General features: G+C 49.5%; 99 protein-coding genes and 1 riboswitch (1 of these 100 running past the window's edge). Of the genes, 54 read left to right on the top strand and 45 right to left on the bottom strand.

Going from position 1 to position 113,098, the window contains the following annotated elements; genetic code table 11:
- Positions 1 to 77 precede the first annotated feature (77 nt).
- From tnpA to tnpC, 3 genes are read left to right on the top strand one after another with little or no spacing between them, the layout of a single operon-like run.
- Entirely contained in the window at positions 78 to 377 is a 300-nt protein-coding gene (tnpA, locus tag C0068_RS04955; protein WP_103682445.1) for an IS66 family insertion sequence element accessory protein TnpA, read from the top strand.
- Positions 377 to 733: an IS66 family insertion sequence element accessory protein TnpB gene (gene tnpB, locus C0068_RS04950; RefSeq protein ID WP_103682444.1), complete on the top strand. Its 357-nt coding sequence runs from the start codon at positions 377 to 379 to the stop codon at positions 731 to 733. The genes tnpA and tnpB overlap by 1 nt, the downstream gene beginning before the upstream one ends.
- Before the next feature lie 24 nt (positions 734 to 757).
- On the top strand, positions 758 to 2,305 hold the full coding sequence (tnpC, locus tag C0068_RS04945) for an IS66 family transposase (RefSeq protein WP_103682443.1): 1,548 nt from the start codon (positions 758 to 760) through the stop codon (positions 2,303 to 2,305).
- 147 nt (positions 2,306 to 2,452) lie between these two features.
- On the opposite strand, the gene C0068_RS04940 is transcribed toward tnpC, so the two are convergent.
- The 3 genes from C0068_RS04940 to C0068_RS04925 all read right to left on the bottom strand — a co-directional run bounded on the left by C0068_RS04940 (position 2,453) and on the right by C0068_RS04925 (position 6,148).
- Positions 2,453 to 3,337 (bottom strand): hypothetical protein, encoded by an 885-nt coding sequence (locus C0068_RS04940; protein WP_103683378.1) that lies wholly within the window; start codon positions 3,335 to 3,337, stop codon positions 2,453 to 2,455.
- Entirely contained in the window at positions 3,337 to 4,524 is a 1,188-nt protein-coding gene (locus C0068_RS04935) for a hypothetical protein (protein WP_103683377.1), read from the bottom strand. Before C0068_RS04935 ends, C0068_RS04940 begins: the two co-directional genes overlap by 1 nt.
- A 490-nt stretch (positions 4,525 to 5,014) precedes the next feature.
- A complete protein-coding gene (locus tag C0068_RS04925; RefSeq protein ID WP_103683375.1) occupies positions 5,015 to 6,148 on the bottom strand; it encodes a tyrosine-type recombinase/integrase in 1,134 nt (377 codons plus the stop codon).
- Between the two features lie 201 nt (positions 6,149 to 6,349).
- Between C0068_RS04925 and C0068_RS04920 the strand changes: the two genes are divergently transcribed.
- The 6 genes from C0068_RS04920 to C0068_RS04895 all read left to right on the top strand — a co-directional run bounded on the left by C0068_RS04920 (position 6,350) and on the right by C0068_RS04895 (position 15,504).
- A complete protein-coding gene (locus C0068_RS04920) occupies positions 6,350 to 7,363 on the top strand; it encodes a DUF2804 domain-containing protein (RefSeq protein ID WP_103683374.1) in 1,014 nt (337 codons plus the stop codon).
- Between the two features lie 172 nt (positions 7,364 to 7,535).
- Positions 7,536 to 9,392: a S8 family serine peptidase gene (locus C0068_RS04915; protein WP_103683373.1), complete on the top strand. Its 1,857-nt coding sequence runs from the start codon at positions 7,536 to 7,538 to the stop codon at positions 9,390 to 9,392.
- A gap of 492 nt (positions 9,393 to 9,884) precedes the next feature.
- Positions 9,885 to 10,562, top strand: a complete 678-nt coding sequence (locus C0068_RS04910) for a c-type cytochrome (protein WP_103683372.1) — start codon at positions 9,885 to 9,887, stop codon at positions 10,560 to 10,562.
- A 50-nt stretch (positions 10,563 to 10,612) separates the two neighbouring features.
- Positions 10,613 to 11,734 carry a cytochrome-c peroxidase gene (locus tag C0068_RS04905; RefSeq protein ID WP_233208738.1) on the top strand — a complete coding sequence of 374 codons (1,122 nt, stop codon included), beginning with the start codon at positions 10,613 to 10,615 and terminating at the stop codon, positions 11,732 to 11,734.
- A 33-nt stretch (positions 11,735 to 11,767) separates the two neighbouring features.
- Positions 11,768 to 13,162, top strand: a complete 1,395-nt coding sequence (locus C0068_RS04900) for a parallel beta-helix domain-containing protein (protein ID WP_103683370.1) — start codon at positions 11,768 to 11,770, stop codon at positions 13,160 to 13,162.
- 71 nt (positions 13,163 to 13,233) lie between these two features.
- Positions 13,234 to 15,504 carry a TonB-dependent receptor gene (locus C0068_RS04895; protein WP_103683369.1) on the top strand — a complete coding sequence of 757 codons (2,271 nt, stop codon included), beginning with the start codon at positions 13,234 to 13,236 and terminating at the stop codon, positions 15,502 to 15,504.
- Positions 15,505 to 15,568: 64 nt separating this feature from the next.
- On the opposite strand, the gene C0068_RS19850 is transcribed toward C0068_RS04895, so the two are convergent.
- The 5 genes from C0068_RS19850 to C0068_RS04870 form a co-directional block, all read right to left on the bottom strand.
- Entirely contained in the window at positions 15,569 to 15,829 is a 261-nt protein-coding gene (locus tag C0068_RS19850) for a cytochrome C oxidase subunit IV family protein (protein ID WP_103683368.1), read from the bottom strand.
- 6 nt (positions 15,830 to 15,835) lie between these two features.
- On the bottom strand, positions 15,836 to 16,435 hold the full coding sequence (locus C0068_RS04885; protein WP_103683367.1) for a cytochrome c oxidase subunit 3: 600 nt from the start codon (positions 16,433 to 16,435) through the stop codon (positions 15,836 to 15,838).
- 140 nt (positions 16,436 to 16,575) lie between these two features.
- A complete protein-coding gene (locus C0068_RS04880; RefSeq protein ID WP_103683366.1) occupies positions 16,576 to 17,292 on the bottom strand; it encodes a hypothetical protein in 717 nt (238 codons plus the stop codon).
- Between the two features lie 347 nt (positions 17,293 to 17,639).
- Complete coding sequence (locus tag C0068_RS04875; protein WP_103683365.1) at positions 17,640 to 18,152, bottom strand: MarR family winged helix-turn-helix transcriptional regulator; 513 nt, start codon at positions 18,150 to 18,152, stop codon at positions 17,640 to 17,642.
- Between the two features lie 279 nt (positions 18,153 to 18,431).
- Positions 18,432 to 20,837 carry a TonB-dependent receptor gene (locus C0068_RS04870; RefSeq protein WP_103683364.1) on the bottom strand — a complete coding sequence of 802 codons (2,406 nt, stop codon included), beginning with the start codon at positions 20,835 to 20,837 and terminating at the stop codon, positions 18,432 to 18,434.
- Between the two features lie 468 nt (positions 20,838 to 21,305).
- Between C0068_RS04870 and C0068_RS04865 the strand changes: the two genes are divergently transcribed.
- From C0068_RS04865 to C0068_RS04850, 4 genes are all read left to right on the top strand, one after another.
- Positions 21,306 to 21,773 (top strand): hypothetical protein, encoded by a 468-nt coding sequence (locus C0068_RS04865; RefSeq protein WP_103683363.1) that lies wholly within the window; start codon positions 21,306 to 21,308, stop codon positions 21,771 to 21,773.
- Positions 21,774 to 21,921: 148 nt separating this feature from the next.
- Complete coding sequence (locus C0068_RS19775; RefSeq protein ID WP_103683362.1) at positions 21,922 to 22,464, top strand: molybdopterin-dependent oxidoreductase; 543 nt, start codon at positions 21,922 to 21,924, stop codon at positions 22,462 to 22,464.
- Entirely contained in the window at positions 22,407 to 24,107 is a 1,701-nt protein-coding gene (locus C0068_RS19770) for a molybdopterin-containing oxidoreductase family protein (RefSeq protein WP_158249917.1), read from the top strand. Before C0068_RS19775 ends, C0068_RS19770 begins: the two co-directional genes overlap by 58 nt.
- Before the next feature lie 269 nt (positions 24,108 to 24,376).
- Entirely contained in the window at positions 24,377 to 25,924 is a 1,548-nt protein-coding gene (locus tag C0068_RS04850) for a purple acid phosphatase family protein (protein ID WP_103683360.1), read from the top strand.
- Between the two features lie 12 nt (positions 25,925 to 25,936).
- Here the strand turns inward: C0068_RS04850 and C0068_RS04845 are convergent, their stop codons facing one another.
- From C0068_RS04845 to C0068_RS04825, 5 genes are all read right to left on the bottom strand, one after another.
- Complete coding sequence (locus tag C0068_RS04845; RefSeq protein ID WP_103683359.1) at positions 25,937 to 28,282, bottom strand: 1-acyl-sn-glycerol-3-phosphate acyltransferase; 2,346 nt, start codon at positions 28,280 to 28,282, stop codon at positions 25,937 to 25,939.
- Between the two features lie 111 nt (positions 28,283 to 28,393).
- Complete coding sequence (locus C0068_RS04840) at positions 28,394 to 29,230, bottom strand: alpha/beta hydrolase (protein WP_103683358.1); 837 nt, start codon at positions 29,228 to 29,230, stop codon at positions 28,394 to 28,396.
- Positions 29,227 to 30,708: a DUF3336 domain-containing protein gene (locus C0068_RS04835; RefSeq protein ID WP_103683357.1), complete on the bottom strand. Its 1,482-nt coding sequence runs from the start codon at positions 30,706 to 30,708 to the stop codon at positions 29,227 to 29,229. Before C0068_RS04835 ends, C0068_RS04840 begins: the two co-directional genes overlap by 4 nt.
- A 3-nt stretch (positions 30,709 to 30,711) precedes the next feature.
- Positions 30,712 to 32,172: a wax ester/triacylglycerol synthase family O-acyltransferase gene (locus tag C0068_RS04830; RefSeq protein ID WP_103683356.1), complete on the bottom strand. Its 1,461-nt coding sequence runs from the start codon at positions 32,170 to 32,172 to the stop codon at positions 30,712 to 30,714.
- A 23-nt stretch (positions 32,173 to 32,195) separates the two neighbouring features.
- A complete protein-coding gene (locus C0068_RS04825) occupies positions 32,196 to 33,770 on the bottom strand; it encodes an HAD-IB family hydrolase (protein WP_158249916.1) in 1,575 nt (524 codons plus the stop codon).
- Between the two features lie 288 nt (positions 33,771 to 34,058).
- Here C0068_RS04825 and C0068_RS04820 point away from each other — a divergent pair, with 288 nt between their 5' ends.
- From C0068_RS04820 to C0068_RS04810, 3 genes are read left to right on the top strand one after another with little or no spacing between them, the layout of a single operon-like run.
- Positions 34,059 to 35,222, top strand: coding sequence for a 1-acyl-sn-glycerol-3-phosphate acyltransferase (locus tag C0068_RS04820; RefSeq protein ID WP_103683354.1), 1,164 nt, complete (start codon positions 34,059 to 34,061; stop codon positions 35,220 to 35,222).
- The gene (dinG, locus tag C0068_RS04815; protein WP_103683353.1) at positions 35,223 to 37,346 is read left to right on the top strand and encodes an ATP-dependent DNA helicase DinG; all 2,124 of its coding nucleotides are present in this window, start codon (positions 35,223 to 35,225) and stop codon (positions 37,344 to 37,346) included.
- Positions 37,347 to 37,367: 21 nt separating this feature from the next.
- Positions 37,368 to 37,700 carry a YqcC family protein gene (locus tag C0068_RS04810; protein ID WP_233208737.1) on the top strand — a complete coding sequence of 111 codons (333 nt, stop codon included), beginning with the start codon at positions 37,368 to 37,370 and terminating at the stop codon, positions 37,698 to 37,700.
- Here C0068_RS04810 and C0068_RS04805 read toward each other — a convergent pair.
- A complete protein-coding gene (locus C0068_RS04805) occupies positions 37,697 to 38,317 on the bottom strand; it encodes a response regulator transcription factor (RefSeq protein ID WP_199176115.1) in 621 nt (206 codons plus the stop codon). The two genes, C0068_RS04810 and C0068_RS04805, sit on opposite strands and share 4 nt — an antisense overlap.
- A 184-nt stretch (positions 38,318 to 38,501) precedes the next feature.
- On the opposite strand from C0068_RS04805, the gene C0068_RS04800 reads away from it, so the two are divergent.
- The 3 genes from C0068_RS04800 to C0068_RS04790 are packed head-to-tail and all read left to right on the top strand — an operon-like array spanning position 38,502 to position 43,883.
- Positions 38,502 to 41,567, top strand: a complete 3,066-nt coding sequence (locus C0068_RS04800; protein ID WP_103683351.1) for a cache domain-containing protein — start codon at positions 38,502 to 38,504, stop codon at positions 41,565 to 41,567.
- A complete protein-coding gene (locus C0068_RS04795) occupies positions 41,557 to 43,071 on the top strand; it encodes a response regulator (protein WP_103683350.1) in 1,515 nt (504 codons plus the stop codon). Before C0068_RS04800 ends, C0068_RS04795 begins: the two co-directional genes overlap by 11 nt.
- 56 nt (positions 43,072 to 43,127) lie before the next feature.
- Complete coding sequence (locus tag C0068_RS04790; RefSeq protein WP_103683349.1) at positions 43,128 to 43,883, top strand: M48 family metallopeptidase; 756 nt, start codon at positions 43,128 to 43,130, stop codon at positions 43,881 to 43,883.
- Positions 43,884 to 43,889: 6 nt separating this feature from the next.
- Here C0068_RS04790 and C0068_RS04785 read toward each other — a convergent pair whose 3' ends face one another.
- Positions 43,890 to 44,555 (bottom strand): TetR/AcrR family transcriptional regulator, encoded by a 666-nt coding sequence (locus tag C0068_RS04785; protein ID WP_103683348.1) that lies wholly within the window; start codon positions 44,553 to 44,555, stop codon positions 43,890 to 43,892.
- A gap of 90 nt (positions 44,556 to 44,645) precedes the next feature.
- Here C0068_RS04785 and C0068_RS04780 point away from each other — a divergent pair, with 90 nt between their 5' ends.
- The gene (locus C0068_RS04780; RefSeq protein ID WP_233208736.1) at positions 44,646 to 46,298 is read left to right on the top strand and encodes a cholesterol oxidase; all 1,653 of its coding nucleotides are present in this window, start codon (positions 44,646 to 44,648) and stop codon (positions 46,296 to 46,298) included.
- Here the strand turns inward: C0068_RS04780 and traF are convergent.
- Positions 46,276 to 47,409, bottom strand: coding sequence for a conjugal transfer protein TraF (gene traF, locus C0068_RS04775; RefSeq protein WP_103683346.1), 1,134 nt, complete (start codon positions 47,407 to 47,409; stop codon positions 46,276 to 46,278). The genes C0068_RS04780 and traF overlap by 23 nt on opposite strands.
- A gap of 192 nt (positions 47,410 to 47,601) precedes the next feature.
- Here traF and C0068_RS04770 point away from each other — a divergent pair, with 192 nt between their 5' ends.
- Both C0068_RS04770 and C0068_RS04765 read left to right on the top strand, forming a co-directional pair.
- A complete protein-coding gene (locus tag C0068_RS04770; protein ID WP_146047839.1) occupies positions 47,602 to 48,216 on the top strand; it encodes a 1-acyl-sn-glycerol-3-phosphate acyltransferase in 615 nt (204 codons plus the stop codon).
- Positions 48,217 to 48,382: 166 nt separating this feature from the next.
- Complete coding sequence (locus C0068_RS04765; protein WP_103683344.1) at positions 48,383 to 49,618, top strand: sensor histidine kinase; 1,236 nt, start codon at positions 48,383 to 48,385, stop codon at positions 49,616 to 49,618.
- 20 nt (positions 49,619 to 49,638) lie between these two features.
- On the opposite strand, the gene C0068_RS04760 is transcribed toward C0068_RS04765, so the two are convergent.
- The 3 genes from C0068_RS04760 to C0068_RS04750 form a co-directional block, all read right to left on the bottom strand.
- Entirely contained in the window at positions 49,639 to 49,890 is a 252-nt protein-coding gene (locus C0068_RS04760) for a zf-HC2 domain-containing protein (RefSeq protein ID WP_103683343.1), read from the bottom strand.
- On the bottom strand, positions 49,884 to 50,498 hold the full coding sequence (locus C0068_RS04755; protein WP_103683342.1) for a sigma-70 family RNA polymerase sigma factor: 615 nt from the start codon (positions 50,496 to 50,498) through the stop codon (positions 49,884 to 49,886). Before C0068_RS04755 ends, C0068_RS04760 begins: the two co-directional genes overlap by 7 nt.
- Before the next feature lie 91 nt (positions 50,499 to 50,589).
- Entirely contained in the window at positions 50,590 to 51,201 is a 612-nt protein-coding gene (locus C0068_RS04750) for an HvfX family Cu-binding RiPP maturation protein (protein WP_103683341.1), read from the bottom strand.
- Between the two features lie 230 nt (positions 51,202 to 51,431).
- Here C0068_RS04750 and C0068_RS04745 point away from each other — a divergent pair, with 230 nt between their 5' ends.
- Positions 51,432 to 51,761, top strand: coding sequence for an HvfA family oxazolone/thioamide-modified RiPP metallophore (locus C0068_RS04745; RefSeq protein WP_103683340.1), 330 nt, complete (start codon positions 51,432 to 51,434; stop codon positions 51,759 to 51,761).
- A 183-nt stretch (positions 51,762 to 51,944) separates the two neighbouring features.
- Positions 51,945 to 52,823: a DMT family transporter gene (locus C0068_RS04740; RefSeq protein WP_233208735.1), complete on the top strand. Its 879-nt coding sequence runs from the start codon at positions 51,945 to 51,947 to the stop codon at positions 52,821 to 52,823.
- 18 nt (positions 52,824 to 52,841) lie between these two features.
- On the opposite strand, the gene C0068_RS04735 is transcribed toward C0068_RS04740, so the two are convergent.
- The 13 genes from C0068_RS04735 to C0068_RS04675 form a co-directional block, all read right to left on the bottom strand.
- Entirely contained in the window at positions 52,842 to 54,581 is a 1,740-nt protein-coding gene (locus C0068_RS04735) for a BatD family protein (protein WP_158249915.1), read from the bottom strand.
- A gap of 34 nt (positions 54,582 to 54,615) precedes the next feature.
- Positions 54,616 to 56,604 carry a vWA domain-containing protein gene (locus tag C0068_RS04730; RefSeq protein WP_103683337.1) on the bottom strand — a complete coding sequence of 663 codons (1,989 nt, stop codon included), beginning with the start codon at positions 56,602 to 56,604 and terminating at the stop codon, positions 54,616 to 54,618.
- The gene (locus C0068_RS04725; RefSeq protein WP_103683336.1) at positions 56,601 to 57,629 is read right to left on the bottom strand and encodes a VWA domain-containing protein; all 1,029 of its coding nucleotides are present in this window, start codon (positions 57,627 to 57,629) and stop codon (positions 56,601 to 56,603) included. Before C0068_RS04725 ends, C0068_RS04730 begins: the two co-directional genes overlap by 4 nt.
- Positions 57,622 to 58,122: a DUF4381 domain-containing protein gene (locus C0068_RS04720; protein ID WP_103683335.1), complete on the bottom strand. Its 501-nt coding sequence runs from the start codon at positions 58,120 to 58,122 to the stop codon at positions 57,622 to 57,624. Before C0068_RS04720 ends, C0068_RS04725 begins: the two co-directional genes overlap by 8 nt.
- Before the next feature lie 2 nt (positions 58,123 to 58,124).
- The gene (locus C0068_RS04715; protein ID WP_103683334.1) at positions 58,125 to 59,075 is read right to left on the bottom strand and encodes a DUF58 domain-containing protein; all 951 of its coding nucleotides are present in this window, start codon (positions 59,073 to 59,075) and stop codon (positions 58,125 to 58,127) included.
- Entirely contained in the window at positions 59,072 to 60,028 is a 957-nt protein-coding gene (locus C0068_RS04710; protein ID WP_103683333.1) for an AAA family ATPase, read from the bottom strand. Before C0068_RS04710 ends, C0068_RS04715 begins: the two co-directional genes overlap by 4 nt.
- Positions 60,029 to 60,251: 223 nt before the next feature.
- Positions 60,252 to 60,533: a helix-turn-helix domain-containing protein gene (locus C0068_RS04705; protein WP_103683332.1), complete on the bottom strand. Its 282-nt coding sequence runs from the start codon at positions 60,531 to 60,533 to the stop codon at positions 60,252 to 60,254.
- A gap of 86 nt (positions 60,534 to 60,619) precedes the next feature.
- A complete protein-coding gene (locus C0068_RS04700) occupies positions 60,620 to 61,528 on the bottom strand; it encodes a LysR substrate-binding domain-containing protein (protein WP_103683331.1) in 909 nt (302 codons plus the stop codon).
- 281 nt (positions 61,529 to 61,809) lie between these two features.
- Positions 61,810 to 63,261, bottom strand: a complete 1,452-nt coding sequence (locus tag C0068_RS04695) for a wax ester/triacylglycerol synthase family O-acyltransferase (protein ID WP_158249914.1) — start codon at positions 63,259 to 63,261, stop codon at positions 61,810 to 61,812.
- Positions 63,262 to 63,611: 350 nt separating this feature from the next.
- Positions 63,612 to 65,828: a TonB-dependent receptor gene (locus tag C0068_RS04690; protein WP_103683329.1), complete on the bottom strand. Its 2,217-nt coding sequence runs from the start codon at positions 65,826 to 65,828 to the stop codon at positions 63,612 to 63,614.
- Positions 65,829 to 66,015: 187 nt separating this feature from the next.
- Positions 66,016 to 66,771, bottom strand: coding sequence for an SDR family NAD(P)-dependent oxidoreductase (locus C0068_RS04685; RefSeq protein WP_103683328.1), 756 nt, complete (start codon positions 66,769 to 66,771; stop codon positions 66,016 to 66,018).
- Between the two features lie 39 nt (positions 66,772 to 66,810).
- A complete protein-coding gene (locus tag C0068_RS04680; protein ID WP_103683327.1) occupies positions 66,811 to 68,280 on the bottom strand; it encodes a flavin-containing monooxygenase in 1,470 nt (489 codons plus the stop codon).
- 112 nt (positions 68,281 to 68,392) lie between these two features.
- Positions 68,393 to 69,553, bottom strand: coding sequence for a helix-turn-helix transcriptional regulator (locus C0068_RS04675; protein WP_103683326.1), 1,161 nt, complete (start codon positions 69,551 to 69,553; stop codon positions 68,393 to 68,395).
- 167 nt (positions 69,554 to 69,720) lie between these two features.
- Between C0068_RS04675 and C0068_RS04670 the strand changes: the two genes are divergently transcribed.
- Positions 69,721 to 70,548 carry an SDR family NAD(P)-dependent oxidoreductase gene (locus C0068_RS04670; RefSeq protein ID WP_158249913.1) on the top strand — a complete coding sequence of 276 codons (828 nt, stop codon included), beginning with the start codon at positions 69,721 to 69,723 and terminating at the stop codon, positions 70,546 to 70,548.
- 38 nt (positions 70,549 to 70,586) lie between these two features.
- On the top strand, positions 70,587 to 71,516 hold the full coding sequence (locus C0068_RS04665; protein ID WP_103683324.1) for an alpha/beta hydrolase: 930 nt from the start codon (positions 70,587 to 70,589) through the stop codon (positions 71,514 to 71,516).
- A 10-nt stretch (positions 71,517 to 71,526) separates the two neighbouring features.
- Here C0068_RS04665 and C0068_RS04660 read toward each other — a convergent pair whose 3' ends face one another.
- The 8 genes from C0068_RS04660 to C0068_RS04625 form a co-directional block, all read right to left on the bottom strand.
- Complete coding sequence (locus C0068_RS04660) at positions 71,527 to 72,966, bottom strand: cobyric acid synthase (RefSeq protein ID WP_103683323.1); 1,440 nt, start codon at positions 72,964 to 72,966, stop codon at positions 71,527 to 71,529.
- 323 nt (positions 72,967 to 73,289) lie between these two features.
- Complete coding sequence (gene bluB / locus C0068_RS04655; protein ID WP_199176114.1) at positions 73,290 to 73,946, bottom strand: 5,6-dimethylbenzimidazole synthase; 657 nt, start codon at positions 73,944 to 73,946, stop codon at positions 73,290 to 73,292.
- A gap of 4 nt (positions 73,947 to 73,950) precedes the next feature.
- Positions 73,951 to 74,721 carry an ABC transporter ATP-binding protein gene (locus C0068_RS04650; protein ID WP_199176113.1) on the bottom strand — a complete coding sequence of 257 codons (771 nt, stop codon included), beginning with the start codon at positions 74,719 to 74,721 and terminating at the stop codon, positions 73,951 to 73,953.
- 2 nt (positions 74,722 to 74,723) lie between these two features.
- Positions 74,724 to 75,728, bottom strand: a complete 1,005-nt coding sequence (locus tag C0068_RS04645) for a FecCD family ABC transporter permease (RefSeq protein WP_199176112.1) — start codon at positions 75,726 to 75,728, stop codon at positions 74,724 to 74,726.
- Complete coding sequence (locus C0068_RS04640; RefSeq protein WP_103683321.1) at positions 75,715 to 76,605, bottom strand: cobalamin-binding protein; 891 nt, start codon at positions 76,603 to 76,605, stop codon at positions 75,715 to 75,717. Before C0068_RS04640 ends, C0068_RS04645 begins: the two co-directional genes overlap by 14 nt.
- On the bottom strand, positions 76,605 to 77,210 hold the full coding sequence (gene cobO / locus C0068_RS04635) for a cob(I)yrinic acid a,c-diamide adenosyltransferase (protein WP_103683320.1): 606 nt from the start codon (positions 77,208 to 77,210) through the stop codon (positions 76,605 to 76,607). Before cobO ends, C0068_RS04640 begins: the two co-directional genes overlap by 1 nt.
- A 72-nt stretch (positions 77,211 to 77,282) precedes the next feature.
- Positions 77,283 to 79,154, bottom strand: a complete 1,872-nt coding sequence (locus tag C0068_RS04630; RefSeq protein ID WP_103683319.1) for a TonB-dependent receptor domain-containing protein — start codon at positions 79,152 to 79,154, stop codon at positions 77,283 to 77,285.
- A gap of 90 nt (positions 79,155 to 79,244) precedes the next feature.
- Positions 79,245 to 79,424, bottom strand: a riboswitch (cobalamin riboswitch).
- Positions 79,425 to 79,467: 43 nt separating this feature from the next.
- On the bottom strand, positions 79,468 to 80,448 hold the full coding sequence (locus C0068_RS04625) for a ketopantoate reductase family protein (protein ID WP_103683318.1): 981 nt from the start codon (positions 80,446 to 80,448) through the stop codon (positions 79,468 to 79,470).
- A 121-nt stretch (positions 80,449 to 80,569) separates the two neighbouring features.
- Between C0068_RS04625 and C0068_RS04620 the strand changes: the two genes are divergently transcribed.
- From C0068_RS04620 to rrtA, 3 genes are all read left to right on the top strand, one after another.
- The gene (locus C0068_RS04620) at positions 80,570 to 81,052 is read left to right on the top strand and encodes a YajQ family cyclic di-GMP-binding protein (RefSeq protein WP_103683317.1); all 483 of its coding nucleotides are present in this window, start codon (positions 80,570 to 80,572) and stop codon (positions 81,050 to 81,052) included.
- A 110-nt stretch (positions 81,053 to 81,162) separates the two neighbouring features.
- Positions 81,163 to 82,437, top strand: a complete 1,275-nt coding sequence (locus C0068_RS04615) for an AmpG family muropeptide MFS transporter (RefSeq protein WP_103683316.1) — start codon at positions 81,163 to 81,165, stop codon at positions 82,435 to 82,437.
- Positions 82,437 to 83,051, top strand: a complete 615-nt coding sequence (gene rrtA, locus C0068_RS04610) for a rhombosortase (protein ID WP_103683315.1) — start codon at positions 82,437 to 82,439, stop codon at positions 83,049 to 83,051. Before C0068_RS04615 ends, rrtA begins: the two co-directional genes overlap by 1 nt.
- Positions 83,052 to 83,079: 28 nt before the next feature.
- Here the strand turns inward: rrtA and C0068_RS04605 are convergent, their stop codons facing one another.
- Genes C0068_RS04605 through C0068_RS04595 form a run of 3 tightly spaced genes read right to left on the bottom strand, consistent with a single transcriptional unit; the run spans position 83,080 to position 85,109 of the window.
- Positions 83,080 to 83,388 (bottom strand): MGMT family protein, encoded by a 309-nt coding sequence (locus C0068_RS04605; protein WP_103683314.1) that lies wholly within the window; start codon positions 83,386 to 83,388, stop codon positions 83,080 to 83,082.
- Between the two features lie 22 nt (positions 83,389 to 83,410).
- Complete coding sequence (locus C0068_RS04600; RefSeq protein ID WP_103683313.1) at positions 83,411 to 84,070, bottom strand: carbonic anhydrase; 660 nt, start codon at positions 84,068 to 84,070, stop codon at positions 83,411 to 83,413.
- 28 nt (positions 84,071 to 84,098) lie between these two features.
- Positions 84,099 to 85,109: a phospholipase A gene (locus tag C0068_RS04595; RefSeq protein ID WP_103683312.1), complete on the bottom strand. Its 1,011-nt coding sequence runs from the start codon at positions 85,107 to 85,109 to the stop codon at positions 84,099 to 84,101.
- 177 nt (positions 85,110 to 85,286) lie between these two features.
- Here C0068_RS04595 and C0068_RS04590 point away from each other — a divergent pair, with 177 nt between their 5' ends.
- From C0068_RS04590 to C0068_RS04550, 9 genes are all read left to right on the top strand, one after another.
- Positions 85,287 to 85,796 (top strand): FxsA family protein, encoded by a 510-nt coding sequence (locus C0068_RS04590; RefSeq protein ID WP_103683311.1) that lies wholly within the window; start codon positions 85,287 to 85,289, stop codon positions 85,794 to 85,796.
- A gap of 233 nt (positions 85,797 to 86,029) precedes the next feature.
- Positions 86,030 to 86,320 carry a co-chaperone GroES gene (locus C0068_RS04585; protein ID WP_103683310.1) on the top strand — a complete coding sequence of 97 codons (291 nt, stop codon included), beginning with the start codon at positions 86,030 to 86,032 and terminating at the stop codon, positions 86,318 to 86,320.
- A 55-nt stretch (positions 86,321 to 86,375) separates the two neighbouring features.
- Positions 86,376 to 88,031 carry a chaperonin GroEL gene (gene groL / locus C0068_RS04580; protein WP_199176116.1) on the top strand — a complete coding sequence of 552 codons (1,656 nt, stop codon included), beginning with the start codon at positions 86,376 to 86,378 and terminating at the stop codon, positions 88,029 to 88,031.
- Positions 88,032 to 88,267: 236 nt separating this feature from the next.
- The gene (locus tag C0068_RS04575; RefSeq protein ID WP_103683308.1) at positions 88,268 to 91,072 is read left to right on the top strand and encodes a thrombospondin type 3 repeat-containing protein; all 2,805 of its coding nucleotides are present in this window, start codon (positions 88,268 to 88,270) and stop codon (positions 91,070 to 91,072) included.
- Positions 91,073 to 91,389: 317 nt separating this feature from the next.
- Entirely contained in the window at positions 91,390 to 92,013 is a 624-nt protein-coding gene (locus C0068_RS04570; protein ID WP_103683307.1) for a class I SAM-dependent methyltransferase, read from the top strand.
- A gap of 43 nt (positions 92,014 to 92,056) precedes the next feature.
- Positions 92,057 to 93,001 carry a D-hexose-6-phosphate mutarotase gene (locus C0068_RS04565; RefSeq protein WP_103683306.1) on the top strand — a complete coding sequence of 315 codons (945 nt, stop codon included), beginning with the start codon at positions 92,057 to 92,059 and terminating at the stop codon, positions 92,999 to 93,001.
- A gap of 15 nt (positions 93,002 to 93,016) precedes the next feature.
- Positions 93,017 to 93,445 carry a potassium channel family protein gene (locus C0068_RS04560; protein ID WP_103683305.1) on the top strand — a complete coding sequence of 143 codons (429 nt, stop codon included), beginning with the start codon at positions 93,017 to 93,019 and terminating at the stop codon, positions 93,443 to 93,445.
- A gap of 125 nt (positions 93,446 to 93,570) precedes the next feature.
- Positions 93,571 to 94,116: a CC0125/CC1285 family lipoprotein gene (locus C0068_RS04555; RefSeq protein ID WP_103683304.1), complete on the top strand. Its 546-nt coding sequence runs from the start codon at positions 93,571 to 93,573 to the stop codon at positions 94,114 to 94,116.
- Positions 94,117 to 94,181: 65 nt separating this feature from the next.
- Positions 94,182 to 94,547 carry a CoA-binding protein gene (locus C0068_RS04550; protein ID WP_103683303.1) on the top strand — a complete coding sequence of 122 codons (366 nt, stop codon included), beginning with the start codon at positions 94,182 to 94,184 and terminating at the stop codon, positions 94,545 to 94,547.
- Positions 94,548 to 94,600: 53 nt separating this feature from the next.
- Here the strand turns inward: C0068_RS04550 and C0068_RS04545 are convergent, their stop codons facing one another.
- Positions 94,601 to 95,254, bottom strand: a complete 654-nt coding sequence (locus C0068_RS04545; protein ID WP_103683302.1) for a urate hydroxylase PuuD — start codon at positions 95,252 to 95,254, stop codon at positions 94,601 to 94,603.
- A 240-nt stretch (positions 95,255 to 95,494) separates the two neighbouring features.
- On the opposite strand from C0068_RS04545, the gene C0068_RS04540 reads away from it, so the two are divergent.
- The 13 genes from C0068_RS04540 to ispH all read left to right on the top strand — a co-directional run bounded on the left by C0068_RS04540 (position 95,495) and on the right by ispH (position 110,795).
- Complete coding sequence (locus C0068_RS04540) at positions 95,495 to 96,289, top strand: hypothetical protein (protein WP_146047838.1); 795 nt, start codon at positions 95,495 to 95,497, stop codon at positions 96,287 to 96,289.
- Positions 96,290 to 96,403: 114 nt separating this feature from the next.
- Entirely contained in the window at positions 96,404 to 97,921 is a 1,518-nt protein-coding gene (locus C0068_RS04535; protein ID WP_103683300.1) for a fumarate hydratase, read from the top strand.
- Positions 97,922 to 98,009: 88 nt separating this feature from the next.
- Complete coding sequence (gene sbcB, locus C0068_RS04530) at positions 98,010 to 99,449, top strand: exodeoxyribonuclease I (protein ID WP_103683299.1); 1,440 nt, start codon at positions 98,010 to 98,012, stop codon at positions 99,447 to 99,449.
- On the top strand, positions 99,446 to 99,718 hold the full coding sequence (locus C0068_RS04525; protein ID WP_233208734.1) for a GIY-YIG nuclease family protein: 273 nt from the start codon (positions 99,446 to 99,448) through the stop codon (positions 99,716 to 99,718). The genes sbcB and C0068_RS04525 overlap by 4 nt, the downstream gene beginning before the upstream one ends.
- 76 nt (positions 99,719 to 99,794) lie before the next feature.
- Positions 99,795 to 101,600: an ABC transporter transmembrane domain-containing protein gene (locus C0068_RS04520; RefSeq protein WP_103683298.1), complete on the top strand. Its 1,806-nt coding sequence runs from the start codon at positions 99,795 to 99,797 to the stop codon at positions 101,598 to 101,600.
- 18 nt (positions 101,601 to 101,618) lie between these two features.
- Complete coding sequence (locus C0068_RS04515; RefSeq protein WP_103683297.1) at positions 101,619 to 102,635, top strand: aspartate carbamoyltransferase; 1,017 nt, start codon at positions 101,619 to 101,621, stop codon at positions 102,633 to 102,635.
- A gap of 30 nt (positions 102,636 to 102,665) precedes the next feature.
- Positions 102,666 to 103,277: an NUDIX domain-containing protein gene (locus tag C0068_RS04510; RefSeq protein ID WP_103683296.1), complete on the top strand. Its 612-nt coding sequence runs from the start codon at positions 102,666 to 102,668 to the stop codon at positions 103,275 to 103,277.
- The gene (murJ, locus tag C0068_RS04505; protein ID WP_269844878.1) at positions 103,274 to 104,863 is read left to right on the top strand and encodes a murein biosynthesis integral membrane protein MurJ; all 1,590 of its coding nucleotides are present in this window, start codon (positions 103,274 to 103,276) and stop codon (positions 104,861 to 104,863) included. Before C0068_RS04510 ends, murJ begins: the two co-directional genes overlap by 4 nt.
- 127 nt (positions 104,864 to 104,990) lie before the next feature.
- Positions 104,991 to 105,920, top strand: a complete 930-nt coding sequence (gene ribF / locus C0068_RS04500; RefSeq protein ID WP_103683295.1) for a bifunctional riboflavin kinase/FAD synthetase — start codon at positions 104,991 to 104,993, stop codon at positions 105,918 to 105,920.
- Between the two features lie 51 nt (positions 105,921 to 105,971).
- Positions 105,972 to 108,794 carry an isoleucine--tRNA ligase gene (gene ileS / locus C0068_RS04495; protein ID WP_103683294.1) on the top strand — a complete coding sequence of 941 codons (2,823 nt, stop codon included), beginning with the start codon at positions 105,972 to 105,974 and terminating at the stop codon, positions 108,792 to 108,794.
- Complete coding sequence (gene lspA, locus C0068_RS04490) at positions 108,787 to 109,308, top strand: signal peptidase II (protein ID WP_103683293.1); 522 nt, start codon at positions 108,787 to 108,789, stop codon at positions 109,306 to 109,308. The genes ileS and lspA overlap by 8 nt, the downstream gene beginning before the upstream one ends.
- 24 nt (positions 109,309 to 109,332) lie before the next feature.
- Positions 109,333 to 109,788, top strand: coding sequence for an FKBP-type peptidyl-prolyl cis-trans isomerase (gene fkpB / locus C0068_RS04485; protein WP_103683292.1), 456 nt, complete (start codon positions 109,333 to 109,335; stop codon positions 109,786 to 109,788).
- Positions 109,789 to 109,847: 59 nt separating this feature from the next.
- Positions 109,848 to 110,795 (top strand): 4-hydroxy-3-methylbut-2-enyl diphosphate reductase, encoded by a 948-nt coding sequence (gene ispH / locus C0068_RS04480; protein WP_103683384.1) that lies wholly within the window; start codon positions 109,848 to 109,850, stop codon positions 110,793 to 110,795.
- A 5-nt stretch (positions 110,796 to 110,800) separates the two neighbouring features.
- Here ispH and C0068_RS04475 read toward each other — a convergent pair whose 3' ends face one another.
- A complete protein-coding gene (locus tag C0068_RS04475) occupies positions 110,801 to 111,304 on the bottom strand; it encodes a GspH/FimT family pseudopilin (protein ID WP_158249912.1) in 504 nt (167 codons plus the stop codon).
- Positions 111,305 to 111,511: 207 nt separating this feature from the next.
- Between C0068_RS04475 and C0068_RS04470 the strand changes: the two genes are divergently transcribed.
- The 3 genes in view from C0068_RS04470 to C0068_RS04460 are tightly spaced (each overlapping or abutting the next) and all read left to right on the top strand, a layout consistent with a single transcriptional unit that may run on beyond the window.
- Positions 111,512 to 112,021: a GspH/FimT family pseudopilin gene (locus C0068_RS04470; RefSeq protein WP_158249911.1), complete on the top strand. Its 510-nt coding sequence runs from the start codon at positions 111,512 to 111,514 to the stop codon at positions 112,019 to 112,021.
- Positions 112,018 to 112,479: a type IV pilus modification protein PilV gene (pilV, locus tag C0068_RS04465; protein WP_103683289.1), complete on the top strand. Its 462-nt coding sequence runs from the start codon at positions 112,018 to 112,020 to the stop codon at positions 112,477 to 112,479. The genes C0068_RS04470 and pilV overlap by 4 nt, the downstream gene beginning before the upstream one ends.
- A protein-coding gene (locus C0068_RS04460; protein ID WP_103683288.1) for a PilW family protein crosses the window boundary here: on the top strand, positions 112,479 to 113,098 show its 5' portion. The gene runs 460 nt beyond the window's last position; 620 of the gene's 1,080 nt are visible here — the first part of the coding sequence; its start codon is at positions 112,479 to 112,481; the stop codon falls past the right edge of the window. The genes pilV and C0068_RS04460 overlap by 1 nt, the downstream gene beginning before the upstream one ends.

The following is a 113,098-nucleotide window of genomic DNA, read 5'->3' as shown; positions in this document are numbered from 1 at the left end:
GTAAGCGCTCAATAAACCCCATCTAATAATTTCGTCGCGGTAGATTTACTCTTCAGTTTTAAGCTGAGGAGTCGTCCATGAACACAATCAACAAAACACAATTCTGGCAAGACCACGTCTCTGCTTGGCAAGGCAGCAACCTATCTCAAGCTGCGTATTGCAAGCAGCATGAGATCAAGTTTCACAACTTTGCTTATTGGCGTAATCGGCTGAGCCCCGCAAAAGAACCGGCTGCGAAATTAATGAAGCTGGGCGGTATGCCGACCTCATCTCGTATGATCATGAATTTGCCGCTGGGCGTTCGATTGGAATTATCCGCCAACGATTTGCCTGTTGTCTTGCCCGTGGTACTACATATCCTGCGGGAGTCGAACTGATGCTGCGGCCGACCTCCCATGTTGAGGTCTATTTGTACATGGCTCCGGTGGATATGCGCAAGTCCATCAACGGATTGGCCGCGCTGGTTGAAACCGAGCTGGCGCTCTCGCCGATGATGGAGGTGCTATTTGTATTTTGTAATCGTGGCCGGGATAAAATCAAACTTCTGTATTGGGAGCGAAACGGTTTTGTGGTCTGGTATAAGCGCCTAGAAAAGCAGCGCTTTAAATGGCCTCGCCAATGCGAATCCGGCTATGAATTACGCGATGGTCGCGACTTAAACTTTTTGCTTGATGGCTTGGATATTTGGCGCAATAAACCGCATGAAACCTTGTATTTTGATTCGGTTAGCTGACTCACTTTTGATATAATACACAGCATGACACCGCCTCCCACCAACACACTTCCCGATGATATTTCTGCACTCAAAGCTTTGCTGTTTGAGAAAGAACTTCGCCTCAATGAGAAGGATAAACGCATCTCGTTACTCGAAGAGCAAGTGCGTTTACTCAGGCATAAACGCTTTGCGGCCAGTAGCGAGAAGTCGGACGAACAGGCCGAGCTGTTTAATGAAGCCGAAGCGGCTGAGCCTGCTTCTGAAGACGACCTTAGCGAAAACACGGATGACGCCGAAACCGAAACGATCCAATACGAGCGTCGCAAATCTCGTGGTCGTAAATCGTTGCCTGCTGACTTGCCTCGCGTCCGTATCGAACATGACCTGTCTGATGTAGAGAAAGTCTGTGACTGCGGTTGTGCGCTAACGCATATTGGCGAAGACACCAGCGAGCAGTTGGATATCATTCCCGCAACCGTCCAAGTCTTAGTACACGCCCGACTGAAATACGCCTGCAAAGCGTGTGAGTCGACAGTATGTACCGCCGCATTACCCGCACAGCCCATTCCAAAGAGCAATGCGAGCCCAGGCCTACTGGCGTATATCGCTACCGCGAAATACCAAGATGCGCTGCCGCTGCACCGCCAAGAAGCCATCTTCAAACGGATGGAAATTGATATCCCCCGCAACACCCTCGCGAATTGGATGATGCGCAGCGGCGAATTGATCGCGCCACTCATCACCCAGCTTGATCACGAGCTTCGCCGAGGCAAAATCATCCAGTGCGACGAAACGCCGCTTCAGGTATTAAACGAACCGGACAGGCCCGCGAGTAGCCAATCGTATATGTGGGTCAGGCGTAGTGGCGCCCCAGATCACCCCATCGTGTTGTATGACTATGCGCCGAGTCGCGCTGGCAGCGTGGCGAAGAACTTACTCACGGGTTTTAGTGGTTATCTGCAAACCGATGACTATGCAGGCTACCATGCCGTCGGCCGCCAAGAAGATATTAGCCATGTGGGGTGCTGGGCACACGCACGCCGTAAATTCATTGATGCCCAAAAGGCGGCTATCTCCAAAGACAAAAAGACTACCCGCACCGGCAAGGCCGATGTGGCCATTAACTATATTGCCAAGCTGTATGCTATCGAAAAGCAGGCGAAGGACGCGAGCAGCGAAGCCCGTCACCAGCTGCGACAAGACAAAAGCGTTCCGATCCTCAATGCCCTTAGGGAGTGGTTGGACAAAACTTTACACAGTACCTTGCCCAAAGGCCTGCTGGGTACCGCACTGGGTTATCTCAATAAAAATTGGGAAAAGTTGATTCGATACACGGAAGATGGTGACGTGAATATTGATAACAACCTTGCCGAGAATGCCATCCGGCCTTTTGTTATAGGTCGCAAGAACTGGCTGTTTAGCGCAACGCCTAGAGGTGCTCATACCAGCGCCGCTATTTATAGTTTAATCGAAACGGCAAAAGCCAATGGCCTTGAGCCTTACGTGTATTTGTGCAAAGTCTTTAATCAATTACCAAGTATGACAACAACCGAAGAATTACAGGCATTGTTGCCGTGGGCAAACGCCTAATACAGAAAAGTAGCAGGAAGGCAGTCGCCTTCTTGGCAACGCCATCCAATCCCTTGCTGCCCCTCATCCTTGAGATTACCTTCCATGCTGTAGACTCATCCAGAGCCTGTAGAAAACTATAGGTGCATTATCTGAGTTTGCAAATAATTAATTGGGCGGGGTTTGTTGAGCGCTTACCAAAATAATCCACCAGCATGCGGATTCAAGTAATAGAATATCTGTATAAAAGGACGATACGCTATCGTAACCTTGCCTTTTGAGGGTAGCCGTTCTCCTTTGCCAAATTGGTTCATTGGAAAGGTGCGAATAGTCCTTTTTTATAGCTGTATCGATATCTTGCAGCTTAAGTAATTTGGTTGAACGTTCAAGGTAGCTATTTGCAAACTTGAAAACACGAGAAAAAACTTCGTCAGGTATCAATAAAGTTTTGGGCTTGCCTATTCTGTGTTTACGTACTCCCGCCAAGATATAGGCACTAGAATCGGGCCATGGATGCGGAAAACTTTGTTCAGTCTTAGTCATACATTGATGTAAGTATTCAACAGCTCTAAGATACATAGTGATCATTTGAGCGCTTAATCGCTTTCCCTTGTATGAATTTCTAGTTTTTAAATGATTTACATACTGGATAGTTACTAAGGGGGTGATGTTGGAAGTGTTGCGAATATTTTGAGACGCAAGATAATTTAGAAGGACTTGTAAAGTTTTATATTTAACAACAATAGTGCTGCCTCGGTGGCCAGATTGTATATCAATTTTTGCACAGTGTTTAGCTACGTCCACATAGCATTCTGGTACCTTATTAAAATTAAGCTGTCTTCGGTATGGTTTGGAAGACTTTGGAAACCAGCTCTCAGGTAAAGTCCATTCCATATCATGATAATCCGACAGAACTATATAGGTCCCATTTATAGTCTTTTGCAAGGTTACAATTCCGGTGTAAGGCGTACCGTCATTGATTGCTTGAGATAGTCTCAGGTTGCTTGAGTCAGCTGCTGCCTTAGATATTACGTCACCGAATTTGTATTGCATTATTTACCCATCCTAAGCATGGTTAAATCCTTCCAATAAGGGTGCCTCTTTAATTTTGCGTTTTTCTTTATGCGAGAGATTTCCTTAGCATTAAATTGTTGCGCAATGTCATTGTCGATAATTTCCCGGATATGGCGAAAGTGTCGCTTCCAGCTCTTCGCGTTTGTGATATTTCGATCTTCTATTATTGCCCAGTAAAAGCTAAATAGTTTGTGCAGGTCGTCTTTTGTCACGACAAAGCTTTTGCATCGAAAGCATGCTAATATTTCGGTGCAGTGATTCCCGTTTTGGGGTGCTAGGTGGCCATTCGTAGTGTCTGCGCACAGTGCGATTGGTGTAGGGCTTTCTTGTCTTTTTTCGTTGCTTTCAAGTATATCTTTAACGCGGATTTCGCCCATCATTCGAAAGTTCCTCTCAGCATCTGCTGGAGGCTCCCAGTAATGTTTGTTTGCAGTTCGTACTGAATGGTGGCCGTATTTGGCTGCAACTAATGGGTCGCCGCCAGATAGTTCATAGATTCGGTTTGCGAAGGTTTTCCTTATGCGTGATATATTGACTGTTAACGGGTTACCGTCATCGTCAACTAAGAAGCTGTTTCTCTCAACTAATTTTTTATACATTCGATTGAGCATTACGCTACAAAGTGCAGAAGGGGCATTGTTATAACTAACGCTTGATTCAAATACAAATAGCAAATTTGGGTCAGAATATTTCTGGCGAACATCTCTATTTCGGCTAATAATTAATTGGATAATTTCCATCACATCAAATTGTATTGGTTTCATGAGAACAAGTTCTTCGGTTTTTTTGAGTGAAGTTAGATGTGTATTGGCGCCTCTGCGCTTAAAAGTAACCAGAATCATTCGGTCTTCTTTAAGCGGGTGTGGTACGAGGCAGTCCGCAGGCAATTCTAAAAGTGGAGTAGGGTTGGATCCTGTTCTTATGGCTATTGCTAATAGGCAAACTGATGTCTCATAAGAATTCAAAGCGCTGTTGCCTTCTAGGATGTGACAAATTTCTTTGCGAATAGCAGTGTTAAGTCGCCTGTATTCCGGTTTGGAAAAGGGGCGCTTACCTCGTTGCCGCTTGTTGGAATTCGGGTACGGGTTGTCGGGAAATAGTTCTTTTGGATTCTCGATATGAGGTAAGAACCCATTATTGTAGCACATCATTAAAACGGATTTCATTGCCGAGTATCGGTTCCTTCTCGTGACATACCCGAGATCAGTTTGCCCTAAAAAAGTTATAAAATTCTCGGTGATATCTCTGTTGATATCCGCCCATATAATCTCGCGATTGAAAATTTCAGATAGCGTCTGTAAAAAATTTATCCATAAATCAGTGGTTGTCGAGTAATATGACACTATCGATCTAATTGACAATGTCTTTTGCCCACTGTTGACAGAGTCGGATACTGCTTTTTGAAAGACTCCGTGCAAGCCGAATATTATTGTGTTTAGACCTAGCCCTAGGAAATTTTCAAAGGGTAGGTTTCTTATCGAGGTGGCACTATTTTTTGGTAAAACGATGTTTAAATTACTTTTTTTAACTGGGTTTTTATTTGTGGTATTGCTTCGGTTTTCTAAAAAAGAAGAGTCCACCTTAAAGTTTTTTCCTGTTTTTCTGTGTTTTTTTAGGCTATTTATTTTTTTTTTCTCTTTCTTTTTTATTCATTACTTACACCGCAATTAGCATTGTGTCGATTTCACGCTGGTACTCATTGAGAACAATGTCAGCTATGTCGTCGATGAAGTGCAAATAACGTTCGGTGGTTGTGATGCTCGAGTGACCCAATCTATCTCTGACATACATCAAGGGATTGAAGCTAAGGTTGGGCTGGCGTTGCAAAGCATAAAGGGTGTGCGTTGCATAGGTATGCCTTAAAATATGCGGAAAAATATCAAAGGGCAATCCTAGCTTGTTTAGTCTGGCATTGAGGGTATTGGATTTAGTGCTGTAAGGTTTACCATTCTCGTTAAGGAAGAGCTCATTGTATTGATCCTCTCTTAGCGCGGATAAAATAGGACGTTCATGTATGATGTACTGCCACAGATCTTCCATAAGTGATTTTGGAACATGAATGGAGCGCTCGTGACTTCCTTTAGTTGACATTTCTTTTGGGGAGATTGTTACAATATAAAACCCATTTACAGGATATCTTCTAGGGTCAATAACATAGCTTTTAGGAAACGTCAGAAGTTCTTCTTTGCGTAAGCCTGTGGCCAGTCCTAATCTTATCATCAGCTTGAATCTGGAGTCTTTAATCGCCATTAAAAGCATTTCAACTTGGCTGGAGCTGAGCACCTTTATTGTGGTTTTTCTCGTCTTTAAAAGAACGTCGGCTGTAGATCGGTTGCCGCCAGATCTATCAGTATGTGCTAAGAATGATTTTGGCTGCCTTACTGTAATTGTTTCCACTGAATAAGGAAGTTCAGATACCCATCCTTGGTGGGCGGCGTATTGGTAAAACTTGATAATGAGTCTGAGTCGTCTATTTACAGTAGATTCAGCTAAATTAAATTTGGTAAGTGATGCATCTCTGTACACAGCAATTATGTGACCATCACCCCTGGTGTTCACCGCGCGCCAATCTAGGTTATTTGCGTCGATGAAAGCAAAGAAATCGTAAAAATCACGCCCATATGTTATCCATGAGTTTTTACTAGCAACTCGCCCCCGCTGTATGCAGTGGTAGAGTAAAAAATCTAAGCCCTCTCTGAAAGTGGTCATATTTTCGTGAAGCAATATAGGGAAGCCATTATATGAATAATTTCCGACTTTAAATTCATCTGAGGTAAAGATTAATTTCATCCGTTTATTTCCATCATGTATAGGCCAGTTGCTCTGATATTCCCTGAATCGCGCAACTGTATTTATGGAAAGTAGTATAGTGTGGAGTTGCGGTCAATATATGGTAAGCTTTTATGTCACAGGAAACACTTGTGTACCATCGTGTTGGTGGCAGCAGAATAATAAATAGTACGCGAAGGTCGCGATGATGAGAGTAGTGGAATGGATCGCAAGGCGACCTTAATTGGCCCAGATGGCCAGCCGACGTTTGGTGTGTTTGAGCATGGCGTGACGCATATTAATCATTTGGATTACGAATTGCGCTCGCCAATGGATCGCAAATTGGGCGGTCTTGCTAAGCGTTTCAAATTTAATCAATTTCAATTCCTTGCCTTGGTAAGCCCGCAACTCATTGTGGGTGTCGCGATTGTCGACTTGAAGTTGGTGAGTAATGCCTTCGTCTATTTATATGATCCGCACACAAAGGCCTTTGATGAGTACAGTTTTCTACAGCCCTTAGCTCGTCATACCGAAATAGACCTGCGGCCAGAAGATGGCTCGGCGTATTTTTGCAGCGGCAAGAATACCATTTCAATTGAGGTAAAAAGCGGGCGGCGGCAGCTTAGGGTGTCGCTGCAATCCGGCGTGCAGATTAGCGCAGATATTGACGAGTCCAGTGCGGCGCCGCTGGCAATGTGCAGCCGTGCCGGATATCAGGGCTGGGTGTACACCCGTAAAACCGCAGCCATGTTCTGTGAGGGCAGTGTCGCATGGGCTGGTAAAAGTTATGACTTGCGCGGGATCAAGGCGCTGGCCTCCGTCGACTGGACGGCGGGCTATATGCGCGGCGAAACCTTTTGGAACTGGGGAAGTATGTCGGCCACCTTGGTAGATGGCCGACGATTGGGGATGAATCTCGCCGCCGGTGTGAATGAAACCGGTTTTACTGAGAATGCACTGTGGCTGGACGGTCGGCTGATAAAAGTCGATATGGTGAATTTTCAGTTTGAGCGCTATCAGCCCGATAGTCCGTGGCGTATGCAGTCTGCCGACGGTATTGTTGATCTGCAATTTACGCCTATGGGGCAGCGCAAAGAGAAAATTAACGCGCTGCTTATAGCCTCTAATTTTACCCAGCACTTCGGCGTGTTTGAGGGTGAGATACGCCTAGATGATGAGCGAATTGCTATCGAGAAGTGTTGGGGTTTTGCCGAGGATCACTACGCTCGCTGGTAGCTAAAACATAAAATCAGAGAAATGGTTGGTAGGTTTTGATGACTATCTACTTGCGCATTTTCCCTTATGTTGGGGCTTTGCGGCGATGGGCTTTAATAGCGGCTGACTGCCTTTTCGGCAGAAATTAAAAATCGAAAATAAAATAACGACATTATTAAAAGGTGGCGACGGTATGGTGTTAGCGATGCGTGGGCGGATGTTGCTCGGTGGTGTGATGTTGGCGACATTGTCAGCATGTGGTGGTGGAAGTGGCGGCGTTGCCGAAGCGATAGATAACGACGACCTGCAAGTGACGGCTATAGAGAGTTCGGTGTCTGACGCCCTTAGCGTCGGCGAGCCGATAGAAGGGCAATATATTGTTTTGCTCAATAAATTAGAAATTCCACTACTGTCGCTATTGCCACTGGGTGATGTAATCAACGATTTGCTCGGCAATGTTGGTGGTGTTCTGCTGGGTAGTTTTGAACACGTGCTGCGCGGTTTTGTCGCCGAGCTTACTCCAGAGGCCGCGGCGCTATTGGCGCAAAACCCCTTGGTGTCATTGGTGGAACAAGACCGCACGGTCGCCATTGCCGCTACGCAAAACGGCGCGACCTGGGGTTTAGATAGAATTGACCAGCCTAGCCTGCCTTTGGATGGCAGCTATCAATACGGTAATGATGGCAGCGGCGTGCATATTTATATCGTCGATACTGGATTGCGTACCAGTCATCAAGAGTTTAGCGGCCGAGTTGGTAGTGGCCGGAATTTTGTGTCTAGCGGGTTTTTATTTGGCAGCGTCGATCCTGCCAATGTCGATGACTGCAATGGTCACGGTACCCACGTAGCGGGCACTGCGGCGGGCAGCACATGGGGTGTAGCAAAAGCCGCAACTGTGCATCCGGTTCGGGTATTGGGCTGTGGCGGTTCCGGTAGTAACTCTGCAGTTATTGCCGGTATAGATTGGTTGGCGGGGAATCATATTAAGCCCGCCGTCGCGAATTTAAGTTTGGGTGGCAGCGCGAGTGCGGCCTTAGACCAAGCTGTTCGGGCGGCAATTTCGGCAGGTGTTACCTTTGTGGTGGCGGCGGGTAATGACAATATCGACGCCTGCTCCGGTTCGCCTAACCGCGTTGCGGAAGCGATTACCGTGGGTGCGACAACGTCCAGCGACAGCCGTGCCTCGTATTCAAACAAAGGTGTCTGTGTCGATATTTTTGCACCGGGTTCGGGAATTACCTCGGCGTGGTACCAAAGCAATAGCGACACCGCTGTGTTAAACGGCACCTCAATGGCCTCGCCACATGTTGCCGGCGCTGCGGCATTAATTTTGGGACAAAACCCTGCGGCGAGTCCCGCTAGCGTGGCGGTACAGTTGCTTGGTGACGGGGTGGCGGGCAAGTTAAGCAGTATTGGCAGCGGATCACCAAACTTATTGTTGCAGGTGTCGGAGTCCGATGACGGTACACCTCGTGACTTTCCACCTAGTGCCTCATTTACTTATAGTTGCGCAGATTTGATTTGCAGTTTCGACGGATCTAATTCGCGTGATGACAACGGTATTGCAAGCTATCAATGGGACTTTGACGATGGCAGCACTGCAAACGGCGCGACGCCGAGCCATGAGTTTGATAGCTCGGGAACTTATACTGTGGCGTTGTCGGTAACAGATACGGCGGGCCAGAAAACAGTGGGCGTAAAAACTGTGAAGGTCACCTTGCCTGGCAGTGGTCCTTGCCCTGAGTGTGAGCAGACCAGTGGCACCTTGAGCGGCGCAAATGCTCAGCAATATACGCCTAACAGCGCAGGATTTAGCAGCAACGGCGGTCAGTTCCGTGGCTTCTTGGAAGGGCCAGACGGTGTTGATTTCGATTTGTATTTGGAAAAATTCGGCGGCTTCCTCTTCCAAAGCTGGTCGGTAGTGGCGGCGGGCGAATCGCTGAGCGCCGATGAAACGATTACGTATAATGGAAGTGCGGGTACATATCGCTGGCGGGTTAAGTCGTATAGCGGCAGTGGTGAGTTTGTGCTTTATACTGAAAATCCCTGATATTAATCATGATTTAATATCGGTTTTTATCAAAACGGCACATTTTTGGTGCCGTTTTTTTTGCCTTGATTTTGGTGCGAGGAGGGATGTGTTGGAGTCATGCGCTATTATAGGTATGTCTTGGGAGTTCGTATTTTCTGTGGCGTCGCGATGATCAGCTGTCAAAAATTAACAAGGCCGTGCACAAGATTGGTGTTGTCATTGACAACATAGTAAATTCGCTATTCAATGGGCTAATGACACTTTTGGTGCAAATAGTGTGTTTGCGCTAAATGAGTCGAACAACAATAATAATGACGCCAAAATTCGTAAAATTCCGGTAATCTGCCATTTTTAATATATTGCTTAATGTGCTTTTGTTCGATAGGTTACAAAAACATAACCTGCCATTACAGGTGTCTGCCGTTTAAGATACTTGGGTGAGCAAGGCGCCGTAGCGGTGATTTTGGGTCTAGGATTTTGATTAAACAGAACAGAAAAGGGATCGTCAGAATGAAACGATTGGTGCTATTGCTAAGTGTGATGCTGGTGGCGTGTAGTAATGATAACGCGCCTGATGTGAGTAGCGAAAAAGCGGCCGCAGATGCATTACAGGCTTTGCAGCATTCGACGGCGGCAGACGGCAAAGCGCTGTATGCAGCTTGCGCGGCCTGTCATGGCGCTGAGGGCGAAGGCAATGTGGCCTTAAACGCGCCGTCACTGGTCAATCAGCAAGATTGGTATTTAGAGCGCCAGCTACTAGGTTTTAGAAGTGGCTTACGCGGTAGCGACCCTAAAGATGGCTACGGCGCGCAAATGCAAGCTATCGCAAAAACCCTGCCTGACGACAATGCGGTTAAAGCGGTTGTTGCATATATCGCGAGTTTTAAAGCCAAGCCAGCGGCCAAAACGCTGGAGGGCAATATTAAACGCGGCGCAGATTATTACTCGAATTTGTGTGGTGCTTGCCACGGCCCCGCCGCAGAGGGCAATGACACGCTACAGGCGCCAGCCTTGGCCGGTGTTGAGGACTGGTATTTGCTGAAGCAGTTTAATCAGTTCCGCGATGGCCTACGCGGCGCAGATGAGTCAGACCGATATGGCTACCAAATGGGCATGATGGGTAAGACGCTGCCAGACGAGGAAATTACGAAAGACGTTATTGCTTATATTCAATCTTTGGCAGATTAACGATGCGGCAACGGATACGCCCACTGCTGTTGTGGGCAATGGGGCTTGTAATGACAGCGCCCGCGCTTGCCAATTCAAGCTCTGAGTGGCGCTTGAGTGAGGTGTGTCCGGCGGGCTTCCACCTTCGCGATGGAGGTTGTTATTTACAAAGTTTTTATAGCGGCTACAGCTCCCTGCAGCAATCCGGTGTTGGCGGTTTAAAAACCGGCATGCCGCCACTGCGTGAGGGCTTCACTGCCCAGCAAATTGATCTTGGTCGTTTACTGTTTTTTGACCCCCTGCTGTCGGTAGACGGCGATATGGCCTGTTCATCTTGCCATCAACCGGCGCGGGGGTTTAGTGATGGCTTGGCGGGGAGTATTGGCCGCCACGGTGAGGTGATGCATCGCTCTGCGCCCACTCTGTGGAATGTGGGATTTTTGCGGGAATTGTTTTGGGATGCAAGGGCGAAATCTTTAGAAGAGCAGATGCAGGGGCCGCTATTTTCTCAAGAAGAGATGGCAAATACGCCAGCTCAGCTGCTGAAGAGTTTGCAAGACAATGCCAATTATCGGGATTTATTTAATCAGGCTTTTGGTGGTGGCACGCTGAGCTTGGAACAGGTTTACACGGCTTTGACGGCCTTTCAGTCTTCACTGGTTTCTCTGGGTAGCCGCTACGATTTATACGCCAATGGCTTTCACGAAGTGCTAACTCAGCCAGAAATTGAGGGCATGAATGTATTTCGCTCCTTTGTGGCTCGCTGTGCCGAATGCCACACCCCGCCGGCGTTTACGAATCAGCAAATTGCAGTGATTGGTAGCCCTGAGCCCAAGGGGGCAGCTTTAGATATTGGGGTGGCGGCGATAACGGGGGACGCTTCTCAGCGTGGCGGTTTTAAAGTGCCTACCTTGCGCAATATAGAGTTAACCGCGCCGTATATGCACTCAGGTCGCTTTAAAACCCTGCGGGAAACCGTGGCCTTTTATACCGGTGGTCGTGGCCACGCTGTGCCAGAGGGTGAACATTTGAGCTTGCACTGGCATATCTGGGAGCCAAACCTGAGCGATCACGAATTGGATTTATTAGTGGCGTTTTTGAAGACCTTAACCGATCAAAGTTTTATGCCGGTTTTGCCGCGCAAAGTGCCCTCGGGTTTAGCGCCGGTGGCCACCGACATATTTACGCATTAACCATTCAGACTCTAGACAGAAAGGAGCGCAACAATGAAGAAAATAATCCCCCTAGGGCTGTTGTGGCTTAGCCTATTCGTGCTCGCGCCGAGTTTGATGGCGGCTGAAATTTCAGTAAAAGACGGCGAATCAATCCAAAGCGCAGTGAATAAAGCGCAGACGGGTGACGTTATTTTGGTATACCCCGGCACCTACAAAGAAAGTGTTTATGTCGATAAAGACGGCATTACCATTCGCGGTGTGGTGCAAGATGGCGAATGGCCGGTGATGGAAGGCGAAGGAAAACGGAATGACGCTATTTTATATTCAGGAAATGATTTTACCGTTGAGTGGCTGACCATTACTCACTACAAAGGCAATGCCATTATGGGGCAGGCCGGTAATAATTTTGTGATCCGCTATAACCGCGTTATCGACACCGGCGTGTACGGAATCTTCCCCCAGTTCGGTAAAAATGGTCTCATTGAATACAATGTATTAAGCGGCATTGAAGACGCTGCGATTTATGTGGGCATGTGCGATAACGTCGATGTTCGCCACAACGAAGTATTTGATAACGTAGCGGGTATCGAAATTGAAAACACCCGCCATGCCTTAGTAGAAAATAATTATGCCCACGACAATACGGCGGGCTTACTAGTCTTTATTACCCCAGGCTTGCCCATTAAAACGACCTACGACGTTATTCTGCGCAATAATTTTGTGGTGAATAATAATACCGCGAACTTTGGTGCGCCGGGTTCGATTGTATCTAAGGTGCCCGCCGGTATTGGTATTGTTGTAATGGCGGCGGACGATGTTGTGGTAGAGGGCAATATTGTCTCCGGCAATAAAACCGCTGGTTTGGTTGTGACGGATTTGGCATTCATTACTGATATTTCTAGTGATCCAGAATCTGAGCCCAACCCAGATCGCATGGTTTTTCTCGACAACCTGATGTTCGACAATGGTGCCGACCCAGTAGCGGATGTTAAGGCATTGATGTTGACCCAGTTCAGCCGTCGTGGCCCAGATATTCTTGCTAATTTGGGCTCTGCCCAAGAGCCAGATAATTGCATTATCAACCGCGAGCGCTACACCAGCTTTGGTGTGAAAAAATGGAGTGAGTGCGAGCGTAAAGACACCGCAGACATCACCACTATGCTTATTCCCGGTGGCGCCCCCAACGAAGTTGTGACAACAGAGAACCGCACCAAATTGCTTTACCAAGGTATTTGCGCGGGCTGCCACGCCTATAATATGCGCATGATTGGCCCCCCAACTTTAACGGTGCAGGCTTTGTATCATAACGATCCACAGGGTATTGCGGACTATATTGCTGAGCCCCACAAGGTAAGAAGTGATTACCCAGCGATGCCGCCCCAAGGGCATTTGTCACCAGATTTACGCCGTGAAGTTGCTGAGTTTATGTTGAGCGTCACCAAATAAATTTTATTCAAGCATATAATGCGTCAAGTGGCGCATTCTGTGCTTAGCGTGTTTGCGAGAGAGGGCGGGACATGAAATCCATGAAAAGAAATCGCATAGCTTACGCTATTGGTCTTGCGGTGCTTGGCACACCTTCGGCCTATGCAGCAAAGAACTTGGCGCTAGAGGAGGTGGTGGTCACCGCCCAAAAGCGCGAGCAAAGTGCGATGACGGTGCCGGTCACCGTGGACACGTTTACGAATCAAGACTTGGAAAATACCGGCGCCCTGAATATGGAAGATATTCAAGCCTATATTCCCGGCTTGAAGGTGGGTGATGGAGTGCGGGGCGGCGGCACTACCCAATCTTCTTTTATCATTCGCGGGATCGATAGTTCGAATATCAGTACCGGTGGTGATCCCTCGGTGGCGACCTTTTTAGATGGTGTGTACCTGCCTCGCGCGGCGATTACGGTGCCATTTTCTGACATGGAAAGGGTGGAAGTTTTAAAGGGCCCGCAGGGCACCTTGTTCGGTCGCAACGCGGCGGCGGGGGTGGTGAGTTTTATTCCTAATGCACCTAGCCTAGAAGAAACCGAAGGCTTTGCGATGGCCAAGCTGGGAACATACAATTTGTTTCGTGTTGAGGGTATGAGCAATGTCCCGCTCAGTGACTCCTTGGCGCTGCGGCTTAATGTGCTGCACAACCAGCGCGATGCGGTTATCGACAATAAAGGGACGGCTAGCCCCGACCCCGGCGAGCAAGACAATCAATTTGCCCGCCTTGCACTGCGCTGGGAAACCAACGACAAACTTAGCATGCAATTTGCCTACGACATTGATCGTGTAGACAACGGCCCACAGGCGCGGCTCAGTATCAGCGAAGAATTTTCTAATTACCCAGACCCAACAGATCGCAAATTAGAAACCGATGCGATCGGTGGTGGTGAAACCAGAGATATGCAGGGCTTTACTGGGAAACTTTGGTATGAATTAAATGACGTTAGCAGCATGACGTTAATTGCTAGCTACCGCGCATTTGAAACCTATAATTTGCAGGACGAAGACGCTACTGCTGATGAGTCGGTTTACGTTGATACCAATAATATTGAAGACTCCGATATTGCCTATTTTGAAATGCAGTTTAATGTGGCGCTAGATTGGGTAGACGCGGTATTTGGTGCGAACTACAGCAGGGAAGACACCTACCAGCAAACCGCTTTAACCTTCAGTTACGGGGCGGTACTTGAACTGGCTTCGGGTATGGCGAGCATTCCACAAGGTTTGTTAAACAGCTTATTGGGCGGTGTAGTGGCGGGGAATTACGTGACCGAAACCATGACCAATGAAGGAGATTTTGAAAGCTACGGTTTGTTTACCGACCTTGATTTTACGATTAACGATAGACTGAATATTATTACAGGCCTGCGTTATAGTAATGACAAAAAATCCTTTAGCTGGGATGCACCGCTTACGGATTTCGTCTTGTCTCAACTACTACAAGAAAATTTCTTTTTTAATTCGGACGGTCTAGAAAGCGCCTCTAAAAGCTGGGATAAAATCACCGGTCGCGTCGTGGCAAACTACCAGATCACAGACGGCGCAATGGCATTTTTGAGTTATTCCACGGGTTATAAATCTGGCGGCTACGACTCATTAAATACCGGCACTCGCACCGCACCGCTAGATCCCGAAGTGGTCAGCAATATTGAATTTGGTGTTAAAGGCGATTTTTTCGATTCCCGTCTTCGCAGCCAAGTCGCGCTGTTTAATATGATCATCGATGATCGCCAAGAAGCGATTGAGTCGCGCACCCCAGAGAGTAATGGAGCGGTGCCGACGGTTATTAATACCGACGAAGATATTCAAGGCATAGAATTAACGGCAGACTGGTTGGCAAGCGACAATCTGCGCTTCGGCCTTATTTACACCTACCGTGAACAAGAGTCTAGCCGCGAAGCCTATTACAACGCGCAGGGTGAATTTGTGATTGCCGATCAGCTAAACGTGTCGTCGCCGCAGGAATACACCTTAACGATGGACTGGTCGCCAGAGATTAGCAACGGCTTGCTGTTATTCCATGTTGATTATATTTATGAGGAAAACACCGAACCGGGTAATGAAGACCATCAAGCATTCTTTAATATGGTGAATGGCTACGGTGACGACACCCAATTATTAAATGCGCGGGTGGCGTGGAGTACCCCAAGTGGCGGCTATGAAATGGCCTTGTGGGGTAAAAACCTATTAGGCAATGATCGTGTGTCGCAGCCAGGCGGTTTAACAGGGACAGATATTGGTACCTACCATGTTGGCATGGTTGACCCCGTAACTTACGGGGTGGATTTTAAAGTTATTTTTTAGCATTAATTTTTGCGTAATCCATACTGGTTTTTAGAAATGGTATTGATTAGGTGAGGGGGGATAACTAGAGTAAATAAATACTTATTACCACTGCGCACGTAATGGCTACCCAGATTGTTGCGGCGAGCTGCCATGCTTTAGGTGCATGTCGAAGTTCCATAAAAAAGAACATAACCAGCGCGGCTTTGACTGCAGAAATCAACATCACTGATATAGTGGAGGTGATCGGATTAACTGAGGATAAAGTAAATCCCCATGTAGATGTTGCGGTGCCTAGCATCAACAGTATCCAAACTGCCAGTATTGAATTAACAGAACGATTCATTGTTATTTACCGTACTAAATACAAGAGAGGGAAGAGGCAAATCCATAACAGGTCGACCATGTGCCAGTATGTTGCACCGCTTTCATAGGCAGTTATGCTATCGCCGGCTTTCGCTGACCTTGATTTGTATAATAAGACTGCCAAGATAGCATTGCCCACTACAACGTGGCCAAGATGCATTCCCGTCATGACAAAGTAATACATAAAAAAGTCGTTGCTTAATATTGAGATTCCGGCATCAAACTTTTGATTATATTCAATGGCTTTTAAAACAATAAAGGTAAGGCCACACGTCAAAGCTAGTGCAAAAAAGATTGGCGCTAAGCGCGGTTTAGCAAGCTTCAGTGCGTTCAAGGCAAGCACTACTAACATTGAGCTAGTGAGAAGAAGTAAGGTATTTATGCCGCCTAAATCTAAATTTAATGCCTGCCGACTTTTTTCGAAAAGGGCTAGGTTTTGGCTGCGATCATACATAAAACTGCCAAACATCACTGCGAATACCACCATGTCGGCAAAGATAAAAGCCCACACACCTTCTACACCTGGAAGGTGTCGTTTGATTTTATTTGTTAGTGGTGGTGAGCTTGTTGCAGAGTCTGTACTCATTTTATGGCCTCTGGTATTGCTTGTTGCTCAGCCCTTACCGCTGCGGTGAGGGCTGGAGTGCTATATCCCCTTTTTATATAAATCAGTGCGTGATTTTATTGTAAAAAAGGTTTTTATTCATCGCGGTGTAGGCTTAAAGCTTAGTCTTCGCCATCTGCAACGCGCCGATTAAGGTCTTTGATTAGGTAGTAGGTCGCAACAAATAACCAAATTAGCCAAGCAGGGTAAGGGAGCCAAAACCCGATAAGGCCGTCATAGGCGAAGGGACCATCGCGTAAAATAGCTGTGAGACTTGCTGGAAAAAAAGTCGCACCACAAAAAATGGTTAGGTAGTTAGCCCAATTAGGCATTACCGGTATCTTGCTAGTTTTGTCGTGGAGAAAACATAGCGCCATGGCAAACATCTGGAGCGTGGTGCACATGTAGACGGTGTCATTCATGAGCCAGCCAGCATCGGTTAACATTTGTGTCAACTCTGGTGAGCGCTCTGGCCGCTGAGCTGCTACAACCCAGCAAAACATGCTGATAGAGACAACCATTACCGTAAGGCATCCGCCCATCAGTTGTAGATATGACAGTACCGGATAGTGGCCGCGCTCTATGCGCATCATGCGGGCAGTTACATATCCCGTCCATGGTAGGTAAAAGCAGATAGTAATTAGTGCTACAAGGAAGCCAACGCGGATTCCGGTTAGATGTTCGACGTATCTATCGGTAAACGCCTGTGCCGGCCAGTCTGGGTGCGGCGGCGGTAAATTGTCGCCCATCCACGCCCAAAATATAACAAAGGTAATGACAAAGAACGGGCCACTGTATAGCGACAAGCGCTGGTACATGAGCTTTGTGTTTTCATCCATAGGAAGTATCCATTTTTAGCAATATACACAGAAAATTAATTATAAAAAAATAAAATGAGAAGCAATCATGATCTCGTATTAAGCTGGTATCGCGTAGTTGTCTTAATGGCGTTAACGCACAAACTTGATTTTAGGAAAAGCTGCACTTATCAATCCTAAATATATTACACTGGTGTAATATATGTATGCAAATTAAATTATTGCTTGTAGCTATGTTGTGCTGATTAGTTTATGCGATCGACTAGGCTTATGTTGAGGCGAGAGCTGTTGGTAGGCTGTTGGCTATATTGATTGCTATTAAAGTGACAACAACTGTTGATTGTAAGCTGCTGTTGTCACCAATAAGATTAAGAGGTTTTGGCGTTGTCTAACGAGATAATGGTTTTACGCAGTAATTTTGTTAGCGTAGCTTTTTCGTTTTTACTTAAACCTGAAAATGCATTTTCAATGGGAATTGAAACCAAGGGTGTGATGCGTTTTACCAACGCCTTGCCTTCTTTTGTAATGATAACCATGTTGCTTCTGGCGTCGACTTTACCGCTCTCTCTTCTTACATAGTTGTTTTTTTCAAGCGTTGCTATGAATTTCGTCATATTTGCGCGGCCGGTTCCAATTAATTCACTGAGTTCGGTGGGGGAGTTTTGACCGGCACCACTTGCAGACAACACAGCTAGTAGGTGGTACATATTTTCGGTAATGCCAAGGCTTTTAAAGACGTCAGAGAAATAGTCACTTAAGCCGTAACCAGACACACGAAGCAGTCGAACTAAAATGGTTTCATCTTGGGGTAGCTCTGGAAGCGCTTTCGCTAGTGGTCCAGAGCTTCGCTCAACGGATCTAAGCCGTTCTATACCTCTCATTCAACTCTCCGTCATTTAAATACCTTGCGCTATTCTAGTGATCTAGCGGTGGCGCGCAAGCGATATGCGGAAATTATCGATGCTAATCATTGGATTTATGGTTGGGCTTTGTTTGCACTGATGATGAGAGTATTAATTTTTTATGGCGAGGGAAAAAAAAGGAGCCGCTATAATATAGCAGCTCAAAAGGTCGGCAAGTAGGGTGGGGCCCACCTTGCCGGAGTAGTTAACAGTAGCCCTTGATACGTAAGACTAACGCTGAGAAGGTCTCGGCTATGCTCAGTTCAGGAATGTATCGAAGTTCCATTTCAGCTTTAGTCCGTACAATTTTGGCGGTGCGAGAGTGTCGCCGCGGCCAAAGTCTGATGCCAAGCGAGACGTTAGATAGTCTTTGTCTTTTAAGTTGTTAACAAATCCTGTTAGCTGTATACCCCACGGGTCGTAGAACCATGATGCTCTGGCAGACCAGATTTCATACTGCGGTATAATGAAGAACTCAGAGTTTTGTGGCGTTGTGAAAATCTCTCCTTTGTAGCTGTAATCCAAACCGAACTCAAAGTTACCAATATCACCAGCTTCGATAAACTGGTTTAAAGATACGCTTGAGCTAGTGCGGGGCGTACGCACTACCCTGTTGCCGGTGAAATCACGGGGACCATTGAGAAAGTCCGCACTAGTTATCGGCAGTGGAATGCCTAGCAAGTCACCAACGGTGTCGGTGGGTGCATTGGGGCCAAAGTAGAGGCCAGTGTCGTCGTCAAAGCCAGCGCCGTCTTTATAGTCGGTATATTCAGCATCGATGTAGCTCATGCCGCCGGTGATCGCTAAGCCGGGGTTCCAGTTAGGCATTGGCTGCCATTGGAAGTCAATTTCCGCGCCAGACGTTATCGCTTCGCCGGCATTGTCAAATCGAACAATCCCCCCAGAGGTTAATGATAGTAGTGCGGTTACTAGCTCTTTCGTTTCGGTGTAGTAAGCCGCACCATTGAGGCGGAGCGTACTATCTAGCCATTCAGATTTAAACCCTATTTCAAATGCGGTTACTTCTTCCCTCTCAGTTGGATCTGGGTTGCCAAAGAAGTTAACAATATTGTAGGTTGGGCTTTTGTAAGCTCGCTGCAACGAAGAATATACTTGTGAGTTGTCTGTAGCGAACCATTGCACCGCAATTTTGGGTGACACGGTGGTGTCATTAATATCAGGTACGCTAAAGTTGCTAATACGAATATTGCGAGAATAATCGTTGCCTTCAAAATAAGATTGCGGCGGCCTACCTAGGAGTGGGTTAACTAAGTCTAGGTAAGTATTAGAAATACCGCGTGTTTCTTCTTGGTAGCGTGCACCTAAAGTCAATAGCAGCTCATCAGTAAATTTATAGGTACCTTGGAAGAACGCCGAGGTGGCCTCTGTTGCCAATATTCCTGATGATTCTAGGAAGATATAATCAGTAAGTTGTTCAACAAGGCCGCCGAGAAGATTTCCAAGTGGTGATGCCACTAAGCCAGGGGCGCTTATCTCTAGAAATAGCCTGTCAAAGCCGCCCTCACCTTCTAAATGATATAGACCAGCAACCCATTCAAAGGAGTCGCTAAATGGGGTCTCTGCGTTTGAAAGTACTTGTAATTCGTAAGTTTTTTGTTCGTTAGGCTGATTGTATACGACAAAACCTACTTTTGGTTCGTCAGTGCTGTCGTAGTCGTATTGGCCGGTATCAGCATTGGCAAACTGGTCACCATAGATAAATTTTACATCTACTGGACCTGGGCGCCACTCTATGGTCGCGCCAAATAGTTCATTTACCGACGAATTACCACCTTCTTGGTCAGTATGAGTGTTTCTATCTAAAGGGTCTGGTGTGGCGCCTACATTCAGTATTGCAGTTGGTCTAGTGTTTTCTTGGACAAGAGAGGCACCATTGTACTGGTCGATTTGCGAAGCTATTAACGTCAACGATAAGCTGTCTACAATATCCCATTTAAATTTAGCTCGTAAACCACGGCTATGATCTTCTCGCCATGGGCGCTCTACGCCGTTCACGAAGTTAGTACCATAATTTTCATGGGTATCTTCAAAGCCCGCTAAAGCGAGGCCGGCGCCATCCCAGAGGGGAAATGCAAAATACGCCTGCATTTCTTGGCTGTCATAATTGCCGGCTGCGTACTGTATGCTACCCACTATTTCATCTAATGGTGGGTCCTCGGTTACGATACTGATCGCTCCGCCTGTCGCGTTACGGCCAAACAGTGTACCTTGAGGGCCTTTTAACACCTCCACCCGTTTGACTGGCCCTAGTGCATCTTGTTTACCCTGGGTCGCGGGTATGTTTATTCCATCAATATAGGTTGCAATGCTGGGATCGGCGTTGGGTAAAAACCCATCACTACCCACGCCTCGAAGATATACAACGGTGTAACCTAAGGTGTACGTGAAGCTGAGGCCGGGGGTGATTTTTTCTAGGTCTGCAGTGTCTTCTATACCAAATGCATCCAATTTTTCGCCAGAAAATGCTTGAATCGAAATAGGAACATCCTGCGAATCTTCTTCACGTTTTTGAGCCGTGACCACAACCTCTTCAAGAAGACGGTTGCTGCTTTTTTTGGTTTCGCCTCCAGCATTTTGCGCTAAAACGCCGCCCGCGTAAAAGGACAGCGATGCAATTGCAACGGCCAGCACATCTTTTCTCATGATTCACCCTCGGTATTTATTCATTATTAATAACTAATTCAGGATATTGAAAAATATATATACATTCTCAATACCCTGATTTTTCAAGTAGTTATACTCGTGCGGCTACCGTAACAAGATTTTGTGTGTCATTTGGCACAGTAACCCTGATCTTCTTTTTAATACTTTATAAATACAAGTATTAGACCGGTGTAGCATAGTAACGATTATTATTGTTTGTCAAATTATTTTATGTATGCGTACTTAATCTCCGTCGCAGAATCATAAAATGTTAATAAAAACAATAAGATAACTTATGGCTAGATTGTGAGCCCTCAATTGCTAAGTAAATTATTCTTGCAGTTAATATAATACACTGGTGTAATGTATGTGTACTTATTTTTGATGCGTGCTGTTTTTGCTAAGTAATCCTTGGCAAGGCAGTAGCGAACAAGCAATGTAAGACCATTGATTTATAAGGGGATAATAATGAAATCATTTTTAAAATTCATTGCGGTTGCCGCGGCAATAAATGTTTGCGTAATAGCAAATAGCTCTGCGCAAACCTTCGCACTTACTAGTCCGTTGACCCAGGTTACCGGAGCAATAAATAATTTGGGCTTGCCAATCGATCTGCTCGGGCAGCCAGTATCGACCGTCACTGGGTTACTTTCAGCTGTCCCTATTAATGATGTTCTTAGCCTCGCTGGCTCGGGTGCAGGCCTGTTTACCCAAGGGTTAAGCGGTTTAACAGGTCCGCTTGATAATATGTTACCTGCCGCTCCAGCGCTGCCTAAGTTGTTAGCAGTTCCAAACATCGCATTACTTGAGCAGTTGCCTTCTGTTGGCAGTCTCACTGCGCCGCTCTCAGGTGGTGGTTTTGACTTGCCTGCTCTATTGATTCCTGGATTGGGCGGTGGTCTTCCGTTTGACTTTTTAACACTGCTACCACTGTAGTAAAAGCTAAGAACAACGTGTACAAGCTCCACCTTGTACACGTCTATTTCAATTTCACGTATCTTTAAGGTCTGCTGGCTTTTGTGAATACGTTGCTTAACAGGCCCTATTATTGCCATAAGATAATTCTAATAAGCTGAAAATAGCGATGAATACAAGCAATGCCGTTGATGCCAATCTTGAGCATCGAGTGGAAAAAACCTTTTGTCGAATTTGCTTAGCAAGTTGCGGGCTGGATGTCGAAACCGATGGCAAAACTATTTTTCGTATAGGTCCTGATAAAGACCACCCGAACAACTGGAAAGATTTTTGTTCGAAAGGCGGTTCGGCTAATCAACTGATAGACCACGCTAAACGACTTCGTCAGCCAATGAAGAGGGTCGGGGATAAATATGTTGAGGCTACTTATGAAGAGGCCGTAGAGGATATTGCTAAGCGCCTTAACTTAATTCGCAATCGACACGGCGCGAATTCGATAGCAACGTATTTGGGCAATCCTGGGGCACATAATCAGCCTGGCACAATAGCCCAAAGCGGCTTTATGAAGGCTATTAAAAGTAATAATGCGTATTACGTTGGCTCGCTAGACACCAATAATTTACAGCTGTCTGTCGAGAAATGTACGGTTCTGAAATGGCGATTCTTATCCCCGATGTGGATCATGCAGATTGTTTCTTGTTTTTGGGGATGAATCCCGCAGTAAGTAAAATGGTTTGGCTAGATATTGTGGCGGATGGATGGAACCGCATAATAGCAGCGCAAGCCCGCGGTGCCGATTTAATCGTGGTCGACCCGCGAGAAACGCAAACCACCCGCAAAGCTAATACCCATGTCCGTGTTAAACCGGGTCAAGATTGGGCGCTGTTGCTTGCTATTATTAAGGTTGTATTTGAACACTCTTGGCAACATCAAGAAGACTGTAATGCTGCTTCAGGCGTATCTATTATTCAAGAAATCGCGGAGGGAGCAGATATAGCAGACTTGTCGCTGCGTTGCGGCGTAGCGGTCGAGCAGATAGTTGATATTGCAACCCGTTTTGCGAAAGCAAACTCTGCTGTTTGTGTTGCTAGAACCGGTATTTCGCAAAATAAGAACGGCACTGTGGCGGAATGGCTAAGTCATGTATTGAACCTCATTACCGGCCGTATTGATAAGCAAGGGGGACGTTATTTTAGTCATGGCGTCTTTAAAGATGCGCTCAAATTTCTGGATAAACTAGCTCCGCCGATTGCGCGCCGAAGCAGAATTGGTAACCACGAAGCAATTTCTGGCGCTTATCCTTTGGCGATACTCGCCGATGAGATTCTTACGCCAGGTGAGGACCAAATTCGTGCATTAATTATAAACGGTGGTAATCCTGTGATTTCTGGTCCAGATGGGGCGCGTCTTGATGCTGCATTTGAAGATCTGGATTTACTCGTTGCGATCGACTTTTTTCAGCGGGAGAGTCACCGTCACGCTGATTGGTTGATACCAGGAAGTCATTTCTTGGAGCGAGACGAGTTTTATCTGCTGTTCAGTGGCTTTTATGATCGGTCTTTCACCCAGCTTGGACGACAAGTGGTGCCGCCGCCTAATGGCGTAAAAACGGAGTGGGACTTTTACGTCGATCTATGCCTTGCCATGAAGGCGCCATTCAATGGTGTGCTGGGATTCAATGCAGTGATTAGGCTGAGTCGAAAATTAGCACAGTTGACTAAAAATCCTCGGCTCGCGTTTAATGTTCGTTGGATTTGGGCTTTAATCGTCAAGCTGGCTACCCCGCTGCGCTGGAAAGATATTGCCAATCAGCCACAAGGTTTGGTTTATGGCGAAAAAACCTACGGTCACCTCAAGTCAGCTCTTAAAACAGTAGATGGTAAAATTGCCGCAGCACCAGTTAACTTTGTGGCTGCACTTCAGCGTCGAGTCAATAGTAGTGAAGGGCTTGAAGCCCAGTCAGATTACCCGTTGCAACTGGTGAGTCTTCGAGATAACACCATGATGAATAGCTGGCTTGTAGAAACGGTTAAGCGCAAAGGGATCGGCGGTGACTTTATCGAAATTCATCCCAGCGATGCAGAAAGATATGCAATTGAAGATAATCAAATTGTTCGAGTACGCTCGAGCATTGGACAAACTGATATTAAGACCATGGTGTCAGAAAAGATTGCCCCAGGTACGGTTTGTATACCCCATGGCTGGGGCTCTCGTCTTTTTGATCCCGTCAATGGCACGGATTCTGAGGTAAAAGGGGTGAATCGCAATTTACTGATTGCTAGTGATGACTTAGATGAGCTTTCTGGCATGCCAAGTCTTAATGGTACCTTTGTTGCTGTGTCTGCTCTTCAATAAAGGCATCTGTTTATTTTTGGCGCTGAGGCGATCAAACATCGGTATAGGGCGGTGATGCTGAATGTCTTTGGAAAATTGCACTGTTGAGTTTTGTATTTAATGAATATTTATTGGGGAAATAGAAGATCGCTTTAATAATGGTGGTATGAGTGTGCTGGGGAGCTTGTAAAGCCGTACAAGAGGTATGCGGTTTTATAGGGACTGGCCCTGTCATTAATTCTTAATAGGGTGGGCATAGACTTTGGCGAGCATAAACGCTGGAGTTTTCTATGTCTTTACCTCGCGATCCGACTTCACGCCCGCTTCCATTGCGGCCCCTAACACGTCGCCGTTTTGTGGCGGCGAGCCTTGCAGGTTTAGCCTTAACTGCCTGTGGGGGAGGAGGGAGTAGCCGCAGCACTGACGGTTCGCTTATTACGCCGGAGCCAGTGCCAGAGCCCACGCCGCAGCCGGAACCCATTCCCGACACGGAAGTGCCGGGGCCGATGATGCCGCGAGGCTTGCATAGTAGCTTGGTGGGCGATAGCCACAGCTCGCGGACGATTACCTGGTTTACCGACGGTGAAGACGCACCGCTATCTTGGCTTGAGTTTTCTTCTTTCGATGACGACGCTGATGAGTTTGCGATACAAAATGACCCATTTGAATTTAGTGTTGAGGCGAGTAGTTCGCAAACAACGGGGATTGAAAGTTTTACTCACAGGGCGAGTGCTGATGGTATAGATCCCGACCGCCCTTTGTGTTACCGCGTTGGGTCTGACGAGGGTGGCTGGTCGGCGGTTTATGTCATTAAGCCAAGCCCTAAAGAGGAGTGGAGTTTTATTCACTTTGGCGACCACGGCACTGGCGAGCTTGCCCAGTTAGTCACTGCAGAAGTGATGCGAACGCCGTCAGATTTATTGATGCTCGCTGGGGATTTGTCTTACGCCAACGGCGATCAACAAATATGGGATGTGTGGTTTGACCAAGTACAGCCCCTGTTAGCGAGCCGAATTACAATGGTTGCACCGGGGAATCATGAGCAAAAAGATTTTGGTGGCGATACCTTTAAAAATCGTTTTAGTCATCCTCCCAAACCCTTAACGTCGTCGTTTGGGGCTAATGATCCGGGCAGTACTTTTTACTCCTTTGATTATAATCGCGTCCATTTTTTAGTGACGACTGCCGGTGCTTTAATTGGGGATGGTACGCTACCCGAAGAGCTTTTGAATATTGAAGTCGATCTCGCCAATGCAGCCTTTCGCCGCCTGCGTGGGGAGATCGATTTTATTATTGTGATGCAGCATTTCACCATATGGACGGATCAGCTAGATCGAAGTCCAGCCAACTTTACCCTGGTGGCTTTAGAAGAAAATATATTCCTGCGTTACGGCGTCGACCTTGTTATTGTTGGTCACGATCACATCTATCAGCGTTCGGCACCGATGTTCTTGGGCCTTCCAAATCCCTTGGGCTATGTGCAAATGATGGTGGGTACTGGCGGCGCGTCGATTCGCTTATTGGACGATGACGGCACCCAGATTTGGTCAGAATCCAGTTTCGTCGGAATTGGTTTCGCCCATTACAAAGTGAGTAAGGGAAAAATCAAAATCGACTATATTGGCGCACCACCCTTAGATATGTCTGATGCTGGTCGTGAGTATAGTGAAGGTGTTTTCGAAGTGCTCGACAGTGCTGAAATAAGCGCTAAGTCGCTGCTTGCCTGCAGTCAATGTGCAATGCCCGCCCGCGGGCCTGACGTACTGCTGAAAAACTTTGAAGCCATTGCCGCCCACACCCATGACAGAAACCGCCGTGCCCTTCGGCACTGCGGTTAATTCACGGTAGTTTTATTGTTCTAGCTGCGTTCGTACTGCCAAACGCTTGGCGTCAGCGATAGACGCCAAAAAGCGCACGTTGGCGGAAATCGCTCGCAGCTCTTCTAGCCAGCGCTGGCGACCAGCAACCGCGTCGTCACCGGCTTTTAGAAGGTCTTGGTTTTCGGCTATTTTAATGGCGTTTTCAAAATAACTGCCGGACACCGATTCTTCGCAGTGAATACGTTTTTGTAGGACACGTTGCTTGCCAAGGGTTAGGGCGTGATTAATAAGTTGCTTTTGATCACTAATTTCGCCCACGGCTTGCATGCGTAAAGCGCGCGCTAATACAAGATAGGCCTCAATAAAGGGACGCAGTGTGCCGTGACCCAAAATAGGTGCTATGCCCGTCAGCATTTTGCGGGTGGCTTTGGCACCCTGCTTAACGCTGTCTCGCCATTCGGGTGCGCGTTGGTCGAGCTCGCGTTCCAGCAGCACGATAAATGCGCTAGAGCCTTCAAAGAAAAACTCATACTTAAACATATCGCGTAATTTAAGCGCTTCATTGTGGAACTGAGCAATGGCATCGTCGCCGGTTTCGCTCACGGCGAGTAAGGCCAGATCGGCAATGGCGCTGGTTATGAAAAAGTGTATTAAGCCATTGCGATAGTAGGCCGCTGTGCGCCCTGCATCCATCGGTAGCATATAAACCGATTCAATTCCGTCGTTAAAGGTATTGATAACGCCAGTTGTGTCTAACTCTAGTAGGCACTTTCTAATGCCGGCTTCGTCAAGGTTTTGTACGTCGGTGGTAGTAGAGAAGCCGAGCATATTAATCAGCTGCATGAGTTCTTGAATGTCTGTATGCAGCTCATTAAAGGTTATCGCCTTATGGCCATGTTCAAGAATGACATAGCAGATTAGCGAGTTAACGGTTATTGGTGTGACGTTATTGGTGTCGACAGCGAGCTCGAAGGCGATTTTTTGAATGTCTCGTGTCTGTGGTGTCGGGCTGCTGCGATCTAGATGTTCGCTAATGGTGACACCTTCGCCGAATCGAACGTGGATTTTACCGTGGGGATTTTTCAGGCCACTGATGTATTCCATAAACCAAGAGGCCGACTCGGGGCGCTTTTTGCCGCCAGCCTGAATGGCGTCGTAATCAGCGACTTCGGGCACTTGATCGTAGATGATGGAGACCGGCATGAGTATTAAGTCCGGCGCGTCGTCACGCATATAGGCGCTGACTACATAGTTGATCAAGCCGTAGCGTGGTGGCATGAGTTTGCCAGTTCGCGAACGCGTACCTTCGAGCGCCCACATTAATGGGAAGCGCTTTTCACCTAAATAGTCGATGTAGTTTTTAAATACTATTTTGTAGACCGCATCGTTCTGGAAGCTGCGGCGAATGAATATCGCGCCAGATCTTCGCATTAGCAGGCCGAAACCCGGCATATTCATATTGATGCCACCAAACAAATGTAGCGGCGTTAAGTTTTGATCGTGAAAGATGGTCATCAATAGAAAACCATCAATATGAGATTTGTGGGTAAATAAAAATGCGACGGGTTTTTCAGCGAGCAGCTTGCGAATACGCTCAATATCACCGTCGGCATAATCAATGTTTTTGTCGAAGCCTCGGGTATACATAAAACGGCCGAGTGCCGCAAAAAGGTCTGTACCTAATGTGGTTGGCTTTGCTGACATTTCATCTAGGCAAAGTTTTGCTTCTTTGATCAGGCTATCCATAGAGCGGCCTGAGGATTGGCTGAGCTCTGTTAAGGCTTTGATCACCGAGGGTTTGCGTATAACTTCGTCGGAGAGAAGCTGCGGTATTTTGTAGCGCGCACCTTTGGTTTTGCGTTCCACTTTCTCTATGGCTAAGAATGCTGAGCGATCAATAAATTTAACCAGATTTTCTGTGCCGCCGTGTTTGAGTACATGTTGGCTGCAACTTTCTTTTAGCTGCTCTAAACTCGCGCCGTTGCCGACGGTGATGCTGTGGCTGTCGCTGCCCTTGCGAAGCCTAAGTTGTTGCTGAATCCACCCCGGGTATTCACGATTACCGGTAACTAAATCACGCAGTGATATGCCTGCTATTTTTTGCGGCGAACGGGTTTGCCAGCATATTCGTATCGGCACAAAGTAGGGGTTGTCATTCGATTTTGTAAGCTCAAGCAACTGGGTGTTGGTGCGGGCACTGCTCCGCCTGGCTTGGCGTAATTGTCTGTGTACAACGTGGTAGGTGGCGCCTGCGGGTTGATGCTTGCGGATAGCGTCTTCTAAAAGACGTTTTTCGGTTCTATTGATACTGTCGACAATGAATACAATGGGGCCGGAGACGGATTCTGGCCAAGGGTTATTGCGAGTGTCTTGCATATTGCTATTCCTTTAGTGCTATACCACTGAGCGCCACTATGAAAATTTTTATACGCTTTTATTATGAATCTGTTGGTAGATTACAGATTTACTAATTAAATATCGTGCTTGTTATGCTAATTTTTGTTCGAGCCATGTGTGTATCGTTGCATAGATTTCGAGTTTTTCAGGTTCGAGGAATATCTCATGGTAAAGACCGGGGTAAATCTTCAAAGTTTTGTCGCTAGAGGAAATACCTGCATATAATTTTTCTGAACCGCTGGGTGAAGCCATTTTGTCATCGCCACCGTGAAGAATTAGCATCGGCAAGGAAATGTTCGCGGCATTTTTTAAAACCCGATCCGCCGTGCGCAGTATTTCGGTAATCAGGCGTACCCGAATTTTTCCGGTAAAGACATGCGGGTCATTTTTGTAGGCTTCCACTACTGCGGGGTCGTGGCAAACGTCATTGGCTTCTAATTGCAGAACCGGTAATTTTGGTAAGACCTTAGACAGCGTATTTAGCACGACTTTTTGCACGGGGCTAATAACGTCGCCGGTGGCCAGCGCCGCGCCAGACAATATACAGCCAGCGAGCTTTTGTTGATGCTCTAATAAATAGGCGCTAGAAATAACGCCGCCCATGCTGTGACCAACCAAGAACAGCTTTTTGCCTGGGTGCTGATTGGCAATGTTATTTAGGTATTGGTCTAGCGTAGTTAAAAAATCATCGAAGCTATTTATATATCCCCGCAAACCTTGAGAGTGGCCGTGGCCTTCGTGATCTAGGGCATATACCGCATAGCCTTGTTCGGTAAAATAATTTGCTATGCCCACATAGCGGTTGCTGTGTTCGGCAAGGCCATGTACCAAAATTAAAACGGCTTTTGGCTCGTCGCTTGGTTGCCAGTTTTGGGTGTAGATGCGGCAACCTGAGTTGCTGCTTAACGTGCTTTGCTGGTGTGTCATTTATTGGCTTCCATTGCAACGTCAGTTCGAGTTTGTTGTGAGTCAGCGATTAAACGTAGCTCCATGTCGCGCAATATGCGATCCAGAACATGACTGACACTGGTTTGTAGGCGAATAGTTTCTATATGTGGCCAGCATGCGCGCTCACCGTCACGAATCATATTCATGATCTCTTCGGTACTGCGCCCCGACAGCAAGCCAATGGGGCTGTGCAAGCGCCGCGGAGGCAGGATGTTAATGTCGCCGGTATAGGTTTGCGCTAATACAGAGCTGGTCATATTGACGACTTTACTCAAGGTTGGGTTAAGTCCAACGGGTTTGGCTATCAGTTTTGTACCGGCCAGCAGCCACTCGCGGGTGGTGTTGCGCATGGCGTGTTTAATAATACCCCAGCCATGTTGCTCTTTTGATTCGGTCACAAAGGGCAGCGCAATTGGGTTGGTTTGGCTAACGATGAAATGGTTGACGCCGTAGAGACGAGCGACGCGTTTAATGGGCATGTCGTCGCTGACCGAGCCGTCGATCCATTTGCGCGAAGCGAGATAGGCCTGCCGCTCGCCGCGTTGATTTTTGGCCGCCAAGGTGACCGCAGGAAAAGCGCCAGGGAAGGCGCAGGATGCCATAACGGCCTCGCGGATCATGACATTGGGTGAGGCAACAGCATTTAGCAAACGCGATGATTGATGCTTTTCTGCCGGTGCGACCGAGACGTTTATTTGCAGTCCAGTGAGGTGGTAGGCCTCTTGGAATGTCAGGTCGGGAATTAAACGCTCATATAGTTTTACCACGGCTTCCGGTGAAATGGCGGCGCGTTTAAACATATTTAGACCGGCGAGAATACCGCCTTCTTTTTCTACCTCAAAGCGAATGTATTCCGGTGCAAAAATTTTGGCTAAGTCTGCGCGAGAGTGAGTGCCCACTAGCGCAGAAATTAAAGCACCGCCGCTGGAGCCCGACATGATGGGGGGCAATAACTGCTGTTCCCACAGCGCTTTAACCACGCCGAGGTGAAAGTATAAGAGGGTGCCAGATCCACTCAGCATTAATGCAGAGCGACCAAAGCAGTGGCTGGCGCGCTGGAAAAACTCAAACTTTTCTTCTAAGGAAATATCGTCAGCGTTGTCACTGGCTAAATGCAGCAGTGCAGAGCCGATTTCTTCGATGTATTCAACAATGAGGCTTTTGGTGCCAAAGCGCGCTTTTTTGTAAAGTATAGAGCGTCCCATGCCGCCCATATTGCCGTGTATACCTTCGTTCAGGGCAAAAAGAAGGCCGTGATTGTCTGATTTTGCCCGCAGTTCCCGCAGTCGCTCTAGGCGTTGGCGAATCGATTTGAAGTCATACAAGCCACTGCGGTCTACATTCTTCCAGTAATCGAGTCCGGTTTTTTCGTCGCTGCGAATCGCCGCAGCTTTCCACTGCTCGTAGCTTTCTGCATGCTCTAATTCGTTGTCGATAACGTCTTTACGTCTAGCCATTACTTATTTGCTCCGGTCAGCGTTTGCTGAGAGGGTGTTTGTCAGATCTTTTAATTCGTTAAAGGCCAATGTCAGGCACTCTGTAAAAAATGCTAGATCGGGGATGATGTTGTCAGAACTGGTAATGCTAAAGGACATCTTACCGTTATAACTAAGGGTGACAAGAAATAAACCCATCGCATCTGCTAATGGAACCATACCGTATTGGTGTACGCATTGCGCGCCCTTTATATACAGGGGAATTTGCGGGCCAGGTACATTTGAAACCGCGAGATTGCAAAGTTTTGCGGTTACGTTACTAGCCAAAATCAGCTTGCTGGCGAGTGCCATTGTCGCCCCCGGCATATGCTTGCTAAGGTCGGTCATTAAGCGGGCTGACACGCCGGACTTGGCTTCTTTCGATAATCGTGTAGCTGCGGTAATCGCCTTAAAACGCGCTACTGGGTCGGCGATATGGGTGTATAAATTGGCGGACATAGCGGTAATTTCATTGCCGTCGGTTTTGCTGCTATCTGACTTTGGGGCGCGGGCATTAATGGGCACCCACGCGATCAATGGCGTGGCCGGTAGGTCTTGGTGAGCTAGTAAATAGTGGTGCAGGGCGCCGCTGCAAATAGCGAGTACAACATCGTTTAGCTTACTTTCCGGTGCCAGCGCCTGTAGGGATTTTAAGTCGCTAAGCGGAAAGCTGCATGCAGAGAAACTTTTTTGCGGTGCAACGGCTTCATTAAACCGGCTGTGAACGACGGTATTGCGCTCGGACTTGTCATGGCTAATGAGTGACTTGATAACGCCGGGCGCAATACTCGGAATGCTACGCGCAGCAGTATTCATGAATTGCAGCGGTGACCGAATGTGGTTGTGAATGGCGTTGTACAGCATTTTTCCTACAGTGGGTTCGTCATCGTGTATTCCCTGGATATTGTTGATATCGGCGGCGGGAGTACCGTTTGGATCTATATCGCTAAGCGCCTGGAAAAAGCGCATTGCCGAGGTTCCGTCAATAGCAACGTGATGGATTTTGGTAATGAGTGCAAAGCTGCCAGGGGGGACGTTTGCGCATTCCGTTTCGTCAATATTATTGAGTTTATTGACAATATGGATTTCCCACAAGGGCCGATTCATATCCATAGGTCGGGAGTGAATGCTTGCGGCTAGGTCGCATAGCTGTCGCCAATTGCCAGGATTGGGAAGGCTGGCGTTGAAGAGGTGACTGTCAATATTAAAAAAGCGGTCGTCAATCCAGTAGGGGTAGTCCAGATTCATTGGCAGCCGTTTGAGCTTGCGGGTGAAAATGGGGCTGACGTGCAGGCGGCTTTGAATATGCTCCTTTATCGACTGGAAACAGTCAAAATCTTCCGCATCGGCAGGGGGGGAATACACACAGATCATGGTCGCATTAGACAGGTTGTTTGCGGTTTCCATGTATAAGAACTGCGAGTCCTGCGGTTTTAATTGAGTCATGGTGCGGCTTACCCCTGTATGAATTATTGTGATTGCTTATCAGTTTGTGAGGTGGTGCTGTTACTTGCCTTGGCGCTGCTGCTTTTTGGTGCAGCCTTCTTTGCGCGGGGCCTGGGTTTTGCCGCTGGCATGTCGTTTGCCGCCACTATTTTTTGCGTAGCAGGTTTTGTGCCGACAGCATTTTCAGTTGGAAATCCAAGGGCATCTAAAAATTGATTTCTCACCTCGCGGATATGCTCGTCTAGGGACTCTTTGCGCCACTCTGAGGTATTAATGGCCGGTAAAATCTCTACGGTGACCGTTGCTGGGTGAAAGAGAAAATCGCCCTTGGCTTGAACATCGGCGGTGTTGTGAATAACCACTGGTAGAATGGGTACGCCGGCATCGATGGCTAAGTGAAAAGCGCCTTTCTTGAATGGCCCCGGCTTCATCGAGCTTGAGCGGGTGCCCTCAGGGGCAATAGCGACACTTCGACCTTCAATCTGCAGCGTATCTACCAACGGCTTCATGAGGTTGATGGTGCTTTTACTGTCAGAGCGGTCGATGGGAATAATGCCCGCAAATTCATAGGCATTGGCCAGAAGACGGAATTTGCCGAATTCCTTTTTGCCGATGCCGGCAAAATTGTCCCGCAGCAGCTTCATAATAATGAATCCATCGGCTTGGCTTTGGTGATTGAATATCACCACCGCTGGGCCGCAGTTAGCCATATTTTCGGGATTGCGAACCTTTAATTCCATTTGAATCAGCGCGCAGACAAAGTCTGAAAACGACGACACCATAAAATTGCGACCAGTAATACTCGAGCCGCTCAGCTTCGATACACCCAGTCCACCGAAATAGGCGCTGATGAGTGAGGTATATACGCCAACGCTGCGCAATGTTTTGCTTATGCCGCGGCTTCTGCTGTTAAAGGTTTGGCTGGGCCAGTTATTGCTTTTGGCAATTTTGCTAAGGCGCTTATTTGGGTTGAGCGGTTTCGGGTGGCCGACGGCTTCGAGTAGAGGTAGATCTTCATCGCTGTCTGAATAGAAATAGCTTTGAGCTAAGTCGATATTATGTTCGGCGGCAAAGCGGTGTGCAGCTCTTACCTTGCCGTGACCCCAGCACACCGGAGAAATTACTTCACCGGTGAAGCTGCCACTCTCTACCTGGTATTGGGTGCATAAAATATGTTCAATCCCAAGTTCCTTGGCGGCATCGGCAAGTTGGTAGTGGCTGGCGGAGGACACAATGACAATCTGATGACCCTGCTGGCGATGTTTTTCGATCAGTGCGCGGGCCTCGGGATATATCAGCTTAAAAATGTTCTTTTCGTATACCTGTCTAGCTAACTCAGAAAAATCACTTTCTAGCGTACCTTTTAGGTGAGAGCTGCCAATGCTCATCAATTCATCGGCGTCTATAAGCTTGGCGCGGTAATTCACTAAGCCCAATATGACGTCGGTGATTTGATGGCGTCCGAGTAGTTTGCGTTTTATTTGCTCTTTTAGCAGATAAAAAGCGGAATAGCCGGCGATCACCGTGCCGTCAAAATCAAAGAATGCTGCGGTTTTCTCGGCGGTGGTGTCACGTTTAGTAATTGATTTACTTGGCATATTTTTTCCCGTTGCAGCTCTAGTATTTAAGTTCATATACGAAATGTAATCATGCTTACTAAATTGTGCATGGGAATAGCTCAGGAGTCCAGCGCTTTTCCCTGATAGCTAAGCCTGACGAGGGCTGGGACTTAGCTTTGCGGTATTTGCAATGACAGGGAAAAGCGTAATTGCAGGGGATTTACTGAGAAATTGAGCATTTAGTCGATGACGAATGCGCTAGGCAGATGACGATTGCGCCTGAATCCTTTATTGTACGCCCCTTCATATTGTAGAGAGCAAAAACCGATGGATGACTTCGCTGAGATCCGGCCATATCACGACGATGAAGTCGTGCCGGTTTTAGGCAAGTTGCTGGTCGACCCTGAATTATTAAATGTGGTCGCCAATCTGCGTATTCCCAGGCTAAACCGTTATCTACCGTGGTTGGTTCGCCCCATTATTACGTGGTATTTACGCCGCGAACTAAAGGGTGTCAGCAGTGTGGCGGGTTTTCAGTTAATCATTAAGCGTTATATGGATGCGATGATCGAAGATCATACCTGTAGCTTTAATGTCTCTGGGCTAGATGCCTTGGAATCTGACGCCGCGTATTTATTTATTAGCAACCACCGCGATATCGCCCTCGATCCCGCCTTTGTTAACTATGCCCTGTATCACCATGAGCGGGATACCGTACGGATTGCAATCGGCGACAATTTGCTGTCTAAGCCCTTCGCCGCAGACCTAATGCGTCTAAATAAAAGCTTTATTGTGCGTCGCTCAGCTCGGGGACCCCGCCAGATGCTGGCTGCATTTAGGCAGTTGGCAAATTACATTCGATTCTCTTTATTAGAAGAGCGCAGCTCTATTTGGATAGCCCAGCGCGAAGGTCGCGCCAAAGATGGCAACGACGCCACTGAAGCCGCGGTAATAAAAATGATCGGCATGGCGCAGCAAAAGCCAGACGAGAGCTTTTCTGATTACATCAACAAGCTAAATATTGTGCCGGTGTCTATCTCCTACGAGTGGGACCCCTTAGATGCGGCGAAAGCCCAAGAGCTCGTTCACGTAGAGCGCGATGGCGCGTATTTAAAAGCCGAACATGAAGATTTAAAAAGTATTGCCCTCGGTGTATTGGGGAATAAGGGCGATGTTCACGTTAGTTTTGGTGCACCGCTAAAGGGTGAGTTTGCCGACGCTGCTGTGGTAGCAGCGGTGCTGGATGAAGCGATTATTGACCAGTATCGCCTTCACGCAAGTAATGTGCTGGCCTATAAGCGCCTTTATAACGATGACAGTTGGCGCGAGCTGCGGGTGCCGAAAATCACCGATGCCGATGTTGCTGAGTTTGAAAAACGCTTTGCTAAAATTCCCCAGGAATTCCGCGTCAAGGCGATGGAAATATACGCTAACCCCGTGCGAAATCAGTTGCGTAGTCGCGATCTGCGGGCCGTCGACGAGGCGGTTTAGGTGCTCACAGATGCACTTAAAAAGGCGATTCAAGACGCATATCGACAATTCCTAGACGTAAAACAGCTGCGCCCCCGCTACGGCCAGCGCTTGATGATTGCCCATATTGCGAGAGTGCTGGGCGGTGTAAAGCGCAATCAAGAATTTCAGCGTGGCGGTGGCGACCATCTCTGTGTGGTAGAGGCTGGCACCGGTACAGGTAAAACCTTGGCCTATGCCGTCGCGGCAATTCCAGTAGCGCAGCAGACCAATAAAACCCTTGTTATTTCTACTGCAACTGTCGCCCTCCAAGAGCAAATAATTTACCGCGACCTGCCGGATATTCTCGCCAACAGCGGCCTGCAATTTACGGTTAGCTTGTCTAAGGGGCGGCGACGCTATATTTGCTTATCTAAATTAGATCAATTGCTGTCTGGCGCAGACGCCAAGGTCTTGCCGTTGTATATCGACGAGCACATGGCGGCCCCCGATGCTGAAAGTCTGTCTTTGTACACCGACTTTGCGCAGAAAATGGCGACGGGAAAGTGGGCCGGCGATCGCGACGATTGGGACACCGTGATTGCCGACGACAAATGGACGCGGGTCACCACCGATCACGCCCAGTGTACGGGGCGGCGCTGCAGCCACGTTAAGCAATGTAGCTTTTTTAAGGCCCGCGAATCACTGACCCAAGCGGATGTTATCGTGGCGAATCACGACCTAGTGCTGGCCGACCTCGCCCTAGGTGGCGGCGCTATACTGCCGCCGCCGGAAGAATGCATCTATATATTCGATGAAGCTCATCACCTTCCTGATAAAGTCATAAACCATTTCAGCGCGAATTTTCGTTTAGCGTCGACGGAGCGCTGGTTTGAGCAAATCGAGCGCGCCATAACCGTGATGATCGCGGTGCCCTCAATGGACATGACGGCGCGGGGCCAGCTAGAGAGTTTGCTAAGCCAGCTAATTGCGGTGCGGCGCGGTATGGCACCGCTGCGGCCAATTTTAGAAGCGCTATTGGATGGCGCAGAGGAGCGGCAGGGAACGAAGAGTGTGCGTTTTCCCGACGGGATAGTGCCGGATGATTTAGCAGCCCATTCCAGAAGCATGGTCGAAGGCTTTAGCGGCGTTATTCACCAGGCCGAGCGAATTATCGATACGCTGCAGGACAGCTTAGACAGCAATCAGCTGCTAGCCAGTCGAGAACTTATGGAGCAGTGGTTAACAACGGTTTCATCGGCCCGTTTTAGGGCAGAGAGCGCTCTTGCGCTGTGGCGCTCCTACGCCAGCGACGCGAGTAAAGAAAAGCCGCCGAATGCGCGCTGGATGGCCTTGGTTGAAACTGGGCAGGGCTTATTCGATATCGAATTAAATGCCAGCCCAATACTCGCAGCGAATGCGCTTAAGTCAGCGCTGTGGTCGCGCTGCTATGCTGCGGTGCTCACCTCGGCAACTTTGACCGCTCTGGGCAGCTTTAATCGCTTTAGTATGCGCGCGGGCTTAGACAGTGACGCCAGTTTTGAGGTGGTGCCTAGTCCTTTTGCCCACGCCGAGGCGGGTGAATTACATGTACCCGCCATGAGCTGTGATGCCGGTGACGCCGAAGCGCATACTGCGGCCTTAATCGACATGCTGCCGGAGTTAATGTCGCCCAGCGAAGGGAATTTGGTATTGTTTTCGTCCCGCAAGCAACTGCGTGCAGTGCGCGAAGGTATGCCGGCACAGTGGCAGAGCCGAATTTTGGCGCAGGACGATCTGCCAAAGCATGAGATTCTCACTCAACATCGCAAGCGCTTAGATGACGGAGAGGGAAGTGTGATTTTTGGCTTGGCCAGCTTTGCGGAGGGGGTAGATTTACCCGGCAAGTATTGCTCCCATGTGCTTATCGCCAAAATCCCCTTCGCGGTGCCAGAAGATCCCGTTGAAGAAGCCTTGGCGGAATGGATTAGCCGCAATAATGGCAATCCCTTTATGGACATTACCGTGCCAGATGCAGCGGTAAAATTGATTCAGGCCAGTGGGCGCTTACTGCGCAGTGAATCTGATGTTGGCCGAATTACTATTTTAGACCGGCGAATTGTAACTCGGCACTACGGCAGAAAAATGCTGGCGTCGATGCCGCCCTATCGACAGATCATAGAATAAGCTTGGAATGTACTCGTAGAGATGATGGCTGAGAATCACGAAGTTGCAGCGGTTTTAATGGATATTGAAGCGGAGCTGCGCCGAATGGGTTGTTGGCAGGCCGAGCCGCCAGCGCCGGAAGCACTGCGAAGCGAGCAACCTTTTGCAATTGATACCTTGAATTTTGCGCAGTGGCTGCAGTTTATCTTTATACCCAGAATGCAGTTTTTACTTGATCAGCAGCAGGATTTACCCCGCGCCAGTGGGATAGCGCCTATGGCGGAAGAGTATTTTAGCGGCTTGCAATTGCCGGTAGAGGGGCTGTTGACTGCCCTGCAGACGATGGACGCCTTGCTGGGCAGCCAGAGAGCTTAACTAGCGCTGCTGTCTTCTGCGGCCATGACCATACGCACCAAGTGAGCTAATGAGCGCACGCCCATTTTTTCCATCACGCGGGCGCGGTGAATTTCTACCGTGCGCTGGCTGATATCAAGATCGTAGGCAATAACCTTATTGGCCTTACCTTCAATCATTAATTCCATGACCTGACTTTCACGCGGTGTTAGATCGGCTAATTTGGCGCGAATTTTATGCTTTTCTTCAAGATCGGCGCGGTTTTCAGCGTCGGCGGCAATAGCCTGCTGAATTTTGCCTAGCAGCTCTTCTTCGCGGTAGGGCTTTTGTACAAAATCCACTGCACCCCGCTGCATGGCGTCTACCGCCATCGGCACGTCACCGTGTCCGGTCACAAAAATAATAGGCAGTATAGAGTTGCGAGAATTAAGCTGACGCTGCAGTTCCATGCCGTTCATGCCGGGCATGCGGATGTCTAATACCATGCAACCGGCCATCTCGGTGGTGTAATCTTCTAGAAAAGTGTCGGCTCGCGAGTAGCTAACTACCTTGTGGCCAACGGATTCTAATACCATCTGCAGTGAGTCTCGCACGGCTTCGTCGTCTTCAACGAGGTACACTGTTGCTTCAATAGTCATTATTACGTCCTTGCCGTTACCGTTTTATAATGTATTCAGGCTACCATGAAATGACAAACTATGGGCATGCCTAAGTAGTGAATAAATCGATTGATACTGGCGGGAAGCACCAAGACTGGATAAGCTTCTGCCTAATAAGCCGCAACGCAACAAAGCGATTGCCATACAACAACAAGGGTTGCGCATGCGAACTAAGCGCAGTTTAGTACAGATTTATCTCCTCAGCCTAGTCGCATTGTCTGCGATTCCTTTGGCGATATTCGGCTATATCTGGATTGCAAAAGAATACGAGCGCTACACTCAGCAGAGTGAAGCGTGGCGAGACACCTATGTTGAGTCGCGCAGGGAGCTATTGCGCCGAGAAGTTGGCAAGGCCGTTGAGTATTTAGATTTTAAACATACCCAGCTAAACCGGCAGCTATACAACGACCTTCGCCAGCAGGTTGCGGTTGGTATTTCGCTAATCGAAGATACCCGCAAAGAGTTTGTTGGTGAGAGTAAAGCCGATCAATTAACCCGTTTGCGGGCGACGATGGCGTCGCTTCGGTTTTTAAACAACAAAGGTTTTTTCTTTTTATTCGACAGCAATGGACAGGCGCTGCTGCCGCCAATGAACCCCGCTGCCGAGGCGCGAATGGCCGATACCGCGACGGTTAATGCCTTTTCTTCCCAGATTCGAGCCGCTTTACAAGACAAAAAATACGACTTCCTTGAGTACCGATTCACCGATGCAAATAGTGACGTTGCCACTGAACGTAATTTCAGCTTTGTTTATTATTACAAGCCGCTGAGCATTTATATCGGCGCCAGCATTTATTTAAGCGACGAACTCAACCGACTAAAACGCGAAGTGATTGAGCGAATTGCGGCGGTCCCCATCGACCCCGACAACTCCATTTTATTTGTGGTTGATAAAGATGGCCGGCAATTGGTCAATGCCTATGATCCCAGCAATGTTGGTCTATTAATGCCAGATATTGTTGATGTGAGTGCGCGGGTCGGCGGTGAGGAGCACAGCTTATTTACCGAGCTTAACTGGCTTGATCGCGATGGCGAGAAAAAGCCGGTTATTTCGTATATTCGCCGTTTTGAGCCCTGGGGTTGGGTTTTGGGCTCGGGCGTATTTTTGGATGAGCTGAACGATAAACTGAGTGACGAGCGCGCGGCCCTGCAGGAGCGGGTGAAAGAGCATATTCGTTTTATCGTTATTATTGCCTTCGTGTTAATGATTTTCTCGACCATTGCGGCGCGGTGGTTGGCGCGGCGCAGTGCGGCGGGCTTCCATATATTCCAGCAGTTTTTTGCCGACGCGAGTAAACGCTCCACAGCGATAGATATAAAACGTCTACCTTTTGCAGAATTTCAGCGCCTAGCTGAAGACGCAAATTTCATGGTGGAAAAGCGTACCGAAACCGAGCGCGCCTTAAAGCTAAGTGAGCGGCGTTTCCAGTTGGCATTGGACGCGGCGCAAAACCATCTTTGGGATTTAGATTTGCAAACCGGCTTAGTCACCGTTGGCGAGAGTTTTTTCCGAATGCTCGGCTATCACGCGCCAGCTAAACCGTATCCCGTGGGTGCATTCAAAAATATTGCCTTTGCCGACGATTTACAAATCATTGCCTCGGCGGTGGATAGTTGGCTGGGAATGGCAACGGGCAATAGTGTCGAGTTTCGGGTTAAGGATCGCGCAGGTAATTTCCGCTGGATTTATAGCCGCGGCGACGTGGTTGAAAACGACCAAAACGATAAGCCGATTCGCGCCATGGGTATTATGACCGACGTAACGGATCGCAAACGAATTGAGCAAGAATTAGTGAATGCGCGTATCGCTGCAGAAGATGCGCTACATGCTAAAAGCCAATTTTTGTCCAGTGTCAGCCATGAATTGCGCACACCCTTAAATGGGGTGTTGGGGTATGCGCAGCTCCTGCAGCGCGACACCGGTATTCCCACCGGTAGTCAGGAATACTTGCGGGCAATAGAAAGTTGCGGCAAACATTTGCTGACCCTGATTAACGATGTATTGGATTTGGCCAAGATCGAAAGTGGCAATATCGATATTGTATGCCGGCCTAATAAACTCGACGATATTGTGTCGAATGTTAGCGATATCGTTGCCCACCGAGCGCAATCTAAAGGCTTGGAGTTTATTGTTGACCGCGCTGCTAATCTGCCAGATCAGGTGCAGGTCGACGAGGTAAAACTGCGGCAGGTGTTAGTGAATTTACTCGACAATGCGGTGAAATTCACCAGTGTTGGTAAGGTGGTATTAAAACTTCAGGCCGATTTCGAGACCAAGCAATTGCTGTTCTCGGTGACCGACAGTGGCATGGGAATTCCGCCGGAAAAATTGCGGGATGTATTTGAACCTTTCCGCCAAGTAAATCCTCAGGACGGTAAGGGCACCGGTTTGGGGTTGTCTATTTGCCGCCGTTTAGTCGAGGCAATGGGGGGAAGTTTAAACCTCAGTAGCGAATTTGGTCGCGGCAGTTGCTTCTTTTTTGACGTGCCTTTGCTAGAGATTAATTCAGATATTTCTCCTCTCGCCGAGGTGGCGGATAAAGCTGATTCTGCGCCGCAGATATTGGCAGGGGTTGAGGCAAATCCGGCGATTATTGTTGCTGATGACGTTGCAGTAAACCGCCATGTTTTATTAAGCATGTTAGAAGATGTTAGTACCGACGTGCGCGAGGCAGGCAATGGCCTTGAGGTTATTGAGTTGCTTAAAGAGCGCACGGCGAAATTGGTGTTAATGGATTTGCGTATGCCAGAAATGGATGGCATGGAAGCGACGCGGGTCATTAAACAGGAAATGGGTATGAGCGAAGTCGCCATTATTATGGCCTCCGCAACAACCGACGAAGAAATGATGGAAGAAGCTGTGCAGGTAGGCTGCGACGGCTTCTTACCTAAGCCGATAAGCATTGGTGATTTATTAAAAGTAGTAGCGTCTACCTGTGGTGCTCAGGCGCAAAAATCCGAAAATACGGTTTCTCCCGCTGTTGCTTCGGCAAGCCCACTTCAGAATGTAGTACTACCCAATGAGAAGGATTTATTAGATCTGCAAGAAGCTGTGAATCTAGGCGACGTAACGGGTCTGCGGGAGCTACTGCATCAATTGCGTAAACGTAGCCCAGAGTGCGATGGTTTTATTAGTGAAGCAGAAGATTACCTCAGTGAATTTGATTTCGATAAACTCGCCAGGCTTGTCGTTCAGGCAACAAATGAGGCTAGCTTGAATGACGCCTGATCGCGGTAGCGAACAGGTTTTGTTGGTTGATGACAACCCAACAAACCTGCAAGTCCTATTTAAAACCTTGGAAGGCAGTGGCTACCGTTTACTAGCTGCCCGTGACGGTGAGGCCGCACTTTATACAGCAAAGCGCGCCCGTCCTGCCTTAATTTTACTTGATGTCATGATGCCGGGGATGGATGGCTTTGAGGTCTGCGAGCGCCTGAAAGCAGATCCAGAAACAGCGGATATTGCGGTTATCTTTTTATCGGCTTTAACCGACAGCCAGTCTAAAGTTCACGGCTTGGCTATTGGTGGTGTGGACTATATTGCCAAGCCATTTCAGACCGACGAAGTACTTGCTCGGGTTAGAACCCACATTAAAATTCAGCGCCTAGAACGCGCGCTCGCCCGCCGTAATACGGAATTAGAAGACGAGAATCAGCAAATTCTAAATGCCGTAGAAGAGGGTATTATCGGCTTAGATGTTGCGGGCCGGATTACCTCTATGAATGCACAGGCGGCGGCCATTACGGGGTGGGCCGCCGCAGACAGCATTGGTGAGCTGTTCTCACAACTGAATTTATTCCCCAACGATGCACCACTTAGCCAATCTTTTTCGTTGCTATGCGAGGGTGGAGTTGGCCTTCGGAAAGATCATGTGAGCATTAGCACTCGCTCGGGACAAGTTGCCCCCGTCGCCTTGAGTGGCTCACCCCGCAAAGAAGGTGGTGCGGTGTTGGTATTGCGAGATATAAGTGAATGGCTGCAAGACCAGTTTGCACTTGAGCAGGCTCGGGAGGAGATGGATAGCCAGCGCCAACATTTAGCTCACATTGAGCGCCTGAGTACCGGCGGTGAAATGGCGGCGGGAATCGCCCATGAAGTCAATCAACCGCTTACCGCTGTTACCAATTATGCCAGGGTTGCCCAGCGGCTACTGGCTGATTTGCCGGAGGATCGTCGCCAAAAAATGGACGAGGTATTGTCTAAAATTTCGGTGCAAGCGGAGCGCGCAGCGGCGGTGATTCAACGTATGCGCAGCTACGTTAAAAAGCCCTCAGGTGGCCGCGAAGTGCTCGACATTAATCAGGTGCTCGACGATGTGATCGCCCTCGCTGAGGTTGATTCTCGTGTCAATGCAATACCGATTGAGTTGCGGGTGGCTGAGAATCTTCCGAAGATTTTTGCCGATGAAGTACAGCTGCAGCAGGTCGCTTTGAATTTAATTCGCAACGCCATGGAGTCGACAGCCAATACTGGGCAGAGTAATGCCGTGGAAGTGAGCACCTACCTCGACGCGGGGATGGTGTATTTTAGGGTTAAAGATTTTGGCGCGGGACTGGCGCCAGAAATTGAAGAGCAATTATTTAGTCCCTTTGTGACCTCAAAAGAAGGCGGTATGGGCATTGGTTTGTCGGTGTCTAAATCTATTATGCAGGCCCACGGTGGTGATATTCGTTATCAGCCAAATCCCAATGGCGGAGCTATTTTTAGCTGCGAATTTCCGGTGCATCAATAAGGTGTTGGCGGCTGTGGCGATAAAATTGAGCACCTTGGCTATGCCTGTTAATAGTTATGTTTAAAACCAAAAAATCAAAGCCGGTAACCGAGCTGCGCAGCCAGCAATATTTGTTGTGCCGTGATCAATCCATCCCCGTAACGATTATTCGTAGCCGGCGGCGACGTCGTAAGCTAACGCTGCAGGTTGGTCCCGCAGGGGCAGTGTTAAGGGCGCCGTTTGCGACCCCAAATGCAGATGTCGATGCGATGTTGAGTCGCAACCGCGACTGGATTTATGAGCGCCAGCAATTACTGCTAGAGCAGCGGGGTACTGCACCGCGCTATGAGACAGGCGAATGCCACGATTACCTTGGCCAGCCGTTAACGCTGCAGGTTTGCAGCGGCGGTGGTCGAGCGCATGTGGTACTTGGCGATGATACATTGTTGGTTAGTGGCGATCTTGCTGATGCCAAGCACGTAGCTCGTGTCCTGCAGCAGTGGTATTTGCGACAGGCTCAGCAGCTCTTCGCACAGCGCTTAAGGTTTTGGTCGGGGCGCTTGCCCTGGGTGGCAGATGTGCCAGAACTTCGCTTAAGGCGGATGCGCTCTCGCTGGGGAAGCTGCTCGGCGGATGGGCGTATTTGCCTAAACACGCATTTGATCAAGGCCGATTTAAGTTGTATTGATTACGTCATTGTTCATGAGCTTTGCCACCTTCAAGAGTTTAATCACAGTGCGCGTTTCTACGCGTTAATGACAGAAGCTATGCCCGAGTGGCAAAAATACAAAGTGGAGTTAGAAGCTATTGGAGCGCGATTGGTACGCGAATAGCACTGCTTAGGCGCTATTCGCCGCATAGTTATTGGCGGCAATAAATAAAAACAAGCTGCTTTCGACAACACTGGATACCGGTTCGCGATAATCCGTTAAGGCCCAGCGGCGCGCAATTTGTAATACCGCGCCGACTAATCCTGCATAAATCATATCTTGATTGGGAACACCGGAAATATCAGCTAGGCCCAAGGATTGCGTCAGGGTTCTGATTAATACCGCAAACTCCTCCATCGCCTCATAGTAAAGCAAATCGATGGTGTCACTGACGCCCAAAATTTCGAACAGCAATAATCGTGCGACATCGGGGTTTTGGTGCAGGGTGTCGAAAAATGCCTGCAATCCTGCTCGGGCGAATGCGGCGCTATTGCGCTCGGATTTTTCAAAAGCGGCCAACATTCGGTCTTTCAAAAAGCGGGTTTGCGTTTTGTAAACCTCTGCCAAGAGCGCCTCACGGTTGGCAAAAGATTCATAAAAATAGCGTTCGGTTAAGCCTGCTTCTGCGCAAATACTCCGGACACTAGCGGCGGCATAGCCTTGGCCACCAATCACGCTGAGGCCAGCACCGAGCAATTGCTCATAGCGCTCGTTTCGACGTTGGTCGCCGCTACTACCACGGTAACGGCGGCTTTTGTCGGGCTGCTTTGGGGGCTTTTTAATCGATGTTGGCATTCGCAAATTTTGACATGGGTTGATGTCAGATGTAAAGTGACATGATGCGTTGTCAAATAAGAAAGCTTGAATAGCGAGCGGTGTAGAGGTGTGCTGAACGTGGAATACGATGTTGATTATTTAGTGGTGGGCTCTGGCTTTGGTGGCTCGGTGTCTGCTTATCGCCTGACCCAGAAGGGATATAGCGTTGCAGTAATGGAAATGGGCAAACGCTGGAGTGCGGAAACCTATCCCCGCTCTAATTGGTCTTTTCATCGTTGGCTGTGGAAGCCAATGCTGGGCCTGAAAGGCTTTTTTAATATCAGCTGGTTTAAGCATGTGTTGGTATTGCATGGCAACGCGGTGGGCGGTGGTTCCATCACTTACGCAAATACGCTATTAGTGCCTAAGCCGGAAATCTGGCAGCAGGGAAGTTGGGCGGGTTTAAAAGATTGGCAGGCAGAAATGCCAGCACACTACGCCACTGCGCAAAAAATGCTGGGGGTGACAGAGAATCGCATTTTAGGCCCCGCCGATGAGCTTTTGAAAGAGGCAGCAGAAGATTGGGGCTGCGGAGACACCTTTTATAAAACTCAAGTTGGGGTGTTTTTTGGCGACGAGGGCGAGGTGCAGGGAAAATCTTACCCAGATCCTTATTTTGGTGGCGAGGGCCCAGATCGCAATAGTTGCATAGCCTGTGGCGGTTGCATGGTTGGTTGCCGTTACAACGCCAAAAACAGTCTCGATAAAAATTATTTATATTTTGCCGAAAAGCAGGGTGCAGAAGTTTATGCCGAAACCCGTGTGATAGATGTTGTCCCTTTAAACGGAAAGGCGGATGGTGAAGACGGTTATGAGGTTACTACGGTGAGTAGTACCTCTTTTTTGTTTCGTAAAAAGCGCCGCTGGCGTGTGAAAGCCGTGGTTTTTGCCGGCTCGTCTTTGGGAACCCAGGCGCTATTATTTAAGCTTAGAGATAAAAAGTCGCTGCCTAATATTTCCGCGCAATTGGGTCGTCAAGTACGAACGAATGCCGAGTCTTTGATCGGTGTTCGCCTGCCAACGGTCGACAATATGGATAAAGGGATTGCGATTGGTTCCGGTATTTATCTTGATGAAAAAACCCATATAGAAGCTACGCGCTATCCCAGTGGTTCAGATGCAATGGGCTTGCTGGTTACCGCAATGGTGCGCGGACATACAGATTGGCGGCGGATAGTTAATTGGATAGCCACGATGATTCGTTTATTGGTGCGCAATCCTAAAAAGGCTTTGGGTGCACTAATCCCCTTTGGTTTAGCCAAACAGACTGTCATATTTTTGTGTATGCAAACCCTAGATGGTCACATTGATATGCTTTACAAGCGCCGCTGGTATTGGCCCTTTAATAAAGGCATGGTGAGCGTCGGCCCAAAAATTCCAGCACATATTCCTGAGGCCAGCGAGTTTGCCTTAAAGGCGGCTCGTCGTCTGGGTGGCATGGCGGGTAGTTTGATTACCGAAGTGCTATTTAATATTCCCGCTACTGCGCACTGCATGGGTGGCGTGGGCATGGGGCGCAGCGCCGCGGACGGTGTTGTGGATGTGCAAAGCCGAGTGTTTGCTTATAAAAATATGCTGGTGTGCGACGGTTCTACTTTGTCCTCTAATCTGGGTGTAAACCCGTCACTAACGATTACCGCCATCAGCGAACATGCCATGTCGTTTATCCCAGACAAACAGGCCCCAGCTATTGCGGCGGCTAAAGCGGGAGTTGCAGACTAACTCCGCCGCCAAACTCCCGTGGTCCCGCGTAGCTAAATTGCGCGTCAATTCTAAGTAACTCGCCGAGGCGGTAGCGGAGACCCGCAGAGGGCAGGTCGGAATCATTGTCGCTGTCAAACCACTGGTATCCGAGCACAATATCGACTCTATTACTTACGGGGAGTATGGTGCTTAGCTCATAGCGTCGGCGTGAGTTAAGCTCCCCAAAACCCTTTTGTGGGGTCAGGTCTGCGCTTAGCTGTAAACTGGTCCAGCTATTGGTATAAATGATATTGCTGCTGATGCGGCTGCGCTGTTGGTAAATCGTGCCCTCAACGCCCTTCATGCTCTGCTGGTATATATCGTCAATTTGTAGGCCAAGTGTCCAGGGCCCTGCATAATGTTCTACGCCTAAGTCGGCATTGAGTTGAATATTGTTATTGATATCTCTGCCTCGGTCGAAAAGCTTACTTTCTTCGTACTCTGAAACGGAAATACTGCGTTCGATAACGCTGATGTTTTGAATTTTAGTGGTGATGCCAAAATGTGTGTTGGGCATTGCGTCAAACTGAAAGCGGTGATTCACACCGAGATAGTTCGTCCACAGTGCAGAAACGTCCATATGGGACTGCAGTTGGCCAAATGAAAACAGGCCAACAACAGTGGCAAATCGCAGGCGGGTGGCATCGTCTTCGTCGTAGATAAAGCGACCGCTGCCGGTAAATTCTGAGCCGCCAACAATAATCCAATTCTTATTTTTGGTGAGTAGGGCGAAGTGCCCGCCGGCGGCAAAGCTGGTTTTGTCATCTGCCGCACGTTCTAATTGTTCCACCAGCGCGACTTCATCACCTGGAATGACTAATAGGCCCCTAGATCGACCTTGTAGTGCCAGTCCCTCATCATAAATATTTTTAAGCTTATCTAAGAGGCGGTCGTTGTCGTTTAAAAAGGCGTAGCCGTCGCCCTGTAAGGCGGTGTCGGTGTAGCGCTTATTCACTGGAAATGCAGCATAGCGACTGTGTAGCAGCTGCAGTCTATTATCGTCAGGGGCGTCAATCGCGGTCGTATTGGAAAGACAGACTTGCGCCGCTAGCGAGAGCAGGCTAAATAAGATGTATTGGCGTATTAGCAAGTGTGGACTCTATGTGTCGGTATTATTCTCAACGGCGCTTAGAGCTGTTGGCACCGTGTGTTTTTTTCAGAATAGAGGAGCGGAGCAGGGGCGGCAAGCGCATTGTCTATCTTTTGTGTAATATCTGCTTGAATCATAAGGCGCGGCTAAAGCAGCGACGTGGTAAATAGAATAAGAATTCGTGAGTGTGTGATGTCTGTATCTCAGCGGAAAACCATTTGTCATTACCCTTTTTTACTGAAATTAGTACGTGGCGCAGTGGGAGGCTTGTTTGCATTGAGGGGCTGGCGGTTTGAACGGCAGCAACCCACTGCGCGTAAATACGTCATGATTGTGGCGCCACACACCAGTAATTGGGATTTTTTCCTCATGGTGGTAATTGGCGCAGCCCTTGGTCGGCAGGCGCGTTTTATGGCTAAAGACAGCATATTTAAAGGCTTACTGGGGCGCCTATTGCGCTGGCTTGGTGGCGTCGCAGTGGAGCGGGGCAGCCATCATAATTTTGTGGCCCAGATGGTGGACTTATTTAAGGAAACCGACGATATGGTATTGATAATTGCACCTGAGGGCACCCGGAGCAAAGTGGCTGAGTGGAAGGGCGGTTTTTATCACATTGCCGCTGGTGCTGGGGTTCCGATTATTGCCGCGCAGCTAGATTACGCAAAAAGAACCGTTTTGCTGGCTCCGGAGTATCATCCTAGCGGCGACTTATCTAGTGACCTGCCGCAAATCCAGTCGGTGTATAAAGACGTAACCGCAAAATACCCAGAGCAAGATAGCAGTTGCTGCAGTGTGCCAAATAATTAGCGTGAACAGCCTCTAGAAAGGCCGGAATATCACAGATTTAGACTGGCCTAAGTGAAATTCACAGTGTTGCATTGGCGTTTAGCTTGATATAACTGTGTATTTGAATTCGTAGGCTATTGCCTCGAAGGCAACACGAATACACGTGTACAAAAAATGGATTACTGACATGTCAGATTTTATGAACTTCTTGCTGGGCCCAGAAATGCCGCCGCATGGGCATTGTTATCTGTGGAACGATGACTTAGTGCGTTTGCATGTCACCAGTGATGTACTCATTACCATAGCCTACTTCACCATTCCGGTTGCCTTGGTGTACCTAGTCCGCAAACGCGAAGACTTAAAATTTAATTTTATGTTCGTGATGTTTGCGATTTTTATTTTCGCCTGCGGCGCGACCCACCTCATCAATATTTTTAATGTTTGGCACGGCGCTTATTGGCTGAGCGGTATTGTGAAATTAATTACCGCGATTGCCTCGGTGGGCACGGCTATCGTAGTGTGGCCTTTGATTCCAAAAGCCTTGGCAATACCCAGCAATCAGCAATTACTGGACTTGAATCAGAAGCTGCGCGACGAGGTGGCGGATAATATTAAACAGCGCGCAGAAGTAGAGCGCTTGTCGCGGGATCTGCGCCAAGTAGTAGATGAGCGTACCGATGAGCTTGCTGAAACGCGAGTTATGAAGACCCTGCTGGAGCAGAATCATGCCTCGCTCGAGCGCTCAAACACAGCTCTAGAGCAATATGCGATGGTTACCTCGCGGGACATCAAAGAGCCGCTGCGTTCCATTGCCGTATTTGGTGAATTATTGGCAGACCGTTTAAACGATCGTTTGGCAGAAGACGAAGAAAAATGGTTGAGCATGATGGTGACCTCGGCTAAACGTACCACATCGATGATTGATGATTTGCGTGAATACTCGCTGCTGCAAACCGTCGCCGATGTGACTCCGGCATCACTTGATGAGGCTTTAGAGCAAGCGATTTCACAAAACGAAACCGACCTGAAAAAATACAATATAGTTCTGCAGAGAGACACATTTAATGCCAATGTCAGGGTGCCAATTGGACATTTGAGCAAGTTGATATCGGAGCTATTAGAAAACGCGATTAAATTTAGTCGCGACCAAGAGTCGCCTAAAATTGAGTTTGGCAGCCTTGACGACTGCGACAGTGGCGAGTTTGGATTTTATATTCGCGACAACGGCATCGGCATTGCTAGGCAGTATAGCAACCGTATTTTTGGGGTCTTTGAGCGTTTGCACAATGAGCAGGAGTACGAGGGTAACGGCATTGGCTTGGCAATTTGTCGGCGCATACTCGACGAGCACGAAGGTCGAGTGAAGCTGCTTGGTGATGAAGGCGCAGGCGCTGAATTCAGAGTGTATTTGCCTGCGGCCTAGTCTTGATTCTGGTGGTGGATTTACGGGGCTTTGTCACTTGGTGGTGACGGAATGATTTTCGAAAAAATCGCCTCGCTCTGCTCTGAATCGCTGCGCCAAAGTTGTTCGGCAATAGCGGCACCTGTTTGGCGACTGCGGTCGAGGTGACGACTAAAACGTCGGCAGTGGCGACAAATCATCAGGTGCAAACGAATCTCAACACGTTTCCAGCCGGTGCGCTGGAGGTCGATATGATCGCTGGCTAGATCGGTAAATTGCTTGCAGTTCAGCATTCTCCGGTCTCCTGATAATGGTTAATGATTTTCATAAGTTGCAATCGCGCACGGTGCAGAATCACTCGGACATTGGCCTCGCTGAGCGTTAGCAGGTCGGCAATTTCCTCCAAACTGGCTTGCTCAACATCACGCAGTAAAAATACTGCTTTTTGGTTTTCGGGCAATAGCGTCAAAGTGTGTTCAATACAGTGTCTTAATTGATCCTCCTGAAGCATCAGCTCTGGTGTATTAATATCCCAGTGCGAGGGTGGGTTCACCCAGTGGCCGTTGTCGTTAAAGCATTCTGCATCAATTTCTGGACGCACCTCGTCGATGTCGCCAAAACTGCTGTGGCGTTTTTCGCGACGCAGTCGCGATTTCGCCTCATTGCTCACAATCTGAATCATCCACGTAGACAGACTGGAGCGACTTTCAAATTTGCCAATCGCTTTGTAGATCGATGCCCACGCCTCTTGAGTGACATCCTCTGCAAATACGTCACCGGCGATCGCCCTCGCTACAATGAGCAGCTTTTGATGATAGCGGCTAATGAGCTCTTTAAAGGCTAAATTATCCCCAGTTTTGAGGCGGGCAATAAGCTGTTGATCGTCGATGGGCTGAGACACAGATTAATCCAAACTATGATTAAGTCCTAAGTGTCTCTGATCCCACTGCCTGCAGGCAACTGTTCACTGCATTAGCGTCTAAATTAATTGCTCATTTGGCCTTGTTAAATGCGCGATACAGCCAATAATCCGCGCTGACATATCTACCGCCACCCATCGTTATCAGTGCCAACAGCATGACTAAGTAAGTGACCGCGAATTCAATCCCATTGTTTAGTACCACAAAATTGCCGCTGGAACTTAGCCAGTCGTAGTTGCCGTGGGCTTCCAATAGCGAGCGGGCGGCAGATAGTTTTTCAACAGAATCGACGACGCGCTCATTCGCAAAGGGTGCGCTGGCGTCGGCAATGGCTTGCCAGCCGTTATGCCAATGTACGGTGGTGGCTGCAACAATCATGGTTACCGCCAGTGGAATAGAAATCCAGCGGGTCGCCAAGCCCAGCAGTAACAATACGGCGCCGCCGAGCTCCGCTGCTGTTGCCAGAAAGGCCATCAGGTAGGGAAAGGGAAGCCCAAGCCCCCAGTCGCTATTGCCAAACCATTGCGCAGTATCGGCAAAATGCATCATTTTACTACTGCCGGCCATCCAAAATACCGGCACCAAATATAGGCGCAGCGCCAAGGCGGGTAGGCCGTCAAGTGGTGTTGCCAGTCGACCAAGCGTGTCGAGTAGACCGCGAATTTTGCTAAAAAAATCTACCATGGGGTTTGCTCCGTATAGAGGTCACGATTGCGCAACTGTTCTTTGCTGACGGTAATCGTGGTGCATGTTCATGCCTTAAGACGTGTAGCGATAAATCTTGTTACACATCACGTGGAATAAATTTATTTTCTCTGTGATGTAACACTTTGGATTGTTGATTCTCTTATAGGCAGCGTCGCCCTAAAGCGGCCAATTTGATCTTTTAATTTATTAAATAAGGTGATGACACAATGAAAAATACTGCGATGACGGCCCTCGGTGCGGCCATGCTAGCGTCTTCAATGGCTTCAGTTGCCGTTGCAGATACCAACCCCTTTGCGGCGAAAGTAATGAGCAGCGGCTATCAGCTTGCTGATTACGCAAAAGACGCAGAAGGCAAATGCGGCGAAGCGAAGTGTGGCGCTGAGAAAAAATCTACCGAAGGTAAGTGTGGCGAAGCCAAGTGCGGTGCAGATAAAGCGGCGAAAGAAGGCAAGTGTGGCGAAGCGAAGTGCGGCGCAGACAAAGCTGCTAAAGAAGGTAAGTGCGGCGAAGCTAAATGTGGCGCTGATAAGAAGTAACTGCTAGACCCCGTTAGGTCCGGCCTCTTTGCTAAGGTAAAGGGGTTTGGATCTGCGCCCTCCTGTTCTGATTTTTTGCTTACTTACTAGCCAATGTCAATTAGGCTCATTATAGTGTCGCGGCGCAAAGCATGGCGGTAGGCCTTAGCTTCGCCTCAAATTTACGCTATTGAGAGTTTGGTTTTGCCATTAACCCTAGAACGAAAACAATTACTGACCGGCTTATTGCTGTCTTTGGTGACGGTGTTTTTTTCTAGCACAGTAGCTGCGGTGGGTAAGCACGTGTCGCAGGAGGTGCATGTCTCCGCAATTGTGCTTGTTCAGTATGGCATTAGTTTTCTGTTTGCCTTGCCGGCGGTGTTGCGGGCGGGGCGCTCAGGGTTAGCTACTTCGCGTCCGAAGTTGCATTTTGTGCGGGGTGTGAGCGGTTGTGCGTGCTTCTATTTGTATTATCTTGCGCTCAGTAAAATTACCTTAGTTGAGGCGACCTTGCTGCGTTCATCTGCGCCTTTGATGGTGCCGCTGATTTTATTTTTGTGGTTTAGTCAGCGTGTGCGCCGTGCGACGTGGCCGCCCTTGCTCGTCGGCTTTGTCGGCATAGTATTAGTGTTAAAGCCGGATTTTGACGGCCTAAGTGTGTGGCATTTACTGGCATTGCTGTCGGGCCTGGGTTTGGCCATATCGATGGTGAGCACCCGAGTACTGGCACAGCACGAACCTCAGAATCGTATTTTATTTTATTATTTTAGTATTTCTTTGCTGTTTAGCCTGCCGTTCTTTCTTTGGAATTACAGCCCCATACCTGTGTCCGCATGGCCGGGTTTGTTGTATATGGGCGTTGTGATCTATTTAAGTTTTGTTATGTACACCTTGGCCTACCGCTATGTGTCGGCGGCGGCTTTGGCGCCAATCAGTTATTTTGGGGTGGTGTTTAGTGGCTTGTTGGATTGGCTGGTGTGGGATCATATTCCCGACCCGATAACGCTAATGGGGATTGCCTGCGTGGTATTAGGCGGGGTCTTGGTACTAAAGCATAAGGAAGTGCCAGCGACCTCAAATTAGTCGCTGGCCGGTTTAGGTTTAGCGCTGGTACAGTGGTGCCAGTGCCGGTTGACTTTGCTTCTCTTTGCCGTTATTGCTGCGGAATTTTTTAAGCGCATCTAGTACCGCGCTGGCGTCGATGGCAAAGTGCTGTCCAGAATACAAATGGGCATCTAGCTGTTGGCAAAACTGGCTCAATTCGGGAATCGCATTGCCTAACTCGCTCAAGGTCACCGAGCGTTTAAAATAGCACAGTCCCCAGTAGCTTAATGCCGCACGTAACTCATTGTGGTCGGCCTTGGTTTTTAGGCTTTTTTCTAAAGATTTAAATGCCTTTTGCTCGTTATTGTCATCCTTCGGCGGTATTGCCGAACTCGCCGGCACCCGACTTCGTCCCCGCCACCATGCTATAGCAAAACCAATATTACTAAATATCAGTGCTGCAATAACTAACCATAACACAGAGTTATTGGTCGGTAGATCGCTTGGAATTTGTTTGGCTTTATTCGCTATAGAATCGCTGCTAAGTAGGGTATCGCTTTGTTGTACAGCGTCGCTTAGGGTGGGCGAATCAATGGCGGTAATTTGCGTATCGCCGTCGTTGGCGACCGCAGGTGCAACGGTAAATTTGCGCTCAGGCAGGACGGCATACTCTGCTTTATTGCTGTCGGTATTCCACCACGCTATGCGTACTTCTGGTAGAACAAACTCACCTGCGCGAGTTGGAATAATTGCCAGCGATTCACTGCGAATGCCAGTCCACTTAGATTTGTCGTCGCCTTTTTCTATTTTGGGCTGGTCGGGATAAAGCTTGGCATTGTTTAAATTAATAGTTGGAAGGGCAGGAAGTTGCGAGCCTAAAAGCCCTTCCGCTTGAATACTAACGGTGCGGGTAATTGAATCGCCGACTTTTAAAGAGTCTGGGTTTTTGCTCCAGCTTTCTTCCAAGGCAATTTCTTTGGCTGGCAGCCAAACCGAGCCCTTAAATTCTGCTGGAGGCGGCAATACTTTAACGCGGTGTTCGCCACTGCGTTTAACTACTAAGCGGCCGGGATCGAGCATAGATGGGCGATAGCCCTCAACCCGTGCCTGCAAAGTGAGGGCGGGAATGGTGAGGGTGCCGCTGGTTTGTGGGTAGATGGAATAGCGGCGCTCGATTACTTGAAAGTAGCGGCCATTGATTAAGGTTTGATAGCGCTCTTCGCCGGCGGCTTCTATCACGGCATTATCGAGTTCTGGGGCGTCTAGTGAGGCATCTAAAATATTGACGGAGGTGAATATCTTTACGGTGTACTGCAATTCTTCCTGTACATAAGCCGTGCGTGGCGTGACGTCGGACTCCATATAAAGGCTTTCATTACCGGCTTGCTGGGCCTTGGCCGCTTTACTCACGGTGATGGTGATGGGGCGCGTTTTGTATTTTCCCATAGGCAATTCGGGGATGGTCAGTGTGCCTTCCCGCTTTGGTACTAGGGTGTAATCCCACTGTCGACTGCTATTAACCTTGCCATTAATAATATTGGTGCGGCTGCTCTGTTGGCGATTAATAATATGAAAATCATTTTCGAGTGCAGCGACATCCGGCTCGCCGGAAAATAATATGCTGTCTGCGCTCAGTGACAGGGTGAATGATTCTTCGCTTGAAACCTGATTGCGATCGACGGAGGCGCGCACATTTGTTTCGGCGTGTGCGCTACTGATTTGGCATATCAGTAATACCAGTACCGCCAACAGCGTAGCGAAATGAGAAAATACGCTATGGGATTTATTTGCCATCATGGCGCTCCCCTTAAATGGTCGATCAACAGAGTGATTAATAGGGTGCATAGTCTTCATTAGTACCTTGTTGTTCGCTTCGCTGCTGATGTTGATAGCGGAATTTATTACGCAGTAGATTGCCAGGATTGTCCGGGATTTTGCGCAGCCATTGCTCGCGGGCCTGATCTTCTTCGCTCAAGGGTTCGTCGCTAGGCGCAAGCGCAGCAGCTTGTTTGGCATCTTGATTCTCTTGCATTGCCTTTTGTATAGCTTCATTTTGCTCAGCGGCTTGGCGCACATAGTCTTCGGCTAATTTGGCGTCGCGCTGTTCGGCGGCTTCTTTTTCAGCCTGCGTTTGCTCGCTCTCCGGCTCTGTGTCGCCTTGCTCAGATTCGCCCTCGTTAGCCTCGCTTTGCTGATTGTCCTCAGATTGCGAGCTATCTTGATCGGCATTTTGATTTTCTTGAGAATCGGATTGCTCTTGGTTTTGTGAGTCCTCTTGCTGGGATTGCTCACTCTGGTTTTGAGATTGCTGATCTTGAGACTGTTGATCCTGCGACTGCTCGCTCTGTGACTCATTGTTTTGAGAGTCCTGATTTTGCTGGTTCTGGTCGCCGCTTTGATTTTGCTTGTCATCGCCAGATTGCTGCTGTTGCTCTTGGGACTTTTTTGCATCCTCAAGAATTTTTTTATTTTTTCTGGCGTCACTCAGCGTAGGATCTTTTTGCAAAGCTGACTCGTAGGCAGCGATGGCCTCGTCTAGTTTATTCGCCTTGGCAAGTGCATTGCCGCGATTGTAATCGGCGTCGGCGCTATCAAACTGCCGATAAGATTCTGCGGCTGCGGCAAAGTCACCGGCGCGGTATTGAGCGGCGGCTTTCCACATCGGGTCTTCAAATTTGGCGGCGGCAGCCTGCGGGTCTGTAGGCAATAAAGCGGCGGCTTGTTGGTCTGGGGTTTGCCAAAGATCTTTAAACTCAAAGGCATTGGCGATACTTGGCTGAAACGCGAATAAAGCAGGCAGCAGCAAGGGCAGCAAGCTGGGTAGCCAGCTTTTGCGAAAACCGAGTAATGCGAGAGGCAGCAGCAGTAATACCAGCCAGGGGCCGGCGTCTTTCCATTGATCGTAATGACGTTCGCTGCGATCTTCGATTTCGCTATTTTTTAAACTCGACGCGGTATCTAGGGCCAGCGCATTGATGTCGCTGTCATCGATGCTGAGTTCGCGGTATTGCCCGTTACCCGCTGCCGCTAGTTCCTGTAACTCGCTGACAGTGAGGCTCGGCACAATAATATTGCCGCTATTGTCTCGGGCAAAACCGCCGCCGGGTAGCGGAATTGGCGCGCCGTCGGCACTGCCAACAGCAAGCACCGACAGCGGGTAGTCGATGTCGCTAAGCGCATCTTTTAAATTGCTTAGTTGTTGTTTGTTGATGCCGTCGCTAATGAGCAGAATGCTGCCATTGCCGCCGCTATTATCTAACAATTCTTTGGCAAGACTAATGCCGGCAAGCGGGTTGCTGCCGGGCAGGGGCATCATGCCGGGGTTAAGTCCGGGAATAAGGGTTAGCAGGGTATTCACGTCATCGGTTAAGGGGGTCACCACAAAGGCGTCGCCGGCAAACACCACAAGGCCGGTTTGACCGTCGCGGCGGGAGTGCAAAATATCTCGTAATTTAAACCGCGCCTGCCGAATACGTGAAGGTTGGATGTCTTCTGCCAGCATAGATGGAGACAGGTCTAATACCGCCACCAAGCCTTCAGTGTTTTTATGCAGTGGCGAGGGGACTTTTTCCCATGCAGGGCCGAGTAGGGCTAGCCATGTTAGTGCAGCGGCGATGAGTAAAATTAGTGCCGAGCGGCGAGGTTTGCCGCCGGGTTTGCCGTCTAATAAATAAGGTAGCAGGCTGGGGTCGATATGCTTTTGCCAACTGCGTTGTTGAAAACCTTGGCGGCTAAGCAGAAGTGCGCAGATAACAAGGGGGATTCCTGTCCACAGCAGCTCGGGACGAATCCAGTGGAGCTCGATGCCGGCAATATTCATGCAGACACCTCACTCGCGTTGCCGCCAAAGGGCCAGTTGCGGCTCAGTGCCAATATCAACATGAGTGCGCCAGCTATTAGCAATGGCCAGTGTAGCAGGGAGCGTTCTGGGCGTAGCATTTCCTGTTCTTGCTCTACTGGTTCTAGTGCGGCAATTGCATCGTATGCTGCTTGCAGCTCGGCCGGATTGCGGGCGCGGAAATATTCGCCGCCAGTTTTGGCAGCGATGGTTTCTAAGGTGTCTTCGTCAAGATCAGCAGAGGGGTTGACGGTACGGGCGCCAAAGTTACTGCCAAAAATTCCGGGAACTTTCATTTCTGTGGCGCCAACGCCGATGGTGTAAATTTTAATTTTTTCAGCGGCGGCAAGCTCCGCTGCTTTTAGCGGTTTTAAGGTGCTGGCGGTGTCGGCACCGTCAGTGAGCAAGATCAAAACGCGGCTATTTTCAGGGCGCTGACGAAGGCGTTTAATGGCAAAGCCAATCGCGTCGCCAATCGCGGTTTGTTTGCCGGCAAAGCCGACTTGGGCCTCGTTCATTAATGTGCTGAGGGTGTCTAAATCGAAAGACAGCGGCGACTGAATATAGGCGTTGGTGCCAAACAAAATTAAGCCCAGTTTGTCGCCCTGACGCTGGCGGACAAATTCGTTGACGACCGCTTTTACCACTGCAATACGTGGCAAACCTTGATCCTTAATAACCATGTCTTCTTGGCTCATGGAGCCGGAAATATCAACAGCCAACATAAGGTCTCTGCCCGTGGTGGGCATGGCGACGGGATCGCCGATCCAGGTTGGTCTTGCGGCGCCGGCCAGCAGGGCCAACCACACTAGGCAAAGTAAAATAAGATTTAAAAAACTGCCGCTGCGATTTGGCCCGCTGTGTTCGCCGCTAAGGCTGCGAAGCTGGGCAAAAAATGGCACTCGCAATGCAGCCGCGCTGTGTTGGCTTTGGGGTTTGGACAACCAGCGCACCAGCAGTGGCAGCGGGGCGAGTAAAAAAATTAATGGCCATTGAAACTCAAACATGGCGACTCCGGTGGCGGCGTATCCAGCTCTTGCTTTCGGCAATGAGTACATCGCGGGGGAGGCTATCGCTAGACGGCTGATACGCGGCGGCTAGCAACGCCGTTAAGCTTGTGTCGCTAAACGCGGGCTTGTCGCCGCAGCTTTGGTATAAGAAATCCATCCATTTATCGCCGCTGAGTCCGGCGATGTCGTCTTTGGCAAAGCTGTGTAATGCGACACGACGTAGTAATTGATTGAGCTGCTGCGCGAATTCTTGATCACTTGCAGCAGCGTTAAGTGCTGCCAATTCCAGCAGCGCCGCGCGCCGAAAAGCACTTTTACGACGGCGCTTGCGCAGCCAAATGAAACTTGCGACAAGGACAATAAGTCCTAGCCCAAGTAGCACCCACCAGCCTGGCGCCCAGGGGAAATTGGCAACGGGAGGCGGCAAGTGAATGTCTGCTAGCTGGTCTAGCGGCGACGCGGGGGCGTTCATTTGAGGAAGGCTATTCATCGTTACCCTTGCCCCATGCCGCGTTGCAGACGTTGAAAATATGCCGCGTCTGTTGAAAGGCCAATATGGTGAATGCCACCGCGTTTAAAGCTGGCCAAAAGATCGTGCTGGGCCTGTTGGTGACGGTTTAGAAATTGTTGGCGCAGGGTGTTTGTTAATACCATTTGCAAGCGTTCGCGACCGTTGCTCACGGGGTAATTACCATTTGCGGGCAGGCTGCCCTCCATGGGGTCGCTGAGTGAAATGGCAATTACGTCGTTGTGGCGGGCGATTAAATGCAGCTGGCGCTCCGCCTCCTGCTGATAGCCGGCGAAGTCGCTGAGTATATAAACGGTGGAGCCGGGGCGGGTGATGCGTCTTAACTCTTCAAACGCGCTCGCTAGACTTTGAGCATTGCCGATATCTGATGCGGCGCTGACTTGCGCAAGTTTTTGATTGTAGTCCGCGGCGGTGTGAATGAAATTTAGTACCGAGCGGTGGCTGCGCCGAGGTCGGACTTCGCGGTGGTGTTCGTCATCGAAAACTAATCCGCCAACGCGGTCGTTATTTTCTAGACCAGCCCATGCGAGGGTGGCGGCGACGTGGCAGGCGAGTACCGATTTAAAACAGTGGCGACTGCCAAAAAACATGCCGGCGCGTTGGTCTAGGCACAGCACTACCGGACGTTCTTTTTCTTCTTCAAATATTTTTGTGTGCGCTTTGGCGGTACGGGCAGTGACCCGCCAGTCGATATGGCGAATTTCATCGCCGCCCTGATATTCGCGCACATGGTGAAAGGCCAAGCCGCGTCCTTTAAAAGGGGAGGCGTGGTTGCCGCCTTGTTTGGCAAAGTGGCGGCGACGTGGTTTTGCCTTTAGTTTGCTGGCGGCAAAACGGGTGTGGATCAGCTCTTGCTGATCTACTACTGCACCTTTTACCGGCGCGCTAAAGTCGCTGCGCAGCGGGTTGCTCATGCCACCGGCACCACCTGCAGAAGACGGTCGATAATTTGATCTTTGCGGATGCCGTCGGCCTCGGCCTCAAAGCTTATGATTAGTCGGTGCCGCAATACGTCGTGGGCAACGGCTTGAACATCGTCAGGGCTGACGTAATCTCTGTCGTTTAGCCAGGCATGGGCGCGGGCGCATCGATCTAGGGCAATGGTTGCTCTGGGGCTGGCACCGACTTCTATCCAGTTGGCGAGGTCGGCGTCTAGGGCTTGCGGGTCGCGGCTGGCGACAACCAGTTGCACCATATATTCCTCAACGGCCTCGGCCATGTGTAAATCTAATATTTGCTTGCGGGCGGTGAGCAGTGTTTCTTGGCTGAGTGGTGAGGGCGTGGCGACTTCGCCCTTGGCCTCGGCGCGAACACGGCGAAGAATTTCTAACTCGGCAGCAGCATCGGGATAGGCGACATTGACGTGCATTAAAAAGCGGTCAAGTTGCGCCTCTGGTAGTGGATAGGTGCCCTCTTGTTCCAGCGGGTTTTGGGTCGCCATTACCAAAAACAAGGGGGGGAGTGGCAGGGTGTTGCTGCCAACACTGACTTGGCGTTCGGCCATGGCTTCTAATAAGGCAGACTGAACCTTGGCGGGTGCGCGGTTAATTTCATCGGCTAATACCAAGTTGTGGAAGATCGGGCCTGGCTGAAATTCAAAGACGCCGGTTTCCGGCCGGTAAATATCGCTGCCGGTTACGTCGCCCGGTAATAAGTCGGGGGTGAACTGAATACGTTGAAAGCTGGCATCTATACCGTCTGATAGTGTTTTGATCGCCTTGGTCTTGGCTAGGCCGGGGGCGCCTTCGACCAGTAAGTGGCCGTCGGCCAGCAGCGCAATGAGGAGGCGATCTACCAGACTTTGCTGGCCAATAATTTGCGAAGTCAGCCAGCTACGTAGCTGGCCAATAGATTGTTTTTCCGTCATTGGGGGTGTCCCTTGCCGAGCGAGTGTCATTTATCCGTTTATGTGACACTAAAAGTGGGGATTTGCTCGGCGATTTCAAGGGAAAATTTAGCTTTGCTGTATTTAATTAGGGAATACGCGGGAATTTAGAAGATTATTGGTGATAATGAGGACTCGTTACGCGCATATCGCAAACAAATCCTCACCTGTCACCCTTGCCCACTTAAGTACGGCACCGCTTCATTTAGGCGCGATTCTGCTGGCTGCGCGCCAACGCTGTAGAGCCCATATCTAGGATGCCAAGATGAAGTGCCATCACCGCCGCCATCGAGCGATTGCGAACGCCCAATTTTCGATAGATTTCTTTCACATAGCCATCAACCGTGTAGGTGCTGATAGATAAGTTTTTTGCAATTAACTTATTGCTGTTACCGAGCGCAAGTTCTTCGAGTACCTGATGCTCACGCGGCGTGAGGGGCAGGGTCTTAGGAGGCATTTGGTATATATTGGGGCTATCTAAAGGCATTTGGCTACCACTTTTGCTGTTGTGACTGCCGAGTATCTTCCCCCGCAAACACGGGGCTGACAAATGAAAAAATACCGCCTTTCAGTTTAGGCATTCTTATCTGACCACTCTTGGGTGATGATCTCTACTACCCAGTCGTGGAAGGCCTTTATGACCTCATCGTCGGCATTGCTATTGCAGTAGGTCAGAAAGCACTCGCCGTGGGGAGTAACCTTATTGGGCATGGGCAGCACAAGATCACTGTCTTTACGCATAAATTGGTAGGCGGTGGGCAGGTAGCCCATGGCCACACCAATATTATTTTTTACGGCTTCGATACTGGCTTGCACGGTGCTGACAACGAGCTCATCGGGCATGGCGGGGAGCAGGTTCCACTGGGTCTGCCAGCGCGGCCACTGGTAAGTGTCGCCGGAGATTTTGATAATTCGGCAATCGCTGAAATCGCCCTCTGTTAAGTTTGGGTGTTGCTCTAGATAACCGCGACTGCAAATAGGCGTTAAGGCAATACGCACCAGTGGGTGATAAGTCAGCTCTGGCTCATTGCCGCACTCGTGGCGAATGGCGACGGTGGTTTCCGAATTTTCTAGGTCGATTCGTGATACGTCGGAGTCGATTTGAATGTTGAGCTCTGGGTGCTTGGCTTGAAACTCATGAATATTCGGAAATAGCAGCAGACTGGCGATATTGGGTAAGGTATTGATAATAAAACGCCGCTTCTTTTTTTCTTTGCGCACCGCCAAGGTCGCGGTATCAATTAAATCCAAACCTCGCTTTACGTGAAGGTAGTAGCGTTTTCCTTCCGCGCTTAAGGATATTTTGCGGTTTTCCCGCTTAAACAAAGTGACCCCTAGGCTTTCTTCTAGAATTCTAATCTGATGACTGACCGCCGGTGGCGATACGCATAACTCGTCCGCCGCATCTTTAAAGCTCATTCGGCGTGCCGCCACTTCAAAAACACGAATTAAATTCAGCGAGGGTAGATGTTGGCTGGGCATGGTTAGGCGAACTCAAATTTATTACACATAGCGCTAATTTGGCGGTTTAGCTGCGGCGTAGATGATACCGCAACTTTGCTTGCTAGGGTGTATAGAGATCTACATCTACTCCAATGTTCGCTTTGTGTCGTTTTGAGATGCTTCCCAAATTCTTTTCAATCATTTTTTGCACAAAAGAGCCGACTATCAATCCATTCTTCAAAAGGCATTGCCTAGCTCGGAGTGCAATTAGCCAATGAATTCAGCCTTGTTGGTGTAGATCGGCGCAGGGCTACTATTTCTCAGGCCCGCTTGCTTGAAGGGCGGTCTTTAGTTTCTTCGCGGCTGATCGCCTCGTCCAAGGCAGCATAAGATTCCTCTAAACAGCGCCGGTAAAGCTCGGGTTCTTTTAGTGCGCTGGGGCTGCTAAGTACCGATAGGGTCATTACGCCGTTGTAGCTCATGGCGACGTGGAATAAGCCCAAGTTGTCGATAAGCAAGCCAAGGCCGAGCATGTCTACTAATTTGGCATCATTAAAATAAAGTGGAACTGGCGGCCCCGGCACATTGCTGACAATGGTGCAGGCCGGTAAGGGAACACCGCCGGGCCAGTAAGATAGGGCAGATAACGCGCGTACAGCAAGAGACTCTAAACCGCTAGGCATTGTCCTTACTAGGGAGGTGACCGCGTTGCGACCAATGCTGCTCGATAGCTGCTTGGCACTGTTCGAGGCGTCGCGCACGGCCAGTAGGCGTTGCAGTGGGCATTCAATGTCGGTGCGTAAATTGGAAATCATCATACTGATGGCATTGCCCGCCGAACCGCTCTGGCGATCGCGTACGTTGACCGGCACCATTGATGCCAGTGAGTTATCTGGCAAGCTGTTTAGCGCAATGAGATAACGCCGCAGCGCACCGCCGACAATGCTGAGAATGACATGATTGACGGTGGTTTTGGGGTAGTGGCGGCGAATTTGGCGCAGCCGAGAAAAATCAAAGCGCAGTAATAAAATGTCGCGCTGGGCATCTATGCGGCTGTTGAAGGGGGATTTTTGCCAGCTTATCGCAGGGCGGTGGCTGCCATCGTCCTGCTGGGTTGCGCGCTTCCAAGAGGGAATAAGTTTCCGCGTTTGCCATGCCAAATTTAGCGGTTTGCGAAGGTTGTTCAAGCAGGCTTGGCGAGTCATGGCCCATTGTGAGGGTGGTGTGTCTGCCTGCCAGTCGTCGGCCTTAGGTGGTGTGTAGTCTGGCGAAAAAGCGATAGGTTCTAAATTGTGTAGGGCGGCGAGAATGTCGGTGCCAGATACTCCATCCATCGCTGCATGATGAACTTTCATATACAGGCCAAAGCTACCTTTTTCGTAGCATTTTAAATTTCCTAGGCCGTGAATAATGTGTACTTCCCATAGTGGGCGGCTCATATCCATAGGTTGAGCATGCAGTCTCGTTAAAAGGCTTTGCAGATCGCCGTTGTGGCTTTTTATTGAATGGCTGAACACATGCTGATCTAAATCAAAGTTTTGATCTTCAATCCAGTAGGGGTGATCTATACCGTAGGCAACAGGGAATAGTCGCCGCCGAAAGATGGCAGAGGTCGGCAGGCGTTGCTTAATACTTTGGCGTATCTCCTGCTGTAGAAAGGTCTTGTGTTTGATTTGGCTGGGTTTGTAAATCAACAGCGCCGCAATATGCATGGGCGCATGTTGGCGTTCATTAAGAGCAAAGAGTGCATCAAGACCGTCTAACTGTTGCATAGTGATGTGATCCATTATTGTGTGCTACATGCGATGACAACATTAGGTGTTTTGTGTGGCGACTGTGTGTCACTCAGTGGATTTATTCGCAAAGCGACCCAGACACTACCAATTTGTGACTAAGAAACACCAAAAAAATTCAGCAATTACTGGGCCATGATCGGGTTGTGGTGAGCGGGTATTTTTAAAGCTAGAGGCAGCTAGCGACATTTTGTAGGTCGTTTGAGATAGATGGGGGAATATTCGGCTTAGATAAGGTCGGCTAAGTTTATTTTTTGCTTAAAGGTTTTTTATGGCATTTGAGGGGACAGAAGTAGCCAGCATTGCTCTGGCTACTTACTGATTTGCCTTTAGAACGACAGTGTTAGGTCTAAGCCGTAGCTGCGTGGTTCACCGAAGATGGTGGTCACAAAGCCGCTCGCGGCCCAGTCAATTTCGTGGGCGGCATAGCTCTTGTTTTCTAGATTACGTCCCCACAGTTGCACGCTAAGTTCGCTATTGCCGATGGCAATATTGCTGACGCCGAGTGTCACGCCTAGTAGGCCAACGTCGTCTTTACGGGCGATACCTTGGGTGCTGAAATAGTATTCATCTTCCCAGCTGTAATGTATCGCCGCATTGAGTTCACCCACGGAGATGGGGCGAGCGTAATCTAAACTGATGTTATAGCTGTGTTGAGGGGCTGAGGGCACATTTTTGGTATTTGATACTTCCTGTCCGTATTGAATGAAAGATTCGTAGCTGGCATCGAGGTAACCGTAGCTAATATTAAGCTGCAAATCTCGGCTTAGGAGCGCGGTCAAGTCCATTTCTGCCCCAGACATTTTTGCTTCACCGGCGTTGAAGGTGTCGGTTGCAATGATATTTACCGGATCACTTTGGTCTACCTGCAAATCGGTGTACTCATACCAAAAGGCGGCGAGGTTTAGTCTTACGCGACGGTTTAGTAACTCCGCTTTTGTCCCTATTTCATAGGCTAATAATTCTTCGGGGTCAAAGCCGTCGGCAAAGCGCGCTTCGGTACCGCGAGTATTAAAACCGCCAGCGCGGTAGGCCGTGGCGATTTTGGCATAGGCATTGACGTCGTCGCTGAGGTCATAGGCTACAGTCACACTGGGTGTAAATTTGCTTGATGTCTGCTCACCACTGACGCTTGCACCGTTAAGATTGTTATACAAATTATCGTATTTGGTCGCCTCGCGTTTGTCGCTGGTGTAGCGCATGCCGAGGGTAATATGTAGACGCTGCTCAAGAAATTCTGGGGTGTATTCTATTTGAGAGAACGCTGCGAGGGATTCTGCACTGGCGTCAATTTCGTAATATTCCTCGGCTATTTCAGGGAAGCCCCCCAGCGCTAAAAGATTGAGTGAGGCTAATTGATCTTCGCTGCCTTCTTCCTTGAAATAATACAGCCCGCCGACGTAATCAATTTTTCCGTCTGCGAGGCTGCCCAAAAATTGAATTTCTTGGGATATTTGATCTTGCACTTTGTCGGTGTTGGTGTCGAGGATTTCTGCGCCGCTGGCTACCATTGATGGAAATGTGCCGCCGCTAAAGTGGTGGGCGCTTGCGGAATAATCTTGATAGGCAAACTCGTCTAGTTCGCGGTAAGCCGTTATCGATTTTATGGTGAGTTCATTATTAACAAACCATGTTGCCGTTATGCTGTGGCCACTAATGTCGTCGCTGCTGTTTTTTAAATTATTAACCGACAGGGTAGATTGGCGATCTTCGCGGGCAAATGGTGTAAGGCCGGCACCATTGGCATTGGTTACGCGGCTAAGCTGATAGGCAAGTTGCCCTCCGTTTATCTCTGATTGGTCATAGGCGTAATCCAGCATTAGATCATCACTGGCTAGCCAGCGCACCGCAATACGCATAGCTTGTTTTTGTTGCTCGCCAAAATCTTTGCCGGCGCCACTGTTCTCAACCCAGCCATCTTCTGCACTTCGGCTAAACGCGGCGCGTACCATGAGAGTGTCGGACACGGGGAGGTTGGCTTGGGTCAAGGTGCGCCAATAACCGCGATTGCCTTTGCTGAGCTTTTGTTTAAGGCTGAAATTTTCATCGGGCTGAGCGCTGCGTATCGAGATCGCACCGCCCGTGGTGTTGCGTCCGTAAAGCGTGCCTTGTGGGCCACGTAATACTTCAATAGCTTGCACGTCGGCAATGTCGGCGGTTAGACCCGCCGAGCGACCGAGATAGACGCCGTCTAAATACACGCCTACTGCTGGGTCTTTGGTGATTTGCAGGTCAGCATTGCCGACGCCACGGATGAATGCGGTGAGAGAATTTCGGTTACTTGGGTGTGGTGCGGTAGATAAATTGGGTACGGCACTTTGAATGTCGCCAACATCGCTGATGCCTAATTGTTCCAATTTTTCACTGCCAAATGCGATTAGTGAAATAGGTGCGTCTTGCAGAGATTCGGTTTTCTTTTGGGCGGTCACAACGACCTCCTCTAGCGTGAGACCATTGCTAGACTGTTCGGCATGGCTGGTGTTTATGGCCGCGATCGCAAGAATAAGCGCAGCGGCAGACTGAGAGTGGGTTCGTAATGACGACATAGTGTGCTCCGACTAAAATAATATTTTTATTTTTACAGCAGTAAAATGCGAACTCTATCGATTATCTTTAGCCCTGCATTTTTCATGATGCTATTTATGTCATGGCTGATTTTTTCAAGCATCGTTGAATTGGACTATTCGATAAGTAAAAGTAAAAAGGGCTGCCACTCGTGGCAGCCAAGAGCTCTCACACGGTATGGGGAGCGAATTTGCGGCCGGCGCTAAAGCCACCATCAACAGCGATGGTTTGGCCATTTACAAAGGATGCGGCGTTAGAAGCTAAAAAGTTAATAACACTGGCAACTTCGTCGGCGCGGCCAGCTCGGCCCTGAAGATGCCAGCTAATGAATTTTTCATGAAGACTTGAATCAAGAGTGATATCCTTAGTCATTGCGGTATCGATAAGCCCCGGTGCGACGCTATTACAGCGAATGCCACGGCTAGCATAGTCTGCGGTAATACTGCGGGTTAATTGGATGATGCCGCCTTTGGAGACGTTGTAAGCAACATTATTATCGCAGGCCTCTAAACCAAAAATGCTCGCCACATTAATGATATTGCCGGCCCCCTGAGCAAGCATAATGGGGATGACGTATTTGCACATTAGCATACTGCCGGTCAGGTTTATGTTGAGTACTTTTTGCCACTGGGCCATATCAATATTGGTGACGCCGCCCCAGCCACTTATACCCGCGCAGTTAACCAAGGTATCTATTCCTGCGAATTCATCCGCAAGTTGATTTACCGCCGTGCGAATGGCTGTTTCGCTTTCTACGTTTAGACTAAAAAAATGCACATTTTTTGCTTCCCACAGTGCCGATAGTGCATCCGATGGTGGGTTGATGTCGCAGGCGATAATGGTGGCGCCGCTGCTAAGTAGTGCGTCTACACTGGCGAGGCCAATACCGGAGCAGGCGCCGGTTATAAGGGCTACGTTTCTCATTTTTTAGTCCTTTTTATTTTATGATGATTTGTGTTGTTCTTAGGCCAAACAATAATCTGATAAATCGGGCTTTTGCATGGCTTCTTTAAACTGAGCGCGGGTCCACGGCCATGTTGCGGGTACGCCCTGCGCATCTAAATACCAGCTTTGGCAACCTGATCCGAAAATGGATTTTTTAGCCGCTACGATTCTTGCTTTATCAAAGTTTTCTAGCGCAGTTTGGCTGGCACTGACTTTCTGGTATTGACCGCTTTCAACCAGCGACATTAATTGGCTAATGTAATGCCACTGTTGCTCGGCAATTTCGATAAGGGAGAAATTGCCGACTGGGCCATTGGGGCCGTTGAGCATAAAGAGGTTGGGAAACTCTGGAATAGATACGGACATATAGGCCGTAGGGCGATCGGCCCAGGCTTGCTCCAGTGTGATATCGTTTTCGCCTGTTATTCTCATGGGGCGCATAAAACGATCGGCCTGAAAGCCAGTGGCGAGCACGATAATGTCGAATTCTCTGAGTGTGCCATCGGCACTGCGAATACCATTCTCTTCAATGGAATCGACGCCTTCCAATAGTACTTCTACATTGGCTTGTTGCACGGCTTGGTAGAAGTTTTCGGAATAAATTAGTCGCTTACAAGCGGCGCGGTAGTTAGGGCGTAAGCGTTCTCTTAATTCAGGATCGCTAATGGAGTTTTCTAAATTTTCCCTGACGATGTTTTCAATTTCATGCATTGCCGCTGAATCTGGCTCGGTAATCGCCACTGAGAAGCGCTCAATATTTGCTTCTAATTCTGGGTCATTTTGGATGCTTTTGAGGGCGATTGGATCGTTGCGGAATAGTGCCTTTTCGGCTTCGCTAAATTCGGCATTCACCACCGGCATAATCCATTGTGGTGTGCGTTGGTAGTGGCATAGCTGAGCAGCGCATTCAGCAAGTGCCGTCACAATTTGAACGCCGGTAGAACCGGTGCCAATAACCGCGATCCGCTTGTTTTCTAATGATGCGGAGTGATCCCAGCGGGCGCTGTGAAAAATCTTACCTTTGAATTTTTCCATGCCGTCAATGTGCGGAATGCGGGGGTGATGCAATACGCCGGTGGCGGCAATAACAAAGTCGGCGCAGTCACTGTTGCCCTTTGATGTGCTGATATGCCACTGATTATTTTTAAAGTGGCAGTCGGTAATTTCTTCATTGAAAGAGATTATTTCTTCGAGCTTGTATTTGGCAACTACGGACTCAAAGTAGGCCTGTACTTCTGGCCCCGGTGGAAGATGCCGGGTCCATTCAGAATTAGGCTCAAAGGAATAGGTGTAAGAATGGGAGGGCACGTCACAACTTAAGCCAGGGTAGGTGTTCTCTCGCCAAGTGCCGCCGATACGGTCTGCTTTTTCGTAAACGCGGACATTGTGCTTTCCCGCTTCGCGCAATTTGATGGCGGCTAAAATGCCGGCCATGCCAGCGCCGATAATCACATAGCGATGCTGTGTATTAAGTTTATTATTGTTCATCTGAGCCATACCCTATTAGCCAAAATTGCCGCGCATGTTGCGTTATGGGGCATATCCTATGTGGCTTTGTTGCGGCTTAAATCGTCCAGATAAACTATTTAGGGCAATATCGTTAACGGGGCGAGGCGAGAAAGGCTGCAACGCTTTTTAGTAGCAGGCTTACCAGCATGGTTTGCTGAGTGACGCCGGTTTTGGCAAAAATTGCCCGTAAATGCGCGCGGGCGGTGTTGCGGCTGATGTGCAAGCTGTTACTGGCGTCTTCTAAACTTTGCCCGTCCGCTAGCGCCATGGCTAAGCGCGATTCCGCTGGGGTTAGGCCGTAAAGTTGGCCCAGCACTTCTGCTGAGGTTTGTGATTTATATTCGGGGTCGCTAAGAAATACCGCTACGGCGGCGACGGCTTGGCCGTCTACTTGGCTAAGCTGGGGTATGGAGCGCACAACAATATTCAGCGGTAAATGACCTGCACTACGGGTAATTGCCATTGCTTGCACAATATGCGGTTTGCTTTGACGGTGCGCGTCTATGGCGCTGCTAATCAATTGTCGGAAGTGACTGGCCTCGTTACCTTGGCTAATTTGCAATTGCCGATCCTTACTGCTGATACCATTTTTCTCGGCAAGAATTTGATCAGCAATTGCATTGCAGTGCAGAAATTGTCGCTTGTCGTTGAGAATAATAGTGCCGAGTGAGAGTTGTGAAACGGTGCGATCAAGTAATGTTCGCTCTGTTTCCATGCGCTGTAATCTTGCAAATAAGGGAATGGCGCTGTGTAAGTGTGTTAGTAATAAGGCAATTTTTTCTTTGTCTTGTGCCGTAAACGCCGGAGCATTGGGGCTGCGGGTAATACGCAGATTCGCCCGCATACCGTCAGCCAGTTGCATGTCTACACCGAGAATATGCAGTAAATCAAAGGGTTTCATGCAGCGTTGATAAAACTCGCTGTGTAGGAGTTGATCCTTGGGTAAAAACTCTTCCAGCGATACTACTTGTCCTGCGGGTAGATTGACGAAGGGATCTAGGGCGTACAGACCGTCGCTATATACATTGTTGGGAGTGTCAGAAATCGGCGTGGGTAGGCCATCGTTTAAAAGTAATCCCGCATCGCCTAAATTGGGCGTGCGCAAAATAAGAAAACAAATATTTGCTTCCATTTCCTCCCGTAGCAGCCTTAAAAAGCTCTGCCACAGTGGCGTTTCGTCTAGGCCTTTGTATATGCTTTCAACAAGTTCGCTATAGGCCTTTAATGTATATGGTGCGGTGTCGTTTGCCATTTTTTCTTATCCGCTGAGTGCTTATTCATTATTGTCTTTCCGCAGGCGCGGAATAGCTTGCCAGCATAGCGGCATAGTTTGCCTTTGTACTAGTCCATCTTGACGATGATTTATGTGTTCCTAACTTGCACATTAGGAACTAATAAGAAGTCATTGAGTGTATGGTTATGAACATTGGAAAGCAAAACGTCGCGGTGATCACCGGCGCAGCAAGTGGTATTGGCTTGGGCTTGGTGAACGCTTGTGCTCAGAGAAATATACGGATCGTCGCGGCGGATATTAGTTCATCGCGTTTGGCCGCACTGAGTGAGGATTTAAACCAGCGCGGTATTGAACACGCCGTTATGGTTTGTGATGTTTCAGATCCAGAACAGTTGAATGCCCTAGCGGCTTTTGCTTATGAGCGCTACGGTGTTGTCAATCTGCTATTTAATAATGCCGGTATTATGCTCAATGGTTTAACTTGGCAGTGCAGTGTTGAGGACTGGCAGAAAACAATAAATATTAATTTGTTGGGGGCGGTGTACGGAGTAAAAGCCTTTGTACCGCGTATGTTAACGCAATCATCGCCGGCACATATTGTGAATACTTCTTCCTTGGCGGGTCTACTTAGTTCGCCAATGATGGGCCCATATAGCGCAAGCAAACATGCGCTGGTGTCGCTATCTGAAACCTTGCTTTATGAGCTGCAGTCGCAGGGGGCTGATATTGGCGTGTCGGTACTATGCCCCGCGCAGGTAGCCAGCAATATAATGGATGCCATAGATAGTAGTGATACGGCCCAGCAGAATGCTGGGCAATTAAATGATTTTCTGCGCCAGGGTATTCAAGCGGGTATGGCACCGAGCGAGGTGGCAGAAATGGTATTTGATGCGATAGAGCGCAAGGCATTTTGGGTATTCACTCATCCTGACTTTAAGCCGACTTACATAGCTAAGGCTGAGGCCTTAGTTAAGGAAATCAATCCGGTGTTTGAACAAGTGATTTGCGATTAAACGAAGCGGTGTTCAGTTTTAAGTATTAGGGAGTGGTCATGTTAGCAGCAGAGGTGGAAACCCTATTAGTGCTTTTGAATAGCCAGCCGAATGTACCTTTGGCTGAGCTTACGCCAGAGATGATGCGTAAAACAACGCTGCCCTTGGCGGAAAATGTCGAGCCAGTGTTTAAGGTTCTCAATACCGAAGTTCCGATTGCCGCGCTGGATGATGAGGCGGGTAATAGTGAGCCGTTGGCGGTGCGAATTTATTATCCACACGCTGCCGAGGGCAATGCCAGCACCTTGCCGGCGATACTATTTTTTCATGGCGGCGGCTTTGTTGCCTGCGACCTTGATACTCATGATGGTATGTGTAGAGCCATCTGTAATGCCAGCGCTTCTGTTGTTGTGTCAGTGGACTATCGTTTGGCGCCAGAGGCGCGCTTCCCTGCTGCGCCGGAAGATGCTTATCGTGCCTTACTATGGCTGAACCAAGAGGCGGGTGCATTGGGTGTAGATGCGAACGCGATTTCAGTTTGTGGAGATAGTGCCGGTGGCAATCTTGCTGCAGTTCTGTGCCTGCTGGCCCGAGACCGCCAAGGCCCGACAATTCAAAAGCAAATTTTGATATACCCCGTAACCTCACCGGGATGCGATACCGAATCACAACATAAATTTGCCGAGGGCTATTTTTTAGGCCGCGAGCAAATGCAATGGTTTTGGCGGCACTACCTTGGCGAAGCATCAAATGCGCAAACGCCTTATGTGGATTTACTCGCGGCAGATTTAAACAATTTGCCGCCGGCGGTGATTATAACTGCAGAGTACGATCCGCTATGTGATGAAGGCAAGCTATACGCCGACAGATTGGAGACGGCGGGTAACCGCGTTGACTATCAGTGTGTAGCTGGGCAAATCCACGGCTTTTGCAGCTTCGCGGATTTTATTCCCCAAGGGCGTGAAGTGCTTGTTGATTTGTTTGGGTAGTACTTATCTTTCATGGTGCTAATAAGGCATCAATATCCAAATGCGCTTCAAGGCAATCTGCCAAGCGCTCGATATTGCTTTCTATGATGCCGGCGTAGTCGAGGTCTTCGATCTCGCTTGCGCCAGCCCAGCGCAGTAATTCTTCTCGGGTTTCGCTTTCATCAAACAGACCGTGTAAATAGCTGCCGATAATTTGACCGTCGCCGCTGCGGCAGCCATCGCGATGGCTGTTTAAATCTGCGAAGGCATTGTCTAGGGCGGGGCCGGAGCTGATGCCGGCGTGTATTTCGTAGCCGCTAATTTTGGCACCGCTGCCGATGAGTTGTCCGCTTACTCTGCGAAGTGTTTTGTCGCTGCCGAGGGTGGTTTCCATGTCGAGAAAGCCCAATCCAATACTTGAGCCGGCATCGCCTTCTATTCCATTGGGGTCGTGAACGGCTTTGCCTAGCATCTGGAATCCACCGCAAATACCGAGCACTTTTCCGCCGTAGCGAAGGTGCTTGTTGATGTCTGCGTCCCAATTATTGCTGCGCAAATAATCGAGGTCGCGACGGGTGCTTTTGCTGCCGGGAAGTACGATTAGATCGCAGGGCGGAATGGCCTCACCTTTGCCAACAAAACAAAGGTCTACCTGGGGGTGCAAGCGCAGTACGTCAAAATCGGTGTGGTTGCTGATGCGGGTGAACACCGGCACGGCTACTTTAATAGCATTTTCAGAAACCTGCTGGCGCTTGTCGATGGCGTCTTCGGCTTCTAGGTGGAGGTCATGAATATAGGGCACCACGCCAATAACTTTTTTGCCAGTGCGCTCTTCTAGCCAATCTAAACCAGATTGGAGTAGCGCAATATCGCCGCGAAAGCGATTGATGATAAAACCTTTAACTCGGGCTTGTTCCGTTTCGGAAAGTAAATCCAGCGTGCCGACAAGGTGAGCAAATACACCGCCGCGATCAATATCGGCAACGATTACAACGGGGCAGTCGACGGCTTCGGCAAATCCCATATTGGCGATGTCGTTGGCGCGTAAATTAATTTCTGCGGGGCTGCCTGCACCTTCAACGACAATGACATCGTATTGTTCGCTGAGCCGTTGATGGGACTCTAATACCGCACTCATGGCGCGTTTTTTATAGGCGTGATAATCCTGCGCCTCCATATTACTCAGGGCTTTGCCGTGAATAATAACCTGGGCGCCGGTATCGCTATTGGGTTTGAGTAACACTGGATTCATATCGGTGTGGGGCAATAAACCACAGGCCTGAGCCTGCACAGCTTGGGCGCGACCGATCTCGCCGCCCTCTGGCGTGACGGCACTGTTCAGCGCCATATTCTGTGGTTTAAACGGTGCCACACTCAGACCGCGACGTTTAAATACTCGGCAAAGACCGGCAACGGTGACACTTTTACCGGCGTCTGAGGTGGTGCCTTGAATCATTAATGTTAGGGTCATGGTTGTATCACTTCATTTAATTAGTCGGACGTTGGACGTCTGGTGTCGGAAGTCGGACGAAGGAATTGGCGTTCTGCGTTTAGCATCACCCGTTTTCCAAGATTGCTTTACGCTAGATGGGAGACGGTAAACGCTTAAAATACTGCTCGAAGCTAGGAAGAGGAGTGGCAATATATCGCGGCCTATCCACTTACGTCCGACGTCAGACACCCGACCTCCGACCAATTTTCTTAGCGTCTCCCGTCTCCCGTCCAGCGTTCTGCGGCCACCGTGTCCAGCATTCTGCAGCCATCACGTCCGACATCAGACCTCCGACGCCAGACCTAGTCCCGCCATCCATCTTGCATTATCAATTCGTCGATATCCTGACGCTCGGCCCAGCGTTCTGTTTCCAGCATGGGGCGAGGGTAAAACGCTTCAACTGGGCCAAGGCATAGTACGGCAATGGCGCGGCTGCCTTCAGGCATATTGAGTAAATCTTGTAGTGAATTTGGATCAAATAGCGACACCCAGCCCATGCCCAGACCTTCGGCGCGGGCAGCCAGCCACAGGTTTTGAATGGCGCAGGAGGCGGAGGCGAGATCCATTTCGGGTAGGGTGCGGCGCCCAAAGATATGTTTATCGCGGCCATTCATTAAGCACACAACAAGCAGTTCGGCACAGTCACGCACACCTTCAACTTTTAAACGCATGAACTCATCTTCGCGCTCATTAAGCGCTTGGGCGGTTTTAATTCTTTCGTCTTGGATTAGCTGATAAATATTTTCGCGCAGTTCGGTTTTGCGTATGCGAATAAATCGCCAGGGCTGCATAAAGCCAACACTGGGAGCCAGATGGGCTGCCGCGAGTAATTTTTTTAAGGTGCCCTCGTCAACCTGCCCACCACTGAAATGGCGCATGTCGCGACGCTCTGCAATGACACGATAGACCGTGTCTCGATCTTCGTCGCTATAGCGCAAGGTGTTTTCTGCTTCAGTCACTGTGTTATTTCCTACTGCTGACTGGCATAAAATAAGTTTGGCCTTTACTGCTGATCATGCTGAGTTCTTGGTCGTAGAGCCGCTCTAGCGCGCCGACGGTTAGCATGGCTTCCGCATCTCCCCAGCAGGCATCGCCATTGGGATAGAGTAGCAGTATTTTGTCGCACCAATGGGCGGCTAAATTCAAATCGTGAAGGCAGAGAATAACACCGCATCCGGCATCGGCTTGTTCGGCTAGTAAGCCCATAATTTGCACTTGATGTTTTAGATCTAAATGATTGCTGGGTTCATCCGCCAGCCACAGCTTAGGCGTTTGGCAAAGTGCGGTGGCGATGGCCAGTCGCTGGCGCTCGCCGCCAGACAAGGTGCTAACGAGGCGCTGTTCTAAATCGTCCAGCTCTAATCTTTGTAGGGCCTTGCGGGCAATGGCAAGATCATCGGCGGTTTCAATGTCCCACGGTGCAATAAACGGGTGGCGACCAATCATGGCGGTTTCTAATACCGTGGCGGGAAAACCTTCACCGTTGTTTTGGAAGACCACGGCGAGTTGTTGGGCGACCTGCTTGCGGCGCAATTGTTGAATATTATCTTTGTTTAAATTTACAGAACCGGCACGCGGCTTTTTAAGCCCCGCAAGGGTGTGTAGCAAGGTGGTTTTACCCGCGCCGTTGGGGCCGAGTATGCCCCAGATTTCTCCGGCTTTGACTTCAAAGGACAGCGGCGTGCCACTTTTACGCTCGGGAATATCAATGACGAGATCAGTCGCGGCCAACATACTCAGCGACTCCGGTGTAATAAATATAAAAAGCTAGGTACGCCAATCAGCGCGGTAATGACACCGGCGGGTAATTGCTCCGGCGCGATTAAGGTACGGGCCAAGGTGTCGGCTAACGTGAGTAGCGCACCGCCAGCTAATGCGGCAGCGGGTAAAATTAGACGCTGGTCGTTACCCAATACCAGCCGCAGCATATGGGGAACAATTAAACCGACAAAACCTATGCTGCCGGCGGTGGTCACGGCAAAGGCGGTAAGCAAACTGGCGGAGATATAAATAGTCCACTCTAATGGCCGCACTGATACACCCAAGGCGGATGCCTGCATTTGGCCGCGAGCCAGCACATTTAGGCTGCGCCCCAGCGGCAACATCACAACAGAAATAATTGCTAATACCGCGAGGGCCATCCACGGTGAGCGGGCGTAGGCGAGGTCGCCCATAAGCCAGTAAAGCATGCCGGGCAACTGGTCGCTGGGGCTTACCGCCAACATAAAGGTAATGGCTGCGCCCCAGCCAGAGGCGATTACCACGCCGGTGAGCAATAAGCGGGTGGGGGTCCAGCTGCCCGTGCCGTGGGCAAGCCCGAATACGGTAATGGCCGATATCATCGCACCGACAAAGGCTGAGCCAGATACCGCGGCGGCGCTTAATCCGCTGAGCATGGCGACTAATGCACCGACGGCTGCGCCGCCAGATAAACCCAGCACATAAGGGTCGGCAAGTGGGTTGCGCAGTAACACTTGCATTAAGGCGCCGGCGACGGCGAGTAAGCCGCCTGCGGCAAAGGCGGATAATGCGCGGGGCAGGCGTAATTCAAATACCAGTGTGCGGTGCAATGGTTCGCCGCCGCCGTTTAAAACTTGCCAAAGTTCTTGATTAGAAATGCTGACGCTGCCAGTGGTTATGGCCAGCATCAGTGCGCCAAGGGTAAACAGAAAAAGCACCAGCAGCGGCGCAAGAAAGCGCGGCAGTGGCTTTGCTCTGCTATTGCTTTTAACGCCGGCCACGGGCGGTGTCCAAATGTTCGCAGAGCATGGTCGTGCCCTGCAGCAGTCGCGGCGTGGGGCGCTGAATTGTTGAGGGGGGAATAAAAAATAAATTATCGCGACGCACGGCGGTCAGGCCGCTAAAGCGTCGCCAGTCTTTGAGCCAGTCGTGATTTTCTTCACCCATGCCACCGGCGATGATGGCTTCTGGGTTGGCGGCGAGCACGGCTTCGTTGTCGATGCGTGCGGTCAAATTGGGCAACTCGCCAAAAACATTTACGCCGCCACAAATACGCGTTGCTTCGCTGATGATGTGCTCATTGTTAACGGTCATCAGCGGGTTGATCCAGATTTGCTGGAATACAGTTACCGGCGCGGCGTTGGCGTAGCGCTTTTGCAAATTACTGACGCCCAGACGGAAATCGGCAGCAGCGGTTTTTGCGGTGTCCGTGGTGCCAGCTAATTTCCCTATGCGTTCTAAAGAGCTGGCCACATCTTCAAAGGCGCGCAATTCGCTGTAGTAAATAGGCATGCCTAGCGCCTGCAATTGCGATAATTGCTCGCGCGGATTACCACTGAGCCAGCCGATGAGTAAATCTGGCTTTAAGGCGAGAATAGCCTCTTGGTCAAAGCGGTTGTAGCTGCCAACACGGGGAAGTTTTTTGGCGGCGTCTGGGTAGTCGCTAAAGCTCACAGCGGCGACTAATTTATCACCGGCGCCAGCAGCATAAACTAATTCGGTTGCACCGGGGGACAGCGCGATAATTCGCTGCGCGGCTTTGGGTAGGCAGAGTTGGGCGCCGCTATCGTCTGTGACGCAGATTTCTGAGTGCGCGTTTGCTGATAAAAGCGCGCTGCCAAGAAGTAGTGCGTGAATGAGTTTTAGCGGACCGCGCATTACCACTCCACGCCTTTGCGGGCTTTTATACCGCCGCGAAACGCATGTTTTTTGTCGTCGATCATCGACACCGTGTCGGCCAATTCTTTGAGGGGGACGGGCGCGCCTCGGCCGGTAATTATCACGCTTTGTTCGCGGGGGCGATTGCGCAGTGCCTCGTAAACCTCTTCGGCGTCGATATAGCCGTATTTTAAAATATAGGTGAGTTCGTCTAGCAGGACGAGGTGAATGGACTCGTCTTGCAGTAATACTTTAGTCTGCTGCCATGCTTGTTGAGCCGCTTCGCGGTCTTGTTCTTTGTTTTGGGTTTCCCAGGTAAATCCGGAACCCATCACAATAAAGGGGACTTCTGGGCAGCGCTCTTGAATAAAATTACGCTCGCCGCAGTCCCAAGTACCTTTGATAAACTGCACCACGGCGGCTTTGTAGCCGTGGCCCAGGGCGCGAATAATGGTGCCAAAACCGGAGCTGGATTTACCTTTACCTGGCCCACTTAATACGATTAACACACCGCGTTCTTCAGTAGCCTTGGCGACTTTTTCGTCGATCATGGCCTTTTTAATCTGCATTCGCTTTTGGTGCTTTTCTTCGTCATTAAGGGTCATGGTGGCTCCTGATCGCTGAGTCAAATCTGCGCCGGCTTGCAGCGCAGATTATTTGAGCGGTGAATGATACCTTTATTTTGGCGTGTAGGTGATGCTAAACATCGCTTCGCGGCCGATTGAAAGGTAGTCGCCAAAGCTAAAACTGCGGGCGCTGACATATTCTTTATCGAAGATGTTTTTCAGTGCTAGCTGCAGTTTTACCTGCTCGTTTACGCGGTAAGACACGGTGCCGTCTACTAAGCCGTAACCGCCGAGTTCGTCGGTATTGGCGGTGTCTTCATAACGGCTGCTCACTAAGCGCAGGCTGCCGCTCACACTCCAGTGCTGCCATTCGCGGCCGACGTCGAGGTTGGCTTGCTTGTCGGCGCGGCGACGTAAATCTAAGCCGCTGTTTGCATCGGTGGCGTCTAGCAGGCTGATGTTGGCGTCGACGTTCCAGTTCATGATTTCAGTTGCTACGCTGAATTCCCAGCCCTTGATTTCGGCGCCTTCAATTTGATCTGGGCCAAAGGTGGCAGGGTTGTATTGAATAAGTTTGTCGACGTCGTTTTCAAATCGCGCCACGCTCCAGCTACCCCACTGGTGATTGCCGCGCAGTTCTAATTCGGTGTTTTCAGAAGTTTCTGGTTCTAGGGTAGGTACACCATAAAATGGGTAGTACAGATCATTAAAGGTCGGGGCATTAAAGCCTTCGCCGTAGGAGGCGATGACTTTTAGCGCATCGCTGATATCAAAACCCACGGAGGCGTTGCCGGTGTCGTTGGAGCCGAATTGCTCGTTATCGTCATTGCGGCCGCCAAGGGTAAAGTTTAGGCGGCCAAAATCTGCCTGCCACTGTGCGAAGTAAGCTTTGTTCGCTCGGCTTTGCTCGCCGTAGCTAAGATTGCTTTCAACGTGGTCGAGGAAGCGCTCATAGCCGGCGGTAATCACGTGATGTTCACCAATAGTCCAGTCATTTTGCAGGCTGTAAACGCGTCGCGTTGTGTCAAAGGTGTCGCCACTGACACCGACTGCGGCGGGGTCGACATAGTGATAGTCAATGGTGGATTCGTCTTTGGACTCGCCAGCAGAAAGGGTGAGTAACCAGTTTTCTAGTGGGCGGAATTCGCCGCGAATATTGGCGATGCTGACTTCGCCGTCGGTATAGGGTGAGCAGGTATAGGTCACGCCACCGGCGCGGCAGTTATTGTCGTAGTCGCTTTCGGTTTGGCTGTTTTGATAGAAGGCAAATAGCTCAGCCTTATCGTTTATTTTGTGACTGAAGCTTGCGTTGACAGCGGTTTGCTCAAAGGCGTCGTCGTCGCCAGCTACCCCAGCTTTGCTAGAGGTGTTGTCTACGCCGTCGGTCTCTTCACGCAAGATACTGATGTTGGCTTGGGTTTGTTCATTGCCTCCGCTAATAGCGGCTAGTACTTTGCGGGTGCCCTGGGTGCCCACGCCAATTTGTAACATGGGTTGTATGCCATCAGTGTCGTGGTATTTGCGGGTAATGATATTGATGACGCCGCCAATGGCTTCTGATCCGTAAAGGCTGGAGCGTGAACCACGTACAATTTCGATGCGTTCAATTAGCTCTGGTGGCAAATTGGTGAGCGCTGGTGTGCCGTTGGTGGCTGAGCCAATGCGTACGCCGTCGATCATCACTAGGGTGTGATTACTTTGATTGCCACGCACAAACAAGCTGGTGCTGGCGCCGCGGCCGCCGTTGCGGACAAAGCTGACGCCGACAGCGCGGGAGAGTAATTCCTGTAAGTCATTGGGTTGAATACGCTCAATGTCAGCGCGCTCAAAGACCGTAACCGGCGCGAGAATGTCTGCCACCGACTGCTCGGTGCGGGTCGCGGTGACGATGGTGGTTTCAATATGGGATTCATCCGCCGCAAAGATAGGGGATGTCACCAGCGTAAGGACACTGCTAACAGCAGCAAGAGTTGTTTTGTTCATGGTTAAACCTCAAAGCTATAAAAGGAAGCAATGAGGGAGGGGTAGGGGTTATATACAAGTATACGACCGCTGATGGAGCCCTCCGCTTCATCGGGTGAATCAGTAAAGGCCGGTTCCGGGCTCGCACTTTTCATATTGAAATGTGCTTACCGTTGCGGGGGCAGCGTTGGCATTGCGCTCACTTGAAAAAGTGGTCGCGCACCAGACTTCCCGTTTAACTCTTTGTCACCAAATACGTGACGCAGGGCACCTGTTACTTGGCGCGCACTCTAAGGCTGTGCTGGGTTTTTGTCAAATTGAGGTTATGGCGGCTTCAGGGCTGATGGGGGCTTGATAGGCGTTTAACTTTGTCTAAGAGCTGTTGATTCATCGGAACGGCAATCTTGTGCTGGGCCGCGAGATGGCAGAGATAGCCAGTAATGGCATCAATCTCTGTGTCGCGTCCGGCTTCCACATCCTGCAGCATAGATGAGCGATTGGCAGCAGTGGTGGTGGCGACGTCGGTGACGAGTTTATGTAAGTCCGCTACCCAGTCCGCGTGGCCGAGTGCGGCACTGACTTCGAGTATTTCGTCAACGACCTGTCGCATTTGTGCGCGGCGCTCTGGGCTATTTAGTAGCTCACCGTTGCGACAGCGATGAATAACCGTTAAGGGGTTAATGACGCAGTTCACGGCCAGTTTGCGCCACAAAACGGCCTTGATATTGTCGCTGACGCTCACCGATAAAGGACTGAAAGACAGTGAGTGGGCAAGCTGAAGAAGGGTGTCGTGCTCGCCGTCTTTGTTACTGCCAATAAATGTTTGGCCGCGACCGGCATGGACGAATTCGAAGCGGTTTTGCCGGTAGCAGCCCTCGGTTGTGGAGCCTTGAATGACCGTCGCCTTGGGAAACTCGCGCTGGATTTGCTCTGCAATACCGAGGCCATTTTGCAGCAATAAAAGTACCGCATCATCGGCAATATGAGTGTTGAGCGTCTTTAATGCAGGGAGCGTTTGCTGCGCTTTGGTGGTAATCAATAAATGCTGAATGGGAGATGACTGGCTAGTAGGGCAACTTGCGGGTAGTCGGTAGTGCAGAGTTTGCTCACCACTATGTAAGCTAATGCCTGCGCATTGCTGGTAGGCACCCAAGGTTTGCTGATCCCGCAGAATAAGCCGGACATCGGCGCCAGCGCGGTGGCCGTATATCGCCCACAGACTGCCGATAGCACCGGCACCCAAAATATGCCAAGTGATTGTTGTGGGGGATTCTGGAGTGAGCAAACTACCTTCCTCGGGTCTCGGTTGGCGCATTTTTAGTCACGACAGCGATAATCCAATGAGTGAGCACAAGCCTAGGCTTGTCTATGTGCGTTTTTTCGCTTCGCCGAGAATGCTAAACTGCCGACCGCAACATAACAAAGGAAACTAGGCTATGCCAGCGTTTGATATTGTCTCAGAAGTGGATCTGCACGTTTTTACCAATGCCGTCGATCAGGCTGGGCGTGTTATTGATACTCGCTTCGATTTTAAAGGTGTGGACGCGCGTTTTGAGCGCGAGGGACTAACGGTGACCATGTTCGCTGATGCGGAATTTCAATTGCAGCAAATGGAAGACCTGCTGCGCGCCGCCCTAATTAAAGTGAAAATTGATCCAAAGGCAATGGATTTGGCGGATGTAAAAGGTGCGGGCAAGCAGGTAAAACAATTGGTTACCATGCAAAGCGGCCTGACCTCCGATGTGGCGCGCAAAATCGTCAAGTTGATCAAAGACAGCAAAATTAAAGTGCAAAGCCAGATTCAAGACGAGCAAGTGCGAGTGACTGGTAAAAAGCGTGATGATCTGCAGCAGGTGATGGCACTATTGCGCGCTGAGGAGTTAGATCAGCCTTTGCAGTTTACTAACTTCCGCGATTAATCGACGGTTTATTGCGAGATTTGCTGGCGATTATCGCAGGGTAATTCAAATACCCTTGCAATATTGCTGGCGGTCGCCAGAATGAAGCCATCGTTTTTGTGGAATCCCCTATGAGTGATCAGCAGCCGATATCGGCACTGCCTTGGCATAAGGCGATTTTTAATCGTCATATGTTCATCTGCGTTTTAACCGGTTTTGCATCCGGTCTACCCTTGTATTTTTTAATTCAATTGGTGCCGGCGTGGCTGCGCAGCGAAGGGGTGGGGCTGACGGAAATCGGCTTATTCGCGCTGGTGGGCTTTCCCTACAATTGGAAGTTCGTCTGGGCGCCTTTGATGGACCGCTATGTGCCGCCGTTTTTAGGGCGGCGGCGGGGCTGGATGCTGATTACCCAGATTGGTCTCATCATCTCGATTGCGGTATTGGGTTTTATTGATCCGGTATTTTCTGTGGGTTTAGTTGCCTACGGCGCGGCGGCGGTGGCGTTTTGCAGCGCCAGTCAGGATGTAGTTTTAGATGCATACCGTCGCGAGCTTTTACACGATGATGAGCTTGGTCTGGGTAATGCTATTCATGTGCAGGCCTATCGCTTAGCGGGATTAGTACCGGGTTCCATCGGCGTTATTCTTGGCGATTACTTGCCGTGGAGTACGGTCTTTATTGTGATGGCTGGATTTATGATGATCGCGGTGGTGGCGACCATATGGATTGATGAAGCGGTAGATGCCAGCGTTGCGCCATTAAGCCTGCGGGCGGCGGTGGTTGAGCCATTTAGGGAGTTTGTAAATCGCAAAGGTTGGGCCAGCGCCCTGTATTTATTACTGTTTTTATTCTTGTACAAACTTGGCGACAATATGGCGACAGCCCTGTCGTCACCCTTTTATTTGGATTTGGGTTTTACCCTCACCGAGATTGGCACTATTGCTAAAACTGCGTCTTTAACCGCGGCGATTATCGGCGGTTTGGCGGGCGGGGTGATTATGATTCGCCTCGGCATTAACCGCGCGCTGTGGTTGTTTGGGGTGGTGCAGGTGCTGAGTATTTTGGGTTTTGCGGCCTTGGCAGAAATTGGTCCCAACCGCATGGCTTTGGCGGGGGTGATTGTTTTTGAGTATCTTGGAGTGGGTTTGGGCACTGCCGCCTTTACTGCCTTTATTGCCCGCGCGACCATGCCAGCCTATGCCGCAACACAGTTTGCCTTGTTCACCGCACTCGCGGCCTTGCCTCGCACATTTGCGAATGCGACCACGGGTATTATCGTGGAGTCAGTGGGTTGGACAAATTTTTACCTGCTGTGCACGGCAGTTGCCATACCCGGTATGGTGATGTTGCTTAAAGTCGCGCCTTGGTCAGAATCTAAATCAGAGCTAGAAAAGCCGGCTTGATGAATGCCTCCAAAATAAAGTTTAGTGCCAAGGGCTTGCTTCGTCGTTTTTGGCCAACGGCACTTTTTCTAATTGCGCTAATCATTTTATATTTTTTCCATACCCAGTTTGATTTGTCTTATCAGCGCGAGCTAGTCGAAGACGGCCAGTGGTGGCGTATAGTTAGCGGTCAATTGGTGCACAATAATTTTGCGCATTTACTTCCGAATATGGCAGCGCTAGTGCTGTGTCGACTGTTGTTGATAGCTGGATGTAGCGAGAGAGAATTTATTTTTCATCTGTTTTTCTGCACCGTGCTTACAGGTGTGTTGATCCACATTCTATTGCGTTCATACGATTATTATTTAGGCATATCAGCGGTAGTGTACGGCATGCTTTTTGTCGGCGCGGTGACTTTGATTCGCGCTCGTCACTATTGGGCCTGGGCAGTTTTACTGATCTTGGCCCTTAAATTAATGCGAGATTATTTTGCTCCCGAAACATTAGCGGGGGTCGCTGCTCGCATTGGTGTGCCGGTTGCCGTTGAGGCGCATTTTGTGGGGGTGTTAGCTGGTGTACTAATAATGCTTTGCCGGTATGCAATGGTCAGGGCGTTACGCGAATCGCGTTCATAATAAATATACTGACGGTCGTAAATTGAGATTACTCCGGCCAGCGACATTGCCGCCAGTGAAGGCGACCTGATTCCTCCGCACTCGACTCTTCTATTAAATGACTTAATTGCCGCTGATAGCTGTCGCTACCATGCGGGAAGCTGATTTTGCCTTGGCTGTTTACGATTCTAAACCACGGTAGGCGAGTGTCTTTGGGGAGTTGGCTGAGTAAACGTCCTACGTGGCGGGCCTTGCCCGGTTGGCCGGCCAGTTCGGCAATTTTGCCGTAGCTACACAAGCGCCCCATGGGGACGCTGTGAATGGCTGCGTAGATTTGCTGGCTTGCTTCGTCCTTCATTGCGCAGCGCTAGTAGGGTTTTTTAGCTGTTGCTCTCGGCTTCTAGGTTACGGGTGCGCTCCCAGTAATCTTCATAGAAGAAATCAACTTCGCCGGTTTCTAGAGAATATTCCGCGCCGACTACCAAGAGTTTGCCTTCGTTGATGAGGTTCTCCAGCGTGGATGAACCGCTGCTGAGGTGTTCTACCGAGGCCCGTACATTGGCGCGCACCGATTGCTCTATCAGCGCTTTGTGGTCGTGACGTAGCTCTGTGCAGAGTAGCGTTTCAACCGCAGGGCGAATGCGCTTGACGATGGAGTGCAGGTTTTGCGATGGAATTTTGCTATTGCCGGTCAGCACGTCAACGGTGGCCGAGATAGCCCCGCAGCGAGAGTGACCTAGGACGACAACTAGCGGCGTGCCAAAATTCAATGCCGCAAATTCGACACTGCCGATACCAGAGGGTGCGACGACATTGCCGGCAACACGAATCACAAATAAATCGCCTAAGCTTTGGTCGAAGACTAGCTCTGCAGGCACCCGCGCATCAGAACAACCCAGAACGATGGCTAGGGGGGCTTGAACTTCGACTAGCTCGGGCCGTTTGGTTTGGATAACGCTGGCAACATCGCTATTCACATTTTTGACAAAGCGGGCATTGCCTTCTTTTAGCCGTGTTAATGCTTCTTGTGCAGTGATCATATGTAGGTTCCCGTTGTGTGAGGTTTGCTTATAGCCAGTCGCTGATCAGTACACCAATACCGATACTTTCGATGGCGTTATTGTATTCAATTAGGCTCTCTCCGTAGCCATTAAAGTACTTAACGTAGGCCTTTACCCGCGAGCTTATTGGGAAGCTCCAGCCTAGTTCAACAGCGCCTTTGCTCTCGCTGCGTAAATTATTGCGCAGCATGATGCTGAGGGTTCTGTTGTGCCACTGGTAAATACCCATCCATTCAAAATGGCCGAGGTATTTTTCGATGTCTGGATTGTCGTCGTCATCTGACGATTCCGGCAGCCGGTACCAGGGTTTGAATGACATCGCGAAGCGATCCCGTTCAAATACCATATTTAACATAATGCGATTCCAGCTCCGAGACAGCGGTTCGCCGCGGCCGTTGGACTGGTGGTTGAAGATAAACTGATTTGCGACGTTGCGTATGCCCATCCACTCCCAGTCGTTTGCGAAGGTTAGCATTAACTCGGGTTCGTGGTTGGTTTCCCTGAATGGGGCAGATGCTGCGCTATTGTATGCCTGCCAAAATGAGCGATTGGTATAGCCAACACTCAAATAGCCCTTGTCCTTAAAAACCTCCTCCCACAGGGTGAGTTTTATGCTCAGTTGGAATTCTAATTCAATGCTGTCGGGTTCGGCGCTATTGTTGGCGAGAAAGCCGCTGTAGTCTGAAATATCGTCGCGGTAGGACACCGGCAATATGTAATTGGTTCTGTGTGGTGTCAGTACGAAAGGGTTGTCGAGGGTGAATTGCTCTAAAGCAAAGCGCTCTCCGATCACACCGCTGTGTCGAGTACGTGCGGTGGCGTCGCGGGATGGCGCTTGTTGATTTTTGCTTGTCCAGTTTTGGGCTGAGTTGCAAAAAGTACGGAGTTCACCGATGGTGGTGGATTCCGCCGCGGACTGACTTGCCAGTTGCAGGCACTCGGCGGTGTTGTCGATGGTTTGCGCGTGGCTTTGTCCCATGTAGAACATAAGCAGTGCGAATAAACGACGAAATCGCATTGGGCTATTTTTCTCCTATGTTCTGCGGATAACAGCTGTCAATTGTAAACCAAAGCGGCGGATTGTGACGGAGTTTTTACAGGCTATTACACATAGGCCTGTGTTCACCAGCGCAGCGCTTGAATTTGCCGCTAATACCCCAACATCTTAAGAAAGCCTGAGCTGAGTGAGTTTGTAATGCGATTTTTATTCGTGATGTTTATTGGTCTACCCATTCTAGAGATGTGGTTGCTTATTAAAGTGGGTACGGTTATTGGCGCCTTTCCGACCATAGCAATGGTGGCTACTACGGCTGTTATTGGTGCTGCCCTGTTAAAACAGCAGGGGATAGATACCTTAACCCGCGCGCAGCAGCGTTTGAATTCTGGGCAGGTTCCCGCAACAGAGATCCTAGAAGGCTTGATGCTGGCGGTGGGTGGTGCACTATTACTCACTCCAGGCTTTGTAACTGACGCTATTGGTTTTGTGTGTCTTATTGCCCCGCTGCGTCGTTTGCTGATTGCAGCCTTGATTAAACGCGGTGTAATGCAGGTTCAAATGAACCAATTTCACGGAGGCGACAGTCCATTTGGTGCAGCGAATCAAGAGTTTGGCGCGGGCCCAAGTTCGCAGGTTCACAATGCGTCTAGCGAAGGTAAGGGCGGCGAGAACGTCATTATCGAAGGTGAATACAAAAAAGAAGAATAATTTTCGTGATCGGCTCTTGAAATGCCTTTCAACAACCCCATTTACAGCACAGCCCACGGTGACTTGGTGATTGCACTTGGTTTTCCCAGTCGGAGCATCAATGCGCTCTGATCCGTATGAAAGGGGTTTCAGGTCAAAATGCTTGCAGGTGTAAGAGCCTTTAGTATTTGGGCTGATGCCGGTTTACCCGGTCAAAAAATTCTAAATCATTGATTTAATGGAGATTGATAAAAATGAAAATTCGTCCGTTATACGATCGCGTTGTTGTCCGTCGTAAGGAAGAAGAAAAAACTAGCGCTGGCGGTATTGTTCTGCCTGGTTCAGCTAAAGAAAAGCCAAACCAAGGTGAAGTGCTTGCTGTTGGCGAAGGCAAATTGCTTGAAAGCGGTGAATTGCGTCCAGTTGGCGTAAAAACCGGCGACGTAGTCATTTTTGGTCAGTACTCGGGTAGCACTGTAAAAGTCGACGGCGAAGAGCTGATCGTTCTGAATGAATCAGAAATCTTTGGTGTAGTAGAGGCCTAAGGCCGACACAAGATTTCTTTTGAATCAACGAGTTAGTTAATAAAAGGGTTATAAGATCATGGCAAAAGACGTAGTATTTGGCAATGAAGCGCGTCAGCGTATGGTGGCTGGTGTAAACATTCTGGCTAACGCAGTTAAAGTTACTTTGGGTCCCAAGGGCCGTAATGTTGTATTAGAAAAGTCTTTCGGCGCGCCAACCATCACTAAAGATGGTGTGTCTGTAGCGAAAGAGATCGAGCTAGAAGATAAGCTCGAGAATATGGGCGCACAAATGGTGAAAGAAGTGGCGTCACGCGCTTCTGACGATGCCGGTGACGGTACTACTACTGCAACTGTATTGGCTCAGGCAATTGTTAACGAAGGCTTGAAATCAGTTGCTGCCGGCATGAATCCTATGGATATCAAGCGCGGTATCGACAAGGCAATTGCCGCTGCCGTTGCAGAAGTTAAAAAGCTGTCTAGCCCATGTGCTGACACTAAGGCGATTGCACAGGTAGGTACTATCTCTGCAAACAGCGACGCTAATATTGGTGACATCATTGCAGAAGCAATGGAAAAAGTTGGCAAAGAAGGCGTAATCACCGTTGAAGAAGGTCAAGGTCTAGAGAACGAGCTAGACGTTGTTGAAGGTATGCAGTTTGACCGCGGTTACCTGTCTCCTTACTTCGTAAACAACACTGAAAATATGAGTGTTGAGCACGACAGCCCATACATCCTGTTGGCTGACAAAAAGATCTCTAATATTCGCGAATTGCTGCCATTACTTGAGCAAGTGGCTAAGTCTAGCCGTCCATTAATCATCGTTGCAGAAGACGTTGAAGGCGAGGCTTTGGCAACGCTGGTTGTTAACACCATGCGCGGTATTGTTAAGGTTGCAGCTTGTAAGGCGCCTGGCTTCGGTGATCGCCGTAAAGCGATGCTGCAAGATCTTGCGATTCTGACTGGCGGTACGGTTATTTCTGAAGAAGTTGGTCTTGACCTTGAGCAAGCAACTCTTGAGCACCTTGGTACCGCTAAGCGCGTTACTATGGATAAAGAAAATACCGTGATCGTTGACGGCGCCGGCGAAGCTGCTGCAATCCAAGCCCGTGTTGGCGAGATTCGCACTCAGATCGAAAACACCAGTTCTGACTACGACCGTGAAAAACTGCAAGAGCGTGTAGCTAAATTAGCTGGCGGCGTTGCGGTTATCAAGGTTGGCGCAGCGACTGAAATGGAAATGAAAGAGAAGAAAGCCCGCGTTGAAGATGCGCTACATGCAACCCGTGCAGCGGTTGAAGAAGGCGTGGTTCCTGGCGGTGGTGTAGCTCTGGTTCGCGCCATTGCAAATATCGGCAAAATCGAAGGTGACAACCTAGACCAAACTGCTGGTATTAATGCTGCGCTGCGCGCACTTGAAGCACCATTGCGTCAAATCGTGACTAACGCTGGCGACGAAGCGTCTGTTGTGTTGGACAAAGTGCGCAGCGGTACTGGTAACTTCGGTTACAACGCTGGGACTGGCGAATACGGCGATATGATGGAAATGGGTATCCTAGACCCAGCCAAAGTAACCCGTACTGCGCTGCAGGCTGCAGGTTCTGTTGCTGGTTTGATCATTACCACCGAATGCATGATTGCTGATGCACCAAAGGCTGAAGCCGGCGGTATGCCTGATATGGGCGGCATGGGTGGTATGGGCGGTATGGGTGGCATGGGCGGAATGATGTGATTTAGCCCCACCTCGCTTTACCTGAAACCCCGCTTCGGCGGGGTTTTTTATGCCTGAATTTTGACCGTGGGAGGTTTGACGACTTTAATCTAACTAGGTATTTAAGTTTTGTCTTGCTGTAGTCATCATGTATAGTGATGACATATTATTGTAATATTGTGTAATAGTTGCGTTCTAGCGAGTACGGGTGTCGCGCGCGTATCCCAGATCATAAAAATAAGTATTAGGTGTTCATCATGTCTGTCTGTCGTTATCTCTTCGTTCTGTTATTCGCCACAGTATTATCTGCCTGCGGTGGAAGTTCTGTTTCGGGCTCTAGCGCTCCCGATAATAGCGGTGGTAATCAACAAGTACTCGATTCCGATTCGGACGGTATTAGGGATAGCGTTGATAATTGTCCATTAGCTAGCAATGCGGGGCAGGCAGACGCTGATTTAGATGGCTTCGGTGATGCTTGCGATAGCGATGCCGACAACGATGGGGTTCTAAATGCTAATGATAACTGCCCAGTAACAGCGAATTCTAATCAGGCAGACGTGGACGGCGACCTTATTGGTGATGCCTGTGATCCCGTGAATAATAATGATGGCGGTGATGGCGGTGATGGCGGTGATGGCGGTGATGGCGGTGATGGCGGTGATGGCGGTGAGCAGCCGTTAGATACCGATCTGGATGGTATTTTTGATGCCAGCGATAATTGCCCTAGTGTGTCTAATCCGGGACAGGCGGACGCCGATGAAGATGGCGAGGGCGATGTCTGTGACAACGATGCTGATAACGACGGCATTGAGAATGGAGTAGATAACTGCCCCGCAGATGCAAATGCAGGGCAAGACGATATTGATTTAGATGGTCTTGGTGATGCCTGCGACGATCAAGATGGCCGAGATAGCGATAGCGACGGTGTAATAAACACCCTTGATAACTGCCCAATGTTGGCCAATCCAGATCAACAGGATCTAGACGAAGACAGTATTGGCGATGCCTGTGATCCAGAAGACAATCGCGATAGCGATGCTGACGGGGTGGGCAATGAAACGGACTTATGTGCCGATACCGCTGCTGGTGCAGGTGTGGATGCCAGCGGCTGTGCGACCACGCAAACAAATGCATCCTGTGGTGACAGCTTTGCGAGCGTTGCGGCAAACCGTCATTATCAGGTGAAAATTCCTTCAGCCAGCGGTGAAAATATCAGTTTCGAAGTGTTTGAGCCCGCCGAAATACATTGCGGGCAGCGCGCCCAGGCAGCGCATCCCTTGGTATTGCACGGCCACGGTTTTGGCGGTGCGCGGGTGAGTGATACCGGTGGCGAGTACACCGGCAATGCCATTGATCGTTTGGTGGCGGGTGGCTATCCCGTAATTAGTATAGATTTGCGCGGTTTTGGCGATAGCGGCGGCACCGTAAGGGTAATGGACCCCGAGTTTGAGGGTTTAGACTTGCTGCAAATATTAGATTGGGCAGAAGCGAATTTAGATTACTTGGCCTGGCGTGATGAAAGCAGTGGCGACTTTGCGCCTCGGCCAGAAACGCCGGTGAGTATAGCTGGCGGCGTTAATCTATTAGCCGGTTCGGTGGGGTCAAGCTACGGTGGCGGTTATCAAATGCTGATTCATGGCGTTGACGAAAAGCAGCGCCTAGATGCTATGGTTCCCGATATCACTTGGCACAACCTGCCCTATAGTTTAAATCAGGGCGACGTGGTGAAATCTGCGTGGTCTCTGTTATTAGTGGCCGGTGGCGCGGCGGGAAGCTATCAACCAGGCCTAGAAAATCAAGAATCGCCGCTGGCAAGAGGTCTAGACCCCTTTGTGCTGGAAACCTTGGTGCGTGGCTTAGCGACGAATGAATTCCCTCGCGACGCATTAGATTGGTTTAGCTACCACAGCCCTCGTTATTGGTGCGAGCTGAATGGTCAGGCAACCATGCCTTACAGTGTTGCGGCCAGTGAGTTGAACAACAATATTACTAGCGAATTTAATGAAGCGCCGGGCAGCAATACATACAGTGGTCAGCCGGGGGTGGATGTTTTGCTTACCCAGGGTATTCGCGACACCTTATTTAACTTCAACGAGGCGTGGTGGAATTTCCAATGTTTAAGTGAGCGCGTTGCGGAGACCGGTCATGAGGTAAGACTGCTTACTCATGAAAGCGGGCATATTATTTCTGGCTTTATTGGTGAGACGCCAGAGCCGCTTTATTTTCAGGCACCGGCGGGGAATTTTGCCTGCGGTGAGATTGATCAGCGCGATGCCACCATCGCATGGCTAGACGAAAAATTGCGCGGCTTGCCCGCCGCTGATTATTTAAGTGGCGAGAACGAGATTTGCACATCGCTTGCCGATAACGATGCGGTGATGATTCCGCTAGATAAATTTAAGGCGCGTCGTTCGGTGAATGACGATACCGTCGTAAGTTTTACCGAGTACAGCAATTTAAGTGCAAGCAATATACCCAATGGTGTTGCTGCACAAGTTGCGCATCTACCGGGTCAAGATGTCGCGATAATCCCTGTGCTGAGCGTGACGGATGAAAATGGTTTGATTATTGCGGGTATTCCGCAGCTCGATATTACTATTAGCACGCCGCAACTCATCAACGATGCCGTATGTGCGATGGGTAGTATTCCTACTCTGCGCATTGGTTGTGACGCCATCTTGTTTACCGGCGTAGCGATTCGAAGTGCGGGTGGCGAATGGCGACTTTTAGACGATCAAGTTGCTCCTGTTCGCGGTTTGGGCGAGCACCCAGATATTGATATGGTTGGGATTGCTGAGAGGCTTGCTCAGGGTGATGAGCTGGGTTTGTGGGTAAGTGGCTACCACGCCCAGTATCTAGAAGCGTTCTCACGTGATGCAACAATAGTCGCGGTGAATATAGCGGCAAACTTGAGCCTACCGCTATTTGCGGTTAAGGCCGACGGCCAGCCTGATTTCGACGCCGATGTTTCTGGCTCGGTAGGTGAGCCTGCGGCTGATGGCGGTGGTGGGCTGCCCATTGGTGACGTTCCAGACTTCGGGGACGGGCTCCCTTTCCCTTAGAGGTGTTCAACCATTTAAAGGCGGCTGAAAAGTCGCCTTTTTAGGTATTGCCTGACTAAAAACCTAGTTAGATCGGCGTAAATTGCGTGCACCTGACGCAAACTGTTTGTGCTGTTGCCGTGACGGTCACTATACTTGCCTTGGTAATCTCATGACTTATGCGCTTCGGCGGCAGGTGACGGTGTGCTAATTAACACTAGCCCCGCCGACATCGATTTCATTGCCGTCGAATACGACGCTGTATACATTTTTGCGAGGACGTTTTGGAGCTGTCATCCATTGTTCCATGGGGGCGATCTTACGGCGAATACTGCCGTATGTTTTCACTGTCAGAGCGGGATCTAGAAGGCCATATTTTGGGCTGCGGTGATGGCCCTGCGAGCTTTAATGCGGAGCTGACGCAAAACGGCGGTCGCATTATGTCCATCGACCCAATATATAAATTTTCTGCCGACGAAATTCGGGGGCGCATTCAGCGCGTTTATCCGGGCATGATCGCCGAACTTGCCCGTAATGCACAACAATACTATTGGACTAGTTTTAAAGATCCCGGCCATTTGGGCTCTGTTCGCATGTCGGCAATGAATCGCTTTCTCGACGATTTTGAAAAAGGCCTTGAAGAGGGGCGATACATTGAAGCCAGTTTACCTGAGCTGCCTTTCTTTGATGATGAATTTGACTTGGCGCTGTGTTCACACTTGCTTTTTTTGTACAGCGAGCAAATTGATGCGGCCCAGCATATCGACGCCCTTACTGAAATGAGTCGGGTCGCCAAAGAAGTGCGTGTTTATCCCTTGCTAAGTTTAGATGGTCGAGTGTCGCAACATATACCGGGTGTGCTGCGGTATTTTAATGAGCGTGACTATATTGCCGAGTTAAAGCCCGTTGCCTACCAATTTCAAAAAGGCGCAATGGATATGCTGATCTTGCGGAAAAAATAACGTAAGAACCAATATTTATACACCATGAACGTCGGGAGTAGCTGTGGTGACGGATGATTTGGCTTCTAGCTTAGATGTACTTGAATTAAAAAATGCCCATATATATTTGAAAGCGGCAAACGCTGTTTTTACACCAGCTCATGGCTTTTCTGCAGTATCCACATCGGTAGACTTTCCTGTTTTAGAATGTGTGACATCAAAATGTCGAGCGGTCATTTCCCTGCAGGGCGCACAAGTTTTGTCTTTTATTCCAAATGGAAAGCAAGATTTATTGTGGCTTAGCCCCTTGGCGACATTTAAAACCGGTGACGCGATTCGCGGTGGTATTCCGCAGTGTTTACCGTGGTTTGGCGTAAATCGTCGGCAGCCGGAATTGCCCAAACACGGTGTTGCGCGCACCCAAATGTGGACCTTGGGTGACGTGAGTCAGGATGCGGATGAAACCTTAAATCTACGTTTTGTATTTAGTCCAAATGACGATGATTTAGAGGCATTTCCCTACCCATTCACTGCTCAGCTAGAAGTATCGATGGGGAGCGAATTAGGCCTAACGCTAAGAATTAAGAACGAAGGTGGCGATGCAATGCCGCTAAGCTTTGCCATGCACAGTTATTTTGCAGTGAGCGAATTAGATGCTGTAAGAATAGAGGGTATTGCAGGGCGAGAGTATCTCGATAATTGCCAGGGGCTAGCGCGTTTTGTACAAGATCAGGAATTGCAGTTTGATGCCGAAATAGATCGCGTGTATGAAGCCCTTGGCGCTTGTCAGCAAATACATGATGGGTCGCGTAAAATTAAAATAGATGGGGAGGCTTGCGACACCGTAGTCATCTGGAACCCGGGCCAAACATTGGCGGCAGGGCTGGCGGATGTTGGGCCATATTTCCGTGACTATGTATGCCTTGAGCGTGGTATGGCATTTGGTGACGAGTTAGAACTCGTGTCGGGTGAGGCGGCGCAGGCGACTATGCGGCTATCGTCTAACTAATAGGTTTAAGCTGCTATGTTTGTTGTACTTTGTGTGATTAACATTGTTGTGATATCGCTAGCGGTATTCATACATTATGAGACCTTGTTTAGCCTATCAAAATTTCTGCCGCGTTTAGCCTTACCGCGCCACCGAGTTTTGCTTGCATTGATTGCGGTGCTATTGGCGCACACCTTTGAGGTGTGGATTTTTTCAGTGGCATATTATCTTCTGCACGCCGACGGTGGTTTCGGAACTTTAACAGGCAATTTTTCAGATAGTTTGCTCGATTGTGCTTATTTCTCTTTCACGGTGTACACCTCATTGGGATTCGGCGACATTGTTCCGGTCGGTGATCTCAGGTTTTTATGTGGATTGGAGTCTTTAATTGGTCTGGTGATGATCGCTTGGTCAGCTTCGTTTATGTATATGGAAATGCAAAACAATTGGCGAAACATTCATTAAGATTTATCGTCACACGCTGCCGTTCAGTTTCAGTTCAGCTCCAAGGCGTAAGATAAGCCCTGTAAAAGTTAAGTGGCGACAGTAGATAGAATCGCCACAATTTATGTAATTGAAAGGGGAATATTATGCGTTTGCAGTGGATTTTTGCCGTTATGTTATCTGGCCTAGTTGTTGGGTGCAGCAGCACCGGAACTAGCTACCAACCCGCTGAAGAGCGCGGCGCCTATGGTTATACCGAAACCGAGCTGGGTAGTGATCGCTACCGTGTTACGTTTACCGGTAATAGCCGTACTGACAAAGAAACCGTAAACGACTACGCCATGCTTCGCGCCGCTGAGTTAACCTTGCAGAACGGTTACAACTGGTTTCATTTGGTAAATCGCGACACAGAAAGTAAAAGCCGCAGTAGCACCAGTATTTCAGGTGTAAATGATTTTGGTGGCCATACAGCAGTTTATCAGCGCTGCGGTCTAGTGAGCTGCGATACGGTTGTCACTCAAACGCCATCGCGCTTGAGTGGTGGGGTGGCGTCAACGACTACCCGCACAAACTATCAGGCGTCTTTAGAAATTAAAATGGGTAAAGATCCTATGCCTGATGATGCAGAGGCTTATAATGCTCAAGAGTTAGCGTCTACTCTGCGTCGCTGGATGGGTAACAGCAGCAAATAGATCGAGCACGTCGATCAGAGAACCGGGCGCTTGTCGCCCGGTTTTTGCGTATATGGGGATTGAAAATGGCAGAAACAGTATTAGTGTTGGGAGCAAGTCCTAAGCCTGAGCGGTATTCATTTAAGGCGGTACAAATGCTGACTGAGTATGGCCATAAAGTATTGCCGGTAAATCCATATCATCCAACAGTGAGTGGTGTGGCGTGTCTTGCCTCAATTGCAGATGCGAGTGAAAAAGTAGATACCGCCACGATTTACGTTCGACCAGAGTTATTGAAAAACGACCTTGATCAGCTGATTAGTCTGGCGCCACGCCGCGTTATCTTTAACCCCGGTACCGAGTCAGATGAGATGGCTGAGCGCTTGGAAAGCGCGGGAATTCAAGTAGAAGAAGCCTGTACCTTAGTCTTATTGAGAACGGGCCAGTATTAAATTCACGGCAATAAAAAGGGAGCCGATTTGGCTCCCATTTGTTTAAAACCTACTTAAACGAATTGTAGTAGAGCAACCATTGCTAGCGCTAAGGCAATGCTGCAATGAACAACGCCTTTTACGGTTGTCATTGGGCCGGTTTTGCCGAAAATAGCATTCAGCTCAAGCAGTACAATTAAGCCAATACAAATCCATAAGCCTAGGCTGATAGAGGTGCCAGCTTTACTGACCGCTGCGGCTCCTGCAGCGCCAGCGCCGTGGAAAGAGCCAAGCATGCCAATCAACATTGGTGCAGAAAATAGGGTGTTGGTGCGAGATGCCAAGCCAGCTTTAGGCGCGGCTTTTGACGCGTCACCAGGCACAATGCCGCAGACGATTTTTTGGTTTGGCCAAATAATCAGCCACACGTTTAGGAACATTAATGTACCCATTAGCGCGCCGATAATGATGTAGCCATTCAGGCCGCGGGCCATTGTGAAGTGCAGCAAGCCTAGGCCGGTTAGGAAGGTAAACATGGCGCCCCAGCGGAACCACCACAGGGCTCTGGGTGCTAATTTTTTGACGGCATCCGCTTTTGCGGCGGCTTCAGCTTCTTTGAAGTACTCTGTTTGCACAAAGTTGAAATAATACAGTAAGCCAATCCAAGCGATGCCGAACAGGACGTGAAGCCAGCGCAGCAATAAATCTGGTGAAATAAATGCATCCATGAAAGTACCCTCTTTTTCGTGTTGGTGTCGTTGGTTTTTATTGTTGTTCGGCTGTGTAAAGCGCTATTAGGCGCGGTCTTTACGCAGTGTGCAACACTAAAACCGCTAAAGTATAGCAAAGCCAATGAACTTGGGTAGCGAATAAGACTCAAATGCCTCGGCCGGTGCTTTAACCCCCAGCATGCCAGTGTCATAATGCCTCTTCTTTTACCTCTTTCAAAATACAGTGAGTTAATAAGCGTGACTACGGACAGACAGGAACCAAAAATTTCACTCTCTATAGATGATGAGGACATCGCGCAGCGCGCTGCGATGAAAAAGCCTGCTCCGGCGGCCGCCCCTCCTGCTGCGGACGCGCCAGCGAGTGGCAGCGGCGGTTTTGTCATGTTTATGCTAACGGCACTGGTTTTGTTGCTTGCTGGTGTTTCTTATTATTTGTACGGCCAATTAAACACTACGCAGACCCAGCTATTGGCCAGCCAGGATCGTTTAGATGCCTTGGAAATGCGCCTCTCATCGGCAGATGAAAGCATTAGCGAAAGCACGGTGACCACTTCTGTTAAATTGAAGGAATTAGATCAGGAGGTTCGCAAGCTCTGGGACAATGTTTGGAAAAAGCAGCAGGACGAGCTAGCCAAGCACGATGCTACTTTAGGCAAACAACAGTCTGAGATGGATAAGGCCGTTAAGCGCATTGTTGCTTTAGAAGCCAAGCTTAAGACTAGCGAAGAGCAACTTAGCAAAATATCTAAGTCTTATAATAGTGACCGTGAATCCATTACCTCGATGTCTGGTAAGTTAGACAGAGCCATTGCCCAGGCAGAGGTGAATCGTAAAGAGCTGCTGAATATGGGTAAGCAGGTGGCCTCAGGTGGCGGCTTGGATGCACGAGTTAAGGATGTTGAGCGCCGTATAACTCAAAATGAAGAGTGGTTGGATTCTGTTAATGCCTTCCGCAAGCAGGTTAATCGCGACATTGAATCAATGCGCCAAACCATGACCCAGTACCATTCTGGTAGTCCAACTCCGCGTTAATTTGCGACCGCGTGCGGTGGCGTGGCCCTTTGCGCTACACTACCGCCGTCCAGCTGGTGTATACTCTGCCGCCGTTCTGGGCGCTGTCGCCAATCATTTAGCTGGAGTCTTCCAATGACCGTAATCCGTCAAGATGACCTTATTCAAAGTGTGGCCGACGCGCTGCAATATATCTCTTATTACCACCCTGTAGATTTTATCCGCGCAATGGATGAAGCCTACCAGCGCGAGCAAAACCCCGCCGCGAAAGATGCGATGGCGCAAATCCTAATTAATTCTCGTATGTGTGCAGAGGGTAAGCGCCCGATCTGCCAAGATACCGGTATTGTGACGGTTTTCTTGACCGTGGGAATGAATGTGCAGTGGGAAGGTGCAATGGGCGTGACCGATATGGTTAATGAAGGTGTGCGCCGCGCATACAATCTGCCAGATAACGTGCTGCGCGCCTCAATTTTGGCCGACCCAGATGGTGCGCGTACCAATACCAAAGATAATACCCCCGCTGTTATTCACTACGAGATCGTTCCTGGCGATACCGTCGAGGTTCACGTTGCAGCCAAGGGCGGCGGTTCAGAGGCAAAGTCGAAATTCGCCATGTTGAACCCCTCTGACTCAGTAGTTGATTGGGTGCTGAAAATGGTACCGACCATGGGTGCTGGTTGGTGTCCACCGGGTATGTTGGGTATCGGTATTGGTGGCACGGCTGAAAAAGCGATGATTATTGCTAAAGAAGCCTTGTTAGATCCGATTGATATTCACGATCTGCAAAAACGCGGAGCCAGTAACCGCGGCGAAGAACTGCGTTTAGAGCTGTTTGAAAAAGTAAACAAGCTCGGCATTGGTGCCCAAGGTCTCGGTGGTTTAACGACGGTTTTGGACGTTAAAGTAAAAGAATTTCCCACCCATGCGGCAAATAAAGCTGTTGCCATGATTCCAAACTGCGCGGCGACCCGCCACGCACACTTCACCTTAGATGGCAGTGGTCCAGCAGCACTTAAGCCGCCTTCGTTAGATGAATGGCCAGAAGTGACCCGCGAAGCTGGTGGTGACGTTAAGCGCGTTAATTTAGACACCGTTACCCAAGAAGAAATGGCAACGTGGAAGCCCGGCGATACGATTTTGCTTAGCGGCAAAATGCTTACCGGCCGCGACGCCGCCCATAAGAAAATGGTCGATATGCTCGCCAAGGGTGAAGAACTACCGGTGGATTTGAAAGGTCGCTTCATATACTACGTAGGACCAGTTGACCCGGTGCGTGATGAAGTCGTTGGCCCTGCAGGCCCAACCACTGCGACGCGGATGGATAAATTTACCCGCACTATGTTGGCCGAAACTGGTTTAATGGGCATGATTGGTAAGTCCGAGCGTGGCGATGTGGCTATTGAAGCCATTAAAGAGTTCGGTGCTACTTACTTAATGGCGGTGGGCGGCGCGGCGTATTTGGTGGCGCAGGCAATTAAAAAGTCTGAAGTAGTTGGCTTCCCCGAGCTCGGAATGGAAGCAATCTATGAGTTCACTATAGAAGACATGCCGGTTACCGTGGCTGTCGATGTTCGCGGCGAGTCGGTGCATAAAATTGGCCCCCAAATTTGGAAGGCTAAAATAGAAGAGCAAGCGATAGAAGTAGTCTGACGTCGGGCTGAGGACGCTTGATGGGAGACGGTAAACGCGATTGTGTTTGCGTCTCCTGTCTCCCGTTTAGCATCTAGGGGAGTACAATTTGGCCAATCAAACCTTCTACTGGCACGATTACGAAACCTGGGGTGCGAATCCCGCCCGCGATCGACCGGTGCAATTTGCCGGTGTGCGAACCGACGCTGAACTTAATATCATCGGCGATCCCTTGATGGTCTATGCGCGACCAAGCCCAGATTACCTCCCCCATCCCGAAGCCTGTTTAATCACCGGTATTACTCCCCAGCAGGCCTTGCAGGAAGGGGTGTCCGAGGCAGAGTTTATCGCGACTGTTCACACAGAATTGTCTCAGCCGGGCACCTGCGGCGTGGGCTACAACAGTATTCGTTTTGACGATGAGGTGACGCGTTATACGCTGTACCGCAATTTTTACGATCCCTATGCACGGGAGTGGCAAAACGGAAACTCCCGCTGGGATTTAATCGACGTTGCGCGCCTGTGTCGCGCTTTGCGGCCAGAAGGCATTGAATGGCCTTTACGCGAGGACGGTACGCCAAGTTTTAGGCTGGAAGAGTTAAGTGCGGCCAATGGGCTTAGTCATGAATCTGCCCACGATGCCTTATCCGATGTGTATGCAACTATCGATTTGGCGAAACTACTAAAGCAGCGCCAACCCAAGCTATTTGAATACGCATTAAGTTTGCGTGATAAACGCAGCGTGGCGGCAATGTTGGATGTTGTTACTCAGGTGCCGGTTCTGCATGTTTCTGGGCGTTTGCCTGCGGCTAAGTTTTGTTCTGCTTTGATGATGCCCTTAGCATTGCACCCAGAAAATAAAAACAGCGTTATTGTTTATGATTTAAGTGTTGATCCCACACCTTTGATTGAGCTGTCAGCGGAGGATATTGCTGCGCGGGTATTCAGCGCCACCGCCGATTTACCCGAGGGCGCAGAGCGCATCCCGCTCAAGGAAATCCATATCAACCGTGCACCTATTGTTGCCACTGCAAAATTGTTGGATGAGGCGGTGAGTCAGCGTCTGCAAATTGATATGGGCCAGTGTCGTCGTCATTGGGCGCAGCTCCACAAGGCTCAGGGTGTGCAAGAAAAACTGCAGAAGATATTTGCTGCGCGCCAGTTTGCCGAAAGCAACGACCCCGATGTGATGTTATACGGCGGCGGCTTTTTTAACGGCGACGATAAAAAAATGATGGATGAGGTTCGGCGGGCAACCCCAGATATTCTCGCCATGCAGAGTTATCATTTTAAGGATGCTCGCCTACCTGAATTGTTGTGGCGCTATCGCGCTCGCAATTTCCCCATGAGTTTGTCTGATTCTGAACGCGAAAAGTGGCGTAGCTTCTGCCGCCGGTGCCTGCGGGAACCGGAGCAAGGTCAATTGGGCTTTACTGAATTTCGTCAGCGTTTAGTGACGCTAGCGGGGGAGCGAAGCTCAAGCAAAGACGCCATGATTTTGAGCGAACTAAATGACTACGCCGATGCCTTGGAGCAAGAGGGTTTGTGAGTTCGGCGTGGTGGGTGTATATGGTGCGCAGCCGCAGTGGCAAGCTCTATACCGGCATTAGTACAGATCCAGAACGTAGATTTAGAGAACATTGTGGAGAGGGTGGGCGCGGCGCGCGCTTCTTTCGCGGTGACCCGGCTGAGGCAATTGTGTATCGCGAGCCGGCGGAGAATCGCTCTACTGCATCCCAGCGTGAAGCCGCAATTAAAAAGCTACGTCGCAGTGAAAAAGATGCGTTGATCTCAGTAAAGTCTCGCCAATGTCCCTAATGCCACTATGCTTTGAAACGCCGCTTTCCCATGCCGAAGATAAAGGCGATAATGCGCGGCTAACTAGGGGAGAGTTATGACGGATACCGGTTCAGAGCGCGCAAAAAGCACGAACGTCGGCGTATTGAAAGCGATGATGGGCTTTTTGCGGCCGTATCGCTGGCAGATGGTTGGCGCCAGCATTGCTCTAATTTGCACCGCGGGCATAACACTGTCTATCGGCCAGGGCTTGCGCATGCTGGTTGATCAGGGCTTTTCGAGCAATGCCTCGGTGGATGCTTTAAATCAGGCTTTACTGTTGTTTATGGTGCTGATTCTGCTTTTGGCGACGGGCACTTTTGTTCGCTTTTATTTGGTGTCATGGATTGGCGAGCGGGTGAGTGCAGACCTGCGCAAAGCGGTTTTTGCCCATGTCGTCCATCTTCACCCCGGCTATTTTGAAACCAATCTCAGCGGCGAAATTCAGTCGCGCATCACTACCGACACCACATTGCTGCAAACGGTTATCGGCTCGTCGGTATCTATCGCCCTGCGTAATTTTCTGATGTTCATTGGCGGGCTGATTTTATTATTTATCACCAACCCCAAATTAACCGGTTTGGTAATGCTTAGTGTGCCGTTGGTAGTGGTGCCGATTATTGTGTTTGGGCGCCGTGTTCGCAGCCTGTCGCGTACCAGTCAGGACCGCATCGCTGGCGTTGGTAGCTTTGTAGGCGAAGCGGTTAAAAACATTAAAATGGTGCAGGCCTTTAATCATCAGGGGCTTGATAAAGAAGCCTTTGACGGCCACGTTGAGTCGGCATTTAATGTGGCGATTGGTCGAATCAATCAGCGCGCATGGCTTTCTACAATAGTGATTACACTGGTGCTGGGTGCGGTAACCGCAATGCTGTGGGTTGGTGGTTTAGATGTGCTGGCAGGTAAAATCAGCGGTGGCGAGTTGGCCGCATTTATTTTTTACGCAGTGATGGTAGCGGCCTCGGTTGGCGCAATCTCAGAAGTATACGGTGATCTGCAGCGCGCTGCGGGTGCGACGGAGCGCTTATTAGAATTGCTGGCGGCTGAAAATTTAGTGCCGACACCAGCAGCACCATCGCCATTACCTGCCTCGCCACAGGGTAATTTGCAGTTTGAAGGGGTGAGTTTTAGTTATCCTTCTCGTCCTGAGCAGCGGGCTATTGATAATCTTAATTTGAACATCGCGCCGGGTAGCAGTCTTGCTTTGGTCGGTAGTTCTGGCGCAGGTAAGTCGACCCTAGTTGATTTAATACTGCGTTTTTACGATGTGCAAAGCGGGGCAATTCGCTTTGATGGCATTGATATTCGCGAACTCAGCCTTGAGGATCTGCGCAGCCAAATCGCGATGGTTCCCCAGCAGCCAGTCTTGTTTACCGGTACGGTGGCGGACAATATTCGTTACGGTAAACCGGATGCCAGTTTGGCGGAAATTGAATCTGCGGCGCGCTCGGCATATGCCCATGAGTTTATCGAGCGCTTGGCTGAGGGCTACAATAGTTTTGTGGGCGAGGGGGGGATTCGTTTGTCGGGCGGTCAGCGGCAGCGTATTGCGATTGCCCGTGCGATCTTGGCTGACCCCACATTGCTGCTACTCGACGAAGCCACCAGTGCTCTGGATGCCGAGAGTGAGTACCAGGTTCAGCAGGCGCTAGAATTACTGATGAAGGGCCGCACAACAATCGTTATCGCTCATCGCCTAGCCACCGTGGTAGATGTAGATATTATTGCAGTACTAGATCATGGCAAGTTGGTGGCGACGGGCACTCATGCAGAACTTTTACAGAGTTCGCCGCTCTATGCTCGTTGGGCGAGCTTGCAGTTTGACGAGGGCGCAAACACCACAGATGTGTTGGCGACGGTTTAATTTTTCGGAGAGGTAGTAGTGAAATTTTCCGGTAGTCATATTCTCTCTATCAGCCAGTTTGATCGCAATGACATTGAGCGCGTCTTTGAGGTCGCGGATCGTATGGTGCCATATGCTCATCGCGAACGTGTAACCAAGGTGCTCGACGGTGCGATTTTAGGCAATATGTTTTTTGAGCCCTCTACACGAACGCGGGTAAGTTTTGGCTGTGCTTTTAATTTGCTCGGCGGTGAGGTGAGGGAAACCACGGGGTTTGAAACCTCTGCAATTGCCAAGGGTGAATCACTTTACGACACCGCACGGGTACTGAGCGGTTATAGCGATGTAATTGTAATGCGGCATCCCGTGTCTGGTTCGGTGGCAGAGTTTGCGGCGGCGAGTCGGGTGCCGGTCATGAATGGCGGCGACGGTTCAAACGAGCATCCCAGCCAAGCCCTGCTAGATTTATACACCATACGCAAAGAATTACAGCATCAAGGCCGCAGTGATTTGGACGGCTTGCGGATAGCGATGATTGGCGATTTAAAATATGGCCGTACAGTACATTCACTTTGCAAATTATTATGCTTGTATAAAAACGTAACGGTAGTACTCATTTCGCCAACCGAGCTAAAAATGCCAGAAGCGATTGTTGAGCAACTTAGGCAGGCAGGCCACACCGTGCAAGAATCCGATGTAATGGAAGGCAGTATTTCGAAAGTCGATATTGCCTACTCTACCCGCATTCAAGAAGAGCGCTTCGCGAGCCCTGCTGAGGCGGATTTGTATCGCGGCCGCTATCGTTTAAATCAGTCTATTTACACCCGCTATTGCGAACCCAATACGGTCATTATGCACCCGCTGCCACGGGATTCGCGCACCGAGGCCAACGAGTTAGACAATGATTTAAACGACAATCCAAATTTGGCGATTTTCCGTCAGGCCGACAATGGCGTACTGGTGCGTATGGCCTTGTTTGCATTGACATTGGATGTGGCTGATCAAGTGGATAAAGCTGCCCGCGATGTGAATTGGTATACCGAGCGACGTTTTTAATTTTTAGTTTTCTGCTCTACGGAAATGTTGATGGCTGATTTTGAACGCAAAGATGTAGAAATTGACGAAGACCGCGCAGCATGGCGCGGTTTTTTTCAGGTGCGGGCATTGCGTTTGCGTCATCGCTTGTTTGGCGGTGGTTGGGGAAATTGGTTGAGTCGCGAATTATTTATGCGTGGCCCAGCGGTGGGCTTACTTCCCTATGATCCGATCAACGATAGCATTCTAAAGGTAGAGCAATTTCGCGTTGGGGCGCTTAGTCGTGCCCAAAGTCCGTGGTTGTTGGAATTGATTGCGGGCATTATCGACACCGATGAAAGCCCCTCTGAGGTGGCCCGCCGTGAAGCCAAAGAAGAGGCAGGCTTAGATATTGGTGAAATGCAATCCATTGCCGAGTATTACTCCTCGCCAGGTGGCAGTGATGAATATTTTTATTTGTATTGTGGGCGCGCCGATTTGAGTAATGCCGGTGGCTATTTTGGACTCGCCGCTGAAGGGGAGGATATCTACGCTCAGGTGATCCCGTTTGCCGACGCGATGGTGATGCTCGACACCGGTAAAATAAATAATGCCCACAGCATTATTGCTCTGCAGTGGTTGCGTGCGCACCGCGATGAGTTACGTAAGCGGTGGCTAGCGTGAGTGAGGTGGCCGTAAAGCCAAAGAAACAGCGCGGCTTACTGCGCTCGAGTTTATTGGTTAGCGTGATGACCCTGTTGTCGCGGGTATTGGGCCTTATTCGCGATGTGGTGATCGCTATATTTTTAGGTGCCAGCAGTAATGCCGACTGCTTTTTTGTTGCCTTTAAAATTCCTAATTTCTTGCGACGTTTATTTGCTGAGGGGGCTTTTTCTCAAGCCTTTGTACCGGTGCTATCCGAATACCATGAAAACGGCAGCAAGGAATCCGTTAAGTTATTAATTGACCGCACAGCGGGGGCGCTGGGTGGGGTATTGCTGCTAGTGACCTCGGTAGCGGTGATTGCCGCGCCGCTGGTGGCAACCTTGTTCGCACCTGGTTTTCGCGATGATCCCGCTAAGTTTCAACTTACCTCGGATATGATTCGGATCACCTTTCCGTATCTGTTTTTAATTTCGATGACGGGCTTTGCCGGCGGTATTTTAAATACCTTTGGTCGCTATGCGGTGCCTGCCTTTACGCCGGTGTTACTGAATGTTTGTCTGATTGTATCTGCGCTTTATATGTCGTCCTATTTTGCTGAGCCGGCAATGGCTTTGGCGTGGGGTGTGTTGATGGCCGGCGCCGTGCAACTGGTATTTCAATTGCCATTTTTGCAGCAGATTCAAATGCTGCCTCGCCCCCGTTGGGATTGGCACAACGAGGGTGTACAAAAGATTGTCACGCTGATGATTCCGGCGCTCTTTGGGGTGTCGGTGAGTCAGATTAATTTGCTGCTCGACACCATACTGGCGTCATTTTTACCCACGGGCAGTATTTCGTGGCTGTATTATTCTGACCGCTTAGTGGAATTGCCGCTGGGGGTGTTTGCGATAGCGATTGCGACGGTGGTCTTGCCCAATTTGTCTCGGCAGCGCGCAGGCGGGAACGAGGCGGCATTTGCGTCAACGCTGGACTGGGGCTTGCGCAGTGTCTTACTTATGGCGGTGCCCGCCGCAGTTGCGCTGATGTTACTCGCTGAGCCGATCTTAATTACCCTGTTTCAGTACGGCGAGCTGAAAATGAGCGATGTGGAAATGTCTGCATTAAGCTTGCGTGCCTATACCTTGGGCTTAATTCCCTTCATGCTGATTAAAGTGCTGGCCCCTGGTTTTTACGCCCGCCAAGACACCAAGACCCCAGTGCGTATAGGCATCATTGCGATGGTGGCAAATATGGTGATGAATATCGCCTTGGTGATTCCGCTACATCATTACTGGCAGGTGGGGCATGCCGGTTTGGCCCTCGCCACTGCAGGTTCGGCGTGGCTCAATGCGGGCTTACTGTACCGTGGCTTGCGTCGTGCGGCTGGGTTTACACCCTTGCCGGGCTGGGGCCGCTATTATTTGCAGCTGCTGTGTGCGGTGGTGGCAATGAGTGCCTGCTTGTATTTTGGCCTGCAGTGGTTCGACGGGTGGCAAGGCTGGAGTGTGTGGGAACGAGCCCTTCACTTATTAGCCCTATGCTTAGCCGGTGGTGCTGCCTATGTAGCAGTGATGCTGATCTGCGGTTTACGTTTACGCGATATAAAGGGCAGCGCGGCGCATTAAGATGGTTTTATTGCGCTGGCTTTGGCGAGTATTCGCCACCAGCGGTAAGAGTCACAAACACTGGCGTTTTAGTCGGGCACAACACTAGGCTATAATCCCTCGCTTTGCTGGGCAAAAAGACGGTCGCATGGAGTTAATTCGCGGATTTCAACATTTTCGCCCCCGTCATCGTGGTTGCGTGGCTACGATTGGGGCGTTTGACGGTGTGCATTTGGGGCATCAGGCTGTGTTGCGCCAGTTAATTGCCAAGGGCCGTGAAATGGGCCTGCCATCTACCGTGGTGCTATTTGAGCCGCTGCCAAGGGAGTTTTTTTCCCCCGATGAGGCTCCCGCGCGCTTGATGAGTTTCAAAGAGAAATTTATTGCGCTGCGTGAGTTAGGCATAGATCGCGTGATGAGAATCCGCTTCACGCCGGATTTTCGCGATATGACCGCGAACGAGTTTATACATAAATTGTTTGTCGCGGGTCTGGGTGTTAAGTACATCGTGGTGGGCGATGACCTGCGGTTTGGCCGCAATCGCAGCGGCGATTTTGATCTACTGCGCAAGTTTGGAAAGATTGACGGTTTTGAGGTTGTCGACACCTCAACGCTGGAAGTGACTGGCGAGCGCGTTAGCAGTACCCGAATTCGCGAGGTATTGGGCAGCGCTGATTTTGAGTTGGCGGAGCGCCTACTTGGCCGGCCTTATAGTATTTCTGGGCGAGTTATTGTCGGCCAGCAGCTTGGGCGTACTATTGGTACGCCCACCGCAAATATGGAATTGCATCGTTTGCGCTCGCCCTTGTCGGGGGTCTTCGCAGTTGAAGTACACGGCGCGGATAGTGTCATGCGGCCTGGGGTTGCCAATGTTGGCGTGCGGCCAACGGTAGGTGATTTGTCCAAGGCGATTTTAGAAGTCCATATATTAGATTTTAAGCAGAGCATTTACGGCCGGAATATCAAAGTCGTGTTCCGTAAAAAACTGCGGGAAGAGCATAAATTCGATGGGCTTGATGCCCTAAAGGCGCAAATTGCGCGGGATGTTGAACAGGCGCGACGCTATTTTGATCTCTAGCCCGACCCTTCAATGAAATACCGATTACTTTGGAATAGTTAGTACAGCTATATGAGCGATTATAAGCACACCCTGAATTTACCCGAGACCAGTTTTGCGATGAAGGCGAATCTGTCGCAGCGCGAACCGACCATGCTGAAACGTTGGCAGGAAGAGGGTGTGTATGAGCAAATTCGCCAGGCCCGTGCCGGCCGCGAGAAGTTTGTTCTGCACGATGGCCCTCCGTATGCAAACGGTGATATTCATATCGGCCACGCGGTAAATAAAATTCTCAAAGATATGATTGTGAAATCGAAAACCCTGAGCGGTTTCGACGCGCCCTATGTGCCCGGTTGGGACTGTCATGGTTTGCCGATTGAGTTAAATGTAGAAAAGAAAGTTGGCAAAGCAGGCCATAAAGTCGATGCGGCAACTTTCCGTGAGAAATGCCGCGAGTACGCGTATAAGCAGGTCAATGGTCAACGCGAGGACTTTAAACGTCTGGGTGTTTTTGGTGACTGGGACAAGCCGTATTTAACAATGGATTTTGGCTTTGAAGCCAATATTATCCGCGCCCTCGGCAAAATCGTAGAAAATGGCCATATGCACAAGGGCTTTAAACCAGTGCATTGGTGTATGGATTGCGGTTCGGCTTTGGCCGAGGCCGAAGTTGAATATAAGGACAAAACCTCGCCAGCGATCGACGTGGCCTTTGCGGCGGTTAACCGCGATGCGGCAATTAGCCAAGGTGGTTTGCCAGCAGGCATTGACGGCGAAATAAACTTAGCCATTTGGACCACCACCCCGTGGACCCTGCCCGCTAATATGGCGGTGTGTTTGCACCCCGACTTAGATTACGTGTGGGTTAGCTTTAGCCGCGAAAATGGCGACACAATGGTGTTGTTATTAGCTGAGGCGCTACACGAATCTACACTAGCCCGTTACGGTGTAGAAAAGTTTGAGATAGTAGGGCGTTGCAAAGGTGCGGCGCTAGAGAACCTTCAATTACAACATCCGTTTTACGGGCGTCAGGTTCCCGTTATTTTGGGCGACCACGTAACGACCGATGCCGGTACCGGCGCGGTTCACACAGCACCCGCACATGGTCAAGATGACTTTGTCGTGGGCAAACAGTACGGCTTAGAGGTGTATAACCCAGTTGCTGCAAACGGCACCTTTTTAGAAGGTACCGAGTTATTTGAAGGGCAGCACGTATTTAAAGCGAATGATAATGTGATCGCGACCCTGACTGAGCGTGGTCGCTTGCTTCACTGCAAGCATTTTGAGCACAGTTACCCACATTGCTGGCGCCATAAAACTCCGATCATTTTCCGTGCTACGCCGCAGTGGTTTGTCAGCATGAAGCAAAATGGCCTGCTCGATATGGCGATGGCTGCAGTCGATACCGTGAATTGGACGCCCGGCTGGGGCCGCGCGCGTATTGAGTCGATGATGCAGGAGCGGCCAGATTGGTGTATCTCGCGTCAGCGTACTTGGGGCGCGCCGATTGCCTTGTTTGCCCACAACGATACTGCAGAATTGCATCCCCGCACCGCTGAACTGATTGAGCAAGTGGCGACGCGTGTTGAAGCCGGTGGTATTCAAGCGTGGTTTGATTTGGATGCGGCCGAACTATTGGGTGACGAAGCGGCGCATTACAGCAAAGTGACGGATACCTTAGATGTGTGGTTTGATTCCGGCGTAACCCATTACGCGGTATTGTCGCAGCTAGAGAATTTACAATTCCCTGCAGATTTATATTTAGAAGGTTCGGATCAGCATCGCGGTTGGTTCCAGTCATCTATACTGACGTCCATCGCAACCCGCGGCGTAGCACCTTATAAAGGTGTACTAACCCACGGTTTTACAGTGGATGCGCAGGGCCGCAAAATGTCGAAGTCGGTGGGCAATGTTGTTGCGCCGCAAAAAATCATGAACACCCTCGGTGCGGATATTTTGCGGCTGTGGGTCGCGGCAACGGATTACCGCAATGAGATGACGGTTTCCGACGAAATCTTTAAGCGCACGGCAGACTCCTATCGCCGTATTCGTAATACAGCGCGTTTCTTGTTGGCAAATATGGCTGGTTTTGAACCGACAGAGCATGCGGTTGAACAGTCGGAAATGTTGGCGCTGGATCGCTGGATTGTGCACCGCGCAGCGGTGCTTCAAGACGAAATTGTTGCCGCATACGACGCCTACCAATTCCATATGGTTTACCAAAAGCTGCATAACTTCTGCGTGTTGGAATTAGGCGGTTTTTATTTGGATATTATTAAAGATCGTCAGTACACCACCAAGGCTAACAGCCTGCCACGGCGCTCGGCGCAAACGGCGCTCTACCATATTGCCGAGGCACTTACCCGCTGGATCGCACCAATTTTGAGCTTCACCGCAGACGAGTTGTGGGAGCATTTGCCCGGCGAACATAGCGGCACCGTGTTTGCTGCCGAATGGTATTCCGGCCTAAGCAAGATGCCTGCAGACGGTGATATGGGCGATGCATTTTGGGACACCGTGCAGGACGTTAAGTCAGCGGTGAACAAAGTCTTAGAAGGTGCGAAAAAAGACGGCTTTGTGGGCGGTAGCTTAGCGGCAGAAGTCACTTTATTCTGCGACGAGTCATTGATGACGACGTTGAATGCCTTAGGCGATGAGCTGCGTTTTGTATTGATTACCTCAGCGGCGCGGTTGGCGCCTTTGTCGACCGCTAATGAGGCGATCACAACTGATGTTGAAGGCTTACAAGTTCGTTTGGCGGCAAGTGACGGCACCAAGTGCACGCGCTGCTGGCATCACCGCGAAGATGTGGGGCAGTCTTTAGCGCACCCTGAATTATGTTTCCGTTGTATCGATAACGTCGATGGCGATGGGGAAGTGCGTTTATATGCATGAGCCCGGGGTAGACAGCGAGATGGCAGCGGAGCGTCGCAGCCGCGTTTTTTGGTTGCTGGTTGCCGTTGCCGTTATTATGCTTGATCAAGTCACTAAATACTTTGCGAATACGCAATTGGACTATGCCAATCCAGTAGAAATATTGCCGGTGCTGGATATTACGCTGCACTATAATCGCGGCGCCGCATTTAGCTTTTTAAGTGATGCCGGCGGTTGGCAGCGCTGGTTTTTTACCGCGATTGCCCTAGTCGTGAGCGGCTATATATGCGTGTGGCTGATGCGTTTAAAACGCGAGCAATGGTTACTGTCCTTTGCATTGGCTTTGGTACTTGGTGGCGCGCTGGGTAATTTGTGGGACCGCATGTATTTTGGCCATGTTGTCGATTTTATTTCTGTGCACTGGGGGGCGAGTTACTTTCCCACCTTCAATATTGCGGACGCGGGTATCAGTGTCGGCGCCTGCCTTTTATTGCTCGATATGGTGTTAAATCCCGAGCCGAAAAAATCAGCGTAAGCGCTGTATGGAATTGTGTTGATCATGACGAATACGAGCATTACAGAAGGCAGCAAAATTAGCCTGCATTTTTCCCTGAGCATTGTCGACGGTGACGAGGTAGATTCTACTTTTGGCGGTAAGCCCGCGACCTTTGTATTTGGTGACGGTAGTTTATTGCCGGGAGTCGAGGCCAAATTATTGGGCCTGACCACCGGAGCCAAAGAAACTTTTACCTTGGCACCTGAAGATAGTTTTGGGCAGCGCAATCCAGCCAATATTCAGCGTTTTCCGCGCAGTCAATTTGGCGCTGACATGGTACTTGAGGAGGGCTTGGTTATTTCCTTTGCCGATGCTGCCCGCGCTGAGTTGCCTGGGGTGGTGAGCGAGATTGGTGAAGATCACGTGATGGTGGATTTTAATCATCCGCTGGCGGGAAGAAATTTAGCTTTTCGCGTTGAAATTTTAAGTGTCAGCGCACAGGCTGAGACCAAGTCATAATGAAGTCTGCAAGTGAGTAGCTTGCACGGGGTGAAGTAATGAGTGGCGCTAGCGACAGAATGCAAATCAAAATGGCCAACCCCCGCGGGTTTTGTGCCGGTGTTGACCGCGCCATCGAAATTGTAAATCGCGCTTTAGATGTATTTGGCGCGCCGATTTACGTGCGCCATGAAGTCGTCCACAATAAATTTGTAGTAGAAAATTTACGCCAACGCGGTGCGGTATTTGTTGATGAACTAGACGAAGTACCAGACGATAAAATCGTGATTTTTAGCGCCCACGGCGTATCGCAAGCAGTACGCAGCGAGGCAGAACGCCGCGGCCTTAAAGTTTTCGACGCTACTTGCCCGTTAGTGACCAAAGTCCATATGGAGGTTGTGAACTTTAGTGGGGCTGGTCGCGAATGCGTCCTGATAGGTCACAAAGGTCACCCCGAGGTTGAAGGAACCATGGGGCAATACGACGCTTCGCAAGGTGGTGATATATACCTTGTTGAAGACGTTGAGCAAGCGCTAGCCTTAGAGGTGAATGATCCCGATCATTTGTCTTATGTAACGCAAACCACATTGTCTATGGATGACACGGCGGCGGTGATTAAAGCGCTGCGCAGCAAATTCCCCAATATCGAAGGGCCCCGCAAAGACGATATTTGCTATGCAACGCAAAATCGTCAAGATGCCGTAAAAACCTTAGCTGAGCAGGTAGATATTGTGTTAGTTGTTGGCTCACCCAATAGTTCGAACTCTAATCGACTGCGTGAATTGGCTGAACGTATCGGCTGCCGCGCCTATTTGATTGATAGTGAAGAAGATATTGATTCTGCGTGGTTAAGTGGGAATCCAAAAATTGGTATCACCGCGGGCGCCTCTGCGCCTGAAGTATTGGTTAGCGCCGTCATAGAGCGGCTTTGTGAGCTTGGCGCATCGGCGCCCGTAGAGCTGGATGGGCGCCCGGAAAACATCACCTTCTCTCTGCCTAAGGAGCTGCGTTTAGTTGAGGTATCTTGAGTGCATTAGCACTCGTCAATATCTACTTTAACCATACGCAGACGTCCGCCAATACTTAAAATAATCTGATACCCTCTATCTAGCTGCTCTGTACACACAGTAATAGTGCCAACTTGGAATGCTCCACTGGCGGTGTGAGCACTGCCGTCAGGATGAAATTTTATATAATTGGCAACCCAGCGGTTACCGCTAATCTGGCTATAATTTTGCGGTGTTGCGCGGTAAAGAACTTGTTCGCCACTATTTAGTTCACCATTTTCATTATTATCTAAAAACACCTCAACACCATTTTGCCAATTGCCATCGGTATTCCACACGCTGACGTGACTACTGCGCATCACTGCGCTTGCTCGGGCGCTGCTTAGTGTTTGAAATAATGTCAGTGCAGATGAGCGCAGCCGATGACTTTGTAGAGTTTCATATAGCGATGGTACGGCAACAAGACCAAGAACAGCAGTAACCGCCAGTGTCGACAATAGCTCAATGAGCGTCATTCCCTGAGTTTTCATCACAGACTCCTTTCTATGACTCACGGTTATCATAAAAGGGAAGTTGGAGCGTGTCTAATAGCTAGGGCTTACCGTTGGTCGCTATATCGCTACCGTATATCTGAGTAGTGCTGATCTTGCCTGAGCTTTGCGTTAGGGTTCAGAGTGGCATAAATGGTTATGCTGCGGGCATCAAAAGTTTGAGCGCTGTTAGAGATGGGGCAATTTGTGGGACGCAGAATCGCAATACAAGGTTTTAGCTTGATTGAATTGTTAACGACTATGGCCGTAATTGGGGTGCTCTTTGGTATTGCTGTACCTAATTTTTCGTCCTTTATCGAGAGCTCGCGAGCCCGTGCAGACATACAGTCCTTGAGCCAAAGTTTTGTTACCGCTAAATCAGAGGCAGTTGCGAGATCAGCGGTCGTTATTGTCAGCGCAACTGGCGGTAACTGGAAAAATGGTTGGCGTAGTTGGGTGGATCTTGACGCCGATGGCAACCTTGATGATGGCGAGGTTTTGTCAACGGTCAAGGCTTTAAAAAGTGGTGCTGCGTTAACAGTGAGTAGAAGTGGGAGTGGGGTTAGCACGTTTTCATTCGATGCCAATGGATTTTTAGTTGGCACCCTGCCGGTGTCTATTAGCTACCGCACTTCACCTGAATACTGTGCTAGAGATCGCGATGTACAAATTAGTGCCAGTGGGCAGATGAGGATAGTAGAGAGGGACTGCTCATGAAGAAAGTTAGGGTGGCTGAGCTTCGTAGTCATCAATTAGGCGTTACTTTGGTAGAAGTGCTTGTCGCGGTATTGATTACAGCTACCGGTGTACTGGGCGCGGCTGCATTGCAGCTGAATTCTGTGAAATTTAATCAGGCTGCAAATACACGTTCAGCAGCGGTTTTTTTAGCAAGTGATATGGCGGATAGATTGCGGGCTAATAGATCGCTGGCAATAGATGGTAGTTATGACCTCACGATGGACGCGACTGTCCCAAAGGGCAATGCAATTAACATCGTCGATCAACGCGAATGGTTGACTGAATTAAGTCTTCGCTTACCAAGTGGAGACGGCTCGATATCCCGTGATGACACAGTATTTACTATTACTGTTAGATGGAATGAGGCCAGATTGTCTGGAACGCGCGAAGACGGTGCCGGTGATTTAGAAACCTTCGTTTTTGTCACGGAGTTGTAATGTTGAAAATATCGAACAGCAAATTTCGAAATCGCGGTTTCGGTCTCGTTGAGCTGATGATCTCTATCGGTCTCGGGCTGGTGCTTAGTACGGCGGTAATTCAAATATTTGTTGCTAGCAATAGTAGCTCTAAATTGCAGCAATCCTTGGCGCAGGTTCAAGAAAATGCGCGTTTTGCAATGAGAGTTATCGGGCAAGATGTACGTATGTCAGGAAATATGGGGTGTATGTCTTTTGATGGCGGAGTCGACTCTGTTGGACCATCAATTACAACTAACGCGCTGCCTGCGAGTGCTGTTGATTTTGACGCCAGCACGGCATTTGTTGGACAAGATGATTTGGCCAGTGGGAATGCGCTTGGGGCGGTGGTTGGAACAGATTCAATACAGATTAAAAAAGCATCGAAAGAATTTATTCGCATGGATTCGACAACGACTGCATCGGCAACGGGGATTACCATAAATGATAATAGTCTGGGCTTTGTTGAGGGAGATTATGTTTTGGTGAGTGACTGCCAGAGTGTAGATATTTTTCGCGTAAGCAATACCCCCTTGGCAGAAGGTAAGGGGGCTACTGAATTAAAGCATGCCGCAGGCAAAAAAAATTCATCGGCTAGTCT

The sequence above is a fragment of the Zhongshania marina genome, from assembly GCF_002915595.1.
Taxonomy (GTDB): Bacteria; Pseudomonadota; Gammaproteobacteria; order Pseudomonadales; family Spongiibacteraceae; genus Spongiibacter; species Spongiibacter marinus_B.
Note: the sequence above shows the minus strand (reverse complement) of the source record. Positions and strands in the feature narration are given on the sequence as shown.

What these genes read in the sequence shown, in the direction of transcription:
- tnpA (WP_103682445.1), top strand. Translation starts at nt 78, where the DNA reads ATGAACACAATCAACAAAACACAATTCTGGCAAGACCACGTCTCTGCT.
- tnpB (WP_103682444.1), top strand. Translation starts at nt 377, where the DNA reads ATGCTGCGGCCGACCTCCCATGTTGAGGTCTATTTGTACATGGCTCCG.
- tnpC (WP_103682443.1), top strand. Translation starts at nt 758, where the DNA reads ATGACACCGCCTCCCACCAACACACTTCCCGATGATATTTCTGCACTC.
- C0068_RS04940 (WP_103683378.1), bottom strand. Translation starts at nt 3,337, where the DNA reads ATGCAATACAAATTCGGTGACGTAATATCTAAGGCAGCAGCTGACTCA.
- C0068_RS04935 (WP_103683377.1), bottom strand. Translation starts at nt 4,524, where the DNA reads ATGAAATCCGTTTTAATGATGTGCTACAATAATGGGTTCTTACCTCAT.
- C0068_RS04925 (WP_103683375.1), bottom strand. Translation starts at nt 6,148, where the DNA reads ATGAAATTAATCTTTACCTCAGATGAATTTAAAGTCGGAAATTATTCA.
- C0068_RS04920 (WP_103683374.1), top strand. Translation starts at nt 6,350, where the DNA reads ATGGATCGCAAGGCGACCTTAATTGGCCCAGATGGCCAGCCGACGTTT.
- C0068_RS04915 (WP_103683373.1), top strand. Translation starts at nt 7,536, where the DNA reads ATGGTGTTAGCGATGCGTGGGCGGATGTTGCTCGGTGGTGTGATGTTG.
- C0068_RS04910 (WP_103683372.1), top strand. Translation starts at nt 9,885, where the DNA reads ATGAAACGATTGGTGCTATTGCTAAGTGTGATGCTGGTGGCGTGTAGT.
- C0068_RS04905 (WP_233208738.1), top strand. Translation starts at nt 10,613, where the DNA reads ATGACAGCGCCCGCGCTTGCCAATTCAAGCTCTGAGTGGCGCTTGAGT.
- C0068_RS04900 (WP_103683370.1), top strand. Translation starts at nt 11,768, where the DNA reads ATGAAGAAAATAATCCCCCTAGGGCTGTTGTGGCTTAGCCTATTCGTG.
- C0068_RS04895 (WP_103683369.1), top strand. Translation starts at nt 13,234, where the DNA reads ATGAAATCCATGAAAAGAAATCGCATAGCTTACGCTATTGGTCTTGCG.
- C0068_RS19850 (WP_103683368.1), bottom strand. Translation starts at nt 15,829, where the DNA reads ATGAATCGTTCTGTTAATTCAATACTGGCAGTTTGGATACTGTTGATG.
- C0068_RS04885 (WP_103683367.1), bottom strand. Translation starts at nt 16,435, where the DNA reads ATGAGTACAGACTCTGCAACAAGCTCACCACCACTAACAAATAAAATC.
- C0068_RS04880 (WP_103683366.1), bottom strand. Translation starts at nt 17,292, where the DNA reads ATGGATGAAAACACAAAGCTCATGTACCAGCGCTTGTCGCTATACAGT.
- C0068_RS04875 (WP_103683365.1), bottom strand. Translation starts at nt 18,152, where the DNA reads ATGAGAGGTATAGAACGGCTTAGATCCGTTGAGCGAAGCTCTGGACCA.
- C0068_RS04870 (WP_103683364.1), bottom strand. Translation starts at nt 20,837, where the DNA reads ATGAGAAAAGATGTGCTGGCCGTTGCAATTGCATCGCTGTCCTTTTAC.
- C0068_RS04865 (WP_103683363.1), top strand. Translation starts at nt 21,306, where the DNA reads ATGAAATCATTTTTAAAATTCATTGCGGTTGCCGCGGCAATAAATGTT.
- C0068_RS19775 (WP_103683362.1), top strand. Translation starts at nt 21,922, where the DNA reads ATGAATACAAGCAATGCCGTTGATGCCAATCTTGAGCATCGAGTGGAA.
- C0068_RS19770 (WP_158249917.1), top strand. Translation starts at nt 22,407, where the DNA reads ATGGCGATTCTTATCCCCGATGTGGATCATGCAGATTGTTTCTTGTTT.
- C0068_RS04850 (WP_103683360.1), top strand. Translation starts at nt 24,377, where the DNA reads ATGTCTTTACCTCGCGATCCGACTTCACGCCCGCTTCCATTGCGGCCC.
- C0068_RS04845 (WP_103683359.1), bottom strand. Translation starts at nt 28,282, where the DNA reads ATGCAAGACACTCGCAATAACCCTTGGCCAGAATCCGTCTCCGGCCCC.
- C0068_RS04840 (WP_103683358.1), bottom strand. Translation starts at nt 29,230, where the DNA reads ATGACACACCAGCAAAGCACGTTAAGCAGCAACTCAGGTTGCCGCATC.
- C0068_RS04835 (WP_103683357.1), bottom strand. Translation starts at nt 30,708, where the DNA reads ATGGCTAGACGTAAAGACGTTATCGACAACGAATTAGAGCATGCAGAA.
- C0068_RS04830 (WP_103683356.1), bottom strand. Translation starts at nt 32,172, where the DNA reads ATGACTCAATTAAAACCGCAGGACTCGCAGTTCTTATACATGGAAACC.
- C0068_RS04825 (WP_158249916.1), bottom strand. Translation starts at nt 33,770, where the DNA reads ATGCCAAGTAAATCAATTACTAAACGTGACACCACCGCCGAGAAAACC.
- C0068_RS04820 (WP_103683354.1), top strand. Translation starts at nt 34,059, where the DNA reads ATGGATGACTTCGCTGAGATCCGGCCATATCACGACGATGAAGTCGTG.
- C0068_RS04810 (WP_233208737.1), top strand. Translation starts at nt 37,368, where the DNA reads ATGATGGCTGAGAATCACGAAGTTGCAGCGGTTTTAATGGATATTGAA.
- C0068_RS04805 (WP_199176115.1), bottom strand. Translation starts at nt 38,317, where the DNA reads ATGACTATTGAAGCAACAGTGTACCTCGTTGAAGACGACGAAGCCGTG.
- C0068_RS04800 (WP_103683351.1), top strand. Translation starts at nt 38,502, where the DNA reads ATGCGAACTAAGCGCAGTTTAGTACAGATTTATCTCCTCAGCCTAGTC.
- C0068_RS04795 (WP_103683350.1), top strand. Translation starts at nt 41,557, where the DNA reads ATGACGCCTGATCGCGGTAGCGAACAGGTTTTGTTGGTTGATGACAAC.
- C0068_RS04790 (WP_103683349.1), top strand. Translation starts at nt 43,128, where the DNA reads ATGTTTAAAACCAAAAAATCAAAGCCGGTAACCGAGCTGCGCAGCCAG.
- C0068_RS04785 (WP_103683348.1), bottom strand. Translation starts at nt 44,555, where the DNA reads ATGCCAACATCGATTAAAAAGCCCCCAAAGCAGCCCGACAAAAGCCGC.
- C0068_RS04770 (WP_146047839.1), top strand. Translation starts at nt 47,602, where the DNA reads ATGTCTGTATCTCAGCGGAAAACCATTTGTCATTACCCTTTTTTACTG.
- C0068_RS04765 (WP_103683344.1), top strand. Translation starts at nt 48,383, where the DNA reads ATGTCAGATTTTATGAACTTCTTGCTGGGCCCAGAAATGCCGCCGCAT.
- C0068_RS04760 (WP_103683343.1), bottom strand. Translation starts at nt 49,890, where the DNA reads ATGCTGAACTGCAAGCAATTTACCGATCTAGCCAGCGATCATATCGAC.
- C0068_RS04750 (WP_103683341.1), bottom strand. Translation starts at nt 51,201, where the DNA reads ATGGTAGATTTTTTTAGCAAAATTCGCGGTCTACTCGACACGCTTGGT.
- C0068_RS04745 (WP_103683340.1), top strand. Translation starts at nt 51,432, where the DNA reads ATGAAAAATACTGCGATGACGGCCCTCGGTGCGGCCATGCTAGCGTCT.
- C0068_RS04735 (WP_158249915.1), bottom strand. Translation starts at nt 54,581, where the DNA reads ATGATGGCAAATAAATCCCATAGCGTATTTTCTCATTTCGCTACGCTG.
- C0068_RS04730 (WP_103683337.1), bottom strand. Translation starts at nt 56,604, where the DNA reads ATGAATATTGCCGGCATCGAGCTCCACTGGATTCGTCCCGAGCTGCTG.
- C0068_RS04725 (WP_103683336.1), bottom strand. Translation starts at nt 57,629, where the DNA reads ATGTTTGAGTTTCAATGGCCATTAATTTTTTTACTCGCCCCGCTGCCA.
- C0068_RS04720 (WP_103683335.1), bottom strand. Translation starts at nt 58,122, where the DNA reads ATGAATAGCCTTCCTCAAATGAACGCCCCCGCGTCGCCGCTAGACCAG.
- C0068_RS04715 (WP_103683334.1), bottom strand. Translation starts at nt 59,075, where the DNA reads ATGAGCAACCCGCTGCGCAGCGACTTTAGCGCGCCGGTAAAAGGTGCA.
- C0068_RS04710 (WP_103683333.1), bottom strand. Translation starts at nt 60,028, where the DNA reads ATGACGGAAAAACAATCTATTGGCCAGCTACGTAGCTGGCTGACTTCG.
- C0068_RS04705 (WP_103683332.1), bottom strand. Translation starts at nt 60,533, where the DNA reads ATGCCTTTAGATAGCCCCAATATATACCAAATGCCTCCTAAGACCCTG.
- C0068_RS04700 (WP_103683331.1), bottom strand. Translation starts at nt 61,528, where the DNA reads ATGCCCAGCCAACATCTACCCTCGCTGAATTTAATTCGTGTTTTTGAA.
- C0068_RS04695 (WP_158249914.1), bottom strand. Translation starts at nt 63,261, where the DNA reads ATGCAACAGTTAGACGGTCTTGATGCACTCTTTGCTCTTAATGAACGC.
- C0068_RS04690 (WP_103683329.1), bottom strand. Translation starts at nt 65,828, where the DNA reads ATGTCGTCATTACGAACCCACTCTCAGTCTGCCGCTGCGCTTATTCTT.
- C0068_RS04685 (WP_103683328.1), bottom strand. Translation starts at nt 66,771, where the DNA reads ATGAGAAACGTAGCCCTTATAACCGGCGCCTGCTCCGGTATTGGCCTC.
- C0068_RS04680 (WP_103683327.1), bottom strand. Translation starts at nt 68,280, where the DNA reads ATGAACAATAATAAACTTAATACACAGCATCGCTATGTGATTATCGGC.
- C0068_RS04675 (WP_103683326.1), bottom strand. Translation starts at nt 69,553, where the DNA reads ATGGCAAACGACACCGCACCATATACATTAAAGGCCTATAGCGAACTT.
- C0068_RS04670 (WP_158249913.1), top strand. Translation starts at nt 69,721, where the DNA reads ATGAACATTGGAAAGCAAAACGTCGCGGTGATCACCGGCGCAGCAAGT.
- C0068_RS04665 (WP_103683324.1), top strand. Translation starts at nt 70,587, where the DNA reads ATGTTAGCAGCAGAGGTGGAAACCCTATTAGTGCTTTTGAATAGCCAG.
- C0068_RS04660 (WP_103683323.1), bottom strand. Translation starts at nt 72,966, where the DNA reads ATGACCCTAACATTAATGATTCAAGGCACCACCTCAGACGCCGGTAAA.
- C0068_RS04650 (WP_199176113.1), bottom strand. Translation starts at nt 74,721, where the DNA reads ATGTTGGCCGCGACTGATCTCGTCATTGATATTCCCGAGCGTAAAAGT.
- C0068_RS04640 (WP_103683321.1), bottom strand. Translation starts at nt 76,605, where the DNA reads ATGCGCGGTCCGCTAAAACTCATTCACGCACTACTTCTTGGCAGCGCG.
- cobO (WP_103683320.1), bottom strand. Translation starts at nt 77,210, where the DNA reads ATGACCCTTAATGACGAAGAAAAGCACCAAAAGCGAATGCAGATTAAA.
- C0068_RS04630 (WP_103683319.1), bottom strand. Translation starts at nt 79,154, where the DNA reads ATGAACAAAACAACTCTTGCTGCTGTTAGCAGTGTCCTTACGCTGGTG.
- C0068_RS04625 (WP_103683318.1), bottom strand. Translation starts at nt 80,448, where the DNA reads ATGCGCCAACCGAGACCCGAGGAAGGTAGTTTGCTCACTCCAGAATCC.
- C0068_RS04620 (WP_103683317.1), top strand. Translation starts at nt 80,570, where the DNA reads ATGCCAGCGTTTGATATTGTCTCAGAAGTGGATCTGCACGTTTTTACC.
- C0068_RS04615 (WP_103683316.1), top strand. Translation starts at nt 81,163, where the DNA reads ATGAGTGATCAGCAGCCGATATCGGCACTGCCTTGGCATAAGGCGATT.
- rrtA (WP_103683315.1), top strand. Translation starts at nt 82,437, where the DNA reads ATGAATGCCTCCAAAATAAAGTTTAGTGCCAAGGGCTTGCTTCGTCGT.
- C0068_RS04605 (WP_103683314.1), bottom strand. Translation starts at nt 83,388, where the DNA reads ATGAAGGACGAAGCAAGCCAGCAAATCTACGCAGCCATTCACAGCGTC.
- C0068_RS04600 (WP_103683313.1), bottom strand. Translation starts at nt 84,070, where the DNA reads ATGATCACTGCACAAGAAGCATTAACACGGCTAAAAGAAGGCAATGCC.
- C0068_RS04595 (WP_103683312.1), bottom strand. Translation starts at nt 85,109, where the DNA reads ATGCGATTTCGTCGTTTATTCGCACTGCTTATGTTCTACATGGGACAA.
- C0068_RS04590 (WP_103683311.1), top strand. Translation starts at nt 85,287, where the DNA reads ATGCGATTTTTATTCGTGATGTTTATTGGTCTACCCATTCTAGAGATG.
- C0068_RS04585 (WP_103683310.1), top strand. Translation starts at nt 86,030, where the DNA reads ATGAAAATTCGTCCGTTATACGATCGCGTTGTTGTCCGTCGTAAGGAA.
- C0068_RS04575 (WP_103683308.1), top strand. Translation starts at nt 88,268, where the DNA reads ATGTCTGTCTGTCGTTATCTCTTCGTTCTGTTATTCGCCACAGTATTA.
- C0068_RS04570 (WP_103683307.1), top strand. Translation starts at nt 91,390, where the DNA reads ATGTTTTCACTGTCAGAGCGGGATCTAGAAGGCCATATTTTGGGCTGC.
- C0068_RS04560 (WP_103683305.1), top strand. Translation starts at nt 93,017, where the DNA reads ATGTTTGTTGTACTTTGTGTGATTAACATTGTTGTGATATCGCTAGCG.
- C0068_RS04555 (WP_103683304.1), top strand. Translation starts at nt 93,571, where the DNA reads ATGCGTTTGCAGTGGATTTTTGCCGTTATGTTATCTGGCCTAGTTGTT.
- C0068_RS04550 (WP_103683303.1), top strand. Translation starts at nt 94,182, where the DNA reads ATGGCAGAAACAGTATTAGTGTTGGGAGCAAGTCCTAAGCCTGAGCGG.
- C0068_RS04545 (WP_103683302.1), bottom strand. Translation starts at nt 95,254, where the DNA reads ATGGATGCATTTATTTCACCAGATTTATTGCTGCGCTGGCTTCACGTC.
- C0068_RS04535 (WP_103683300.1), top strand. Translation starts at nt 96,404, where the DNA reads ATGACCGTAATCCGTCAAGATGACCTTATTCAAAGTGTGGCCGACGCG.
- C0068_RS04520 (WP_103683298.1), top strand. Translation starts at nt 99,795, where the DNA reads ATGACGGATACCGGTTCAGAGCGCGCAAAAAGCACGAACGTCGGCGTA.
- C0068_RS04510 (WP_103683296.1), top strand. Translation starts at nt 102,666, where the DNA reads ATGGCTGATTTTGAACGCAAAGATGTAGAAATTGACGAAGACCGCGCA.
- ribF (WP_103683295.1), top strand. Translation starts at nt 104,991, where the DNA reads ATGGAGTTAATTCGCGGATTTCAACATTTTCGCCCCCGTCATCGTGGT.
- ileS (WP_103683294.1), top strand. Translation starts at nt 105,972, where the DNA reads ATGAGCGATTATAAGCACACCCTGAATTTACCCGAGACCAGTTTTGCG.
- lspA (WP_103683293.1), top strand. Translation starts at nt 108,787, where the DNA reads ATGCATGAGCCCGGGGTAGACAGCGAGATGGCAGCGGAGCGTCGCAGC.
- fkpB (WP_103683292.1), top strand. Translation starts at nt 109,333, where the DNA reads ATGACGAATACGAGCATTACAGAAGGCAGCAAAATTAGCCTGCATTTT.
- ispH (WP_103683384.1), top strand. Translation starts at nt 109,848, where the DNA reads ATGCAAATCAAAATGGCCAACCCCCGCGGGTTTTGTGCCGGTGTTGAC.
- C0068_RS04475 (WP_158249912.1), bottom strand. Translation starts at nt 111,304, where the DNA reads ATGAAAACTCAGGGAATGACGCTCATTGAGCTATTGTCGACACTGGCG.
- pilV (WP_103683289.1), top strand. Translation starts at nt 112,018, where the DNA reads ATGAAGAAAGTTAGGGTGGCTGAGCTTCGTAGTCATCAATTAGGCGTT.